Origin of the sequence: Erythrobacter sp. SG61-1L, assembly GCF_001305965.1 — a bacterium.
In the GTDB taxonomy this organism is placed as follows: Bacteria; Pseudomonadota; Alphaproteobacteria; order Sphingomonadales; family Sphingomonadaceae; genus Andeanibacterium.
Map to the genome: position 1 here is coordinate 2,543,134 of NZ_JXQC01000003.1, position 110,283 is coordinate 2,653,416.

Below are 110,283 nucleotides of genomic sequence, written 5' to 3' on the forward strand. Positions count from 1 at the left end.
CTCTTCATCTGCGATACCTATGCCGTCGGAATCGAAGGCATGACCACGCATGAGGCGCACCCGATCATCGAATTTCTTGTGCAGCATACGGTGCAGCATGCCTTCACCTGCCGCCTGCGCTGGAAACCCGGCATGGTGGCCATGTGGGACAACCGCAGCACAATGCATCTGGGCCCGAACGACTATGACGGCTTCCGCCGCGAAATGTACCGCACGACGACGGCGGGCGGGGTTCCGGCTTAAGGGGAAAATGCTCCTTCCTGTCGCGAAGCGATGGGGAGGGGGACCGCGACACCGCAGGTGTCGGGGTGGAGGGGTAGCGATGTTACCCCTCCGTCAATCGCTGCGCGATTGCCACCTCCCCATCCCGCAATGCGGGACAGGGAGGATCTTTCTCAATCAGCGAAAAAGTTCAGTTCCAGCAGCACGTTATTGGGATCGGGCGTGAAAATCTGGCGCAGGTTGATCGCGGAAACCAGGTTTTCCTGATACTCCGCGCCCATATCCTTGAGGCGGCCGAGCACCTCCTCATAGCCATTGCACTTCAGCGCAACATGGTGCAGCGCACCGGTGAGTTCACCGGGCTGAACTTCGCGATCATAGGCGCGATAGCAGTCGGTGGAGTTGATGTGGATGATCGCCCGGTTCTCCGAGTCGAACATCCATGTTGCGGTTTCCGGAGTGAGCGGAGGGGGCGCGTCGCGGCGTTCGAGGCCAAGCAGTTTTGCGTAGAAATCCGCGGTCTCATCCAGCCTGTCGGTGATGATGTTGACGTGGTCCAGCGCCTCGACGTTCATATGGTCCATCTCCTGTGCATTTCGGCCTCTTTTCGCTTGCAGCCATAGCCCAATATTGTATGTGCCGCATACAATTTCGCATATATGATTCTTTCATAAGTGAGAGGAAAAATCAGCATGGCAAAGAACCTCCAAGAAATCGTGCAGGGCAGCAGCGACATCGTCGCCACGCTCCGCAACTCGCAGATCGGTGCCTATGTGTACCCGGTCGTCGCGCCGGAATTCTCGAACTGGCGTTCGGAACAGTGGGCATGGCAGCACAGCGCCGTGCTGTTCGACCAGTCGCACCACATGTTCGACCTGTACATCAAGGGTCCTGACGCGCTGAAGCTGCTGTCGGACACCATGGTGAACTCGCCCAAGGGCTGGGAAAAGAACAAGGCCAAGCAGTACGTCCCGACCACCCCGGCCGGCCACGTCATCGGCGACGGCATCATCTTCTGGCTCGAAGAAGACGAATTCGTCTACGTCGGCCGCGCTCCGGCTGCCAACTGGCTGATGTTCCAGGCCCAGAAGGGCAACTACAACGTCGACATCATCAACGATCCGCGTTCGCCGAGCCGCCCGATGGGCAAGCCCGTGAACCGTATCTCCTGGCGCTTCCAGATCCAGGGTCCGCAGGCCTGGAACGTGATCGAAAAGCTGAACGGCGGTTCGCTCGAAAAGCTCAAGTTCTTCAACATGAGCGAAATGAAGATCGGCAACAAGACCGTCCGCACGCTGCGTCACGGCATGGCCGGTTCGCCGGGTCTCGAAATCTGGGGTCCGTACGAAGAACAGGACTACATCCGCGACGAAATCCTCAAGGCTGGTGAAGAATTCGGCCTGATCGCCGTCGGTTCGCGCGCCTATCCGTCGAACACGCTGGAATCGGGCTGGATCCCGAGCCCGCTGCCTCCGATCTACACCGGCGACGAACTCAAGGACTACCGCGAGTGGCTCGGTGCCGACAGCTACGAAGCCACCGGCGCTATCGGCGGTTCCTTCGTCGGCAAGACCATCGAAGACTACTACCTGAACCCGTGGGAACTGGGCTACGGTCCGTTCGTGAAGTTCGACCATGACTTCATCGGCCGCGAAGCGCTCGAAAAGATCGACCCGTCGGTCCAGCGCAAGAAGGTCACCCTCGAATGGAACAAGGAAGACATCCAGAAGATCGTCTCCTCGCTGTTCGAACCCGAAGGTGAACAGTACAAGTTCTTCGACCTTCCGCTCGCTAACTACGCCAACAGCAACTACGACTCGGTCGTCGACGCTGACGGCAACAACGTTGGTCTCTCGCTGTTCACCGGCTTCTCCTTCAACGAAAAGAAGGCGCTGTCGCTGGGCACCATCGACCACGAAATCCCGCTGGGCACCGAACTGCACGTTGTGTGGGGCGAAGAAAACGGCGGCACCAAGAAGACCACCGTTGAACCGCACAAGCAGATCAACGTCCGCGCCATCGTCTCGCCGGTTCCGTACAGCCAGATGGCTGGCGACACCTACCAGGCAGGCTGGCGCTCGGGCCGCCAGGGCTAATCCCCTCGGCCTAACGGCAAGCTAGAAAGGGCCCGCTACCGCAAGGTGGCGGGCCTTTTTCGTTGGGGTTGAGGGTTTTGCCCATTCGCTCAACCCGCTCATGCTGAGCTTGTCGAAGCAAGCGCGCTGTGCAAGCCTCTCGCGCGTCACCTTCGGCTGGCTGCTTGCAGCAGCTGCTCAGGACAGGCTTCAACAGGCGCAGGATGAACTGGGCTGGTTGGACGGAATTATCGGGAGAGAATAATGGCCAATTACGTTCTGGTTCACGGCGCCTGGGGCGGCGGGCAGAGTTATGACAAGACCCGCGTCGATCTGGAGGCTGCCGGGCACAAGGTGCTGGTCTGCGCGCTGAAGGGCATCGGCATCCGCCAGAACGAACTACATCCGGGCATCACGCTGACCGACCATATCAACGACGTGCTGGTGCAGATCACCGCCGCCGGGTTCGATCGCTTCATCCTGGCAGGCCATTCCTATGGCGGCATGGTGGTGACAGGCGTTGCCGCGCAGCTGGGCGCGCGGATCGACGCGCTGGCCTATCTGGATGCCTTCTGGCCCGAAGATGGCCAGTCCCTGTGGGACATCACCGGTGAGTTCGAGCATAGCTGGTATATCGACCGGCAGAAGGCCACGCCGGGCCTGGTGCCCCCCATCGGCGGGATCGATTTCGAGATCGTCCCAAATGTCGTGGGCCTGCACCCGTTGCTGACCCTGCTGGAAGGGGTGAAGCTGACGGGCGAGGAAAAGAAGATCCCGCGTCACGTCTATGTCTATGCCACGGACTGGCAGCCCACCCCCTTCACCCGCTTTGCCGAAAAGGCCAAGGCGGACCCGGCCTGCGACTATCACGAGAGCAAGGCCAGCCACCATGTGATGAGTGACCAGCCGGAACAGATCGCGGAGATCCTGCTGGGGCTGGCTGGGTAGCCTGCTCGAGCGCCCCCGGCAGCCCCTCGGCCCAGCGCCCGGGGATGCAACTGGGGGCGGGCCGCGCCGGGTCAGGCCTTAGGGGCGGCTGGCATAGATGGCCGACCAGTGATCGGCCTGGCGCGAGGTGACGAAGCCCTTTTGCTGCAGGATTTCCTCGACCGGGTCCATCCAGTCCGTGTCATGCACTTCCACGCTCAGCGCGTTGACGCGGGCCAGCCAGTCGGGGTGGCGGAACAGTTCCCACTCCGCGCCTTCAATGTCCATCTTGACGTAATCGGCCGCAGCAATGCCGCGCTCGTCAAGCAGAGTGGCGAGGCTGATCGTCCGCGCGGTCTTCTCCCCCTTGCCGATCGCGAAACCGTCGGCCCGCTGGCCGCCATAGGTCATCTCGCCATCTTCCGACCAGATCCCGGCCTCCACCAGCTCGACATTGGGATAGGCCGCCAGATTGCGCCGGGCGAGCGCCGCATTGGCGGAATCCAGCTCCAGCGCGATCACTCTGGCATCGGGGAAACTGTTGGCGAAATCGGCCGCCGCATAGCCCACGTTGGCGCCCAGATCGAGGATCACCGCCCCTTTAGGCAGCGGGGCATGCGGCAAATGCGACCGCGAGCCGAAGACATATTCCATCGCAATCGCATCGGTGGTGCCTGCCCGGGCAATCACCGGATGGCTGAGATGGCGAACCTGGAACTCCGCCTCGCCATGGCCCTGTCCGCGCTTGAACCGCATGAAGCGAAGCCATTGCGCGGCCGGGATATAACCGAGAACGGAAACTGCTCGTTTGAGTCGCTCTATCATGCATCCCCGTCCAATTGCCTGAATTGGCCGCAGCATATGGCCGGAAGGGTTGCCAAAGCATGCCGGTGCATCCCGCTGTGCGACAGGGTGAGGGGCATATGGGACGGCCTGTCCCAAGGGGCCCCATCGGTCGCAGGGCGCCTTTTGGTGATCCCCGCGCCGTCCCACGCCTAATCCGGAGCCGCTGTAGTCTGGGCACCCAGCCGCCAGCGATCCCGGCTTTCGCCGGGGGTGACGGCCCTTCCATTCGTCATTGCGAGCGCAGCGACGCAATCCAATGGCTCGCGCGCAGGCTCTGGATTGCCGCGCGGCCTTGCCGCTCGCAGTGACAAGGAAGGCAAACACACGCACCCTCCGCTGGCAAATGCGGATTGAGGCCAGGGGGAGGAACCCGTCGGACGGGTCCGGGCCGGTGTTTCGGGGCACCCGCATGAGATCCCTCTGGTGCGGTTTGCTGCGCGAATGGCGGGCGAAGTGCCGCGTGAAACGACAAGTGCAGGAACAAGCGGCGCAGAACCTCCCGCTGGACACCGCAACGCGCGCGTCCGTCGACCGGCTCAGGACGGACGGATGTGGAGCCCCCCTACAACCCCAGGCGATAGGTCAGGAAGGCATCGTCCCGCAGCCAGCCCTCGCGCTCATACAGGGCCTGCGCCGTGAAATTATCCGTCGCGGTGGAAAGCACCAGCCGCACTGCCCCTTCGCCGCGCCCATATTCGGCCGCGCGGCGCAACAGCGCCGTGGCTACGCCCTGCCCGCGGGCTTCGGGCGCCACGAACAGATCGTTGAGGATGAAGATGCGCGCCATCCCTGCCGAGGTGAAAGAGGGGTAGAGCTGCGTGAAGCCTGCCGCCTCCCCGTCCAGCTCGGCCAGGAAGATTGCCGATTCCCCGCGCGAGAGCCTTTCCGAAAGGAAACGCCATGCGCCGGGCAGATCGGACGGCTGGGCATAGAACTGGCGATAGGCATCGAACAGGCCCGCCAGCGCATCGACATCGCTTGCCTCTGCATGCCTGATGGCAATGGCACCCATTCAGGGGCGCTCCATCACTTCCGGCTGAGCGCGGCTTCGCACTCGGCCATCAGCGTCTGGATGATCTGGGCGGCGGGTTCTTCCGCCTTGACCATGCCGACCGACTGACCCGCCATGACCGAGCCGGATTCCACATCGCCATCGATCACCGCACGGCGCAGCGCGCCGGCCCAGAAATGTTCGATCTCAAGCTGGGCCGCGCCCATGTCCAGTTCGCCGTCATCCAGCTTCTGGGCCACTTCGCGCTGCTTGGCAGTGAATTCTTCCGTGCCCTTGTTCTTCAGCGCGCGCACCGGGATCACCGGCAGGCGCGGGTCGATCTGCACGCTGGCCACTGCATCGCGCGCATTGGCGCGGAAGAAGGCCTTCTTGAAATCCGGGTGAGCGATGCTTTCCGTGGCGCAGGCAAAGCGGGTGCCCAGCTGCACGCCCGATGCGCCCATTTCCAGATAGGCGGCAATCATGTCGCCCGTGCCGATGCCACCCGCCACGAAGACCACGTGATCGGCGGCCAGCTCCGGCAGGAATTCCTGTGCGAGCACGCTGGTGGCCACAGGGCCGATATGGCCGCCCGCCTCGCTGCCTTCGATCACCAGAGCATCCGCGCCGGAACGCAGCAGCTTCTTGGCCAGCGCCAGGGTGGGCGCGAAGACCAGCACCTTGCCGCCGAACTCCTTGATCGCTTCCACGCTGCCCTTGGGCGGAATGCCCCCCGCCAGCACCACATGGCTGACCTGATGGCGCTTGCACACCTCGATCAGGTCAAACAGCATCGGGTGCATGGTGATGAGGTTCACGCCGAAGGGCTTGCCGGTCAGGGCCTTCGTCCCGGCGATCTCCGCATCGAGCAATTCGGGCGTCATCGCGCCGCAGGCGATCACGCCGAAGCCGCCGCCATTGCTGATCGCCGCCACCAGATTGCGTTCCGAAACCCAGCTCATCGCCCCGCACAGAATCGCATAATCGCTGCCGAGGAATTCGGCGCCGCGTTGCATCAGGGCGGAAGTCTTGGGGAATGCGGTCATAGGCTGGGTATTCTCGATAGGACGCCCACAAAGGGGCCGGTTGCCGCGCGTTTTGGCGGCGAGCGCCGCGCCGCGCAAGCCTTTCGCATCAAATCGGATCAAGCGATCACTGTTCGCGTTTTAATCGGTTTTGACGAACTGACTTAAGGGCATAGGATCACATCAGCCAAACGGTTGAGCCCGTCAGGGCGAATTCTGTCCCGCAGTACCCTGAAGAGGAGAGATGTCATGAACGCCGAAGCCAAATGTCCCGTCATGCATGGCGGCAATACCACCACCTCCATGGCCAATATGGGCTGGTGGCCCGAAAGCCTGAACCTCGAAATCCTGAGCCAGCATGATCGCAAGACCAACCCAATGGGGCCGGACTTCGATTATCGCGAGGAATTGAAGAAGCTGGATGTGGAGGCGCTCAAGGCCGACATGCATGCCTTGATGACCGACAGCCAGGACTGGTGGCCGGCGGACTGGGGCCATTACGGCGGGTTGATGATCCGCATGAGCTGGCACGCGGCCGGTTCCTATCGCATCGCGGATGGCCGCGGCGGCGGCGGCACGGGCAACCAGCGTTTCGCCCCGCTCAACAGCTGGCCCGACAATGTCAGCCTGGACAAGGCGCGCCGCCTGCTGTGGCCGATCAAAAAGAAATACGGCAACAAGGTGAGCTGGGCCGATCTGATCGTGATGGCCGGGACGATCGCTTATGAAAGCATGGGCCTGAAGACCTTCGGCTTCGGCTTCGGGCGCGAAGACATCTGGCACCCGGAACTGGACATCTATTGGGGCGCGGAAAAGGAATGGCTGGGCAAGGACCGCTATGCCTCCGCCGACGATGAAACCTCGCTGGAAAACCCGCTGGCCGCGGTCCAGATGGGCCTCATCTACGTCAATCCCGAAGGTGTGGACGGCAAGCCCGATCCGCTGAAGACCGCACAGGCCGTGCGCGAAACCTTCGCCCGCATGGCGATGAATGACGAGGAAACCGTCGCTCTCACGGCAGGCGGCCATACGGTGGGCAAGTGCCACGGCAATGGCGATGCCAGCCTGCTCGGCCCCGATCCGGAAGGTGCGCCCGTGGAACAGCAGGGCTTCGGCTGGGCGAACCCGAAGGGCAAGGGCAAAGGCCGCGATACCGTGACCAGCGGGATCGAAGGCGCATGGACCACGAACCCCACCGTGTTCGACAACGGCTATTTCTATCTCCTGTTCAATTACGACTGGGAGCTGAAGAAAAGCCCGGCCGGCGCCAATCAGTGGGAACCGATCGCCATCAAGGAGGAAGACAAGCCGGTCGACGTTGAAGACCCTTCGATCCGCTACAACCCGATCATGACCGATGCCGACATGGCGATGGTGAAGGATCCGGTCTATCGCGCGATTTCGGAACGGTTCTACAACGATCCCGACTATTTCCGCGAAGTCTTCGCCCGCGCATGGTTCAAGCTGACCCACCGCGACATGGGGCCGAAGGTCCGCTATTTCGGGCCTGACGTTCCGGCCGAAGACCTGATCTGGCAGGATCCCGTCCCGGCTGGCAGCACGGGTTACAATGTGGAAGCCGTGAAGGCGAAGATCGCCGCCAGCGGCCTCAGCATCGCCGATATGGTCAGCACCGCATGGGACAGCGCCCGCACCTATCGCCAGTCCGACATGCGCGGCGGTGCCAATGGTGCGCGCATCCGGCTTACCCCGCAGAAGGACTGGGAAGGCAATGAGCCTGCGCGCCTCGCCATGGTGCTGCCGGTGCTGGAACAGATCGCTGCCGAAACCGGTGCCAGCATGGCGGATGTGATCGTGCTGGCAGGCAATGTCGCTGTCGAACAGGCAACCCGTGCGGCCGGCTATGACATCGCCGTGCCCTTCTCCCCCGGCCGCGGCGACGCGACTGACGAGCAGACCGATGCCGACAGCTTCGAACCGCTGGAACCGATCCATGACGGTTTCCGCAACTGGCAGAAGAAGGACTATGTCGTGCGCCCGGCGGAATTGCTGCTGGACCGTGCCCAGCTGATGGGCCTCACTGCCCCGGAAATGACCGTGCTGATCGGCGGGTTGCGGGCACTGGGCGCCAATTACGGCGGCAGCAAGCATGGCGTGCTCACCGGCCGGGAAGGTAGCCTGACGAGCGACTTCTTCGTCAACCTGACCGACATGGCCAACAGCTGGCATCCAGTGGGCGGCGGTGTCTTCGAAATCCGTGACCGCAAGACGGGCGCGGTGAAGTGGACCGCCACCGAAGTGGACCTGACTTTCGGTTCCAACTCGATCCTGCGCGCTTATGCAGAAGTCTACGCTCAGGACGATAATCAGGAGAAGTTCGTGAAGGACTTCGTCGCGGCCTGGACCAAGGTGATGAACGCCGACCGGTTCGACGCCATCTGATCGTTCCCAGCCCGGGGCCGCCCTCCCCCAAGACTGGCGGCCTCTGGCGACCTCCCCGTCCTTCATGGGCGGGGAGGTTTCTGCTTTCCGGTGCCCGCCCGCGCCAAACCGCTTGCCCCGCGCGCGCCGAGCATTAGGGTCCGCCCCCGAAGCCACCGGACGCGTGGCATGAGGGAAGAGGACTACCGGGAATGAAAGCGAAATTCACCGCATGCGCGGCCGCGCTCTGTCTCACGCTCGCCGCGGGCGCACCCGCCATGGCGCGCGAGCCGATCACAGCGCAGGCCGTGATCGACAAGGCCGAGATCGAGGATCTGCTGACCCGCTATTACGCCCAGTTCGGCGGCGGGGTGGAAGACCATGTGGGCGAATATTATGCCGAGGATGGCGAGATGGTGCTGGGCGCCAACAGCTATAAGGGCATCGCGGCGATCAAGGGCGCCTATGCCGCCGTTCCGGCAGATGCGCCGCAGCGCAAGAGCTTCGCGCTCAACATCCTGATCGGCAATCCGCTGATTACCGTCAGCGGCGATACGGCCACGGCCCGCCTCGTCTTCACCGAATATGTGGTCGACAAACAGGGCGATGCCCCCCGCATCCTCACCATGGGCCGCGAGTTCGACTGGCTGGTGAAGCGCAACGGCAAATGGCTTATCCAGAAGCGCCAGATCATGGGCGCCAATGGCACGCCGGAAGGCTGGGTGGATTGAGGCTTAGCTGGTTGACCTGAACCGGAATTTACTCTCGTTCGCCATTGCATTTGCCGCCGGGTAGCGAAGCAATCAGGGGCCATCGCAATGCAGCAGACCATGGCGAACGAGATATGCCTGCAGGGGCAAAGCCAGCAAGGCGACGGCCAGGAAGCAGACATAGATCGGCCTGCCGCGCGCCCAGAACAGTGAGAACACTCCCAAGGCGAAAAGTCCAAAATACAGAATGTGGACGTAGCCGATGCCTGCGAACAACGTCGACGCAGATGCAGTACAAAACACTGAAATTACAGGAAAAATACCAAAGCTCAGCCAAAACAGCGTCGCCTGGACAATCAGAAGGCCGACAACGGGCAGTGGCCGGAATCGTCGCGTGAAGCTGTAACACATTCCATATGCAATAGGCGCGGCGTTCGAAGTGCGCCATGACGTGACAGGCTCGGCAATAAAAAGGGGCGCCTTTCGGCGCCCCTTCTCATTCCGGCAGTGCCGAAGCGCGGTTGCGCCTCAGGCCGCTTCATCTTTCGCGTCGAGGTCATAGGCGGTGTGCAGCACGCGGACGGCCAGTTCGGTCTCGTCCTCGTCGATCAGCACGCTGACCTTGATCTCGCTGGTGGAGATTGCCTGGATATTGATCCCGCGATCGGCCAGCGCCTTGAACATGGTGCTGGCAACGCCTGCATGGCTGCGCATGCCGACGCCCACGACGCTGACCTTGGCGACCTTGTCGTCGCTGATCATGCGGAAGAAGCCGATCTTGTCCTTGTTCTCTTCCAGCAGCGCCTGAGTGCGCAGCAGGTCCGCCTTGGGAACCGTGAAGGTCACATCCGTTTCGCCCTTATCCTTGGCGACATTCTGGATAATCATGTCGACATTGATGTTGTTGGCGGCGAGCGGTTCAAACACGGTGGCCACCGCACCGGGGCGGTCCGCGATGCGGGTAAGGGTCACCTTCGCTTCGTTCTTGTCGGCGGCGATGCCGGTGATCAGCTGACGTTCCATGTCCAGTCCTTCGAGTTCCTCATCGCTGACGATCATCGTTCCGGGGAGCGTGTCGGCAGCCGGCGCATCGTCGTCAATAAAGGACGAGAGCACCTGCACCCTGACCTTCTCCTTCATGGCGAGGCTGACCGAGCGGGTTTGCAGCACCTTCGAGCCGACCGAAGCCAGTTCGAGCATTTCTTCATAAGTCACGTGGCTGAGCTTGCGCGCCTTGGCCACGATACGCGGATCGGTGGTGTAGACGCCGTCCACGTCGGTATAGATGTCGCAGCGATCGGCATTGACTGCCGCGGCCACGGCCACTGCCGACGTATCCGAACCGCCACGGCCCAGAGTGGTCACGCGATTGGCGGGCGACAGGCCCTGAAAGCCGGGGATCACCGCGATCTCGCCCGCGGCCATGCTGGCCAGCAGGGCTTCGGAATCGAAATCCTCGATCCGCGCCTTGGAATGGGCATCGTCGGTATGGATCGGCAATTGCCAGCCCAGCCAGCTGCGCGCCTTGCAGCCCATGGCCTGCAGGGTGAGCGCGAGCAGGCCCGAAGTCACCTGTTCGCCAGAGGCGACCACCACGTCATATTCGGCGGGGTCATACAGAGGGTTCGCCTCGCGGCAGAAGTTCACCAGGCGATCGGTCTCGCCCGCCATGGCAGAAACCACCACGGCCACTTCATGCCCCGCGGCCTGCTGACGGCGCACGATATTGGCCACGCGACGGATACGTTCCGTCCCGGCCATCGAGGTGCCGCCGAATTTCATCACGATCCGGGCCAAGTCGTTCTTGCTCCTGCACGCTGGAATCAGGTCTGGCGCGCTGTTAGGGGTGTCCTATGGCCAATGCAACTGTCGCATCTGCAACGATCCGCCCCGAAGAAGCCGAGCATTTCGGCGCGCTGGCGGCAGACTGGTGGAACCCCAAGGGATCATCCGCCATGCTGCACAAGCTCAACCCTGTGCGGCTGGGCTTTTTGCGGGAGGCCGTGAACCGCCATTGGGGCGCCGATCCCGCCTCGCTCAAGCCGCTGGCCGGGCGCAGTGCGCTGGATGTGGGCTGCGGGGCGGGCTTGCTGGCGGAGCCGCTGGCACGGTTGGGCGCGGCCGTTACCGGCGTGGATGCCGCGGCGGAAAATATCGCGGCGGCCAGTGCCCATGCGGCAGGCGGCGGCCTCGCCATAGATTATCGCCATGGCGAGCTTGGCGCGCTGGGCCTTGGGCAGTTCAATCTGGTCACGGCGATGGAAGTGATCGAGCATGTGGCGGACAAGGCGCTGTTCGTGCGCCAGTTGGCCGAAAGGCTGACGGATGGCGCGCTGATGGTGCTTTCCACCCCCAACCGCACGCCGCAATCGCGCCTGCTGATGGTGGATGCCGCCGAGACTGTGGGGCTGATCCCCAAGGGCACCCATCATTGGGACGATTTCATCACGCCTGAAGAACTGGGCGACCTGCTGGCAGATGCCGGGCTCACCATGGGCGAGCCGCGCGGCATTGCCTTCTCCCCCATGAAGGGCCTGCATCTGTCGGGCGATCTTTCGCTCAATTACATCGTCACCGCGCGGGCGGGCTGAGGGGCGGGCCATGATCCTGCGCGACAAGCCGAGCTGGGTGGAACTGGCCTTTGCCGTGCGCGGCTCCATCGTGCCGCTGATCGCGCCGCGCATTGCCGGGCTGATGCTGTTTTCGGCGCTGATGGTGCTGCTGCACAACCGCTATGGCGCCTTCCCCGAACTGGAGGCCGTGGGCTTCACCGTGTTCGGTATCGCGCTCTCGCTGTTCCTCGGCTTCCGCAACAACGCCGCCTATGACCGCTGGTGGGAAGGGCGCAAGCTGTGGGGCGGGCTGCTGGCCGATATGCGCAGCCTTGCGCGCGAAGTGCAGCTTTTCGTCGCCGATGAGGATCGCCAGCGGCGGATCATCCGCGCGGCGCGCGCCTTCATCCATTTGCACCGCGCCAATCTGCGCAAGCTGAAGGATGACGAGAGGGCGCGCGAGCTTGGCGGCGTGCTGGCCGATGCCCCCCATCCCCCCTGTGCCGCGCTGGATGCCATCACCGCCGAACTGGGCGATGCGCTGCGCAGCGGCACGATGGACGGCTTCGGCGCAAAGGCCCTGCAGGAACGCGTCGCCAGCATCGCCCTGCAACAGGCCGGGTGCGAGCGGATCGCCAACACCCCGCTGCCCTATGTCTATTCGCTGCTGATCTACCGCACGACCTATGTCTATTGCCTGCTACTGCCGCTGGCGCTGGTGGGCACCGCAGGCTGGATGACGCCGGTTTTCGTGGGCATCGTGGCCTATGTGTTCCTGGGCCTGGCCGAAGTGACGGAAGACCTCAGCCACCCCTTCGGCACTACGCCCAATGCCCTGCCGCTGGACGCGATCTGCCGCGCGGTGGAAATCAGCCTTGCGCCCCATCTGGGCGAGGAACCGCCCGCGCCGCTGGGGGCGAAGAACTTCTATCTGAGCTGAAGCACCGCGGCCCTAACGGGCTGCAATCGCATCGGCGGGATTGTCGCTGAACAGCCCGTCTACCCCGGCTGCCTCCAGCATCCTGACCAGCCCGGCCATATTGCCATGGGCGCCAAGGTCCGTGCCGTTGTGCAGCATTGCGGGCAGGAAGGCGTTCTCGCGCCGCAGGGTCCAGCCATGCACCAGCAACCCGGCGGCATGGGCATCGGCCACCAGGGGTGTGGCGCTGCCATCGGAATTGAGGATCAGCCGCAGATCGGCGCCCACCCCATCGGCATAGGCGGCAACGCGCTTCAGCCCTTCAGGCGTGACCATGCGGGCATAGGGCATGTCCGACCGGTCCGCAGGGGCGCCTTCCGCCGCCATCAATTGCACCAACCGCAGCTTCGTCTTCGGCCGCAACTCTTCCAGCGGGCCGACTTCGAAGCACTGGATGAACACCGGATCGTCCTTCGCACCATATCCCGCCTCGCCCAGCTGGCGCAGCAGCATATCGCCCAGCGCGAAGCCCTGCGCCTTGAAGAAAGTCGGGTGCTTGAGTTCGGGATAGATGCCGATGCGGCGCCCGGTCTCGGCCTCCTTGGCTTTCACCAGCGCCAGCACTTCGGCAAGGGTCGGCACCTGAAAGAGCCGGTCGAAGCGGGTATTGGCCACACGCAAATCGGGCAGGCGTTCCTTCGCGCGCAGGGTGCGCAGTTCGGCCAGAGTGAAATCCTCGGTGAACCAGCCGGTGACCTGTTCTCCGTCGATTGTCTTGATGGCCTTGCGATCCGCGAATTCTGGATGATCGGCCACATCGGTAGTGCCGGAAATTTCGTTCTCGTGCCGGGCGACCAGCACGCCGTCCTTCGTGGAAACCAGATCCGGCTCGATGAAATCCGCGCCCTGATCGATGGCCCGCTCGTAAGAGGCCAGCGTGTGTTCCGGCCGTTCCCCGCTCGCACCGCGATGGGCGATGATCGTCAGTGGCGCTTCAGCCATGGCCGGCGCCGCGATCAGCGCAAGGGCAAAGGCAGCAAGGCACCGTGCCGGCCAGTTCAGCCCAGTGCGGCTGCCCATTCCTCGGGTTTGAAGCCCACCAGCAGCCCACCGGAATGTTCCACCACCGGCCGCTTGATCATGCTGGGCTGCTCCACCATCAGCGCCACGGCCTTTGCCCCATCCAGATCCTGCTTCGCTTCGTCCGGCAGCTTGCGGAAAGTGGTGCCCGCGCGGTTCAGCAGCTTTTCCCAGCCGACAATGGCCGCCCAGCCCTTCAGCTTCGCGGCGTCCGCCCCTTCCTTCTTGTAGTCGTGGAAAGTGTAGGAAAGTCCCTGCCCGTCGAGCCATGTGCGCGCCTTCTTCACCGTGTCGCAATTGGGAATGCCGTAGAAGTGGATCGTCATGTCGGGGCCTCGAATGTCAGGGTTATGACTGTTGCTGCAGGATTGCTCAGCCTGCGCGCGGAAAATGCCGCACGCGCGGATCGGGGCAGGAATAGACGGTGTAGCTCTCGTAATATTCCGCACGGCCCCGGCCCTGCACCATGGCGTGTTCCGCATGGCGCGCCCATGCGCGGGCGTGATCCTCGCTCTCCCATTCGGACATGGAAAGCGTTTCGCCGTCCTCCGCGCGATAGCTGCGATAGGCGATGAAGCCGGGCTGCCGGCGCGCCAGTTCCTCCATACGCGCGGCATCCTCGGCATAGGCGGCAGCGTCCATGTCCGCCCGTTTGCGGCTGCGGAACACATTGAGATACATTAGCGCCCTCCCCCCAGATGGGCATCGGCGATCGCCACGGCCAAAGCGTCCGCCGCGTCGGCCCCGGCCACTTTCGCGCCGGGCAGCAACACCTTGAGCATGGCCTGCACCTGCTGCTTCTCCGCCGCACCGGTGCCCACCACGGCCTTCTTCACCAGCCTTGTGGCATGTTCGGCCACGGGCAGCGATCCGCGCGCGCAGGCGGCCAGAATGGCACCGCGCGCATGGGCCAGTTTCAGCGTGGACTGCGGGTTTTTGTTGACGAAGATTTCCTCCACCGCCGCCCGGTCGGGCGCATAGGTGGCGATCACCGCGCTGACTGCATCCTGCAGATGCAGCAGCCGGTCCGGCAAAGGCGCCTTGGAATCGGTTGCGATCTGCCCATTGGCGATATGACTGAGGCGAGAACCCTCGCTGCGCACCACGCCCCAGCCGGTGCAAGTGAGCGAGGGATCGAGGCCGAGGATCAGCATCCTAGAGCTTCAGCCCAAGGCGCGGTGCGGCTGCCATCAGCAACCCGTAAAGCAAGACGGTGAGCACGCAGCCGGCAAGTAGCGAGAGCCAGAAGGGCAACCCGGCGCGCAGCATGGCCGGGATCGTCAGGAACATGGGCAGCGATGGCAGCACATACCAGAAGGTCGCCGCCGAATGCACTGCCATGTTCTCTGCATCGGGCCGTTCCCGCCACAGCAGGATCATGCCCAGGATCGAAACGAGCGGCAGCGAAGCCACCAGCGCGGCAAAGGCCGGCAGCCGCTTGCCGATCTCGGAAATGGCCGCGATCAAGGCGCCGGAAAGCAGCGCCTTGGCGACCAGTCCCCACATCAGCCCAGCTTTTCCATCACGTCGTCGGGAATTTCGTAATTGCCCCAAACGGTCTGGACGTCGTCATCGTCGTCCAGCGTGTCTATCAGCTTGAGCAGGGTGGCCGCCGTGGCCTCGTCCACTTCGGTCTTGAGGCTGGGCTTCCATGCCAGCTTCACGCCTTCGGCTTCGCCCAGAACCTTTTCCAGTTCACGGGCGACTTCGTGCAGCGAATCGACCGACACCCAGATCGAGTGGCTTTCCTCGTCGCTTTCGACATCGTCGGCACCGGCTTCGATCGCGGCTTCGAGAACCTTTTCCTCATCACCGACCTTGCCGGGATATTCGATCAGGCCAAGCCGTTCGAACCCGTGGCTCACCGCGCCCGAAGCGCCCAGATTGCCGCCATTCTTGGAGAAGGCCGTGCGCACATTGGTGGCAGTGCGGTTGCGATTGTCGGTCAGTGCCTCGACGATCAGCGCAACGCCGCCCGGACCATAGCCTTCATAGCGGACTTCTTCGTAATTCTCGCCGTCGCCCTTGCTCGCCTTGTCGATGGCGCGCTGGATATTGTCCTTAGGCATGGACTGGGCCTTGGCCGCGTTGACGGCGGCGCGCAGGCGCGGGTTCATGTCCGGATCGGGCATGCCCATCTTGGCCGCGACAGTGATTTCGCGGCTAAGCTTGGAAAACATCGCGGAGCGCTTCTTATCCTGCGCGCCCTTGCGGTGCATGATGTTCTTGAATTTGGAATGGCCTGCCATGGGAACCTTCGGAAATCTGTGTTCTTGCGGATTCCTCGGGCGGAATCCCGTGTGGGCGCGCTCCTAGCTTACAGGCGCGCGCCGGGCAATGCGTGAGCTATATCTGATTGTCAGAGCAGCACAGCGGTGCCGCTGGCGCTGACCATCAGCATCGATCCGTTGGAGCCGAGTACCTCGTAATCGAGGTCCACGCCAAGCACGGCGTTGCCACCGCGCTGCATGGCCTGCTGCTTCATTTCCTCGATCGCCTGATCGCGCGCGCGGCTGAGCACTTCCTCATATTTGCCTGATCGCCCGCCGACGATGTCGGTAATGGAAGCGAACAGGTCGCGGAAGATATTGGCGCCCACGATCACTTCACCGGCCACGATACCCAGATATTCCTTCACCGGGCGCCCTTCCACCAATGCCGTGGTGGTGACGATCATGCCGTCTTCGCGCGAACTCTCCCAGGGGCCTGCCATCTTTGTTTACTCCCGCATGCCATTGATGCGAGGAAGATAACGCAGCGCGCGCGCCTGCCAAGCCATTGGCGATGGAGTATTTCCGGTGACCGTCGACACGAATTACCCCCCGCCCGTCACCATGCTGCGCGAGCTGGGCCAGTGGCTGCGCCACCCCCGCCGGCTGGATCCGACCGGAATCCGCGCGCCGGGCGCTATGCGGCGGCTGGCGGTGCTGACAGTGCTGATGATCACTGGCCTGCTGCTGGTGCTGCTGCCTGTGCTGGGCCTGTGGCAAAGCCTGTTCGACCTGCCCGCCCCCGATGCCTTCGGCAAGCTGGAGCCGCAGGTGATGATTCCCGTCGTGATCGTGATCGCGCCGGTTCTGGAAGAATTGCTGTTTCGCGGCTGGCTGACGGGCCGCGTCCGGGCCTTGTGGCTGCTGGCCTGCGCCGCAGGCATCGCCGTGCTGCTCTATGCCAATACGCAGGGGATGAACCCGGTGGCGGCCGGGGCGGGCTTTCTGGCCCTGCTGATCGCAATGCCCTTGGGCTGGTTTTTCCTGAGGAAGAAAGGCACGCCCGGCTGGTTCGATGCGGGCTTCCCGGCGATCTTCTATCTGGGCGCGGCGGGCTTCGCGCTGCTGCACATGGCCAATTATCCCAGCTTCTCGGTGATCGCCCTGCCGCTGGTGCTGCCGCAATTATGGGCCGGGCTGGTGCTGGGCTTCATCCGCATGCGGATCGGCCTTGTCGCATCCATGCTGGCCCATGCCCTGTCCAACAGCGCCGCCTTGACGGTGGCGCTGTTGGCAAGCTGACTGGATCAGTCGAGGCCCAGCGCGCTGCGATAGGTGTCCAGCACCAGGTCCATTTCGCGGCGATCGTCCGGCTTCATCTTACGCAGACGCACGATCTGGCGCATGATCTTGACGTCGTAACCCACGGCCTTGGCTTCGGCATAGACGTCGCGGATGTCGTCGGAGATGCCCTTCTTTTCTTCTTCCAGTCGCTCCACGCGCTCGATCAGCAGGCGCAGGCGGTCATCGGTGGTTTCGGCCATCTGTGGGGGCTCCGTTGGAATGAGAATCGGTTGGCGCGCTGATAGCGAGCGGGGCCGGAGGGGTGAAGGCGGCTTGGCCGATTCCTCCCCAAGATTTGGCCCAAGATTTGGCACAGGAATTGGCCAGGGAATTGGGCGCGCCTAGTGCGTGCCGCCGTTCTTCTTCAGGCTCTCTTCCATCCGGGCCATCTGTTCCGGCGTCGCCTCGGTCTGGAACTTCACCTTCCATTCCTCCATCGGCATGCCGTGGATCAGCGCCCGCGCATCGGGCTTGGACAGGCCTGCGCCGGCATCGTTGATCCAGTCGGCCAGACAGTTACGGCAGAAGCCGGAAAGGCCCATCAGGTCGATATTCTGGGCATCGTGGCGCTTGCGCAAATGGCGCACCAGACGGCGGAAGGCGGCGGCGGCCACATCGTCGGGCAGGGTGTCGAGCGGATCGGGTGCGTCGGTCATCAAGTTTTCCCGCAAAGCTGTAGTTGTAATGTCCCGTGCCTCTGACATAGGCACGGTCCCATGGCAAAATTCGAACAGCCCAAGCTCAAGCCCCGCAACCGCAAGGTCAAGATCCTTGCCACCATCGGCCCCGCCAGCCGCGACCCGGAGATGCTCCGCCGCCTCGTGCTGGCCGGTGCCGACGCGTTCCGCGTGAACATGAGCCATGGGGACCATGCCACGCATGAGGAAACGATCAAGGCGATCCGTGCGCTGGAGAAAGATCTGGCCCACCCCATCGCCATCCTGTGCGATCTGCAGGGGCCGAAGCTGCGCGTCGGCACTTTCCGCCAGGGCGAGCGGGTGGTGATCCGCCACGGCAGCCATTTCACGCTGGACCGCAATCCCGAGCCGGGCGACGAAAACCGCGTCTGCCTGCCGCATCCGGAACTGTTCGGCATTCTGGAAAAGGGCCAGCGCCTGCTGATCGACGACGGCAAGATCCGCCTGCGCGTGATCCGGGCCGACGAGAACGAGATTCTCACCAGCGCCGAAGTGGGCGGCGTGATTTCCGACCGCAAGGGCGTGAACGTGCCCGACGCGGTGGTGCCCGTTCCCGCCTTGACCGAGAAGGATCGCAAGGACCTGGCCTTCGCCGTGAAGCATGGGGCGGACTGGATCGCCCTGTCCTTCGTCCAGCGTCCGGAAGACGTGGCCGAGGCGCGCAAGCTGATGGGCGGCCACGGCGCCCTGTGCGCCAAGATCGAAAAGCCCGCCGCGATTGACCGGCTGGACGAGATCATCGAACTGTCAGACGCGGTGATGGTAGCGCGCGGCGACTTGGGCGTGGAGCTGAATCCCGAAGACGTGCCACCGCTGCAGAAGCAGATCGTCAATTGCTCGCGCAGCATGGGCAAGCCGGTGATCGTGGCGACGCAGATGCTCGAATCCATGATCGAGAACCCCACCCCCACCCGCGCCGAAGTGTCGGACGTGGCCAATGCCGTCTATGACGGGGCGGATGCGGTGATGCTTTCGGCCGAAACGGCGGCGGGCCAGTGGCCGGAAGAAGCCGTGGCGATGATGGACCGCATTGCCGCCAAGATCGAAGCCGATGCCAGCTATCGCACGCGCATCCGCTTCCACGAAACCCCGCCCGATCCGACCACGGCCGACGCGCTTTCCCACGCCTGCATGACCATTGCGGAAACCATGCCGATTTCCGCCGTGGTGGTGTTCACCGGTTCCGGCTCCACCGCGCGCCGCGTTGCGCGCGAGAGGCCCGGCGTGCCGGTGCTGGTGCTCACCCCCGCGCTGCGCACCGCACGGCGCATGGCGCTGCTGTGGGGCACTCATGCCGTGGCCACGCGCGACATCGACAGTTTCGAGGAGATGGTGGCCAAGGGCAAGCGGATGGCCCTGCGCCATGGCATGGGCAAGGCTGGATCGCGGCTGGTGATGCTGGCAGGCGTCCCCTTCGGCACGCCCGGCTCCACCAACCTGCTCCACGTCGTACGCCTGACCGGGGACGAGCTGGAACGCCACGGGGAATGAAGGTTTCACCGGACGGCCGGTGAAACTCCTGCGCGCATGATGGCAGGCTTCGGCCCGCCTTAGCGAACGTTCAGGCCGACCTCGCTGAGGAGCTGCGCGGCCTGTTCGCGCGAAATCGTGGCACCGCGAAAGCGGGAGGCATCCCCCAGCCGCACGCCGCCGATGTCCGCGCCGCGCAGGTCCGCGCCTTCAAAACCCGCGCCATCCAGCACTGCCTCGCGCAGGCTGCAATCCTCGAAGGTCGTCATTCGGAAATCGCATTTGCGCAGATCGGCCTGCGAGAAGTCCACGCGCACAAGGCTGGCCTTTCTGAAGGAGCGGCCCGTCAGCCTGGCATTGACCAGCAGCGTCTCCGAGAAATGGAGATCGATGGCCTTCACTTCGGAAAAATCCGCGCCGGTGAGCTTGCAACCGACGAACCGCGTCCCTTCTAGCGTGCTGCGTTTCAGCGAGGCATTGTTGAAATCGCAGCCTGTGAACACGGCTTCGGACAGGTCGCACCCGACAAGGCTGGCAAAGGCACCCCGGCAGGATCGCCAGCTGGTGCGATCCGCTCTCGCCCCGCTGAAATCGGTCCGGCGCAAATTGCATTGCTGGAAGGTCCACCCCGAAAGATCGAGCCGGGAAAGGTCCGCTTCTTCCAGATCGCAGCCGATCAGCGTCTGCTGCCCTTTCAAGGCGCGGATTTCCTCGCGCGTCATGGCCCGGTCACGGATCGACTCGCCGGAAAAGAGGTCTTCCATCCGCCGGCTGTTAAACGCAGGCCCCCTGCCCGGCCAGACATGGCGGCTGTTTATGGGCAGAGAAAACCGCGCGGGCAATGCGGCGGCCTTGAACGACGCCCTAATCCATGATCCGCGCCAGCCCGTCCGCCAGGGCGGCGCGGGACAGCTGGCCGAACTGGGTTTCCACGATCCGGCCCCGTGCATCCACGAACACAGTGGTTGGCAAGGCCGTGCTGCCCACCACCAGTGACAGGCCCGATGCATCGTCCAGCAGCACTGCCTCGCCTGAAATGCCCTGCCGTTCCAGATAGGCCTGCACAGTGCCCGCATCTTCGCCCTGGCTGACCAGCAGGATCGGCACATCCGTGCGCGCGGCCTCTTGCGCCAGCATCGGCAGTTCGCGGCGGCAGGGCGGGCACCAGGTGGCCCACAAATTCATCACATAGGGCTGGCCTTCAAGCGCGGAAGGGTCGAAGGGACGTCCCTCCAGATGCACCATTTGCGGCAGGTCCGGCATTGGCCGCGGCGCGGGGCTCAGCAGACTCGATCCGGCGAACCACAGCGCGGCAAGAGCACCCAGCATCGCCAGCGAACGGAGCAAGGCTACCCGATGCCTTACCCGCCATGCGATGATTGCCGCAGCGCCAAGGAAGCCCGCCGGTCCAGAGAACCCACCTTCCCATATGGCAAGGACAGAGGCCCAATCCTGCGCAAAGGCGTCGTAGTGGGCAAGGACATAGGCCAGCCGCGCGGCCACGATCCCGCCAGCCAGCGCCAACCCGCCGGTTCTGGCCTGCAGGCCGAAGCGCGCGGCGATCCGGTCAAACCCGAACAGGAAGGCCATGATCAGGGCCAGCGCCAGCAAACGGTCGCTCGCGATCACCAGCGGTCCCAGCTGGATTATGCCCGGCATTACGACTGCTTCAGCCCTGCGCCGCCCGTTCCAGGCGGGCGCGAGCCTCGCGCTCGCCGATCAGCGGCAGCAGGGCCTTCATGTCCGGCCCGGAATCGCGCCCGGTAAGGGCAAGGCGCAGCGGGTGGAACAGGCTCTTGCCCTTGCGCCCGGTCGCTTCTTTCAGTGCATTGGTCAGCACAGGCCACGGGTCTTCGTTCCAGGCCAGCAGGCGGGCCGCATCGGCCAGAAAGGCGCGATCTTCGTCTGAAAATTCAGCGGCCTCGATGGGGCCGGTGACGACCTGCCACCAATCCGCCGCCTCGCCCACATGGGCAAGGTTGGGGCGAATGGCCTGCCATGCTTCCTCGCCCATGCCTTCGGGCAGACGGTCCTGCACTTCGGCGAAAACCAGCTGGTGGACGATCCCGGAATTCACCCGTTCCAGTTCCGCATCGTCGAAGCGGGCCGGGGCGCGGCCGAAGGTGGAAAGGTCGAAACTGTCGATCAGCGCGGCACGCTCGGCAATCGGCTCCACCGCCTGAGACGTGCCCAGCCGCGCGAGCAGCGCAACCAGCGCCGCTGCTTCGATCCCGCGTTCACGGAAGGCATCCGCCCCCAGCGAGCCGAGCCGCTTGGACAATTTGCCCTCGCTCCCCACCAGCAGCGCCTCATGCGCGAAGCGGGGATGGGCAGCGCCAAGCGCGGCGAACATCTGGATCTGCAGCGCGGTGTTGGAGACATGATCCTCCCCGCGCAGCACGTCGGTGACGCCCATCTCGATATCGTCGATCGCGCTGGGCAGCATATAGAGCCACGATCCATCCGCGCGGCGCACCACGGGGTCGGAAAGCTGGGCCGGGTCGAAATGCTGGGGCCCGCGAATGCCGTCTTCCCATTCGATGGCGGCGGAACGGTCCAGCTTGAAGCGCCAGTGCGGTGCAATGCCCTTCGCGGCATAATCCGCATGGTCCGCCTCGGTCAGTTGCAGAGCCGCCCGGTCATAGATCGGCGGCAGGCCGCGACCCAACAGCACTCTGCGCTTCAGTTCCAGTTCCTGCGAGGTTTCGTAGCAGCGATAGAGCCGCCCCTCGTCCACCAGATAGTTGAACTGCATCTGATAGAGCTGGAAGCGTTCAGACTGGCGCTCCTCCCCTTCCGGCTCCAGCCCCAGCCAGGCCAGATCGGCGCGGATCGCCTCGACATATTCCTCTTTGCTGCGCTCCTGATCCGTATCGTCGATGCGCAGCAGGAAGCGCCCGCCATGTTTCTTCGCCAGCATCCAGTTATGGAGCGCGGTGCGGATATTGCCGACATGCAGCCGCCCGGTGGGCGACGGGGCGAAGCGGGTAACGATGCTCATGCAGCGCCGTTAGCGGTTCGGCCCCGGCTTGTCATTTACTGCGGAAACTGTGCGTGATGGGATAGCGCCGGTCGCGGCCGAAATTGCGCATGCCCAGCTTCACGCCCGGGGGGGCCTGGCGGCGCTTGTATTCGGCGATGTTCAGCAGGTGCTCGATCCGTTCCACCGTCGCCCGTTCCAGCCCTTCGGCTGCAAGCTGGTCCACGCTCTTCTCATGCTCCACCAGCCCCATCAGGATACGGTCCAGCACCGGATAGGGCGGCAGCGAATCCTCGTCCTTCTGGTCGGGCCGCAGTTCCGCGCTGGGCGGCTTGTCGATGATGCGCTGGGGAATCACTTCGCCCGCCGGGCCCAGGCCGATGCGCGGCACAGCGGTGTTGCGCCACTTGGCCACGCCGAACACGGTCATCTTGTAGGCATCCTTCAGCGGGTTGTAGCCGCCGGCCATGTCACCATAGATCGTGGCATAACCCACGCTCATCTCGCTCTTGTTGCCGGTGGTCACCAGCATCGGCCCGAACTTGTTAGAAAGGGCCATCAGCGTCACGCCGCGAATGCGCGACTGCAAATTCTCTTCCGTGATGTCCACCTGTGTATCGGCGAAACTGTCTTCCAGCATGGCGTCGAACCCTTCGACGGCGGGCTGGATCGGGATTATTGAATAACGGCAACCCAGCGCCTCGGCACAGGCCTTCGCATCGTCGAGGCTTTCCTGGCTGGTGAAGCGGCTGGGCATCATCACGCACCACACCCGCTCCGCCCCCAATGCATCCACCGCGATGGCCGCGCAGACGGCCGAATCGATCCCGCCCGAAAGGCCGATCACCACGCCGGGGAAGCGGTTCTTGTCCACATAGTCGCGCAGGGCCAGCACCATGGCGCACCAGGTTTCCTCTGCCTGATCGGTCAGCCCTTCCAACTCGCCCCGGTTGCAGTTCCAGCCGCGCGCGATCTTGGTCCACTTCGTCTCGACAACCTGTTCTTCCCAGTCGCGCATCTGCACGGCCAGCGAACCGTCGCCATTGATGACGAAGCTGGCCCCGTCGAACACCAGTTCGTCCTGCCCGCCCACGCGGTTGAGATAGGCCATGGGAATGCCGGTATCCACCGCGCGGCGGCGGGCGATCTCGTCGATACGCAGCACGTCCTTGTCGATCTCGTAAGGGCTTCCGTTCACGCAGATGAACAGGCCCGCGCCGAAATCGGCCAGATGGCGGCAGACATCCGGGTGCCAGATATCCTCGCAGATCGGCAGGCCCAGCATGGCGCCCCGGAACAGCACCGGCTCCGGCAGGGGGCCGGGCGTGAAATAGCGCATTTCATCGAAGGTGCCGTAATTGGGCAGTTCATGCTTGAAGCGCGTAGCCGTGACGCGCCCGCCATCCAGCAAGGCCACGCCGTTATGCAGCGCCCCGTCGCGCACGAACACGCTGCCCACCAGCATGGCCGGGCCGCCATCGCCGGTGCACAGAGCCAGCCGCTCCATCTCCGCGGCCGCACGCTCGATCAGGGCAGGCTTCAGGATCAGGTCTTCGGGCGGATATCCGATCAGGTGCATTTCGGGAAAAACCACCAGATCGGTTTTACCTGCTTCCGCACGGACCCTGAGCATCGCTTCGGCATTGCCGGCAATATTGCCGACATTCTGGTTCATCTGGGCGAGCGTGATGGAGAGCGTATCGGGCATAAAGGCAGGATTAGGCGGCCTTACCCGCGCGGGCAATCGCGAAGACGCGCACGCGCCGCAATGGTCCACACCCATCCGTGATTGCGACTTTTCGGCTGCACTATTTCATCGTCATTTCAGCAATATGGCCACAGGTTCACGCGGCGGTCGCAACCTTGCCACTGGGTTTGAGTAGAGGCGACATAAACACCGAATAGGCGGAAGCCCTCTAATCCTTTGGGGGCGTAATCATGACCGATCTGATTCCCGGCAACGGCTATTCCGATGGCGATGTCGATACCAATAACACCGGCGGCGAAACGCTGTGGGACATTGCCGAAGCGCGTCATTCGCGCCGTTCGGTGATGCGCGGCGGCCTTGCTGCCAGCAGCGCGGCCTTCCTTGGCGGCGCCATGCTGTCGGGCTGCACCGACGATGTACTGGGCGGTGGCTCGGATGGCGGCAAGACCGTTGCCGTGAACCAGGAAATCGCGGTTTCCACCGGCCAGTCGGTTGAACTCACTGCCAGCTCGGCCGGCCAGTGGGCCCAGGTCGAAGGTCCGGAAGTAGAACTGATCACCGAAGAAGATGGCCGCATCTCCTTCATCGCACCGGCCGTCTCGAACGTCACCACTCTGGTCTTCTCGCTGCTGAACGGCATCGCGCGCGTGCTGGTAAGCCCCGCCAAGCTCAGCTTCCGGGCCGTCGACAAGAACCGCGACGACATCGTGACCGTGCCGCAGGGCTATTCCGTCACTGTGATGACCCGCCTTGGCGACCCGATCGCCGCCAATGTCGCCGATTACAAGAATGACGGCACCGACACCGATTTCGACAAGCGCATCGGCGACCATGGCGACGCGCTGCACTTCTTCGGCATGAGCCAGACCGGCAAGCGTAACGAAAATTCGTCCAAGCGCGGCCTGATGGTGCAGAACCATGAGAACCTGAACGTCCAGTACCTCCACCCGAACGGCCCGACCAATGTCGGTTCCGGCCCGCGTCCGGAAGCCGAAGCGGTGAAGGAAATCGACGCACATGGCGTCAGCATCACCGAATACAAATCGGAACGCCGCGCCGGCTGGAACTGGGTGAAGGACAGCGCCTTCAACCGCCGCATCACGCCTAACACGCCGATGCAGTTCAACGGCCCAGTGAAGGGTTCGGATTTCCTGAAGACCACCTTCTCCACCGACGGCACGCAGGGCCGCGGCACCATCAACAACTGCGCCAACGGCCACACAGAATGGGGCACCGCCCTGACCTGTGAAGAAAACTGGGCCGGATACTTCAAGCGCAGCGGCGACGATGCCCTGCGCAGCGCGCGCGAACTCACTTCGCTGCGCCGCTATGGCGTGACCGGCGGCAGCGGCAATTATGCCTGGTCCAGCGTAACGCCCGCCAACCCTTCCGACACACGCTTCCGCCGCTGGGATGCCCGCGCTAGCGAAGGGCTGACCGCCACGCAGGACTATCGCAACGAGCCCAACCAGATGGGCTGGGTCGTGGAAATCGATCCCTACGATCCCACCAGCAAGCCGCGCAAGCGCACGGCGCTGGGCCGCATGGGCCATGAAGGCGCATGGCTGGGCAAACTGGAAGCCGGCCGCAAGGTTGCCGTCTACATGGGCGACGATGCCCGCCGCGAATATTTCTACAAATTCGTGTCGACCGCCACGTGGGAAGCGCGCGATGCCATGGCAGACAATCGCCTGGCCATTGGCGACAAATATCTGGACTCCGGCACGCTCTACGTCGCGAAGTTCAACGCCGACGGCACCGGCAGCTGGCTGCCGCTGGTCTATGGCCAGGTTCCGAACCGTGCCGCCGTCGGCAACGATCCGGAATATGTGTTCCAGAACCAGCAGGACATTCTCGTCAATGCCCGCCTCGCGGCCGACGCACTGGGGGCCACCCCGATGGATCGCCCGGAATGGACCGCCTGCAACCCGCGCACCGGCGAGATCTACCTGACGCTTACCAATAACAGCTCGTCGGGTCGTCCGTTGAACGGCACCGATGCCGCAAATCCGCGTCACTATGTGAGCCAGCCGGGCAACAGCTATGGCAATGCCAATGGCCACATCATCCGCATCCGCGAAGGTGGGGACAATCAGGCTGCCACCAGCTTCATCTGGGACATCTATCTGTTTGGTGCGGATTCGGCCGAAGCCGGTTCGGACGTGAACATCTCGGGCCTGGATGCCAGCAACGACTTCTCCAGCCCGGACGGCCTCTGGTTCTCGCGCACGCAGAACCCGGCTGGCCACCTGCGTCCGCTGCTGTGGATCCAGACCGACGATGGCGCTTTCACTGACCAGACCAACAACCAGATGCTGGCAGCCCTGCCCGGCTTCGTGGGCGATGGCGGCAGCCGCACCATCACGAATGTGGGCACTGGCGGCGCCACGGCGATGCAGACTACCCAGGCTGGCACCAATGCCACGCCCGGCACTCTGAAGCGCTTCCTCACCGGCCCGCTGGAATGCGAGATCACCGGCGTGGACACCACTCCGGACGGCCGCACCCTGTTCGTGGGCATCCAGCACCCGGGCGAAAACGGCTCAGCCGATGCGCCCAGCAGCCACTGGCCGCAAAGCCAGAGCGGCACCAATTCAGGCCGCCCGCGCTCGGCCGTGGTCGCCATCACCCGCAACGATGGGGGCATCGTCGGCCTCTGACGCGACGCTGCAATCGAACGAAAATCAGGCCGGGGCATCGCAAGGTGCCCCGGCTTTTTTGTTGGGATAGGCCCGCCCTCTTGGCCGGCTGCATTTCCGATTTGCAGCCGCTGTGATCGCATTGGGTAAAGCCCCGTCAGGCGCGCCACGAGCCGCAACAAAGAAAAACCCCGCCGGATCGCTCCGGCGGGGTTTTCTGTTCCTTCGCACGAAGGCGGGTGAGGCTTATTCCTCGCCCGTTGCTTCGTCAGCCGCTTCGGGGTTCAGGTAATCGCCCGCATCGGCATCGGTGCCGTGGGTTTCGCCTTCCACCCGGGCCAGCGCGTCATTGCCGGTATCGTCGGCCGGATCGCGCAGCAGTTCAGCGGCATGTTCTTCTTCCGCACTGTCAGGAGCGATGATCACTTCCTGCAGCTTGCGGTAGGAGGCACGCAGTGCGGCGTCGCGGCTGGAAGCGGCGACGCGGATGCGGTTCATGCCCGCGCCGGTACCGGCGGGGATGAGACGGCCCACGATCACGTTTTCCTTCAGACCGATCAGCGTGTCCTTCTTGCCTTCCACGGCCGCCTGCGTGAGCACGCGGGTGGTTTCCTGGAAGGAAGCGGCCGAGATGAACGAACGGGTCTGCAGGCTGGCCTTGGTGATACCCAGCAGAACCGGGTTGCCGCTGGCCGGCTGCTTGCCCTTGGGCAGCTTGGAGTTGACCTCGTTCATTTCCTCGTAGTCGACCTGTTCGCCCGGCAGCAGGGTGGTGTCCCCGCCATCGGTGATCTCGACCTTCTGCAGCATCTGGCGAACGATCACTTCGATGTGCTTGTCGTTGATCTTCACGCCCTGGAGTCGATAGACTTCCTGGATTTCGGCCACGAGATATTCGGCCAGCGCTTCCACGCCGAGCACTTCGAGGATGTCGTGCGGATCGGGGCTGCCCGAGATCAGGTTGTCGCCCTTCTTCACGAAGTCGCCTTCCTGAACGTCGATCACCTTGCTCTTGGGGATCAGGTACTCGACCGGTTCGCCTTCCTCGGGAATGATCGCGATCTTGCGCTTCGCCTTGTAGTCACGGACGAATTCGATCCGGCCGCTGATCTTGGCGATGATCGCGTTATCCTTCGGCTTGCGCGCTTCGAACAGTTCGGCAACGCGCGGCAGACCGCCGGTGATGTCGCGCGTCTTGGCGGCTTCGCGGGTCGCACGGGCGAGAATGTCGCCCGCTTCGACCTGCTGGCCGTCTTCCACCGACAGCGTCGTGCCCGGGGCGAGCATGTAGCGCGCCGCCTCGGTCTCGTCCGAACCCTCGTTCAGCAGGGTCAGGCGCGGACGCAGGTCTTCCTTCTTGGAACGGCTGGCCGAAGCGCGATATTCCGTCACCACGCGGCTGGTCATGCCAGTGGCTTCGTCGGTCTGCTCGGTCAGGGTCTTGCCGTCCAGCAGGTCCTGGTAACGTACCACGCCCGACTGTTCGGTGATGATCGGCAGGGTGAACGGATCCCACTCGGCCAGGCGATCGCCTTCCTTCACCTTGTCGCCGTCCTTGTGCATCAGGACGGTACCGTAAGGCACCTTGTGGATTTCGCGTTCACGGCCTTCCGCGTCGATCACGAGGATTTCGCCGTTCCGGGCCAGCGAGAGCATGCGCCCGCGCTTGTCCTTGATGGTCGGCATGTCGCGATATTCGATGCGGCCCACCGAGATGGCTTCGAGGTGCGAGGTTTCGTTTACCTGCGCCGCGCCGCCGATGTGGAAGGTACGCATGGTCAGCTGCGTACCCGGTTCACCGATCGACTGCGCCGCGATTACGCCCACGGCCTCGCCGATGTTCACCGGCGTACCGCGAGCGAGGTCACGGCCGTAGCAGGTGCCGCACACGCCCTGGGCAGCTTCGCAGACCAGCGGGCTGCGGATCTTGGCCGACTGCACTTCCGCTTCCTCGATGGCCTTCACCATCGGTTCGTCGATCAGCGTGCCCGCCTTCACGATCACTTCGCCGGTCTTGACGTTCACCAGATCCTCGGCCGCGGTACGGCCCAGGATACGTTCGCCCAACGAGGCGATGGTGGAGCCGCCCTGCACGATGGCGCGCATTTCCAGCGCGTTCGTGGTCTTGCAGTCTTCCTCGACGATCACGCAGTCCTGCGACACGTCGACCAGACGGCGGGTCAGGTAACCCGAGTTCGCCGTCTTGAGCGCGGTGTCGGCCAGACCCTTACGGGCGCCGTGCGTGGAGTTGAAGTATTCAAGAACGGTCAGACCTTCCTTGAAGTTCGAGATGATCGGCGTCTCGATGATTTCGCCCGACGGCTTGGCCATGAGGCCGCGCATACCGCCAAGCTGCTTCATCTGGGCCGGGCTACCACGGGCGCCGGAGTGGCTCATCATGTAGATCGAGTTGATCGGCTTCTGACGGCCGTTCTCGTCCAGCGGAGTGGCGCGCAGTTCTTCCATCATGGCATTCGCCACCTGGTCGCCGCAACGGCTCCAGGCGTCGATCACCTTGTTGTACTTTTCCTGCTGGGTGATGAAGCCGTCCTGATACTGCTGCTCGTAATCGGCAACCAGGGCCTTGGTCTGATCGACCAGCTCGGTCTTCGAAGCCGGGATGATCATGTCATCCTTGCCGAACGAGATACCAGCGCGGCAGGCGTGACGGAAGCCCAGCGCCATGATGGCGTCGGCGAACAGCACCGTGTCCTTCTGGCCGGTGTGGCGATAGACTTCGTCGATCACGTCACCGATGTCCTTCTTGGTGAGAAGGCGATTGACGACGTCGAAGGGAACCTTGTGGTTCTTGGGCAGGCATTCGCCGATCAGCATGCGGCCCGGCGTGGTTTCATAGCGCACCATGCGCTCCACACCGTCTTCGCCGGTCTGCGGCACGCGGCTGGTGATCTTGGTGTGCAACGTCACCGCCTTCACTTCCAGCGCCTGGTGCACTTCGGCCATGTCCGACAGGATCATGCCCTCGCCCGGATCGCCTTCGCGCTCCATCGAGAGGTAGTACAGGCCCAGCACCATGTCCTGCGAAGGCACGATGATCGGCTTGCCGTTGGCGGGCGAGAGGATGTTGTTGGTGGACATCATCAGCACGCGGGCTTCCAGCTGGGCTTCCAGCGAAAGCGGCACGTGGACGGCCATCTGGTCACCGTCGAAGTCGGCGTTGAAGGCCGAGCAGACGAGCGGGTGCAGCTGGATCGCCTTTCCTTCGATCAGCACGGGTTCGAAGGCCTGAATTCCCAGACGGTGCAGCGTGGGCGCGCGGTTCAGCAGAACCGGGTGCTCGCGGATCACTTCGTCAAGGATGTCCCAGACTTCCTTGCGTTCCTTTTCGACCCACTTCTTGGCCTGCTTCAGGGTCATGGAGAGACCCTTGGCGTCCAGACGGGCGTAGATGAACGGCTTGAACAGTTCGAGCGCCATCTTCTTGGGCAACCCGCACTGGTGCAGCTTGAGTTCCGGACCGGTCACGATGACCGAACGGCCCGAATAGTCGACGCGCTTGCCGAGCAGGTTCTGACGGAAGCGGCCCTGCTTGCCCTTGAGCATGTCGGACAGCGACTTCAGCGGACGCTTGTTGGCGCCAGTGATGACGCGGCCACGGCGGCCATTGTCGAACAGCGCGTCAACGGCTTCCTGCAGCATGCGCTTTTCGTTGCGGACGATGATGTCCGGCGCGCGCAATTCCATCAGGCGCTTGAGGCGGTTGTTACGGTTGATAACGCGGCGATACAGGTCGTTAAGGTCCGACGTCGCGAAGCGGCCGCCGTCCAGCGGAACCAGCGGGCGCAGTTCGGGCGGGATGACCGGCACGACTTCCAGGATCATCCATTCCGGGCGGTTGCCGGAATCGATGAAGCTTTCCACGACCTTCAGGCGCTTGATGATCTTCTTGGGCTTGAGGGCCGACTTGGTGGTGGCCAGCTCCTCCAGCAGTTCCTCACGCTCGCGCACAAGGTCCAGATCCATCAGCATGTGCTTGACGGCTTCCGCGCCGATGCCGGCGGAGAAGGCGTCTTCGCCATATTCGTCCTGCGCGTCGAGCAGCTCGTCTTCGGTCAGCAGCTGGTACTTCTCAAGCGGGGTCAGACCCGGCTCAATCACCACGTAGCTTTCGAAATAGAGGATGCGCTCAAGCTGCTTGAGCTGCATGTCGAGCAGCAGGCCGATGCGCGAGGGCAGCGACTTGAGGAACCAGATGTGCGCGACCGGCGCGGCCAGTTCGATATGGCCCATGCGCTCGCGGCGCACCTTGGTCACGGTGACTTCGACGCCGCACTTTTCGCAGACGACGCCCTTGTACTTCATGCGCTTGTACTTGCCGCACAGGCACTCGTAATCCTTCACGGGGCCGAAGATGCGCGCGCAGAACAGGCCGTCGCGTTCCGGCTTGAAGGTACGATAGTTGATCGTTTCCGGCTTCTTGATCTCGCCGAAGGACCAGGAACGGATGCGCTCAGGCGAGGCGATCCCGATCTGGATCTGGTCGAAGGTGTCCGGCTTGGCCAGCTGGTTGGTGAATTTCGTCAGGTCGTTCATGTCTTCAGTCCCTCTGCAGGGTCAATCTCTGGTGCGAAGCGGCGGGGCCCTGCCTCAGAAAGGCAGGGCCGCCGGACTCACTCCGCCGCCTCGGCGAAACCTTCGTCGTCCTCTTCGTCTTCAACCGACTTGAGTTCGACATTGAGGCCAAGGCTGCGCATTTCCTTGACGAGCACGTTGAAGCTTTCGGGAATGCCGGCCTCGAACGTATCGTCACCTTTGACGATCGCGTCATAGACCTTGGTGCGGCCGACCACGTCGTCCGACTTCACCGTCAGCATTTCCTGCAGCGTGTAAGCCGCGCCGTAAGCCTGCAGTGCCCACACTTCCATTTCCCCGAAGCGCTGGCCGCCGAACTGCGCCTTACCGCCCAGCGGCTGCTGGGTGACGAGCGAGTAGGGGCCGATCGAACGGGCGTGGATCTTGTCGTCGACAAGGTGGTGCAGCTTCAGGACATACTTGCAGCCGACGGTGACCTTGCGGTCGAACGCCTCGCCGGTACGGCCATCGAGCAGGGTCACCTGACCGGATTCGTCGAGCCCGGCCATGCGGAGCATCGCCGAAACGTCGGCTTCCACCGCGCCGTCGAACACCGGAGAGCCCATGGGCACGCCGTTGCGGACGTTCTGCGCCAGTTCCACGATGGCATCGGTGCCGCGGCTCTCGATCTCGTCAGAGTAGTTCTCGCCGTAGACTTCCTTGAGCAGTTCCTTGACCGCTTCCGGCGGTGCGCCGGCTTCGGGATTCGGATTGGCTTCGCGCCATGCGTCCAGAGCATCGCCGATCTTGCGGCCAAGGCCGCGCGCGGCCCAGCCCAGATGGGTTTCGAAGATCTGGCCGACGTTCATGCGCGAAGGCACGCCCAGCGGGTTCAGCACGAAGTCCACCGGAGTACCGTCTTCAAGGAAGGGCATGTCTTCGGCCGGCAGGATGCGGCTGATGATACCCTTGTTGCCGTGACGGCCGGCCATCTTGTCGCCCGGCTGCAGCTTGCGCTTCACCGCGACGAAGACCTTGACCATCTTGAGCACGCCCGGTGCGAGTTCATCGCCCCGTTCCAGCTTCTCGCGGCGGTCCTCGAACTTGTCGTTGATGAGCTTCACCGCCTCGTCATACTGGGCCTTCACGGCTTCCAGCTGGCTCTGGCGGGCGTCATCGGCGACAGCGAACTTGAACCATTCGTGGCGCTCGACGCTTTCGAGAAGTTCCTCGTCGATCTCCGTGCCCTTCTTGATGCCCTTGGGGGCAGCAGAAGCGACCTGGCCGGCCAGCATTTCGCGCAGGCGGTTGTAGGTCGCACGGTTGAGGATCGCGCGTTCGTCCTCGGCGTCCTTCCGGAGGCGTTCGATTTCCTCGTTCTGGATCGCGCGGGTACGGTCGTCGATCTCAATACCGTGGCGGTTGAAGACGCGGACTTCCACGATGGTGCCGGCAACGCCCGGCGGCAGGCGAAGCGAGGTGTCGCGCACGTCGCTGGCCTTTTCACCGAAGATGGCGCGCAGCAGCTTTTCTTCCGGCGTCATCGGGCTTTCGCCCTTGGGCGTGATCTTGCCGACCAGAATGTCGCCAGGATGCACTTCGGCGCCGATGTAGACGATGCCCGCTTCGTCGAGGTTGCGCAGGGCTTCCTCGCCCACATTCGGAATGTCGCGGGTGATGTCTTCAGGCCCGAGCTTAGTGTCGCGGGCCATCACTTCGAATTCCTCGATGTGGATCGAGGTGAAGACGTCTTCCTTCACGATCCGCTCGGAGATCAGGATGGAGTCTTCGTAATTGTAGCCGTTCCAGGGCATGAACGCGACGAGCACGTTGCGGCCCAGCGCCAGTTCGCCCAGCTCGGTCGAGGGACCGTCGGCGATGATGTCGCCCTTTTCGATCAGGTCGCCCACCTTCACCAGCGGACGCTGGTTGATGCAGGTGTTCTGGTTCGAACGCTGGAACTTCTGCAGCGTGTAGATGTCCACGCCCGACTTGCCCGGCTCGATATCGCCCGAAGCGCGGATAACGATACGGGTCGCGTCGACCTGGTCCACCACACCGGCGCGCAGTGCGGCAATGGCGGCGCCGGAATCGCGGGCCACGGTTTCTTCCATGCCGGTGCCGACGAAAGGCGCTTCCGCCTTCACCAGCGGCACGGCCTGACGCTGCATGTTCGAGCCCATCAGTGCGCGGTTGGCGTCGTCGTTTTCCAGGAACGGAATGAGCGAAGCGGCGACCGAGACCAGCTGCTTGGGCGAAACGTCCATCAGCGTGATCTGTTCGCGCGGCAGCATCACGAATTCGCCGTTTTCACGGGCGGAGACGAGATCTTCCACGAAGCGGCCGGTCGCATCCAGTTCGGCCGAAGCCTGGGCGACGGCGTGCTTCTGTTCTTCCATGGCGGAAAGATACACGACCTCGCCGGTCACCGTTCCGTCCACCACGCGGCGATACGGGGTTTCGATGAAACCATACTTGTTGACGCGGCTGAACGAGGCCAGCGAGTTGATCAGACCGATGTTCGGGCCTTCCGGCGTTTCAATCGGGCAGATACGGCCATAGTGGGTCGGGTGAACGTCGCGGACTTCGAAGCCGGCGCGCTCACGGGTAAGACCACCCGGCCCCAGTGCCGAAACGCGGCGCTTGTGAGTGACTTCCGACAGCGGGTTGGTCTGGTCCATGAACTGCGAGAGCTGCGAGGAACCGAAGAACTCGCGAACCGCGGCCACAGCGGGCTTGGCGTTGATCAGGTCGTTCGGCATCACGGTCGACACGTCGACCGAGCTCATGCGTTCCTTCACGGCGCGTTCCATGCGCAGCAGGCCGACGCGGTACTGGTTTTCCAGCAGCTCGCCCACCGAACGCACGCGGCGGTTGCCGAGGTTGTCGATGTCGTCGACTTCGCCCTTGCCGTCCTTCAGGTTCACCAGTTCCTTGACTACGGCGAGGATGTCGTCGCTGCGCAGGGTGGTGACGGTGTCCTCGCATTCGAGGCCCAGACGCATGTTGAGCTTCACGCGGCCCACGGCCGAGAGGTCATAACGGTCGCCGTCGAAGAACAGGCCTTCGAACAGGGCTTCGGCAGTTTCCTTCGTCGGCGGTTCGCCCGGACGCATGACCTTGTAGATCGCTTCCAGACCTTCGTCGCGGTTCTCGGCCTTGTCGACCTGCAGGGTGTTGCGGATCCACGGGCCGGTGTTGACGTGATCGATGTCGAGCAGTTCGAGGCGGTCGATGCCGGCCTTGTCGAGCGCATCGAGATTTTCCGGCGAGACTTCGTCACCCGCTTCGATCCAGATGCGGCCGGTCGATTCGTCGATCATGTCATTGGCCGCATAACGGCCGAAGATTTCCTCGGTCGGGATCAGCAGGTCGGTCAGGCCGTCCTTGGCCGCCTTGTTGGCAGCGCGCGGGCTGATCTTCTGGCCGGCCGGGAACACTTCTTCGCCGGTATTGGCGTCGATCAGGGCGAAGCCCGGCTTCTGGCCGCGCCACTGCTCGGCCACGAAGGGGATCTTCCAGCCATCGCCGTTCTTGCCCGAAACGCGGGCCCAGGTGATGGTGTTGTAGAAGTGGTTGAGGATTTCCTCGCCATTCATGCCGAGGGCATAAAGCAGCGAGGTGACCGGCAGCTTGCGCTTGCGGTCGATACGCACGTTCACGATGTCCTTGGCGTCGAATTCGAAGTCCAGCCACGAACCACGGTAGGGGATCACGCGGGCAGCGAAGAGGAACTTGCCCGAAGAGTGCGTCTTGCCGCGGTCATGGTCGAACAGCACGCCCGGCGAACGGTGCATCTGGCTGACGATCACGCGTTCCGTGCCGTTGACGATGAAGGTGCCGTTCTCGGTCATGAGCGGCATGTCGCCCATGTACACGTCCTGCTCCTTGATATCGAGGACGGAGCGGGTTTCGGTTTCCGCGTCCACTTCGAACACGATCAGACGCAGGGTAACCTTCATCGGCGCGGCGAAGGTGATGCCGCGCTGACGGCACTCGGTGGTGTCGTACTTGGGGTCTTCCAGCTCGTAATGGACGAAGTCCAGCTCGGCGCTGCCGGCGAAGTCGCGGATCGGGAAAACCGAGCGCAGCGTCTTTTCAAGGCCGGAGACATAGCCGGTTTCCTTGTTCGAACGCAGGAACTGCTCGTAGCTTTCGCGCTGAACCTCGATCAGGTTCGGCATCTGCACCACTTCGTGGATGTCACCGAAGATCTTGCGGATGCGCTTCTTGGCGGTGCCGGAAATGGCGGGAGCTTTCGCCTTGCTTGCCATGGAGGAGATTGCCTCTTCTTCGTTGCGCCGGCGCCTCTACACGCCGACTTTATGAATTCTGCCACACGCGAGTGGCCCATATTGCGAAACGCCAAAAAGCCGCAGGCATACGCACCCCACCGGGGCCGCAGCTGCAGCTTGCGTCGCGATTATGGAATGTTGGCGCTTCCTTCCTGAGCAAGCCCCCGCGCAGGGCCCGCTTTGCTCGAAGCGATCCGACAGGCGTGGATATAGGAAGCAGGCCCGATTCTGTCAAACGCTGCAGCGCAATATGGCCCCCAAGCGCCCACGCGAGACGGCGGCAAAGCGCCGAATTTCCGCAAAACGATAAGTGAAATATCGTTTTTCGATATTATCGTTTGACAATAAATCCGACTCATCATATTGTTTATCGATATCAGCCATATCGGAGATCGGCAAATGACCAAATATGCCTCCAACGCCGCGACCGGCCTTGCCGCCCTGTTCATCGCCGTCGCGCTCTGGGCCCCGGTGATTACCGTGCCCGGCTCTGCCATTGCGGCCTATGCCGCGCCCCAGCTCGCCTGAGTCGGCCGAAAGGAGCCAATCCATGACCAAGGGCAACAGGGATCCGCTGCTGATCGTGGCGAAGGGCGGCACCATCCTGGTGCGCATCGCCCTCGTCATCGGGATGATCGGCCTCGGCGTCGCCATGGCGGTTAGCGTGGTCGATTCCAGCCTGATCGCCGACAATATCGCCATCTCGGTGGAACCGGCCAGCGTGGCGGAACTGACAGGCGGGCTGACGCTGGTACTGTTCCTGGCCCTAATATCGCTGGGCCTGATGTACGATTTCGTCACTCAGCTGGGCCGGATCATAGACACGGTAGGCCTCGGCGATCCCTTCACGCTGGAAAACGCCCGCAGGCTGCGCCGCATGGGCTGGCTGGCGATCGTGGTGCAACTGGTGGACCTGCCGATCGCCATGATGGCGACCTGGTTGGAGAGCAATGTGAAGGAGGGCAGCTTCCAGATGGACAGCGACATCTCCTTTACCGGGATCGGCCTTGCCATCGTGCTTTTCATCCTGGCACGTGTCTTTACACGCGGCGCCCAGATGCGCGACGAGCTGGAAGGGACCGTGTGATGCCGGTAATCGTGAAACTGGACGACCTGCTGCACGCCCGGCGCATGACGCTGACGGAACTGGCCGAACGGATCGACCTGACCCTGGCCAATCTCTCGATCCTCAAGACCGGCAAGGCCAAGGCAATCCGCTTCTCCACGCTGGAGGCGATCTGCCGGGAACTCGATTGTCAGCCGGGCGATTTGCTGGGCTATGACGGTGCGGAAGAAGCGCAAGGCTGAAATCCGCCCATCCCCGCAGCTTTTCTTGACAAATACCCCGGAAACGCTAGAGGCCCGCCCTGACCGGTGGGCCTTTCGCCTTTCGGTCATCCGTCCGAGACAGTTGGTGGAGGCAATATGGCCTCCTTAATTTCCAGCCTAGACGGGAAAGAGATTAAAGGCATTCGCCGCGTGCAATGCCTCATTCGCGCCCCTTATCCAATCGGATGGTGCGCACCTCCTTCCCTTCAACGGACTCGCCCGTGCCGATATTCGGTACGGTCAAACGTAGCCGGTCGTCCGGAGCCTAACCGGGCGACCATTGTGAAGGAGTAAGGCATGGATCGTTCGCAAAAAGCCGATTCGGTCGCCCAGCTCAACGCGAACTTCAACGAGGTGAGCGTGGTGGTTGTCACCCGCAATCTCGGCCTGACGGTGGCTCAGTCCACCGCTCTGCGCACGAAGATGCGTGAAGTCGGTGCGTCCTACAAGGTTGCGAAGAACCGTCTTGCCAAGCTTGCCCTCAAGGACACGCAATTCGAAGGCTTGGAAGATTACCTTTCCGGCCCGACGGCGCTGGCGACTTCGGTCGATCCGGTTGCTGCCGCGAAGGCTGCCGTGGATTTCGCCAAGGCGAACCCGAAGCTGGAAATCGTTGGCGGTTCCATGGGCGGCACCCTGCTCGACGAAGCAGGCGTCAAGGCTCTCGCCTCGATGCCCTCGCTCGACGAACTGCGTGCCAAGCTGGTGGGCCTGGTCCAAGCTCCGGCGACCAAGGTCGCCCAGCTTTCGACCGCCCCGGCAGCCAAGCTTGCCCGCGTTTTCGGCGCATATGCCGCCAAGGACGCCGCGTAAGAGGTTTTTCCCGCGAATTCACCCGGTTCAGGATCGTCCCGGCCGGGCCAACCTATCTGATTGGAGTACATTCAAATGGCCGATATCGCCAAGATCGTTGAAGAACTGTCGCAGCTCACCGTTCTCGAAGCTGCTGACCTCGCCAAGGCTCTCGAAGAAGCATGGGGCGTTTCCGCCGCTGCTGCCGTGGCCGTTGCCGCTCCCGCCGCTGGCGGTGGCGATGCTGCCCCGGTTGAAGAAAAGACCGAATTCGACGTGATCCTCACTGGCGACGGTGGCAAGAAGATCAACGTCATCAAGGAAGTCCGCGCCATCACCGGCCTGGGCCTGGGCGAAGCCAAGGCTCTGGTTGAAGAAGCGCCGAAACCCATCAAGGAAGGCGTTTCGAAGGCTGAAGCCGAAGAAATCAAGAAGAAGATCGAAGAAGCCGGCGGCACCGTCGAGCTCAAGTAATCTTCTTCCGGTTCGCCGGACGATTTACGCGAAGGGCGGCACCGCAGGGTGCCGCCCTTTTCGTTTGGAGCGCTTTCGCTCGCCCTCAGGCCTCATCCACCCTCCGCATCCGGTGCCGGAGGGATGGGAGAGAACGCGGGAATTGACGGGCACTCCAAAGCAAAAGGGCCGGAGCATTGCCCCGGCCCTTTTCAATTGCCTGTGCGGGAACGGTGCCCGCCAGCCGCTTACTTGAGCGTCTTGAGGTATGCGATCACTTCCTTGCGCTTGGCATCGTCCTTCAGGCCGGCGAAGCTCATCTTCGTGCCCGGAACGGTGCCGCGCGGATCGGTCAGGTACTTGTCCAGCGTGGCGTCGTTCCACTTGAGACCCGATTCCTTCATCGGCTTGCTGAATTCGTAGCCCGGAATATCACCAGCCTTGGTGCCGTAGACGCCGGCAAGCGACGGACCGATGCCATGCTTGCCCTTTTCGACCGAGTGGCAGGCCTTGCACATGTTGAAACCGGCCGGCGGCGTTGCCGGAGCGGCAGCGGCGACAGTCGCGCTGGCAGTCGGGGTCGGCGTGGCGGCAGCCTTGGTGGCCGCTTCGGTCGGGGTGGCGCTGGCCGAGGGCGTTTCGCTCGGAGCCGGAGTGGCTTCTTCCGAAGGCGTGGCGGATTCTTCCACGGCCGGAGCCGCGGTGGTTTCTTCCGCGGTCGGCTCTTCGCTGCTTGCGCCGCCACACGCAGCCAGAAGCAGCGCGAGCCCCGTCATCGAAGCGAGTTTCACAGATTTCATCACCAGGCCTCCTGCCACGTCATGCGACTCAATAAAAACGGGCTGGCCCATGCACTCAAGCCGGGGTTCTGCCAAGCCCAAACTGGCCATGTTGCGCCGTTTGCAAGCACCCTATGCGCCATTCTGTGGCACGCGGGCCTCAAAGTGCTTCCATTCCTTTCGGCGGTAACGATTGTTACTTCCTCCCCGACACTCCCGCGCCTATCCGGGCCGGCCGATGTTTACCCACGCCGACCATCCGACATGGCGATCCGAACTTGCCGCCACGCTGCGCCTCGCGGTGCCCTTGTCGCTGGCCGGGCTGCTGCAGATGGCCACCCATGCGATCGACGTGATCTTCGTCGCCCGGCTGGGGGAAGAACCGCTGGCCGCCACCAGCCTGGCCATCGCCATCTATGGCGTGATCGTGTGGAGCCTGTCCGGCCTGACCGGCTCGGTCGCAGCACTGATCGCGGCAGAACTCGGCCGGCGCAAACACGCGGTGCGCGAAGTGCGCCGTTCCACGCGCATGGCCCTGTGGCTGGCAATCGCCAGTTCCGCCGTGGGCATGGTGCTATGCGCGCAGGGCGAGGCGCTGATGCGGCTGACGGGCCAGTCCCCAGCCATTGCCGCGCTGGCGGATAGCTATCTGGACCTGCTGCTGTGGGCGATGCCCTGCACGATCCTGGTTAATGTGCTGCGCACTTTTGTCTCGGCACTGGGCAGGCCGGTCTATGCCACCGTGATCACCGGGCTGGGCGTAGTGGTGAACGGCATCGGCAATTACATCCTGATCTTCGGCAATTTCGGCGCACCGGCCCTGGGGTTGGAAGGCGCGGCCATTTCCACGATCTTCGCCTCGGTCTGCGGGCTGGCTGCCTATGTCGTCGCGATCCAGCAGAACCGCATCCTGCGCCGCTATTACATCTGGGGCCGCTTCTGGCGCCCGGAATGGACGCGCTTTGTCGAGATCGTGAAGATCGGCACGCCGGTGGCAGTAACGGTGGTCGCTGAAGCGGGTTTCTTCAGCGGCGCTGCCTTCCTGATGGGGCGGATCGGCCCGGCTGAGCTGGCCGCACATACACTGGCGCTCAACCTTGCCTCCTTCACCTTCCAGGTGCCCTTCGCCATCGGGCAGGCCGCGGCGATCCGCGTGGGCTTCCACTATGGCGGCAGGAACATCCCTGCCATCGGCCTTGCGGGCTGGGCAGCCGTGGCCGCCGGCACAGGCTTCATGGCGATTGCCGCAACAGCAATGCTGCTGGCACCGCGCCCGCTCCTGTCGATCTATGTGGACGTTACCGATCCGGCCAATCTGGAAATGGTGCGTTTTGCCGTCAGCTACATGGTGGTGGCCGCCGCTTTCCAGCTGGTGGACGGCGTGCAGGCCGTGACGATGGGCGCATTGCGAGGCCTGCAGGATACACGCCTGCCGATGGCCTATGCCGTGTTCGGCTATTGGGTGCCCGGGCTCGGCTGTTCGCTGCTGCTGGGTTTCTATACGCCGATGGCCGGAACCGGCGTGTGGATCGGCCTCGCGGTTGGCCTTGCGGTAGTGGCGGCGCTGATGCTGCGGCGCTGGATGCGGCGGGAGCGGCTGGGCCTGCTGCCACTTATTGCCGCTTAGGATAATTTTCTCATCTGAATCGCCTTGACCCTTCCGGGCGGCGCACCCATATGCCCGCCGCTGGCACTCTCAGAGTCAGAGTGCCAACGCTGTTATCAATTTTTTTGGAAGAGGTCATCATCATGGCATTCCGTCCGCTGCACGACCGCGTGCTGGTTCGCCGCATCGAAGCCGAAGAAAAGACGGCTGGCGGCATCATCATCCCCGACAGCGCCAAGGAAAAGCCGAGCGAGGGCGAAATCGTCGCCGTCGGCACCGGCGCCCGCGCTGAAAACGGCACCATCACCCCGCTCGACGTCAAGGCTGGAGACCGCGTGCTGTTCGGCAAGTGGTCCGGCACCGAAGTAAAGGTCGACGGTCAGGATCTGCTGATCATGAAGGAAAGCGACATTCTGGGCGTGATCGCCTGAGGCGATCCACCAGCGCTTTTTTCACTCCCACATTCTCTAGAGAGGAACAGGAACAATGGCTGCCAAGGACGTGAAGTTTTCGCGCGACGCACGCGAACGCATCCTCAAGGGCGTCGACACGCTCGCCAATGCCGTGAAGGTCACGCTGGGCCCCAAGGGCCGCAACGTCGTGATCGACAAGAGCTTCGGCGCTCCCCGCATCACCAAGGACGGTGTTTCGGTCGCCAAGGAAATCGAACTCAAGGACAAGTTCGAGAACATGGGCGCCCAGATGCTGCGCGAAGTCGCTTCGAAGACGAACGACCTCGCCGGTGACGGCACCACCACTGCCACCGTACTGGCCCAGGCCATCGTGCGCGAAGGCATGAAGTCGGTTGCCGCCGGCATGAACCCGATGGATCTGAAGCGCGGCATCGATCTGGCTGTCGGCAAGGTGATCGCAAACCTCCAGTCGCGCTCCAAGGCCGTGACCGGTTCGCAGGAAGTCGCCCAGGTCGGCATCATCTCGGCCAATGGCGACACCGAAGTCGGCCAGAAGATCGCGGAAGCGATGGAAAAGGTCGGCAAGGAAGGCGTGATCACCGTGGAAGAGGCCAAGGGCCTCGAATTCGAACTCGATGTCGTGGAAGGCATGCAGTTCGACCGCGGCTATCTGTCGCCCTATTTCGTGACCAACCCCGAAAAGATGACCGTGGAACTGGATAATCCCTATATCCTGATCCACGAGAAGAAGCTCTCCAACCTCCAGTCCATGCTGCCGATCCTCGAAGCGGTCGTGCAGTCGGGCCGCCCGCTCCTCATCATTGCCGAGGACATCGAAGGCGAAGCGCTGGCGACGCTGGTGGTCAACAAGCTGCGTGGCGGCCTCAAGGTTGCCGCCGTCAAGGCTCCGGGCTTCGGCGATCGCCGCAAGGCCATGCTGCAGGACATCGCGATCCTCACCGCCGGTGAAATGATCAGCGAAGACCTGGGCATCAAGCTGGAAAGCGTGACCGTTGGCATGCTCGGCCAGGCCAAGAAGGTCACCATCGACAAGGACAACACCACCATCGTCGATGGCGCCGGCAATGCCGACGAGATCAAGGCTCGCGTCGAACAGATCCGCGCCCAGATCGAAGTCACCACCAGCGATTACGACCGTGAAAAGCTGCAGGAACGTCTGGCCAAGCTGGCCGGCGGTGTTGCCGTGATCAAGGTCGGCGGTGCTTCGGAAGTCGAAGTGAAGGAACGCAAGGACCGCGTCGACGACGCTCTCCACGCGACCCGCGCTGCGGTTGAAGAAGGCATCGTCCCCGGCGGCGGTACGGCTCTGCTGTATGCCACCAAGGCTCTCGAAGGCCTGGCCGGCGCGAATGACGACCAGACCCGCGGCATCGATATCGTCCGCAAGGCGCTCTACGCACCGGTTCGCCAGATTGCCGAGAATGCCGGCCATGACGGCGCGGTGATTTCGGGCAAGCTGCTGGACGGCAATGACGAAAACCTCGGCTTCAACGCCCAGACCGACGTCTATGAAGACCTCGTGAAGGCTGGCGTGGTCGATCCGACCAAGGTTGTCCGCACCGCTCTGCAGGACGCGGCTTCGGTCGCCGGCCTGCTGATCACCACCGAAGCGGCGATCAGCGAACTGCCGGAAGACAAGCCTGCCCCGGCAATGCCCGACATGGGTGGCATGGGCGGCATGGGCTTCTAAGCCCAGCGTCTCCGCGAAAAAGATCGAGGGCCGGGAAAGCGATTTCCCGGCCCTTTGTCTTGCCCGTCATGCGGCGCAAAACCCTCTGCAGCACTCCATTCGTCCCTTGAGACGAGTCGTTTCATCGACCCCTTGATTGCAAAGCAAAAAAGCGTGATTAATAGTTTCCCAAGCTTGAAGGGGCATTTTGTTCGCATGGCAGTCGGCACGATAGGCAGGGTTTTCGCAGCGCTCGCACTCGGTGCGGCCGCGCTCGCACCTGTCCAGGCCGGGGCCGAGAACTTCGAGGCCGCCTTCGACAAGGCTTTCGGAACCGAACCGCGCGCACCGCGTATGTTCCAGCAGGGCAGCGGTTCCGCTCTCGAACAATATGTCGCCAAGCTGGCCGATGGCACCAATGGCCGCATCGGCGTTGCCGCGATCGACCTTACCACAGGCGAACAGGTTTCCGTGCTGGGCAGCCAGCGCTTCCCCATGGCGAGCACCAGCAAGATCGCCATTGCCGCCACCTTCCTGGAAGGCGTGGACAAGGGCCGCTGGAGCCTGGACGACAAGTTCCCGCTGATGGTGCCGCTGGCATCGAAGAAGCTTTCCACCAAGGTGGCGCCGGTCAAGCCTGGCAGGCTGCTTCCCGCCCGCGAACTGATCGACCTGATGCTGGTGCACAGCAACAATCAGGCAACCGATGGCTTGCTTGCCGTTATCGGCGGCCCGAAAGTTGTCAGCGAATGGGTGAAGAAGCGCGCCGGGATCGACGGCTTCAGCCTTGATCGCGACATTGCCACGCTGGTGCGCGACGAAACTGAATTCGACCCCTCGCTCTATATCGACCCGCGCGATTCAGCGACGCCGCTGGCCATGACCCAGCTGCTCAAGGGGCTTCACGAAGGCAAGTGGCTCAGCAAATCGAGCCGTGACCTCCTGATTGTGACGATGGAAAACTGCAAGACCGGCGCGAATCGGATCAAGGGCCAGATGCCCGCCGACGTGCAGGTCGCCCACAAGACCGGATCGCTCTATAACACTTCCAGCGATGTCGGCATCATTACCGGTCCGGACGGGCATTCGATCGCGGTGGCGATCTATGTCACCGGCGGCGGGATGGATCGCAATTATCGCACCGGCCGCATCGCGACCATTGCACGCGCCATCTATGATGGCTTTTCCGAGCCTGCACGCGTTCGCCTGAGCGCCAGCGGCTACGGCAACCCGTCCGAATATTGATCTGAAATCATTGTTATTTCCGTCTGCGGGTATTCCCGCCAGCGGATTTGCATGCCCTCAGGAGGTAGTTCGCCTCCGGCCCCGGCGAGTACCGACGCGCACAGCGCCGATGAACCTCTTCTTCCCTGCCGCTTGGCCACAGGGCATTCTGCCCCCATCCGGCCGAGGCGCGGATTGCGGGCAAACAAAAAGGGCGCGGCCTTGCGGCCACGCCCTTTCTGAATTCGGATCGAACCCCGAGATTACTCGGCGGCAGCCGATTCCGAAGCAGCCGGAGTGGCCGATTCGGTAGCAGCAGCGTCGGTCGCAGCGTCGGTAGCAGCGTCGGTCGCAGCATCGGTAGCGGCGTCGGTGGCTTCTTCCATTGCGGGTTCTTCGGTGGCTTCTTCGGTAGCTTCCGAAGAGCAAGCCGCGAGGGTCAGAGCAGCGCCGGCAGCAGCGGCGGCGAGAACGATCTTGCGCATGAATAGTAATCCTTGAACAGCGAGTAGACTACGCACGGCAAGCTGCCGCACGCAAAGCCTGCCGTCTCAAGCAGACTTCGGAGGGGACAAATAATGTCCAATTCAGGGGGATGCAAGCATGTTAGCTGCGAGTGCGAAGTGTCGCACCCTTTCGCGCACCCTACAACAGCCCATCTGAACGCAAAATACGTCCGGTTTATGACAGCACTTCCCCGCTCCAGATGCAGGGCAAATGCCACGTGCGATTGGGGCTGACCTCGCCCCGGCACACTGCTACCACCACGCCATGTCTACCGGATCACATGACAAAACGCCCGCTGAAGCGCCACTCCTGGCCGAGCCCAAGCGGCATCTCTACCTTGTAGACGGCTCGTCCTACATCTTCCGGGCTTATCACCGCCTGCCTCCGCTGACCGACCCGGAAGGGACACCGGTGGGCGCGGTCTATGGCTACACTACGATGTTGTGGAAACTTGCGGACGACCTGCACAAGGCGGACGGGCCGACTCACCTTGCCGTGATTCTCGACAAGTCCGGCACCTCCTTCCGCAATGAGCTTTATGAACACTACAAGGCGAATCGCCCCCCGCCGCCGGAAGATCTGGTTCCCCAGTTCCCCCTGATTCGCGATGCTACGCGGGCCTTCAGCCTGCCCTGCATCGAGGAGGCCGGATTCGAGGCGGACGACCTGATCGCATCCTATGCCCGCGAAGCAACGCGGCAGGGCTGGGACGTGACCATCGTCTCTTCAGACAAGGATCTGATGCAGCTCATCGGTGCCGATCCCGTGACGGGCGCGGAAATCGACATGCTGGATACGATGAAGAACCAGCGCATCCACATTCCCGAAGTGGTCGAGAAGTTCGGCGTGCCCCCGCAGAAGGTGGGCGACGTGCTGGCCCTGATGGGCGATTCGGTGGACAATGTGCCCGGCATCTTCGGCATCGGACCCAAGACGGCCACCAAGCTGATCCAGGATCACGGCGATCTGGAAAGCGCATTGGCGGCGGCGGAAGGCATGAAGCCTTCCAAGCTGCGCGAGCGCCTGCTGGAAGGCGTGGCCATGGCCCGGCTGAGCCGCGAACTGGTGGAATTGAAGCAGGATTGCCCCCTGCCCTTGCCGCTCGAATCCTTCGAGCTGGGCGAAATCCCCAAAGACCCGCTGGCCACCTTCCTTGAGAGGCACGGCTTCCTCAGCCTGCTCAAGCGGTTGGGCGACGGGCGCGGCAGCCCGGAACGCAAGACGCAGCTCAATCCCGCCAAGGCGGATCGCAAGGGCGAAGCTGCCTCTTCCGAGGGCAATCGCCAGCCTGCACTTGAAATGCCGCCGGTGGACCGTTCCGCCTACGCCACGGTGCAGAGCGTGGAGGAGCTGCAAGGCTGGATCGCCCGCGCCCATGCGGCGCGAGTGGTGGCGATCGACACGGAAACCAGCGCCCTGGATGCGATGCAGGCCGATCTGGTGGGCGTCAGCATGGCGCTGGGGCCGAACCAGGCCTGCTACATTCCGCTGGGCCATGGCGGCACGGACATGTTCGCCGAACGCGCCGACCAGATTCCGCTGAAGGAGGCACTGGCGCTGCTCAAGCCGCTGCTGGAAGACGATGCGGTGCTGAAGATAGGCCAGAACATCAAATACGATCTCAACGTTCTGGCCCGTTACGGCATCGCGGTGGCGCCCATCGACGATACGATGATCGTCAGCTTCGCGCTGGATGCCGGACGCTCGCTCGACGGGATCGGCGGCGGGCACGGGATGGACGAGCTTTCGCAGCGCCACCTCTCCCATACGCCGCTGGCGTTCAAGGACGTATGCGGCACCGGCAAGAAGGCAATTTCCTTCGCCGAAGTACCGCTGGACCGCGCGACCGAATATGCGGCCGAGGATGCCGACGTCACCTGGCGCCTGTGGAAGCTGCTCAAGCCCCGGCTGCCTGAAGAAGGCGGCACGCGCATCTATGAGCGGGTGGACCGCCCGCTGATCCCGGTAGTGGCCGAGATGGAGCGCAACGGCATTCGCGTTGACCGCGAACAGCTCGCCCGCCTCTCCGGCGAATTCGCCGAGGAACTGGGCGCGCTGGAAATGCAGATTCACGAACTGGCCGGTGAAGAATTCACGATCGGCAGCCCGCAGCAGTTGGGCCGTATCCTGTTCGACAAGCTGGGCCACAAGGGCGGCAAGAAGGGCAAGAGCGGCCAATATTCCACTGACCAGTCGGTGCTGGAAGGCCTTGCCTCATCCGGGGCAGATATTGCGCAGAAGGTGCTCGACTGGCGCCAGCTGGCCAAGCTCAAGAGCACTTACACGGATGCGCTGCAGGCTGCGATCAACCCGAAGACCGGGCGCGTCCACACCAGCTACAGCCTGGTGGGCGCACAGACCGGGCGGCTTTCCTCCACCGATCCCAATCTGCAGAACATCCCGATCCGCACAGAAATCGGCCGCCAGATCCGCAAGGCCTTCGTGGCCGAGCCGGGCAATGTGCTGCTCGCGGCGGACTACAGCCAGATCGAACTGCGCCTTGCCGCCCATATGGCGGACGTGCCGCCGCTGAAGGAAGCCTTTGCCCGCGGTGAGGACATTCACGCCCGCACGGCGGAGGAAATGTTCGGCCATGTCGATCGCGACACGCGCGCCCGCGCCAAGACGATCAACTTCGCCATCCTCTACGGCATTTCGCGCTGGGGGCTGGGGACGCGGCTGGGCGTTCCGGCCGACGAGGCGCAGGCGATGATCGACCGCTATTTCGAGCGGTTCCCCGGCATTCAGCGCTATATCCACGAAACGCTGGAGAGCGTGCGGGAGCGCGGCTATTCTGAAACGCTTTTCGGCCGCAAGACGTGGTTCCCGCGCATCCGTTCCGGCAATCAGGCCGAACGCGCAGGCAGCGAGCGTGCGGCGATCAATGCGCCGATCCAGGGCACCAGCGCCGACATCATCAAGCGTGCCATGGTGCGCATGATGCCCGCCCTGCGTGAAGCCGGGCTGGGCCATGTGAAGATGCTGCTGCAGGTGCATGACGAACTGGTGTTCGAATTGCCCGAGGCTGACGTTGAGGCAGCGTCCCCGATCATCGAGCGTGTGATGGCCGAAGCCGCCGGGCCCTCCGTGAAGCTCGATGTGCCGCTGGGCGTGGAGATCGGCACCGGCCCCGATTGGGGGGACGCGCATTGAACCCGGCCTTCGGCGACAGCCTGCACCTGCTCGCCAAGGAAGCGACCGGTGCCGCTGTCGCCGCCGGGATCGCCGTGGCCGTGGCCATCGCGCTCCATTTCCTGATCTTCGCCATTGCCGGGCGCATCACGCGGCTGTCGCAATTGCAGTCTGACGAACTGGTGCTCGACCGGCTGCGCCAACCTTTGCGCTGGTCGCTGGTGGCAGTGGGCCTGTCCATCGCGGCGGAGGCCCAGCCCTCGCTCGCCCATCTGTGGGACAGCGTGGCCCGCTTCGTGGTGCCCGCCCTGCTCGGCTGGGTCGCCTTCTCGCTGATCAAGGCCTTCGCTCTCGCCATGGACAGCCGGGCGGAGCTTTCGGCAGACGACCAGACCGCCCGCAGCCGCCGCACCCGCATCGCGATCTTTTCGCGCACTGCTGGCTTCGTGATCGTATTCGTCACCGTGGCGCTGATGCTGCTGGGCATTCCCGGCGTGCGCAATGTGGGCGTCACCCTGATGGCATCGGCTGGCCTTGCCGGCCTGGCCGTGGGCGCTGCGGCCCAGCCCGCACTCAAATCGCTGATCGCGGGCATGCAGATGGCCCTGACCGAGCCGGTCCGCATCGGCGATCTGGTGGTGATCGAGCATGAGACGGGCCGGGTGGAGGATATCCGCCTGACCTATGTGGTGATCCGCACGGCTGACGAGCGCCGCCTGATCGTGCCGACTTCCAAATTCCTCGACACCAGCTTCCAGAACTGGACCCGCGTTTCCGGCGGCCTCACCGGATCGGTGGTGCTGCCCATCGCATCGGGCCATGCCATTGCCCCCATGCGCGAAGCCTTCCTGGCGGCGCTGGCCACGCGCCCGCAATGGGACAGGCGCACCGGCGAATTGCAGGTATCAGACGTGACCATCGATGGCGTGCAGCTGAAACTGCTGGTCAGCGCAGCCAATGCGGCAGACCTCGCCCGCCTGCGCCTCGACATGCGTGAGGCGATGATCGAGTGGCTGCGCGAGAATATGCCTGAGGCTTTGAAGGGGTAGGAGGCTACTCTCTTCCCGTGTCGTCATTCCAGCGAAAGCTGGGATCGCTGTCGGCAGATTGCAGGGTCGAGAATTCGCCCGTCCCAAAATGGGCAGACCTTGCTACCGCTCATTTGGCGAACTCGCATTGCGAGGTGAGCGATCCCAGCTTTCGCTGGGATGACGATTTGCAATAGCTCAGGCTACCCCGCCCCTCCCCCAGCGGGAGGAGAGGCGGGGTATCCGATCAATCGTGCTTACGGCTGCGGGTGGATTCCACCATGCCTTCATGGATGAAACCGATCGGCTGGACTTCGGCGGCGCGCTTTTTCAGCTCGCCCTTCATCTTCTGATATTCGGTTTCCATTTCCGGCGTCACCGTGGCGCGCGAATCCTTCAGTGCCTCGTCGAAATCGCCGGCTGTAACGGTCTGCACATCCTCGCCCGCGCGGCGGATGGCGACGAGGCCCGCGCGGCGGACCACGTCTTCCAGATCGGCCCCGGTGAAGCGGTCGGTCTGTTTCGCGAGCGCGCCAAGGTCCACATCCGATGCCAGTGGCATGTCCCGGGTGTGTATCTTGAGGATATGCGCGCGGCCCGCCTCGTCCGGCGTGCCGACATAGACCAGTTCGTCGAACCGGCCCGGCCGCAGCAGCGCCGGATCGACCAGCGCCGGGCGATTGGTCGCGCCGATCACCACGATGGACTGCAATTCCTCCATCCCGTCCATTTCGGCCAGAATAGTGTTCACCACGCGGGCGGTCACCTGCGGTTCGGCCGTGCCGGTGCCGCGGGCAGGAACGAGGCTGTCGATCTCGTCAATGAACAGCACGCAGGGCGCCACCTGCCGCGCACGGGCGAACAACCGGCTGATCTGCTGCTCGCTCTCGCCGAACCACTTGGAAAGTAGGTCGCTCGACTTGATCGAGATGAAGTTCGCCTCCGCTTCCTTGGCCACGGCCTTGGCCAGCAGGGTCTTACCCGTGCCGGGAGGACCATAGAGCAGGAAGCCCTTGGCCGCGCGAATGCCCAGCCGGTGGAAGGCCTGCGGATTGCGCAGGGGCAGTTCCACGCCTTCCTTGAGCTTCTCCTGAGCCTCGCCCAGCCCGCCAATGTCGCTCCACCCCACATTGGGGGCCTGCACCATCACTTCGCGCATGGCACTGGGCTGCACGCGCTTGAGCGCCTCGACAAAGTCGGAGCGTTCGACGCAGAGCTCTTCCAGCACCTCGTTGGGGATGGTCTGCGCTTCAAGGTCCAGCTTCGGCATGATCCGGCGCACGGCCTCGATCGCGGCCTCGCGCGCCAGGGCGGCAAGATCGGCACCGACAAAGCCGTGAGTCGTGCGCGCCAGTTCGGCCAGATCAACCCCTTCGCCCAGCGGCATGCCGCGGGTGTGGATGGAAATGATCTCACGCCTGCCCTTCTCGTCAGGCACGCCGATCACGATCTCGCGGTCGAACCGGCCGGGGCGGCGCAGGGCCTCGTCAATCGCATCGGGCCGGTTGGTGGCGCCGATGACGACGAGATTGGCGCGCTTGTCCAGCCCGTCCATCAGGGTCAGCAACTGGGCGACCAGCCGCTTTTCCGCCTCGCCATGGACCTCGCTGCGCTTGGGCGCGATCGAATCGATCTCGTCGATGAAGACGATGGAGGGGGCAACGCGAGTCGCTTCCTCGAATACTTCACGCAGGCGCTTTTCGGATTCGCCATAGGCCGAACCCATGATTTCCGGCCCGTTGATGATGAAGAATTCCGCTTCGCTTTCATTGGCGACGGCCTGCGCAAGGCGGGTCTTGCCCGTTCCCGGCGGGCCATGCAGCAGCACGCCCTTGGGCGGATCGACGCCCAGGCGACGGAACAATTCGGGATAGCGCAGCGGCAGTTCCACCATTTCCTGCAACTGGCGGATCGTATCGCCCATGCCGCCGACATCGTCGTAATTGACCGAACCGCGCCCGTCGCGCGGCTCCTCGAATTCGGGGCGCAGCTCCACCTCGGTATTCTCGTCGATATGGACGATGCCCTTGGGCGCGGTGGAAACCACGGTGAGGCGAATCTGGGTGAGCGCATAGGCAGGCGCATTGAACATGCGCATCACTTCAGGCGGCACGTCGCGCACGGGCTGCTGCCCGGCAGTGGCGACGAGGTCGCCCGCGACCAGCGGCTTGCGGAAGAAATTACGCTTCAGGGCCTGGCTCGGCCCCTGCAGGCGGATTTCACGCTGGGCGGGGGCGAACACCACGCGGGTGGCTGGGCGCGATTCAGCCTTGCGGATCATGACATGCTCACCCGATCCGGTTTCGGCATTGCCACGCTGCAGGCCGTCCAGCCGGATCATGTCGATCCCCTGGTCTTCCTCATAGGCGGGTACGGCAATGGCCGCCGTGGCGCGCTTGCCAGTGATTTCTACCACATCGCCTTCGGTGATGCCGAGGCGGGAAAAGGCGGATCGGGGAATACGGGCAATGCCGTGGCCGGATTCTTCCTGTCGTGCATTCGCGACCTGGAGCCGGACGGTGCCCTGATCCAGTGTTGCGACGTCCGCGTCTGCCATGCGTCCTGCTCCTTACCGGCCCGACAAGGGCCTGATTGATCTTCAAAAAGGAAGCTAGGAAGCCGGTGCGCCGATTGCAAACGCCGATGGTGGCAGCAAGCCGCCAGGGCATGCGCGCAGGCCCTGCAAACCCGCGCCGGAAGCGGGTAAGAAAAAAGGCCCGACCGTTGCCGGCCGGGCCATGGAAGTTTTGGGAGAGGATGCCTGAAAGGCCATTTTGATATGCTCCGGGGGGGTGTTTTGTGCAAGTGCGAAAAGGTCAAGCGTTGTTGCATGGAATGCAACTAGTGTTGAAGCACACGCATTTCCGCCACTCTTAACCTCCGGTTCAGCCTATCGCCACGCAACTGTCGCCGGTGAGTTGATTTTCGCAAATTTACTTGCTGCACTGCAGCATCATTGGTTGACGTTACGGAATGCTAGCTTTCGAGAACATGGCCATCCCTGAAGGACATCCGACTCGATTCGAGAATCACTCTTCCGCCGGTTTGGCGCAGCCCTGCGCGGTTTCCTCACCCAAGGTCCGTTCGACCGTCCAGGGATAGGAATTGTCGGACATTCCATCGCTGCATTCGCCCGGAGTAACGAGAATCTGCAGGATCTGGCCTTCAAGATTGGCCGTGAACAGCACGCTTTCGGCCCCGTCGGCGCGAGTTACCGGCGCCTTCACCCCTCCGGACGAGAGATTCTCCGGCGTGGTATAGGTCAGTTCGGTCCGGTCGATGTCGACGCTCCAGAAGGGTTCGGTCCCCGCAGCGCGAATCTCGGCGGGGAGGAACGAGAGCGAGACAGGGTCCGGCTCGGGCGAGGCGGTGACGGCCTGCACAGGCGTGGGCGTTGCATCGCCTGCATTGCTCGCGCCGCTGCCGCAACCTGCCAGCAGGGCGCCGGCCAGTGAGGCGGACAGGAGCGCGAACCCGAAAAGCATCGACTTGCGCATGGCTGCCTCCACTCTTCGCATGGCGCGTTCTTAGCCTGCCTTGCGCCACATGCACCATTGCAAAGTATGCTGCATCGCAGCAGGATCGCTGTCGCAACGCCGGTGCAGCCTTTGCGAGGAGATTCGATTGAACAAGCTCTACCCCGATGCAGCCTCCGCGCTCGACGGGCTGCTCAAGGACGGGATGCTCATTGCCTCTGGCGGCTTCGGCCTGTGCGGCATTCCCGAAAACCTGCTGGATGCGATTCAGGCCAGTGGGGTGACCGGGTTGACCTTTGCCAGCAACAACGCCGGGATCGACAATGAAGGCATCGGCAAGCTGCTGCGCACGCGGCAGGTAGCCAAGATGATCAGTTCCTATGTCGGCGAGAACAAGGAGTTCGAACGGCAATATCTGGCTGGCGAGCTGGAAGTGGAATTCTGCCCCCAGGGCACCTTGGCCGAACGCATGCGCGCGGGCGGTGCGGGCATTCCCGGCTTCTATACGAAAACCGGGGTGGGCACCGAAGTGGCCGAGGGCAAGGAAGTGAAGATCTTCGACGGCGAGGAATATATCCTCGAACGCGGGATCTTTGCCGATCTTGCCATCGTCAAGGCATGGCGCGCGGACACCACCGGCAATCTGCAGTTCCGCAAGACGGCCCGCAATTTCAACCTGCCCGCCGCCACCTGCGGCAAGGTCTGCGTGGTCGAGGTGGAGGAAGTGGTGCCGGCCGGCTCGCTCGATCCCGATGCGATCCACCTGCCCGGCGTCTATGTACAGCGCATGGTGATCGGCGCGCCTTACGACAAGAAGATCGAATTCCGCACCGTGCGGCAGAGGGAGACGGCCTGATGCGCAGCGCAATCGCGCGGGGCCTGTTCTCCGCTTCACTGGGCGCGCTGCTTGCCGCCTCACCTGCCGTAGCGCAGGATGCCTCCAAGGGCTTCCAGTTCCTCTATGGCTCGGCTGAAGGCGCAGCGATCAGCCGACAGGCCTTCAACGGGGTCGTTAGCCTGGCCATGGCGCGCAAGGCCCAGCGCGAGGCAGGCCTGCCGCTGGTGCAGACCGTGCTCGCCCCCGGATCGACGCTGGAAAATCCCGCCTTCGAAGGCTGCGGTGAAAAGCCGCTGGCCGCCGTGTTCGATGTCGACGAGACGATGCTGCTCAATGTCGGCTTCGAATATTGGGACGCAGGCCGCCCGGCCGGCTCCACCTTCTCCTTCAAGGCGTGGGAGAACTGGGAAAAGACCGGCTTCGACAAGGTGGCCGCCGTGCCCGGCGCTCTGGAAGCGGCGGCGAATCTGCGCGCGGCGGGCATCGCGGTGATCTACAACACCAACCGCACTTCCGCCCATGCGGAAGAGACGGCCCGCGCAATCGAATTCGCCGGATTCCCCAAGCCGGTGCCGGGGCAGGATCTGTTCACCGATGGGGATGGCAGCGGCCATAAGGATCTGCGCCGCGCGGCCATCGCCAGCACCTATTGCGTCGTCGCCATGGGCGGGGACCAGCTGGGCGACTTCTCCGATCTGTTCAGCCCCAAGCCGATGGACATCCATGCGCGGCGCGCCACCACCGCCGCCCCGGCGATTGCCGCCCTGTGGGGCCAAGGCTGGTTCGTCCTGCCCAACCCAGTCTACGGCAAGGGTGTGGTGGGCGATCTGGACACGGTATTTCCCGACACCGCCCTGCGCTGGACCTATTCCGAAGGAAAAGAGCAATGAGTGCTACTGAAGGCCTGACCAAGGGCTGGACCCGCGACCAGATGGCCGCGCGCGCCGCGGCGGAGCTGCAGGACGGGTTCTACGTCAATCTAGGCATCGGCATTCCCACTTTGGTGGCCAACCACATCCCCGCCGGGATGCAGGTCACGCTGCAATCCGAAAACGGGATGCTGGGCATCGGCCCCTTCCCCTATGAGGATGAAGTCGATCCCGATCTGATCAATGCGGGCAAGCAGACGATCAGCGAACTGCCGCAATCGGCCTATTTCGATTCGGCCATGAGCTTCGCGATGATTCGCGGCGGCCATATCGACCTGACCGTGCTGGGCGCGATGGAAGTTTCCGAAAGCGGCGACATCGCCAACTGGATGATCCCCGGCAAGATGGTGAAGGGCATGGGTGGCGCCATGGACCTTGTCGCCGGGGTGAAGAAGATCATCGTGGTGATGGAACATGTTTCCAAACACGGCGAACCCAAGTTCATCCCCCAATGCACTCTGCCGCTGACCGGCCGAAACGTGGTGGATATGGTCATCACCGATCTGGCGGTGTTCCAGCGGCCCGATCATTCCAGCCCCTTCCGCCTGATCGAGCTGGCCCCCGGCGTCACGGCCGAGGAAGTCGCAGCGAAGACCACGGCGCATTACGTGGTGTAATAGTTGTTCGTCATTGCGAGGAGCAAAGCGACGAAGCAATCCACGGCCCTAGCGTGACGCGCTGGATTGCCGCGGGACCTTCGCTCCTCGCAATGACGAATGAGGCGCATTCGCGCTGGCACGCCCGGCGCGAATAGTGTCTATCCTCTTCGCCGATAAGTTTCGGGCCTGAATGCTTTTCAGGGATGAGGGGAATTTCCGACATGCAACTGGCAACACGCCGCGATTCGCCCTGGCTGGCGCTGATTCTGCTGACCGGCGTGGCCACGGTGGGCTTCATCGACCGTATCGTGCTCAACGTGCTGGTGGAGCCAATCAAGACCGAATTCGGCCTGACCGATACGCAGATGGGCCTGCTGACCGGCCTCGCCTTCGCGGTGCTGAATGTCACCTTGGGCATCTTCGTTGCCCGCATGGCGGAACGGCGCAACCGGATCACATTGATCGCTTTCGGCACCTTTGCATGGTCGATCGCCACGGCCCTGTGCGGCGCAGTGACCAACTGGGTCCATCTGTTGCTCGCCCGCATCGGCGTGGGCGTGGGCGAAGCTGTCGGCCTGCCCGCCAACCAGTCGGTCGTGGCGGATTATTTCCCCGCGGAAAAGCGCGCCACGGCCATGTCCGTGCTGCTGCTCGCCCCGCCCATCGGCGCCTTCCTCGGTTCGGCGGGCGGATCGTGGATCGCTCAGGATCATGGCTGGCGCATGGCCTTCGTGGCCGCCGCCGTGCCGGGCATCATCCTCTCGATCCTCGTCTTCCTGTTCATCCTCGAGCCGCCGCGCGGCCGCCACGATACGGGCGATACGGAAACCGTGCCTTCCACCATGGACGTGGTGGCCCGCCTGTGGCGGCTGAAGGGCGCGCGCCATCTGGTGGCTGGATCGACGCTGGCCTCCATGGTCGGCTTCGGCCTCAATGCCTTCTTCGCCGCCCTGCTGATGCGCCGCTTCAACCTGACGCTGGTGGAAGCCGGGCTTTACGCAGGCCTGCTGGCCAGCGCGCCCGCCACGATCTCGGTGCTGGCAGGCGGCTGGCTGGGTGACAAGTTCGGCCCAGCCAATCCGGCCGCCTATGCGCTGATCCCCGGCATCTGCCTGCTGATCGGCTTCCCGCTCTATGCCTTTGCCATCACGCTGACCGAACTGGTGCCGCTGCTGGTGCTGGTGACCATCGCGGCCCTGTTCCAGTACACCTACCTGGGCTGCACCTACGGCACACTGCAGAACATGATGCACACCCGCATGCGCGCCACCGCCTCTGCCCTGCTCAATGCGCTCTACAGCCTCGTCGGCAGCGGTCTCGGCCCGCTGGTGGTCGGCGGCATGAGCGACAAATTCGCGGGCAACGGGATCGATCCGGGCACGGCGCTGGCTTGGGCCATGGCGGCCTCCACCCTGTTCTACATCTGGGCCGGTACCCATTACCTGCTAGCCGCCCGCCATCTGCGCGGCGATCTGGAAGCGGTTCGCGAGGGGCGGGTTTAGGCAGTCCGCTTGAGGAGTTCGGCGGGCTGGTTTTAGTGGCATTATGTAGTAGGCAGGCAGCCCTACATTGGGGTGATGGACTCTGAGCCGAATATCAGGAAAAAGATCAGCCGGAGAAAATTCACGGCGGTGTTTCTGGTTCAATGTCTGACAGCAATCGGGGCGAACGATCTTCGGCTTTAAGTTGGATATTCCCTTTAACCGGTATTTGCATTTCCCTATTTCTTGCGTGGGGGATAGGCTGGCTACAAGCTCACGAAGAATACAAGCGCCAGAATACCCCCGCTGCTTATAGAGCAGCAGCTAAGGCCGATGCGGAGCGCGCCTGCGTCGGGACTGAACCGGGCGCTATTTTCGAATGTGTGAACGAAAAGGCTGAAGCCGCCCACGATCAAGCTCATGACGAGCAGGATTTGGCCGCACAGCAGCGTGCCGCATCCAGTGCTCTCGCCACCACCATCCTCAGCTTTTTGGCGCTGATAGCCACCGGGCTGGGTCTTTATTACGTCCGCGAAACGCTCCGCGCGACCTTGAAGGCTGTCGAAGATACCGGACAGGCCACCGAGGCAATGAGGGAAGCAAACCGCATTGCGGAGACTTCCTCCCGAGCGTGGCTGACCTTGGAAATGGAACACGGCTTTTACAGCGATCGTACGGACCGTGATGAGATTCTATTTTTTGCCAATCTCAAGATTACCAACATTGGCGGCACCCCTGCTCAAAACGTCACGGTCGAAACTGCAAGTGTGCCAGATGTGATCCGGAACGAATTCCATGATCTGGTTATAATCTCGGAAAATCTCGCCGACCAATTCTCCGATCTTGAACACATGGTCGTTTTCCCTAATTCGACGGAGTCTTTTCAGGCTATTTTTTCTGTGCCGGTCAGCACGACTGGCTTCGGCCCGGTGGCCTTTCCAGACATTATGATTATCGTAAACTATCGGCTTGGAAATGGGCTTGCTGCTCAAACGAGCGCCCGCTTTTTGGCTGAACACGGAGATGGGCACCGCGAGATTTTTCAAGGGCAAGCGCTGCCGGATGACTTCCGTTTCGCTCGCACGGGCTACATTCGCGTAACCTAAAGCCCCACAAACGATGACAGCCGCCACGACTAACGATGCAAACATCTATGTCTTGGTGCGCTTGCTACTCAATGCCGGGCTTCAGATATGGAAAGCAGTCCGCCGAGGTTCGGTCACAAATCGTAAGTTAATGACAGATCGGCCTAGGCCACTCCATGAACGGCAGGGCCAAGAGCTCTCTTGACATTTTGAACCTATTTGGTTATATGCGCGCCCATCCTGCATCTCAAAACAGGATATGGAACCGGGAGGCGGCTCGGCCGGCTTGCCTTCCCCTCCAATCGCGGGGGCTCCTGCTTACAACAGGAGATGTCACTCCCGCTTCGCGGCCGGCGCTCTTGCGCCAAGGGCAGGCTTCGGCCGGCCCACCCGCCGGAACGGATTTGGCGCGGCACCAGCCGCGATGGAAGTGCGCCTCGTGCGAGCCCGCCCGCGCTTCCCAGCCGCTCCGGACAGGGCCGAGCCCTTCGCGCGCCGCGGAACAGGCGCATGGGCCGTTCGCAAGATAAACCTTCCGCACTGCCCCGGCGCATTGCCGGCCGCGCGGTTCCTTTTGGTTTCACGCTGGCGTTATGTCCGGGTTCGCCGCCGGATGGTGGGGTGTGTCTGGATACACCTTCGTCATTCCCGCGCAGGCGGGAACCCAGGTCAACGGTTGCTGCTGGGTTCCCGCCTGCGCGGGAATGACGAGAGTGAGGTAGAGCGCCTGCCCCATTCACCCACGTCCGCTCATCCTGAGCTTGTCGAAGGACGCGCGCTGACCTTTGAGCCGGGCTCATTCAAGGCGGCCCCCTGGGCTGCTGTTTCCCGTATCGTTGGCCTTCGGCCAGCTTCGCTTCCGACAAGCTCAGGATGAGCGGGGGTTGGGAGATAATCGTAGGGATGACAAAGCCCCACGCCCCCCAACGAAAAAGGCGGAGCCTTGCGGCCCCGCCCTTCTCGATCCGATGAGGGACAACCTCAGGCCAGTGCGGCCTTGAGGTCTTCCACCAGGTCGGTCTTCTCCCAGGGGAAGAAGTCGCCTTCCGCCTTGCGGCCGAAATGGCCGTAAGCCGCGGTGGTGCGGTAGATCGGCTTGTTGAGGCCAAGGTGCACGCGGATGCCGCGCGGGGTGAGGCCGCCCAGCTTTTCAATGCCCTTGATCGCTTCTTCGATCTTGTCGTCGCCCACTGTGCCGGTGCCATGCGTATCGACATAGAGCGAGAGCGGCTTGGACACGCCGATGGCATAGGCCAGCTGGATCGTGCAGCGCGTGGCGAGGCCTGCGGCGACGATGTTCTTGGCCAGATAGCGGGTGATATAGGCAGCCGAACGGTCCACCTTGGTGGGGTCCTTGCCGCTGAACGCGCCGCCGCCATGTGGGGCCGCGCCGCCATAGGTATCCACGATGATCTTGCGGCCGGTCAGGCCCGCATCGCCATCCGGTCCGCCAATCTCGAAACTGCCGGTGGGGTTGATGTGATATTCGGTTTCGTCCGAGAGCAGCTCGGCCGGCAGAATATCGGCCACTACGCCCTTCACATAGGACTTCAGCTCGGCTTCCTTATCGCCCGTGTCGTAACCCGGCGCGTGCTGGGTGGAAACGACGATGGCGGTGGCGGCCACCGGCTTGCCGTTTTCGAAGCGCAGGGTCACCTGGCTCTTGGCGTCAGGCTCGAGGAAGGGGGCCGCGCCGGAATGACGGTCAGCCGCCATGCGCTGCAGGATCTTGTGGCTGTAATCCAGCGTGGCAGGCATGAGATCGGGCGTTTCGTTACAGGCGAAGCCGAACATGATGCCCTGATCGCCCGCGCCTTCATCCTTGTTGCCCGAGGCATCGACGCCCTGGGCAATATGGGCGGACTGGCCGTGCAGATTGTTTTCGAAGCGCAGGGTCTCCCAGTGGAAGCCTTCCTGCTCGTAACCGATCTCCCGCACGGTGTTACGCACAGTCTTTTCGATTTCTTCCAGCGCGCCGGGCGCCCACTGGCCATCTTCGTAAATGCCCTTGCAGCGAATCTCGCCTGCCAGCACCACGAGCTGGGTCGTGGTCAGCGTTTCGCAGGCGATGCGCGCTTCGGGATCCTTGGACAGGAACAGGTCGACAATCGCATCCGAAATCTGGTCGGACACCTTGTCGGGGTGGCCTTCGGAAACGCTCTCGGAAGTGAACAGATAATTCGCGCGCATTGAGGCAGAATCCTCCCTTGCCGTAATGTGGCTCTATCAGGCTGGCCGGTCCTAACGGCGGCGCAGGCGCAAGGCAATCGCGGCGATGACGAGCAGCCCCGCCCATGCGAGCGGCAGGCGGTTGCCCATGTGCGAAAACAGCGTGGGCGCAAGGGCCGGGGGCACCAGCCCGTCCAGCCTGCCGGCCACATGCTGCGGCACATATTCGCGCACTACGCCATGCCCGTCGATCACGCCGCTGATGCCGGTAGTGGTGGCGCGCAGCACAGGTAGGCCTTCCTCGATCGCCCGCATGCGGGCCTGGGCGAAATGCTGCGGCGGCCCGAAACTGCCGAACCAGCCATCGTTGGATGGGTTGAAGATGTAATCGGGCCGCTTGTCCGGATCGACGACCGCGCCGGAGAAGATGATCTCGTAGCAGACCTGGATCCCGGCATGGCCCCAGCGCCCCAGATCGAGCGTGCGCGGCCCCGGCCCCGGCCAGAAATCGATTGCACCGGGCACGAGGCGCGAAAAGCCGATCGGCTCCAGCAGCCAGCGCATCGGCAGATATTCGCCATAGGGCACCAGATGGGCCTTGTCGTAACCAGCCACCACTTCGCCCTTGTCGTTCAGCGCGGTCACCGCATTGCGCGCGGCGGCGGCGCGGCCGTGGCGGATTTCCAGATCGACCGTGCCGGTCATCAGCAGGCTGTCCGCCCCGATCACCCGCGCAATACGCAGGCGCGCAAGGTGCGGATCGCCGAAGGCGGTCATGCTGTCATAATACCGCTGCGGATAGCCATCGAGCAGGTAATCCGGCACGCCCGATTCGGGCCACAGCACCAGCCGGTGCTCCCCCGGCTTGCGCGGATAAGTGAGCTGCGCGGTCCTCTGGAAATTCTGTTCGAAGAAGGGCGATTCGTTGAGCTGTTCCTGCCGGATGTCCGGCTGCACCAGCGTGTAGCGCAAGGTGCCGTCCGCATCGGGCGGGGCCGGCCAGAGCATCCCGCCCGCCACGGCCACGCCGAGCAGCACCAGCAGCACGAATTTCTTGCGCGCTGCCAGCATCGCGCCCGCGCAACCGAGCAGCACCGCGAGGCCTGACAGGCCATAAGTGCCCATCCACGGCGCGAGCGCGGCAAGGCCGGGGCGCGAGAAACTGCCCAGCAGCACCATGCCGAAGGGGTTCCAAGCATAGCCGGTGAAGACCCAGGCCCGCATCCATTCGGTAACGATCCAGCTCGCCCCGAAGGCCAGCGCCAGCGCGATTCCGCCGCCTTTCGGCGTCATCAAACGGGCGCCGAGTGCGGCAAGGCCCGGATAGATCGCGAGATAGAGGGACAGCAGCGGAACCGCTGCCCAGCCGAGAATCACCGGCATTTCAGCCTGATAGGTAAAGGCCGTGGCAATCCAGTTATTGCCGAAAGTGAAGTGGGCGAAGCCGAACAACCAGCCGAGCAGGAACGCCTCTCGGCGGCCTTCAACGTCCCCCAACAGCAGCACAAAGCCGCCTATCGCCAGCAGAGCCAGCGGCCACAGGCCCAGAGGCTGGAACCCCATGGCGGAAAGCAGGCCAAGCGCGAGTACCGCGAATCGTCTGCGCCGCGAGGGACGCTCGATCTCGCGGGCCAGAATCACGCGCTGCGATGTCAGCTCTGACTTCATGGGCGTGGCATGTGGCCTGCCCCGGCAAACGGCGCAAGCGCCATTGCCGGGCAGTCACAAGCCGCGCGGATTTGGAACCCCGCCTTCCCGGACCGGAAGGGCGGAAGAAGGGTCAGCCGACCGCTTCGAGTTCCTGATCGCCACCGCTGCTGCGGGCACGAGTGGTGCGGCGGCGGCGCGGCGCGGGCGCAGGTGCGGCTTCTTCCGCATCGGCGGCCGGAGCCTCGTCCGAATCGTCGCGCCCGATCGCGGGCGGTAGGGCCGCCGGATCGAGACCGCCGGAATGTTCCGCTTCGCCATCGGACGCCTTGGGCGCGCGTTCCTTGCGCGGCCGGCGCGGCTTGGGCTGGCGGGCCGGGCGCGTGAACGGATTGTCCGCCGGCTCGTATTCCTCGCCCTCGCTTGCCTCGGCGGCAATGTCTTCGGCGACGGAATCGCGTTCATCGGCGGAATCCTCGGCCTGCTGCTCTTCGCGGCGGCCACGATCCTGACGGGGAGCGCGATCATATTCGTCGTCGAAGTAATCCTCGTCGTCGCCCCGGTCGCGATCCTGATGGCGCGAGCGCTGCTCGTCCTTCAGGGCGCGGCTGTCGGCGATCACGCGGAAATAGTGATCGGCGAATTGCAGGTAATATTCGGCCTGCACCCGGTCGCCGTTCATCGAGGCGTCGTGAGCAAGCTTCTTGTACTTTTCAAGCAGCTGCGGAGCGTTGCCGCGTGCGCGGCTGTCGATCCGGTTGAGCTGACCCCCGCCTTGCGAGCGGTTATTACCGCGGCCTCGGCGACGGTTATTATTGCGATTGTTACTCAAGGGAATTCACTTCCTCAGCTAGACCGCCCATGCATGAGATTGCGCGGCAGTCGCATGACCCCTCGCCACGGCACGCTTTTCGCGCATCCGTGGTCCCTCCACCTGCATGCAGACCGGGTGTCACCCCGCGCGCCATACGCAAATGTTGGAGCAGGGCAGACAGGTGGGAATTTGCGTCCAACTGCCGACCTTGGCTTTTTGCCTAGCTCCTAAGCGGAGCATTGCCAAGCGCAAAAACGCAAGAGCAGTGCGCGTGGCCTTCCGGCGAGGTCTTCATGCAACACGGCCGAAAATCCGGCCTTTTCAGCCAATTGCCTTACCGGCTCGGCCTGGGTCCGGCCGATTTCAAGAACGGCTATCCCATCTGGAGACAAAAGTTTCGGCAATTGGGGCACCAGCACGCGGTAATCGTCCAGCCCATCCGGCCCGGCGAACAGCGCGCCCGAAGGCTCGAACTCCCGTACCGACGGAGCCAGTTCGGCCTCCGATTCTACATAGGGAGGGTTGGCCAGAATACAATCGAACCGCCCCAGCCCTTCGTCCCAGCCCGGCTGCGTCCAGTCGCGCTTTTCCATGCGGGCGCGCGCGCCAAGCCCCAGCCTTTCCGCATTGGCGCTGGCCATGGCCAAGGCCCCTTCGGACCGGTCGATCCCCAGGCCTGCGGCATCAGGCCGCTCGGCCAGCACGCTGAGCAGCAGGGCGCCCGAACCGACACCGCAATCGAGCGCGCGCGTGGGCGCCGGGCATGCGGAGAGGGCGGCATCCACGATGGTCTCGCTATCCCCACGCGGGATCAGCACGTCCGGACTCACAAGGAAGTCCCGCCCGTAAAATTCCTGATGGCCGGTGATATAGGCCACCGGCTCCTGCCCCGCGCGCCGCTCCACGAGGGGGGCAAAGCCTTCCGGCACAGCGTCGCGCATATGGCGCAGCAACAGGTCCGACCGACTGACGCCCAGCGCATGGGCCATCAGGACTTCGGCATCGAGCCTTGTTGTGTCGCTGGTCGATTCGAGGCGTTGGGCAGCCTCGCGGATGGCCTGGGCGATGGTGATGGAGGTCATGGGTGGCGCGCAGAACCGGTTATTGGGCTGATGTTGCGCGCGTGCTTCGACAAGCTCAGCATGAGCGGAATATGTGCCAGAACCCGCTCAGCCTGAGCTTGTCGAAGGCCACACGCAACCCCTGCCCAACCCCTCACCTCACTCCCCCAGGGCCGCCAGCCGCTTCGCCTCATCCTCGGCGATCAGCGCGTCGACCAGTTCCCCCAGCCCCGGCCCTTCGAGCACTTCATTGAGCTTGTGGAGGGTCAGACCGATTCGGTGATCGGTCACTCGGCCTTGCGGGAAATTATAGGTGCGGATGCGTTCGGAACGGTCGCCCGAACCGACCATGGCCTTGCGCGCCTCGGCCTCGGCGCCCTGCGCCTCGTCGCGCATTTTCTCGTAGAGGCGGGCGCGCAGCACCTGCATCGCCTTGGCCTTGTTCTTGTGCTGGCTGCGCTCGTCCTGGCAGATCACCACCAGGCCAGTTGGCAGGTGAGTGATGCGCACGGCCGAATCGGTGGTGTTCACATGCTGCCCGCCCGCGCCCGATGCGCGATAGATGTCGATCTTGAGATCCTTGTCATCGATCTGCACATCGACTTCGCTCGGCTCGGGCAGCACGGCCACAGTCGCGGCGGAAGTATGAATGCGCCCGCCGCTTTCGGTAACCGGCACGCGCTGCACACGGTGGACGCCGCTTTCGAACTTCAATTTGGCGAACACGCCCTGCCCGGCGACATTGGCCACCACTTCCTTGAAGCCGCCAATATCGGAGGCATTGGCGCTGATCATCTCCACTCGCCAGCCCTGTTCGGCGGCATAGCGTTCATACATGCGATAGAGATCGGCGGCGAACAAAGCGGCTTCGTCCCCGCCCGTGCCCGCGCGGATTTCCAGCATGGCCGGGCGGCTGTCGGCCACGTCGCGCGGCAGCATGGCGATGGCAAGGCGGTGTTCCGCCTCGGGCAGTTCCGCTTTCAGCCGGGTGACTTCTTCCTCGGCCAGCACGCGCATTTCCGGATCGGGATCGTCCAGCCGTTCCAGCTCGGCCAGTTCGCCGCGCATGGTGCGCACCTGCTCGGCCACGCGGGCTACCGGCTCCAGCTCCGCATAGTCGCGGCTGGCAGAGACGAAGGCGTCGCCTTCAAGCTGGCCCGACGCAAGGCGCGCCTCCAGCTCGGCAAAACGGTTCGCGATCTGGGCGAGGCGGTCGTTTGGGATGGTCATGCCGTCGCCCCACTCAATCTGTCATGCCGGACCTGTTCCGGCATCCGGCTTCCTGCTTCACTCGGCATGGAAAGGCAGCTGGACCCCGGAACAAGTCCGGGGTGACGGAAACGGGAATTGCCCAGCCGATTCATTCCGCCGGGCCGCGCCAGTCATGGCCTGCCAGCACGCCTTCGATCGCCACTTCATCGCCACCGGTGATGCGCAGGCGATGTGCGGTTGCGCCATTGTCCACCGACAGGGCGAGGATCGCCTGCGGTTCCTGCTTCACGGCCTTGTCGAAACGCTTGCGGGGCGAACCGCTGGCGAGCAGGTCGGCCGCAATGCCGCTGCGACGCAGGGCAGAAGTAACGCCGATGCCGTCCTGCAGCACGGCATCGTTTTCCACCACGACGATCACCTCTGCCGCGGCCTCGCCCACTTCCCCCACCAGCATCGCCAGCCGCTCGATCCCTGCGGCCCAGCCCACGGCAGGCGTCGGCGCGCCGCCGAGGCTCTCCATCAGGCCGTCATAGCGCCCGCCGCCCAGCACGGTGCCCTGTGCGCCCAGCCGGTCGGTGATGAATTCGAAGGCGGTGTGGCGGTAATAGTCCAGCCCGCGCACCAGCGCCGGGTTCCGGCTCCATGCCACGCCTGCCGCATCCAGCACCGAAGTGACGGCGCCGAAGAAGTCCTGCGCTTCGCCGGACAGGAACTGGTCGATCTGCGGGGCGTCCGCCACGAAGGCCTTGTCCCGCTCGTCCTTGGAATCGAGGATGCGCAGGGGGTTCTTTTCCAGCCGGTCCTGGCTGTCTTCCGAAAGGCTGGTCTTCACATCGCGGAAATAGGCCACCAGCGCGCTGCGCCATGCCTCGCGGCTGTCGGAATCTCCCAGCGTGTTGAGGTTGAGCGTAACGCCATCGGAGATGCCGAGTTCCTTCAGCAGCTGGTCGGCCATCACCAGCAATTCCACATCGGCCTGCGGTTCGGCCGCGCCGATGATTTCCGCATCGATCTGGTGGAACTGGCGATAGCGGCCCTTTTGCGGGCGCTCGTAACGGAACAGCGGGCCATGAGTGGCCACTTTCAGCGGGGCATATTGCTGCCAGCCATCGGTGAGATAGGCGCGCGCGATGCCGGCGGTGAATTCCGGCCGCAGGGTCAGCGATTCCCCGCCGCGATCCTCGAAGGAATACATTTCCTTGGAGACCACGTCGGTCGTCTCGCCGATGGAGCGGCTGAACACTTCCGTCTTTTCGAACACGGGCATTTCCACCCGGCGGAAGCGATAGAGCTTGCGCACGCGTTCGAAGGTTTCAACCACATGGGCGAAGGCCTCGGCCTCGGCGCCGAAAATGTCCTGTGTGCCCCTGATCGGGCGGGGTGTTTCGATCTTTGCCATTGCGGGCGGCCTTTAAGCCCCGCGCGTGGGCGGCGCAATCTTTGCGCGGCACCGAAGTGCCGGGGGAAAGTCATTGCGAGGGGTCGGGGCGGGCGGTGGAACCGGATTTGGAGTGACCCTATCCGATCCGCGCGGGCCCCGCCCCTCGCAATGGCAGCGGACTAGCCCCCTACTCCGCTGCTTGGAGGAAGCGATCGTCGATATCGACGTCTGCTTCCCAGCTCTTGATCTCGGGCAGCACCTTCTCGGCGAAGAGGTGCATGTTCTTGCGTGCTTCATCCAGCGGCATGCCGCCGTAATAGACATGGGGGAAGAAGCCCTGCGGCTTGTAGATTTCCTTCAGTTCCCACATCCGGTCGAGGATCATCTGCGGGGTGCCGGTAACGGCGCCCTTGGAGAAATCCTCCACATAGGGTTCGACCTGTTCGGGGGTGAGCACCATCTTCTCGTAATGCTCGTAACCCTTGATGTGCGGGAACTTGCCCGGCGTATCGAGGCCGTAGTTCCTGATCGCGGCGCGCATCGTGTGGGCGAGATATTTCCGGCCCTGTTCCTCCGCGAATTCCGCGCTTTCATCGATATAATAATTGCCGCCGAGCATGGGGGGCGGGGGCGCGCTGTCCGGCCCGTTCACTTCCTTCCACACTTCGGTGTATTTGTCGGGCGGCACATCCTTGCCGCGCTGCGGCAACATCAGGATCATGTTGCCGCAGCCCAGCTTGGCCGCCGTGTACATCGAATTGCCCGAGAGCGATCCGCAGAACTTGCGGCCCTCGAAGCTCTTGATCGGGCCGGGATGCAATTCGCGCCGGGGGATGGTGCCATAGGCGCCCTCACCCTCCAGCACGCCGGTTTCCAACGCGGGGATCACTGCCTCCAGAATGTCGGTGTAAAGCTGGCGGCTCAGGTTCTGGTCGATCCCCAGCCCGGTGAATTCATGGTGGGCCAGCCCGCCGCCGAAGCCCAGGATGGCGCGCCCGCCGGACAGAATATCCAGATTGATGATCTTTTCGGCCAGCCGCGCCGGATTGTGCCAGGGCACGATGATGCACTGCGTGCCCAGCTTCACATGCTTCGTCTTGGCGGCGATGTAGGTGAGGAGCTGCAGCGGATCGTTCGACATCGAATAGTCGGAGAAATGGTGCTCGGTGATCCACACCGAATCGAACCCCAGTTCTTCCGCCATGACGAGGTTTTCGACTTCTTCCCGCACGAAACGGGCATCGTCATATGCCGTGCCACGCTGATGCGCGAAACCGCTGGCCAGGCCAACATGCATTCCAACTCTCCTCTGCCCGTACCCTGGAGCCCTTTTGCGGGCCTCTCAGGTTAAGACTCGGCTTTTGCCGGTCATTGATTTTTCACTAGAGTGCCAATTTCTGGCCTCGCAGGCAATTGGTTACTTTCAACAGGGAATTGCCCCCTCGCCTTTCGGTCCGTGCTGGGCTAACGGCGCGGCTCACGCAGAAGGGCACAAGCCCTCGCAAAATGGACAGGATGCCGCTTCGTGGCCCCGGGCAGGGCCGTCAGCAGAATCGCGGAAAAAAGAGCACACATGCGTATCGATCTGATCCCTACCGGCGACAATCCGCCTGAAAGCCTCAACGTCATCATCGAGGTGCCGACCGGCGGCGAGCCCGTGAAATACGAGTTCGACAAGGCATCGGGCGCCCTGTTCGTGGACCGCATCCTGCATACGCCGATGCGCTATCCCGCCAATTACGGCTTCGTGCCGCACACGCTTTCGCCCGATGGCGATCCGCTGGACGCGCTGGTGATCTCGCGCAGCCCGTTCATCCCCGGCTGCGTCGTGCGCGCGCGCCCCATCGGCGTGCTGAAGCTGGAAGACGAAGCCGGCGGCGACGAGAAGCTGGTCTGCGTGCCGGTGGACACGACCTTCCCCTATTACTCGGACGTGGGCGAGCGGCAGGATCTGCCCTCGATCGTGCTCCAGCAGATCGAGCACTTCTTCAAGCACTACAAGGATCTGGAATCCGAAAAGTGGGTCCGCATCGGCGCCTGGGGCGACGCTGCCGAAGCACGCCAGATCGTGCTGGAAGCGATCGAACGCGCCAAGGAAGCCAAGGGCGCCTGACGCAAGTTTGCGCTGGCGCACCCCGCCACCGTGATCTAGCCCTCCCTTTCGGGGGAGGGCCGGGCAGGTGGCGCGAGGGGCGAACAGGGTAAGCATGACCGAGGGGCCGCTGATCGGCGTACTCCTTCGCGTAGCCGGGCCGATTGCCGCCGCGAATATCGCGCAATCCGCCCACCAGATCATCAACGCCATCTTTGTCGGCCGCCTGGGCGCGGATGCCATTGCCGCCGTTGCGGCCAGTGGCCCGCTTTTTGGCGTGCTGCTCTCGCTGGGTAGCGGGCTTTCAACCGCAGGCGCCGTGCTCGTCGCCCAGAATACCGGCGCGGGAAAGGCGGGAGCGGCTAACCATGTTGCCGCCCAAACCCTGCTGATGGTGCTGGCCGTAGGCGTGGCCTTCGCGCTGACCGGCCTGCTGTTTGCCCCTGCCAGCCTGCGCCTGATCGGAGTGGAAAGCGGCGTATTCCGCCTCGCCTGGCAATATCTGACCGTCACTTATGCCGGGCTGGTCCCGATGTATGCCTTCCTCGCCTTGCAAGCGATGCTGCAGGGTGTGGGCGAAGTGCGCTTCGCCATGAAAGTGATGATGGGCGCGGTGGCGCTCAACATCGTGCTCGATCCGCTGCTGATCTTCGGCACGCAGCCCTTCGGCGGAAGTTGGAGCGGGATCGGCGTACCCGGCGCGGCGCTGGCCACGGTAATCGCGCAGAGCCTCGCCTTTGCGGCGGTGCTGCGCCACATGATGAGCGGCCATTCCGCCCTGCATCTGAAGCGCCATGATTTCCGGCCGGACCGCAACCATATCCGCACCGCGCTGGGCATTGGCCTGCCCGCTTCGGTGGAACAGGGCGCACGTACTTTCGGATCACTGCTGCTGATGTCGCTAGCGGCGCTGTTCGGCACCGTCTCGCTTGCCGCCTATGGCGTCGGAACGCGGCCTTTCTTCTTCTGGTTTGCGCCGATGATCGGCCTGTCCATCGCCACTTCGGCCGTGGTCGGGCAGAATATCGGCGCGGGGCTAATGAACCGGGCGGAACAGGCCGCGCGCATATCCGCCTGGCTGGGCTTCATCGGCTTCACAGTTATCGGCCTCGTCCACCTGCCGCTGCTGCGCCCGCTGATGGCGGCGCTGGCGCCGGGCGAGACGGAAGTGATCCGCGAAGCGGTTACCTTCGGCTGGGCCGTGTTCCCCTTCCTGGGCTTCATGGCAGTGACGCAAGCACTCAATGGCGCCTTTCGCGGGGCTGGCAGCGCCCGGCAGGCAATGACCATCTCGCTGGTGATGCAATATGCCCTGCAAATACCCTTCGCTTGGGGCACGGCCCTGTTCACCGCACTGGGCGTGCTGGGCGTGTGGTGGAGCTATGCCTTCTCCAACGTGGCAGCCGCGGCCCTGTGCGCCTTCTGGCTGCTTCGCGGGCCGTGGCGGCGCAATCTGGTGAAGGATGGCGCAGCTGGCTGAACGTCCCGCCGGCTGCTCCGCCGCTCCTACTCGCCCGCCACCGTTATCCCTTCGATACGGATGGTGGGCACGTCCATCGAACGGTGGATGTCCAGATCGTCGGCCACGCTCATGCGGGCGAACATGTCGATCAGGTTCCCGGCCACGGTGAATTCGGCCACCGGCCCCGCGATTTCGCCCTTCACGATGCGGAAGCCAGAGGCGCCGCGGCTGTAATCGCCGGTCACGCCGTTCACGCCCATGCCGATCAGTTCCGTGACCAGCACGCCGTCTTCGATATCCGCGATCAGTTCCGCCCGGCTCACCTTGCCCGGTGCGAGGTGGACGTTGGAGGGCTGCACGCCCGGTGCGCCGCTGGCCCCGCGCGCGGCATGGCCAGTCAGCCCGATGCCAAGCTGGCGAGCAGAGGCCGCATTGGTGAGCCAGCCGGTGACGCGGCCATTTTCCACCAAGGCGCGCGGGGCGCAGGGCAGGCCTTCCCCGTCGAAGGGGCGGGAGCGCAGGCCGCGCAGGCGGTGCGGATCATCCAGAATCAGGATGTCAGCCGGGAAGAGATCCTCTTCCAGCCGGTCGAGCAGGAAGCTGGAGCGGCGGGCAATGCCGGGGCCGGACATGGCGCCCAGCAAATGGCCGAGCAGCGAATTGCCCACGCGCGGATCGAACACGACTGTCATGCCCTGGCTGGCCAGCTTGCCGGGATTGAGCCGGGCCACTGCCCGTTCCCCCGCCACGCGGCCGATTTCCGCCGGAGACGGCAAGTCCGCCACGTGGCGCACGGTGCGATATTCGTAATCGCGCTGCATCGCGCCGCCTTCGCCTGCCAGCACGCTGGCCGAAAGGCTGATGCCGGTGGCTTCATAGGCGCCCGCAAAGCCGTGGCTGGTGGCCAGCGCCACCGCGCTGCGGCCGAAGCTGGCCCCGCCGCCTTCGCTATTGGTCACACCCTGCACCGCGCGGGCGGCATCTTCGGCTTCCTCTGCCAGGCGGCGCAGTTCCTGCGGGCTGGGTTCGGACGAATCGACCAGATCGAGTTCCGGCAGCGGGCCTTTCGCAAGCAATTCGGCCGGGGCAAGGCCGGCATATTCATCTTCCGGCGCGGCCTTCGCCATCGCCACGGCGCGGCTGGCGAGTTCGGCCAGAGCCGCATCGCTCATATCCGTGGCATGGATGGAGGCGGAACGCTGGCCGACGAAGACGCGCAGCCCCAGTTCCTCGCTTTCGGAACGGCCGACATCTTCCAGCTTGCCCAGACGCACCTGGACTTCTTCGGAAGAGGAACCGATCGCCACGGCATCAGCCGCATCGGCGCCGGCTTTCAGGGCAAGGTCGATTGCTGCCGCGCAGCGTTCCTGGGCGGCTTTGGGATCAAGCATGAGGGTTTCCGGAAGGCATGATTACCACGCGGTCCTAGCCGCTGCGGTGCCGTCCTGCAAAGCCTGCGTGTGCAGGCCCGCTTTGTCAGAAGAACTGTTCGACGCCCCGGATCGCCCCGGTGACCAGAAACGGCAGGGCAACGGCCGCCAGCCAGATCATCGCCCGGTCACGGCCGAAAAGCGATGCCAGCGCGGGATCGGCGGCTTCATCGTCGCTCAAGCCTTCCCACCGCTTTTCGAATACGCGGCAACCGGGAATGACGGCAGCGACCAGTACGACCAATGCGAAATAGGGAAGAATGGATTCTGCAGTGTGTCGCAGGGCGGCCATGGTGACGTAAATCTGGAGGCCGGTGTAGAACAGCAGCGCATAGGCAACGTGATCGCTCATCCTGCGGCGCCAGTCGAGCCGCTTGCCTGCCCGGACCTGGACTTCCGCCTTCTGGCGGTTCGAACCCCACAGCGCCTTGTCCATGCGCCACTTCTCCTCATCCAACCCGAATCGGACTATTTCACGGGAATGGGGCACGATCAAGCATTCTGAACGATTGTTCAGCATCGTGAAGCCTTCGGATTCGCGAAAGCCATGCAGGAATCTTGCCAGTCTGCCTTCAATCGCCACAGCAGGGGTTTTCTGCCCGGCAAGCCATGTTAAAAGCCCGCTGGATGACGACACTCGACCAGACAGCCGAGGCGGGCGAGCCCGCCCCACAGGCCGCGGTGAGCGCCACTGCCCCCCTGCCGCAGGGCGGGCTTGAGGTTGTCTCGATCGCCAAGAGCTATGACAAGCGCGCCGTGCTGACCGACATTTCCCTGTCGGTTGCCAAGGGCGAGGTGCTGGGCCTGCTCGGCCCCAATGGCGCGGGCAAGACGACCTGCTTCTATTCGATCATGGGGCTGGTGCGGCCCGACAGCGGCCGCATCCTGATGGACGGCGTGGATGTGACCAAGCTGCCCATGTATCGCCGCGCGATCCTGGGGCTGGGCTATCTGCCGCAGGAAACCTCGATCTTCCGGGGCATGACGGTGGAACAGAACATCTCCTGCGTGCTGGAGATGATCGAGCCGGACAAGGCCACCCGCCAATCCGAGCTGGAACGGCTGCTGGACGAATTCGGCCTGACCCGCCTGCGTTCAAGCCCGGCCATGGCGCTTTCGGGCGGTGAGCGGCGGCGCTGCGAAATCGCCCGCGCACTGGCCGCCAAGCCTTCGATCATGCTGCTGGACGAACCCTTCGCCGGGATCGACCCGCTTTCGATCCAGGACATCCGCCATCTGGTGATCGACCTGAAGCAGCGCGGCATCGGCGTGCTGATCACCGATCACAATGTGCGCGAAACGCTGGATATCGTGGACCGCGCCTGCATCATTTACGGTGGCCAGGTGCTGTTCGCGGGCAGCCCGGAAGACCTCGTGGCCGACGAAAACGTGCGCCGCCTCTATCTGGGCGAGAGCTTCACGTTGTGATTGGCCGGCCGTCAGGCATGCCTGTCGCGCGTTTCGGGGCCGCTCGGCCGGAGACTGCACCAGCCCGCACCCCCACCCGGCCACCCAAGGCATTATCCTGTTTGGGTGGCCGGGTGGGGGTGCGGGCTGGTGCGGCCGCGCCGGTCCAACTGCTCGGCTGGGCATCACGCATCAAGACCGGCGCCTGAAAATGGCCCTCGGCCCACGCCTCGATCTCAGGCAGACCCAGTCGCTGGTGATGACGCCGCAATTGCAGCAGGCGATCAAGCTGCTGGCGCTGTCGAATCTCGAGCTGGAAGCCTTTATCGGCGAGGCGCTGGACGCCAATCCCCTGCTGGACATGGGCGCGGCGGAACCGGGCGAGCCTGCCGACCAGAGTGACGACCGGGCCGAAGCGGCGCCTGAAGGTTCCGTGACTTCGGACCAGCTCATGCTGGAAGGCAAGGGGGAGGCCGATGCCCCGCTCGATCTTGATCCCGCCGCGCTCGACCATGACCGGGAGACAGGCGACGGCGCCATTCTGGGCATGGGCACGGATTATTCCGGCTCCTCTTCCGGGTCGGGCGAGGAAGGCCCGGCAATCGACGAACGCGGCGGCGAAGGGCCGACGCTGGCCGAACATCTGGAAAGCCAGATCGGCGCGGTTGCGCCCGACCAGCAAAGCGCCTTCATCGCGCGCCATATCGTCGGCCTGCTGGACGATGCGGGCTATCTCACTGCGTCGCTGCGCGAAGTGGCGGGCGAGCTGGGCATCGCGCTGGCCGAGGCGGAGGCCGCGCTGGAGGTGGTACAATCGCTCGATCCCACGGGCGTGGGCGCACGCAGCCTTTCCGAATGCCTTGCCCTGCAGGCGCGCGAGGCGGATCGCTACGATCCGGCCATGGCCCGGCTGATCGACAATCTCGACCTGCTGGCCAAGGGCAGCTTCGCCCAGCTCAAGCGCATGTGCGGCGTGGACGACGAGGATTTCGCCGACATGCTGGCCGAACTGCGCGGCTACGATCCCAAGCCGGGGCTGAAATTCGGCAACGGCGCAAGCGAGCCGGTCGTGCCCGACATCCTCGTGCGCGCCAATGGCACGACTGGATGGGACATCGCGCTCAATCAGGCGACCCTGCCGCGGCTGGTGGTAAACCGGTCCTACTATGTAGAGCTGCGCCATGGTTGCCATGACAAGACATCCAAGGCCTGGCTGAGCGAGAAGCTGGCCGATGCCAACTGGCTGATGAAGGCACTGGACCAGAGGCAGAAAACGATCCTGAAAGTGACCGCCGAAATCGTGAAGCAGCAGGAAGGCTTCTTCCGCAAGGGCGTGTCCGAACTACGCCCGCTGACCCTGCGCACAGTGGCCGAGGCGATCGACATGCATGAATCGACCGTCAGCCGCGTGACCAGCAACAAATATCTCAATTGCGAACGCGGCACGTTCGAACTGAAATATTTCTTCACCTCCGGCGTCGCTTCCGCCGATGGCGATGGCGCGGTTTCGGCCGAAGCGGTGAAGGCCCAGATCCGCGCACTGGTGGATGCGGAAGATCCGAAGGCCATTCTCTCGGACGATGCGCTGGTGGATCTGCTTAAGGAAAAGGGTTTCGATCTTGCCCGCCGCACCGTGGCCAAATATCGCGAGGCGATAGGCATCGGATCGTCAGTGCAGCGGCGGCGGCAGAAGAAGCTGGAAGGTGTGCGGTAGGGCACGGCGCCAGGCCTGCCGGTTGGCGGAGCTTCGTGGGGCGATGGATCGAACCGCCGGGCGGCCCGCCAAAACCGTAACCTGAAAGACTCACGTTCAAATCCCGCTTGCACTTTACGATAAATTAACCTTTTTCATTGAGACCTTGCGTGGTTAATAACTGGCAACTCGCCACTGCGGGCGGTTACCGGTGCAACTCGGGGCGACGAAAAGGGGGCTCCCATGCGCGTGCTGTTGATCGAAGACGAGCCGACTACCGCCAAGGCGATCGAGCTTATGCTCACGACCGAAGGCTTCAACGTCTATTCGACCGATCTGGGCGAAGAGGGTTTGGACCTCGCCAAGCTGTATGATTACGACATCATCCTGCTGGACCTGAACCTGCCGGACATGCACGGCTATGACGTGCTGAAGAAGGTTCGCGTAGCCAAGGTGCAGACGCCGGTTCTGATCCTTTCGGGCATTTCCGAGATGGATTCCAAGATCCGCAGCTTCGGCTTCGGCGCCGACGATTACGTGACCAAGCCCTTCCACCGCGAAGAACTGGTTGCCCGTATCCACGCCGTGGTGCGCCGTTCCAAGGGCCATTCCCAGTCGGTCATCCGCACCGGCAAGCTGGCCGTCAATCTCGATGCCAAGACCGTGGAGGTCGATGGCGCCCGCGTGCATCTGACCGGCAAGGAATATGCGATGCTGGAGCTGCTCTCGCTCCGCAAGGGCACCACGCTGACCAAGGAAATGTTCCTCAACCATCTCTATGGCGGGATGGACGAGCCGGAACTCAAGATCATCGACGTGTTCATCTGCAAGCTGCGCAAGAAGCTCTCTCATGCCTGCAGCGGCGAGAACTACATCGAAACCGTCTGGGGCCGCGGCTATGTGCTGCGCGATCCGGGCGAAGAGGCCGAAGCGGCCTGAACCCACACATCGACAGCATTCTGAACACCGCCCCGAGGCCTTGCTCCGGGGCGGTTTTCTCATTAGCTGCTCGTCGCCTGGAAAATCAGGTTAAGGCCATGGGTAAGATGTTCGACAAACGCATTTTCCTTACCGCGCTGGCCATCCTTGGCTTTGCCACGTGCATCTCCCCTGTCCTTGCTGCTACAGCAAAACCTGCGACTTGGCGCCAAGACTCCAGTTCAGAAACCTGTTCGATCTCTTACAATTCCCCGACACAATTCCTGTTTTTGGCGGCAAGACCGGACGGCTCGCACATCTTGAGACTGCATGCTTCCGATTGGCACTTCAGCAACGAAGGGAATGCTTCCATACTCATTGGATCGGATTTGCCCAGCCACGCCATTCAGGCTTCGTTCTCAGCCAGGACGACAAATGGTTGGGAAGGAGTCTATCTGGAAACCGACAGTTCCATTGTTGACAGGCTTCGCGCCACGGACAGCCTGTTTGTGCTGGTCGATGGGGAGAAGGTCGAAGAATTCCCACTCGGCCAATTTTCTTCTCAAGCCGACGAATTCCAGCGCTGCAGCGCCGCTCTGCCGCAGCGGGATGCTGCTGAAATCCCCGTATCGGCACCGAGCTTGATCTCGAAGTTGGGCACGCTGATAACGGGGATACAGCCGCCTGAACGCACATTTCGGTTCCGCCTTAAGGTCGACGCCGAAGGCTCTGTGTCCGACTGCATAGTGATTGAGACAAGCGGGTCTGCCAAACTTGACAAAAATTATTGCCGTGGTCTGAGCCGAGCTCGATTCCGACCAGCCGTCAATCGTGCAGGTCAACCCGTTTCAGGCCAGTATCAAAGCTCAATAGGAGCGCAATGACAGCGCATAAATCAGGCGATCCGACCACGCTCAACCGGCTCTATGGCCGCGCCAAGGGCAAGCCCCTGCGCGCGGGGCAGCAGGAACTGGTCGACAAGCTGCTGCCGCAGATCGCGGTGCCGGATGAAGGCCCGGTGACGGCGCAGGTTCTGTTCGGCCAGGATTGCCCCCTGCATTTCGAGATCGGCTTCGGCGGGGGCGAGCATATGGCCTATCGTGCCGATCTGCTGCCCGATCATGGCTTCATCGGCGCCGAGCCGTTCCTCAACGGCGTAGCGCAGGCGCTCACCCATGTGGACGGCGATGGCGGAAAGAACCCGCCGATCAAGAATGTGCGCATCCATCACGGCGATGCACTGGAAGTGCTTTCCCGCATTCCGGACGGGGCGCTGTCTTTCATCTATCTGCTGCATCCCGATCCATGGCCCAAGGCTCGCCACGCCAAGCGCCGGATGATGAATGACGGCCCGGTGAACATGTTCGCGGCCAAGCTGAAGCCCGGCGGCGAGTTCCGCTTCGGCACCGATCACGCGATCTATCTGCGCCATGCGCTGATGGTGATGCAGCGCCACACCGATCAGTTCGAATGGCTGGCCGAAGGACCGAAGAGCTGGCAGAATCGCCCCTCCGGCTGGTGCGAGACGCGTTATGAACACAAGGCCCGCACCGTCTACGGGCACGAGGTCTGGTATTTCCGCTATCGCCGGAAGTGAATTCGCCGCCCTGCCCGCGTAGAAAATCTATCTTTCCGGCCACCCTGCCCCGGCGCATCTGATCGCCTGAGAATCAACAGCGGCAGGCGCCATGGACTTTTCGGGTTTCGATATTGGCGCGCTTCTGCCGTTCATTGCGGTCGGCTTTGCCGCGCAGCTGGTGGACGGCGCGCTGGGCATGGCCTTCGGTGTGCTGGCCAATATGCTGATGGTGGGCATTCTGGGCGTTCCGCCCGCCATGGCATCGCAGCGCGTGCATGTGGTGGAATGCTTCACCACCGCCACATCGGCCATCAGCCACCTGCTGCACGGCAATATCGACAAGGGCCTGTTCTTCCGCCTGCTGATCCCCGGCATGATCGGCGGCGTGCTGGGCGCCTATCTGCTCAGTTCGGTCGATGGCGACGTGATCAAGCCCTTTGTGCTGGGCTATCTCACGCTGGTGGGCCTCTATCTGCTGGCCCGCGGCATTCTCTATCCGCCCAAGCCGCGCAAGCCGAAGCATGTCGAGCCGCTGGGCCTGCTGGGCGGGTTCCTCGATGCGGCAGGCGGCGGCGGCTGGGGGCCGGTGGTAACGTCCAACCTGCTGGTGCAGGGCGCGGAACCGCGCAAGGTGATCGGCACGGTGAACGCGGTGGAGTTCTTCCTCACTCTCACCATCTCGGCCGCCTTCATCTCGCAGCTGGGCGTGGCAGACCTTGCCGGGCCGACACTGGGCTTCCTGATCGGCGGCGTGGCGGCGGCACCCTTCGGGGCCTATGCGGCCAAGCATTTCTCCACCAAGGTCATGCTGATCATGGCCGGCGTCGTTCTGACGCTGACCAGCGCCTATGGCGTCTATAACGCGCTGGGCTGAGGGCGATCAGGCCGCAGCCTGCTCACCCATTCCTTCCACCAGCAAGTGCGTGTCGAACCCGCTCGGTTCCTGAAACAGGCGCAGGCCGAATTCCGGGATGACCGAGATGAGGTGGTCGAAAATATCCGACTGGATCGCCTCGTAATCGCCCCATGCCGTGGTGGCGGTGAAGCAATAGACTTCCAGCGGAAGGCCTTGCGCCGTGGGCTGCAACTGGCGCACCAGCAAAGTCATCTCGCGCGCAATGCGCGGATTGGCCTGCAGATAGGCGAAGACATAGGCGCGGAAAGTGCCGAGATTGGTCACCCGGCGCTGGTTCACCGGATCGCGCCCGGCCTCCACTTGCGCCGCGTTCCATTCTTCCAGCTCGCCGCGCTTGTCGCTCAGATAGGTGTCGATCAGGGCGAAACGACGCAGGCGCTCCATCTCTTCCATGGTCAGGAAATGGGCGCTGCTCTGGTCGATCAACAGCGCGCGCTTGATCCGGCGTCCGCCCGATTCCTGCATGCCGCGCCAGTTCTTGTAGCTTTCCGAGATCAGACGGTGCGTGGGGATGGTGGTGATCGTCTTGTCCCAGTTCTGCACCTTCACCGTGTGCAGCGCGATGTCGATCACATCGCCATCGGCATTGAGCTGCGGCATCTCGATCCAGTCGCCCACCCGCAGCATATCGTTGGAAGTCAGCTGGACGGATGCGACCAGCGACAGGATCGTGTCCTTGAACACCAGCATCAGCACCGCCGCCAAGGCGCCCAGCCCGGACAGGAGCAGCAGCGGCGATTGTTCCATCAGCACCGCCAGCATCAGCAGGGCCGCCGCACAATAGACGACGATCTTGGCGACCTGGATATAGCCCTTGATCGGCCTGCTGGCCGCATGGGGCCGCTCTGAATAGAGTTCGTTCGCGAAGCTGAGCGCCCGGCTGACGGCCAGCGCAATGGTCAGCACGATGAACGCGCCCACAACATTGCGCGTCACGGTAACGGCCCATTCCGGCAAATGCGGTACCAGCGCGATGCCCGCTGAAACGATCACTGCCGGCACGATATTGGCCAGCCGGGCGGAAATCGCCACCGGAGCGGGCAGCGCCGTGGGGATCAGCCGGGCAATTAGCCGCAGGATCACATGCTTGACGATGAAGTTCGCCGCCGACGATGCGAAGACCAGCAGGGCCAGCCCGGCCAGCGTGCCGACCCATGGCGGCGAATGCGGGAATAGGGAAAGGGCTTCGGTCAGATCGGCGTTGGCGCTCGGATTCATCTGAAATCGTGGCACCCCGCTGCCGATGGCAGGAGGCGCCGCCTGTGGGCTGCTTCAGGGGGACGGGTGACGCCCCGAGACCTGCCAGCCCCGCCCGCCAGTGTCAAACCGGCGGGCGGGCAGGTTTCAGCCGACAACCCCGGCGGCAGCCAGCACGGCCAGCGTCAGCAGGTCGGGCGCGATGGCCGTCATCGGGGCAATCTGCACCGGCTTTTCCATGCCGATCAGCATCGGGCCGATCGTGGCATTGCCGCCCAGTTCGCGCAGCAGCTTGGCCGAAAGGTTGGCCGATTGCAGGCCCGGCATGATGAGCACATTGGCGGGCGCGGAAAGACGGCTGAAGGGATAGTTCTTCATCACCGTGGGGTTCAGCGCGGCGTCGGGCGCCATTTCGCCTTCATATTCGAAATCCACGCCCTGCTCGTCCAGGATGTGCACCGCATCGCGGATGTTCATCAGCCACTTGCCCGGCGGGTTGCCGAAAGTGGAATAGGACAGGAAGGCCACGCGCGGTTCATGCCCCAGCCGCTTGGCCACCTGCGCGGCGCCGCAGGCGATCTGGGCCAGTTCTTCCGCGCTGGGACGTTCGTTGATCGTCGTATCCGCCAGGAAGGCGGTGTAGTTCTTGCCGATCATCATGTGCATGCCGAAAGGGATCGCCCCCGGCTTGGGATCGAGCACGTGGCGCACTTCGCGCATGGTCTGGGCGAAGGGGCGCGTCAGGCCCGAAATCATCGCATCGCCATGGCCGAGCGCAACCAGCAGCGAGGCGAAGACGTTGCGTTCCTGGTTCACCATGCGGCGCACGTCGCGTTCGGTGAAGCCCCGGCGCTGCAGGCGCTTGTAGAGGAAATCCACCATGGCGGGCACGTAATCCGACACGGCGGAATTCTGGATCTCGAACGAGTCGGGATCGCTCACGCCCAGTTCCACCAGCTTGTCGCGCACGGCCTGCGTGCGGCCGACCAGCACTGGCACGCCATAGCCGAAATCCTTGAACTGGATCGCGGCGCGCAGGGTCACTTCCTCTTCCGCTTCGGCGAAAACGACCCGCTTGGGATCGCGCTGCGCATCGGCATAGACCTGCGTCAGCACCGAAGTGGTGGGGTTGAGCCGGGCCTTGAGGCTGAGGCGATAGGCTTCGAAATCCTCGATCGGCTTGGTCGCCACGCCCGTATCCATCGCCGCCTTGGCAACGGCGGCGGAAACCCGCTCCATCAGGCGCGGATCGAAGGGGGCGGGGATGATATATTCCGTGCCGAAGCTCTGGTTCTTGCCATAGGCGGCGGCAACTTCTTCAGGCACGCTTTCCCGCGCGAGCGAGGCAATCGCTTCGGCGGCGGCGATCTTCATCTCTTCATTGATTGCCGTGGCCCGCACATCCAGCGCGCCGCGGAAGATGAAGGGGAAGCCCAGCACATTGTTGACCTGATTGGGATAATCGCTGCGGCCGGTGGCGATGATCGCATCGGGGCGCACGGCCTTGGCATCGGGCGGAGTGATTTCCGGGTCCGGATTGGCCATGGCGAAGATGATCGGCTGCGCGGCCATCTTCTTCACCCAGTCCGGCTTGAGCGCACCGGCGGCGGACAGGCCCAGGAACACATCGGCGCCGTCCAGCGCCTCTTCCAGGGTGCGAGCGGCGGTTTCCACCGCATGCGCGCTCTTCCACTGGTCCATGCTGTCGGTACGGCCACGATAGATCACACCGCTGCGATCGCACATGGTGACATTGTCGGACCGCACGCCCATGGCCTTGATCAGTGCGGTGCAGGCGATGGCCGCCGCACCCGCGCCGTTCACCACCACCTTCACGTCCTTCATGGCGCGCCCGGTGATGTGGCAGGCATTGATCAGGCCCGCCGCGGTGATGATCGCGGTGCCGTGCTGATCGTCATGCATGACGGGGATCTTCATCCGTTCGCGCAGGGCCTGCTCGATGATGAAGCATTCAGGGGCCTTGATGTCTTCAAGGTTGATGCCGCCGAAGGTCGGCTCCATCAGGGCCACGGCGTTGACGAAGGCGTCGGGATCTTCAGTGGCCAGTTCGATGTCCATTGCATCGACATCGGCGAAGCGCTTGAACAGCACTGCCTTGCCTTCCATCACGGGCTTGGCCGCCAGCGCGCCCAGATTGCCCATGCCGAGAATGGCCGTGCCATTGGTGACAACCGCCACCAGATTGCTGCGCGCAGTATAGTCCGCCGCCTTGGCAGGGTCTTGCGCGATTGCTTCCACCGGGGCCGCCACGCCGGGCGAATAGGCGAGCGAGAGATCGCGCTGGGTTGCCACCGGCTTCGAAGGGACGATTTCGATTTTACCGGGGCGGATGGTCTCGTGGTAGAAAAGCGCTTCACGGGTGGTGAAACGCGGATTTTCGTCGTCGGCCAAGAATTCCTCCCTGTGTGCAGCCCCGCAGTAACCCGCAAGAGCGCGACGCGATAGGGGAAAGCTTGGATTTCGCCCTCCCGAATCGCAGTTTTGACGTTTAACCCGGCTGCAGCATGTCCGGTTCCGCAACCCCGATGATGGAGCAGTATTTCGCCCTTAAGGCGGAGGCTGGCGATTGCCTGCTGTTCTACCGCATGGGCGACTTCTTCGAACTGTTCTTCGATGACGCCCGCACTGCCAGCCAGGTGCTGGATATTGCGCTGACCAGCCGCGGCGAACATGGCGGCGCGCCTGTGCCCATGTGCGGCGTGCCGGTGCATTCGGCGGAAGGCTATCTGGCCCGGCTGATCAAGGCCGGTTGCCGGGTGGCGATTGCCGAACAGGTCGAAACGCCCGAGGAAGCGAAGGCGCGCGGCGGTTACAAGGCACTGGTGAAGCGCGACATCGTGCGCTTCGTCACGGCGGGCACGCTGACCGAGGAGGCCCTGCTGGAACCGCGCCGGGCCAATATGCTGGCCGCCGTCTGCGATCTGCGCGGCACGATCGGCATTGCCGCCTGCGATATTTCCACCGGCCGGATGGAACTGGAAGAATGCGCACCCGAACGCATGGGTGCCGCCCTTGCCCGGATCGGCGCGAGCGAACTGGTGGTGCCCGAAGGGTGGGACGATGCGCCCTTTGCCGCCATCCCGCGCCCGCGCACCACCTTCGCCAGTGACGAGGGCGAGGCACGGCTCAAGCGCCTGCACGAAGTTGCCACGCTGGATGCCTTCGGCAGCTTCACGCGCGCCATGCTGGCCGCGGCAGGCGGTCTGGTGGCCTATCTGGAGCATGTCGGGCGCGGCAAGCTGCCTTTCCTCCTGCCGCCGGAAGCGCGCGCGGGCGAGGAACGGCTGGCCATGGACGAGGCGACGCGCGGCAGCCTCGAAATCCTTTCCAGCCAGCAGGGCGGCCGGGCCGGAAGCCTGATCGCGGCAGTGGATCGCTGCGTGACGGGCGCGGGCGCGCGCCAATTGGCCGACGATCTTTCCGCCCCGCTGACCGATGCCAATGCCATCACCGCCCGGCTGGCGCTGGTGCAATATTTCCATGAAGACCCGCTGCTGCGCGCCGATCTGCGCGAGGTGCTGCGCGGCGCGCCGGACATCGGCCGCGCACTGGGCCGCGTGGTTGCCGGGCGCGGCTCCCCGCGCGATCTGGGCCAGATTCGCGACGGCCTGAACGAAGCGCGCAACATCGGCGAACATCTGCAGCGCCGCAATGGCAGGCCTGAGTTGCTCGACGCGCTGCTGCCGAAGCTGGGCGGCCATGGCGCCCTGACCGATCTGCTGGGCCGCGCACTGGTGGCTACTCCGCCGACGGAACGCAGCCAAGGCGGCTTCATTGCCGAAGGCTATGACCATTCGCTGGACGAATTGCGCGCCGTATCGGGCAATGCCCGCCGCGCGATTGCCGCGATGGAGGCCCGCTATCGCGACGATACCGGGATCTCCGCCCTGAAGATCCGCCACAATGGCGTGCTGGGCTATTTCATCGAAGTGCCCGCCCGCTATGGCGACAAGCTGATGGCGCCCGACAGCGGCTTCACTCACCGCCAGACCATGGCCAATGCGGTGCGCTTCAATTCGCTGCAATTGCATGAGGAAGCCAGCCGCATTGCCGAGGCGGGCGGCCATGCCCTTGCCGCGGAAGAAGCCCATTTCGAGGAACTGACCGCCGCTGTCGCCGCCGCGCGCGAACAGATCGCCAGCACGGCTGCTGCCCTCGCGCGGATCGACGTGGCTGCCGGGCAGGCCGAGCGGGCGGCCGAGGGCAATTGGTGCCGCCCGGAAATTTCCGAAGGCCTCTCGCTCGACATCAAGGGTGGGCGCCACCCGGTAGTGGAACAGGCACTGGCTTCCAGCGGCGAGCGTTTCGTCGCCAATGACTGCATCCTTTCGCCTGTCGACCGACTGTGGCTGATCGGCGGGCCGAACATGGGCGGCAAGTCCACTTTCCTGCGCCAGAATGCGCTGATCGTGCTGCTGGCGCAGGCGGGCGGCTATGTCCCCGCCGAAGCCGCGCGGATCGGGCTGGTGGACCGGCTGTTCAGCCGCGTGGGCGCATCGGACAATCTGGCGCGCGGACGTTCGACCTTCATGGTCGAGATGGTGGAGACCGCCGCAATCCTTGCCCAGGCGAGCGAGCGCAGCTTCGTCATTCTCGACGAGGTCGGGCGCGGCACTTCCACTTATGACGGGCTGGCGCTGGCATGGGCCGTGGTGGAAGCGGTGCATGAAAAGAACCGCTGCCGCTGCCTGTTCGCCACCCATTATCACGAGCTGGCCCGCCTTGCCGAAACCTGCGAGGCCCTGTCGCTCCACCATGTCCGCGCGCGCGAATGGAAGGGCGATCTGGTGCTGCTGCACGAATTGGCCACAGGCCCGGCAGACCGTTCCTACGGCCTCGCCGTCGCCCGGCTGGCAGGCGTGCCGGATCTGGTGGTGAAGCGTGCGCGGCAGGTGCTCGACAAGCTGGAACAGGGCCGCGCCCAGACGGGTGGCCTCGCCGCCGGGCTGGGCGATCTGCCGCTGTTCGCAGCCGCGCAGGTGCATGAAGAAGAAGCGCGCGACAGCCTGCGCGACCGGCTGGACGATCTGGACATAGACGCGCTCAGCCCGCGCGAGGCGTTGGACCTGCTTTACGAGCTGAAACGCCTTTCCGCACAGGGATGAACCCGGCTTAGCGGCGTCCACCAGGAATTAACCCTGTGGGCCTATCCCGGTGGCCATGAATCAGTTCATCTTCAAGAACCGCTGGTTCGCGGCCGGTTTCGTGGCGTTCATTCTGATCGGCACCTATCTGCTGGCAGGCGAAGGCGGCCTGCTTTCGCGCGCAGGTTCGATCGGGGAAACCCGGCAGCCCGATGCGCCGCCCGCCGCCATGGCGCCCCTGCCCACTGCCGCCCCGCCCCCGATGACGAGCGAGGATCCCGCCGCCGAGCACGAGGCGATGGATGATGAAGACCTGATCGATTCAGCCAATGGCATGGATCCCACCCCGCCCGACGAACTGGCAGCTTCCGACAGTCAGGGCGAGGATATGCAGGATGCGCCCACTGGCGACGATTCCGCGAGTGACGCCTTCGAATATGTCAACGGCATCGCCATCATCAAGCGCAAGCCCTGAACCCGCTCACACCGCCGGGACCGGCACCTCGCCCGAATAGTCGTAAAAGCCGCGCCCGGTCTTGCGGCCGAGCCAGCCGGCATCGACATATTTCGCCAGCAGCGGCGCCGGGCGATATTTGGAATCCCCGGTAGAGGCGAAGATCACTTTCACGATCTCCAGGCAGGTATCCAGCCCGATGAAATCCGCCAGTTCCAGCGGGCCCATCGGGTGATTGAGGCCCAGCCGGGCGCCCTTGTCGATGTCGGCCACGCTGGCCGTGCCTTGCCCCAGCACGAAGCATGCCTCGTTGATCATGGGCAGCAGGATGCGGTTCACCACGAAGCCCGGCTCGTCCCCGCTCAAGACCACCTGCTTGCCCAGGCTTTCGGCAAAGGCGCGGGTGCGCGCGACAGTATCCTTGCTGGTGGCAAGGCCGGGGATCACTTCGATCAGCTGCATCACCGGCACGGGGTTGAAGAAATGCAGCCCGATGAAACGCGCCGGGTCCGCCGTGCCCGCCGCCATGCGGGTGATGGGGATGGAACTGGTATTGCTGGCAAGGATCGCGCCCGCGCCCAGCACTTCGCCTGCCTTGGCAAAGATGGCGCGCTTGATGTCTTCCCGCTCGGTCGCGGCTTCGATGATGATGCCCGCCCCGGCCATGGGCGCATAATCGGCCACCGGAACGATCTTCGCCAAAGCGGCTGAGGCGTCTGCGGCGGTGATCTTTTCCTTCTCCACCAGCCGGGCCAGCGTCTTTTCGATCTTCGCCTTGGCCTTTTCGGCCAGCGCCAGATCGACATCGCACAGCAGCACTTCGATACCGCGCTGGGCCACGGTCTGGGCAATGCCCGATCCCATCTGGCCTGCCCCGATCACGCCGACGATGTCCATGCGCTCAATCCCTTCGCAATTGCAGCACAAGCTTAGCCCTTATGCTGGTCCCACGCCATGATTCGTCATTGCGAGGGACCGCAGGTGCCGCGGCAATCCCGGGCCTCTGCGCGAAGCTCTGGATTGCGTCGCTATGCTCGCAATGACGAATGGTGTTTCTACCGCCCGGCCCCCGGCTGCCACAGCACATCGCCCCCGGCGTCAGCATTGAGCGCGCGGGCGAGGACGAACAGCCAGTCCGACAGGCGATTGATGTAATGCAGCGCCGCCGGGTTCACCGGCTCTGCCAGAGCCAGCGCGGCCATGGCGCGTTCCGCCCGGCGCACCGATGCGCGGGCCACATGGGCGCGGGCAGCCGCTTCCGTGCCGCCGGGCAGGATGAAGCTGCGCAGCGGCTCCACCCCTTCGTTCAGTGCGTCGATTGCCGCTTCCAGTGCCGAAACCTGTGCGGGCACGATGCGCAGCACCATTTCGGAGGGGGCAAAGTCTTCCCCGCCCAGAGCGCCCAAGGGCGTTGCAAGGTCCGCCCCAAGATCGAACAGATCGTTCTGCGCGCGGGTCACGCCCGCCAGATGGGCATTGCCCGCCAACGCAACCGCCAGCAGGCCGAGCGCCGAATTCGCCTCGTCCACCGCACCGATGGCTTCGAAGCGCAGATCGGACTTTGCCCGGCGCGATCCGTCGACGAGGCCCGAAGTGCCGTCATCCCCGGTGCGGGTATAGATTTTCGATAGCCGGACCATTCGCCCGCGCCGTCAGCCGGTCAGCGGCCTGCGGCAAGGATGATGACGATCACCACGATGGCCAGCGCCTGATATTTGATGCGCGCGAACATCATCTTGTTCTGCAGCAATTGCAGCTCGCGCAGATTGGTGGTGTCGCCATTGTCGATATCGCGGCGGGTCGTCTGCAGGAAGGCGACGATGCCGCGCACGAGCGAATAGACCACCATGGCCATCAGGCCGAGCAGGACGATGACGAGGAACGTGTTCATACGCCTCTATCTAGGCCTTTGCTGAGCGAAATGCCAGATGGCAGAACCCTGTCCCTCAGGGCAGCGGCCAGTGCCCTCCCGTCCTCTCCGGCCAGCCGCAATTCGGTGAGGCCGAGCGAGCCCGCGCCCGAACCGCGCCTCTTGGCGAGCTTCCGCCCTTCCCCATCCACCAGCAGCCGGTGATGATGCCACACCGGCACCGGCAGGCCGAGCAGCGCCTGCAACAGCCGGTGGACATGGCTGGCCGGGAACAGGTCCATCCCCCGTGTCACCAGCGTGACGCCGTCCGCCGCATCGTCCAGCGTGGCGGCAAGGTGATAGCTGGCCGGGGCTTCCTTGCGCAGCAACACTACGTCACCGAAGATTTCGGGCGTCGCGTTCTGCACGCCCGCCAGTTCGTCCGTCCATTCCAGCGGCCCGGCAAGTTCAGCGGCCTTCGCCATGTCGATCCGCCAGGCGACCTCGCCCGAAGGATCGACATGGCGCCCACGGCAGGTGCCGGGATAGACCGGCCCGTCCGGCCCCATCACGGCGCCCGATTGGGCTACTGCCGCGGCAATCTGCGCCCGGGTGCAGGTGCACGGATAGAGCAGCCCCATGGCCTTCAGCCGCTCCGCCGCCTGTGCATAGCTGGCAAGGCGCGAGGATTGCCGGGGCACTTCCTCCCATTCCAGCCCCAGCCAGGCGAGATCGGCGCGGAAGCCATCGGCCAGTTCCGCCCGGCTGCGCGCTCCATCGATATCCTCGATCCGCAGCAGGAAGCGCCCGCCCCTTTCGCGCGCCAGATCATGCGCCACCAGGGCCGCAAAGGCGTGGCCCAGATGGAGCGGCCCGTTGGGGCTGGGGGCAAAACGGGTAACGATCATGCGAGTGGCGGGTTCTTTCGGGCGCGAATCGGCAAAAATCCTGTGGATTCGCGATTTGTAACAGGCTTGACGCTTTTCAAGGCAAATGCTCCCTTGCGCCAATCAGGGAGGACACCAGCACGTGTTCAAAGCCGAACTGATCGAACGGGCAGCCCACTTCCGCACTGCGGAAGGCGATCCGATGCGGAAGCTGGAAAGCTGCCCCGCACTGGTTCTCAATGCCGATTACACTCCGCTGTCCTATTACCCGCTGAGCCTGTGGCCGTGGCAGACCGCGATCAAGGCGGTGTTCCTGGAACGGGTGGACATCGTCGCCAGCTATGAACGGCAGGTGCATTCGCCCTCGCTGGACATGCAGATCCCTTCGGTGATCGCGCTGCGGCAATATGTCCGGCCCAATGAATTTCCCGCATTCACCCGCTTCAACCTGTTCCTGCGCGACAGGTTCACTTGCCAATATTGCGGCAGCCCGGACCATCTGACCTTCGATCACGTGATCCCCCGGCGGCTGGGCGGCAAGACCACGTGGGAAAACATCCTCACCGCCTGCGCGCCCTGCAACATGAAGAAGGGCGGCCGCACCCCGGCACAGGCCCATATGCCCCCGCTGGTCGCACCGATCCGCCCGACCAGCTGGCAATTGCAGCAACAGGGCCGCAGCTTCCCCCCCAATTACCTGCACGAAACCTGGCGCGACTGGCTCTATTGGGACATCGAACTGGAAGCCTGACAGCCTTGCGAAAGTGACACGCAACGGGCGGCGAAACCTTGTGACCTTCGGGATCGGGTTTTCGGCATCGGGGGTTTTCAGCCGCCTGAAAAACGGCGGATTTACGCGGGTTTTCCGAGATTCGCCGCCGGGAAGTACATTTCTGTCGCGCACTTTCGCGCAGGCGATGTGTGACTTTCCCCGCAGGCACTGTGTCACCCTTTTCGGGGCGACAAATTGAACCGGAAACGCATGCTGACCGATCATCCCGCAGGATGAAGCAGATTCCGGGCAAGTAGGAAAATGATTGTTCGGAAAGGGCGAGCACGCCCGCTTCCTCCCTTCGTCATTGCTGACGCAGGCGGGAATCCAGCCATCTGTGAAATAAACCGAACACCTGCAATCCAGGCTACCGCTCTGCATCCAGGCCGGTGAACTCCACATGTGCGATGTCCACCAGATAGGCTGGCGGCGCGTGATTCTCGCCTGAAACCGCAACGGTCAGCTTGCTGCGCGCCTCGGCCGGATAGACCTGCATCGCGCCCGGCTCCCGCTGGTCCGATATGAGGAGGCCCGCCCAGCGGTTCACGCAAGCGATCACTGCCGCTTCCCTGTCATCGAAGGCGACAAATTCGCGAACTTCGCCGTCAAACGCCGAGACTTGATGCCACACGGCGCGTTCCAGCCCAGCGCTACGGCTGCATGAGCGGAATGTGTGCTCGAAATAGCGCTGCTTGGCCTTGCCGGAATTCGCATAGGCGATGGGAGCCAGAAGGATTGCCAAGAGCGCCGCAACTGCAGCGATTTTCGGCCAGCGCGATTGCCCCTTTCCGCCCATGACGCGGCTCCGTTGCCAGATCGGTCCGGATTGTTAACGAGGCAGGAGGGAACGGGCAATCCAAGGCCTCGCGCCCTTAACCCACCTCCGCTCGCCCTGAGCCTGTCGAAGGGCACGCGCGACGGCGGGGTTGGGCTGAATTCCCTCGATCAGATGGCAGTGCGCGTCCTTCGACAGGCTCAGGACGAGCGGGTGTTAGAGCGATAGGCCCTAGCCCTCGATAATCCGGCTGGACGGATGGTGCTTGTCGAGGTGCTTCTTCACGATCTTCAGATTGCGGGTGTTGGAACGGTAAAGCAGGTCGAACAGATCGCCCGCCACGGGAATCGCGCCCAGTGCCGTGTCGAAGGCGATATTGGCGGCCATGCGGGCCAGCTTCCATTTGGGCAGGCCCAGATTGCGCGCTTCCCATACGATATAGGCGCCCATGGCGGCGGTCAGCACATCGCCCAGCACGGGCACGAGGCCGATGACAGCGTCGAGGCCCACGGCGCGGTTGATGCCGGGGATGGTGAAGCTGCGTTCCAGCACCATTTCCATCGCTTCGATGCGCTGGCGCACAGAGGCGGGATCGGTGCCTACCGGCACGCTCATGCCCATGGGGCGGGGTCGGCTGGTCTGGCTCATCCCACTTACTTGGTGATGGTTGCCAGTTCCGGCAAGGGATGGAATGCCCAGGCATTGGCGGCAAACCCATCCACCCCGGCACGCACGAGCGACCAGCGCATGGGCGGGCCGAAGGGAATATAGGCATCCAGCGCGGTCAGTTCCGCTTCCGCTTCCGCCATCAGCGATGCCCGCTCGTCCGGATCCTGACTGCGCGAGGCTTCTTCCACGCGGGCATCTGCATCGCTGGAGCAGAAGCCGCGCTTCAATCCGCAATTGAACTGGTTGAGGAACCAGCGCGCATTGGCATAGCGGGCCACGCGGTCCACCAGTTCCAGATCGGGCGTCTCGCCCTTTTTCGCCCGGCGCAGATTGACGCCGATGGCTGCCATGTCGCCCGACAGGCCGCGAAACAGCAGGTCGCCGCCCGGCCCTTGCGGCAGGGCAATGGTAATCTCGGGCGAGGCGCCGCCATTCAGCGATTTCCATGTGGCAACCCGCGCGGCGGCCATGTTGCGCCGTTGGGCGATGGTGGTGCCGGCCCAGCGTTCACCGATTGTGCCCAGATCGCCCGGCAGGCCCGGCCCGACAAGGCGCGAGGTCGGCTGCCAGCCGCCGACATTGAACGGCGCGATCAGGGCGGCCCGGTCAATCGCCATGGAAATCGCTTCCCGCCCCGATGCATCGCCCAGAATGCCGTGGGCATTGCGCACGGTCAGGCCGAACAGCCCGATGGCCTGATCCAGCCGCACCGTGCCGCGCGACAGCGGGCCGGTATCGACCAGCGGCAGGCTTTCGATGCGGCCATTGAGCACCACATCCACCTGACCTTCATCGAACAGGGCGACGGCACGTTTCGCGTCAATGCCCTGCACGCGCAATTCGCGCACATCTTCCTGCCAGTTTTCCACCTGGGGCAAGCCGCGCGCCTCGGGCGAGAGCATGGACAAGACGGCCACATCACCCACCTTGCGCAAGCTCATCGGGCCGGTGCCGCGCCCGTTGCGGGCCCCGTTAAGAGCCAGGCCCAGTTCGGGCTGGGCCAGCAATTGCAGGAAATCGGGCATCGGCCCTTTCAGGCGGATTTCCACCACGCGCCCGGCCATGGCGCGAATCTCGTCGATCTGGGACAGGTCATAGCCCATGGAGGTTCCGGCAAGGCTGCGCACCACGCGGCGCAGGGCCGTGCGGGCGCTCTCTCCGGTCAGTTCGCTGCCATCGGGCCATGTGCCGTCGCGCAGGCGGAAGATGTAGCTCTGCCCGTCTTCCGTCACGATCCAGCGGTCGGCCAGCGCTGGGATCACCTGCCCCTGCGCATCGAGGCCCACCAGCCCTTCGGTCGTGGCGGCGTGGACATGCTGCCCCGCCACCGAAAGCAGCACGCCGGATTCGAACGGATCGTCCGCATCGCCCACAATCGCCAGTTCCAGCGCGCCTTCATTGCCGCGCCCGCAGGCGGTAGCAAACAGGGCCAGTCCAATGGCCAGGATGCGAAGGGGGCGATACATCAGCGCCAGCCGTAGGCCCTGCCGCGACGCGCTTCAATGGTGCCCGTTGGGTTGGGCACGGCGAATGTCAGATCTTGCGGAGCTTGGATGTTTCCGGAATGCCGCTGGCCAGCGGCGGACGCACGAAACGCGGGGTCTGCAGGTCCGCATCGGGGGCCGGAGGCGTAGGGGTAAGGACCAGCCGGTGATCCACTTCTTCGAGGAAGGCGATGCCGAAGCGATCGTCCTGCTTCCAGGCGACAGTGCCTTCCACCCAGCCGATATTGCGCAGATCCACCCTGACGAGCGACCCGCGCGAAACCTTCACATCGCCTTCTGCCATCATGCCGGCAGCGGAAAGGTTGCGCACCTTCACCCGGTGCTCCGTGCCGCTGGCGTCGCCCTCGACCTTGCACCTGGCCATTACGAACAGGCTGTCGCGCGACATTTGACGTGTGTCGACGTTGCTCATTCGCTTGCTACCAAACCCTTTTGCTGCCCAGGGCGGGCACGGCCCGAATCCGGCCTTTCGCCCACCGGTTGGCGAGTCTTTAGCACCGCACTCGCAAACAAAGCATTAATCGCTCTGAATGGCGGAAATCCGCGATTTCTGAACGAGACCTAAAAGGCCCCGTCAATCGTCGCGAGAGATCTTTTCGCGCCGTTCGTGCGCTTCCTGCGCTTCCACCGTCATGGTGGCGATCGGGCGGGCGATCAGGCGCTTGATGCCGATCGGATCGCCCGTCACCTCGCAAAAGCCGTATTCGCCCTTGTCGATGCGGCGCAGGGCCGAATCGATCTTGGCGATCAGCTTGCGCTGACGGTCACGCGTGCGCAGTTCGATCCCCCAGTCGGTCTCGCTCGAGGCGCGATCGTTGAGATCCGGCTCGCGGATCGGGCCATCCTGCAGCGACTGCAGCGTGCCCTCCGAAGCGGAAAGGATCGATTTCTTCCATTCAACCAGCAGCGAGCGGAAATATTCCACCTGCTGGTCGCTCATATACTCTTCATCGTCGGAAGGCGTGTAGTCACTATCAAGCGTGCGACGCGCCTTCGCGAGAATATCGATATCATCACCGGCAACCGAAGCCATCGAGTCACTCCGTGTCCAAGTTCTCTCCCGGGAACCGGCAATCTGCCCTGCATGCCCCGGATTTTCCCGGTGGCGCGTCCGGTCTGGTTTGGGGCGGCCTATAGGGTGAGGGCATGGGCGGCACAAGCGGCAATCGCGGTATATCACCGGAGGATAATGCGGGTTCTTCACTCGACCCCCGCCCCGCCACAGGCCGGGCCCCGCATTTTCCAGCGAACCGCGTTAACCATTTGTTGACCATGGTGGCCGCAGGTTCTCCTCAGGAGCTGGCAAACCGCCTCTCCACATGGGGTAAGAATTGGGGGGTACGAATCATGGGACTTCGCCTGATCGAACAGACCGCTCCGGCGGCAAAAACCACCACCGAAGGCGCCGACAAGCTCGTCGCCACCTGTCTCGCAGCCGCGGCGATGGGCGACACCAATGCCTATTTCGACCTGGGCGTTGCCTTTTCGACCGGCAGCCACGGCGCCGACTGCGACCTGATCGAAGCGCATAAGTGGTTCAACCTCGCCGCCGCACAGGGGCATGAGGAAGCCGCATGGTGCCGCGCCGATGTTGCCGACGAGATGACCGCCCGCGAAATCGCCGAAGCCCAGCGCCGTGCGCGCCAGTGGCTGATTGCGATAGACCGCCGCGCGGCCTGACGGGCGCCGCGCGATCAGCCTTTCCTGAAGGGCGTTCTTTCGCCCAGCACGAACTGGTCGGCTGCCACACCCGCATCCTCGCGGGCAAGGAAATCGGCCACTGCATCGCGGAAACCGGGATCGGCGATCCAATGCGCCGACCATGTCCGCACCGGCTCATAGCCTCGGGCGAGCTTGTGCCCGCCCTGCGCGCCCGCTTCCACCCGTGAAAGCCCGCGCGCGATCGCATGGTCGATCGCCTGATAGTAACACAGCTCGAAATGGAGGAAGGGCTTGTCCAGCAGGCAGCCCCAATAGCGGCCATAGAGCGCCGATCCGCCAATGAAATTGAGCGCGCCTGCAATCGGCATATCGTCCATATAGGCCAGGATCAGCAGCACCTTTTCGCCCATGCGCTTGCCGAACAGGTCGAAGGCCTCGCGGGTCAGATAGGGCGTGCCCCATTTGCGCGCGCCGGTATCCTGATAGAAATCCCAGAACGCATCCCAATGGCGGGACGTAAGCTCCGCCCCGGAAAGGGCGCGAATCTCCACCCCTTCCTGCGCGGCGGCGCGTTCCTTGCGGATCGCCTTGCGCTTGCGCGAGGACAGGGCGCCCAGGAAATCCTCGAAGCTGGCATAGCCGCGATTCTCCCAGTGGAACTGGATGTCGCTGCGCTTCAGCCAGCCCGCTTCCTCGAAGAAGGGCAATTGGGCAGGCTCGATGAAAGTGGCGTGGGCGGATGACAGCTCCTCGCGCCGGCAAAGCGTTTCCGCCGCGCGCAGCAGAGGCACGCCCAGCGCCTCGTCCGCCAGCAGCAGGCGTGGCCCGGTGGCAGGCGTGAAGGGCACGGAAATCTGCAGCTTGGGGTAATAGCTGCCCCCCGCCCGCTCCCACGCATCGGCCCAGCCATGATCGAACACATATTCGCCCTGGCTGTGGGATTTCAGATAGGCGGGAAGCGCGGCGGCGAGACGGCCTTCCCCATCCTCGATCACGATGGGCAGCGGGCTCCACCCCGTGCCGGGGCCGACACTGCCCGAATCCTCCAGCGCGGTCAGGAAGGCATGGCTGACGAAGGGGTTGTCGTCGCCCGCAAGATAATCCCACTCATCTGCCGGAAGCGCACCCACGGATGAGGCGATGCGGGCGGTGAGAGTCGGCTCTTCGCTCATGGGCGTACCCTAGCGAAAGGTGATCCCGCCTGTCGATTGCCCTTGGAGTGGATTGAACAGTGGTCGGCCCGAAGAATGCCGGGGGGCGGGGGCGATTGGGCAGCGCGGGAATGGGGAAACGGACGAAACTCCTCTCCCGCATTCATCCACATCCGCTCATCCTGAGCTTGTCGAAGGACACGGGAATCCGTCAGCCCCATGTCTCATTGTTGGGCGAGCGCTGGCGCGTGTCCTTCGACAGGCTCAGGACGAGCGGGGTTGGGGCGTCCGCCAGCGATCCCGACCTTCGCCGGGATGACGACTTATCCGCCCTGAACCCCATCCCCCTCCGCAATCGGGGCATCGGCGTGCAGCGCCGCGCGCTCCCGCAATTCCGGCGAGCGCACGGTCCAGCTTGTCAGTGGCAAGCCGCGCCTGCGCTGGGCGGCGGCGAAGCGGCTGGGCAGGTCGCGTATGTCATAGGCGAGGAAATCGGGCTTCGCGATCCACAGCCACAGATGCCGCCGGGCCCAGCCGGCGATGCCGCGATCATCTTCCTCGGTCATCACCAGACCGCGCAGGGTGCGGGGGCTGTTCTCGGCGAACCAGCGGCTGACGCGCGGGTCGAAGCTCATCACCGCATGGGGTGCCTGATAGCCTTCCAGCACGCGGCGCACGGCAAGGCAGCTTGCAGCCACGTTATAGCCGCGCTTCGACTTTATCTCGATCAGGATCGGCGCACGCCCGCGCACCATGCCCAGCATCTCGCGCAGAGTGGGGATGCGGCAATCGTCGCCGCCCGACAGCATGATCTGCCCCAGCGCGGCGGCACTGCGATCTGCCACCGGGCCGCTGTCCGCGGTCAACCGGTCAAGCTCCCAATCGTGGAACACCATCGCCTGCCCGTCGCCGCTGCGCTGGATATCGCATTCGATCCCCATGCCGCGCGCAATCGCCCCGGCGAAGGCCGCCAGCGAGTTTTCCGGAATGCAGGGGCCGTGCAGCCCGCGATGGGCATATTCGTGCTGCGCCAGCCAGGCCACCCGCGCCGGATCGGGCGCGGGGGCCAGCAGCCGGTCGAGCAGCGCGGCGATCATCCCTTTACGGCGAAGATCGCGTCCACTTCCACCGCGGCGCCCAGCGGCAGGACGGGAACGCCCACGGCACTGCGGGCATGGCGGCCGGCATCGCCGAACACTTCCACCATCAGTTCCGAAGCGCCATTGGCGACCTTGGGCTGATCGGTAAAGCTGCCCGCGGAATTGACGAAGGCGCCCAGCTTGACCACGCGCTCCACCTTGTCGAGCGAGCCGAGCGCGGCCTTCACCTGCGCCAGCAGCATCAGCCCGCAGGCACGCGCGGCGGCAGTGCCATCCTCAAGGCTCACATCCTCACCCAGCCGCCCGGTGACGAGCTTGCCGTCGATGAAGGGCAACTGGCCCGAGACATGGGCCAGCCCGCCAGCCACCACCACGGGAACATAGGCCGCAACCGGAGCGGCGGGTTCGGGCAGGGTGATGCCGAGTTCGGCGAGTTTCGCTTCGATGCTCATGGTCTTCTTCCGGTCCTCAATTTTCTTCCAGCCGGGCCAGCAGCCACGGCAGGGCTTCGTCCCAGGTATCGATCCGCGCATGGGCCTGCCCGGCCGTGAAGGCACAGGGCACGTAAGGTGCCATCAGCGGTTCGCCCACGAAATGCAGGCGAGTGACATGCCCGGCCTCTTCCGCGACCGAGCCGTGGTGATGGGCAATATCGTCGATGAAAAAGGCGCGTTCCGCCCCCAGCTCGTTCAGGATCGCCTTCAGCGCCGGGCCTTTCGGCCCCTGATTGGTATAGACGCGCGCATCGATGCCATGCCCGGCAAGCTGCGCCGCGCGGGTCTGCGCCCGGTGATCCTTCAGATTGGTCAACACCACCACATCGGCCTTTTCGGCCAGTGTGCCCATCGCTTCCACCGCGCCCGCAATCGGGTTCTGGCGGTGCATTTCGGTATCGAAGAACAGGTTCAGCAGAACCCACATTTCTTCTTCGCTCAGCACTTCGCCGGTGGACTGGCGGCGCATGGAATTGACGAAGCTGTTACCGTCCAGCGCAAAGTCCACACCATGCGCCTCGTCCACGAAATCGCGGAAATGGGCGGCCATGTGCAGCAGCACCTCGTCGCAATCGGTGACGATCAGGGGGCGGCGGCTCATCGGGTCAGGCTCCTTGCGGCATCGGCCAGCTTTTGCGGTTCGGTCCCCAGCGCTTGGGCGGCGGCGACCAGATCGGGTTCATGGGCGGCGAGGAATTCCAGCACCGCGCCCAGCACGGCCCGCTCACCCAGCCCGGCACGCAATATGTCGGGTGTAAGGCCGGTCAGTGCAAGCAGCCGTTCCGCCCGGCTCTCATCCGACAATAGCCAGACGAGCGCGTTCAGCGCCAGCGATTCGGCACTTTCCGCCTGTGCGGGGGATTCGCTGGAACCGGGAATTGTCACCACCTTGCCGGGGTCCTAGAAACGTGCGTGACGGGGAATGTCCCCAGGGGAAACGGGCAGTGGCAAAGAGAATCCTCGTTGTCGAGGACAACGATCTCAACCGGAAGCTGTTTTGCGATGTCCTGCGCGCCAATGGCTTCGCGGTGGAGCCTGTGGCCGACGGGCTGGAAGCCATCGCCAAGGCCCGCGAATTCGTGCCCAATCTGGTCATCATGGACATCCAGCTGCCCAATGTTTCGGGGCTGGACCTGATCGCCGGACTGAAGGCGGATGCATCCCTGCGCACTATCCCGGTGCTGGCCGTTACCGCCTATGCCGGAAAGGGGGACGAGGAACGCATCCGCGATGCCGGGGCGGAAGGCTATCTGGCCAAGCCCGTTTCCATCGGCCCCTTCATGCAGGCCGTGAAGGCGCTGCTTGACCGGACGTGACGCCCCCGGCGCCGCACACAACCTTGACACTTGGCCCCCGCGCCGCTTTTGCGCCGCAATCGAGCCCTAGGAGCCCCAAAATGGACCGCGCAGACGTCGACACCCGTATCCGATCGCTGATCGCCCCCTTCAACAAGAAGGGCGCCGATATTGCCGATGCCACCACCTTTGCTGGCGACCTCGAGTTCGACAGCCTGACCGTGATGGATTTCGTCGCCGCGATCGAGGATGAATTCGACATCATCATCAGCATGAACCAGCAGGCGGAAATCGAGAATTTCGGCCAGCTGGTGGATGCCGTCTGCAAGCTCAGCGGCAATTGACGGGCGATAGGGAGAAGCCCGACATGACTGGCGACCTGTTCAGCAAGTTCGACGACATCATCGCCCTGCGCCAGAGCCTGCTGGCCGGCGGGGGCGAGGATCCCTTCAGCCTGGTGATGGAGAAAGTGCTCTCCCCCACCCGCGCGATCTGCAACGGGCGGGACACGATCCTGCTGGGCACCTATAATTACATGGGCATGACCTTCGACCCGGACGTGATCCAGGCCGGCAAGGACGCGCTAGACAATTTCGGCGCGGGCACCACGGGCAGCCGCGTTCTGAACGGCACTTATCAGGGCCACAAGGAATGCGAGGAAGCGCTGAAGGACTTCTATGGCATGGATCATGCCATGGTGTTCTCCACCGGCTATCAGGCCAACCTCGGAATCATCTCCACCGTGGCGGGCAAGGGCGATTACATCGTCCTCGACATCGACAGCCACGCCTCCATCTGGGACGGTTGCGCGCTCGGCAATGCCGAGGTGGTGCCCTTCAAGCACAATGACATCGAAGCGCTGGAAAAGCGGCTGAAGCGCATTCCCGAAGGCGCGGGCAAGCTGGTGGTGCTGGAAGGCGTCTATTCCATGCTGGGCGACATTGCCCCGCTGAAGGAAATGATCGCCGTCTCCAAGGCCAATGGCGCGATGGTGCTGGTGGACGAGGCCCATTCCATGGGCTTCATCGGCCCCAACGGGCGCGGCGTGGCCGAAGAACAGGGCGTGCTGGAAGATGTCGATTTCGTGATCGGCACTTTTTCCAAGAGCGTGGGCACCGTGGGCGGCTTCTGCGTGTCCAATCATCCCAAGTTCGAAGTGCTGCGGCTGGTCTGCCGCCCCTATGTCTTCACCGCCAGCCTGCCGCCCAGCGTGGTGGCGACGGCGGCCACCAGCATCCGCAAGCTGATGAATGCCGGGGAAAAGCGCGCCCATCTGTGGGAGAATTCGCGCACCCTGCATGGCGGGCTGAAGCAGCTGGGCTTCCAGCTGGGCACCGATGCCCCGCAAAGCGCGATCATCGCAGTGATCATGCCCGACCTGCTGAAGGGCGCGGCCATGTGGGAAGCGCTGCTGAAGGAAGGCCTCTACGTCAACCTCGCCCGCCCGCCGGCAACGCCTGCGAACATGACCCTGCTGCGCTGCTCGCTCTGCGCCGAACATTCGGCCGAGCAGGTGCAGACCATCCTGGGCATGTTCGAACGCGCCGGGAAGGCCGTGGGGATTATCTAACCGCTTCGGATTAAACGATTTATCCTGCATTCCTTGTAATGTTACAGAATGCAGGATAAATTCCGGCCATGGCCAGCCGGGTTCGCCCTTTCACTGACGAGCAGGCGCGCGCGCTGATCAATCTGCGCCCGCGCTATGAAACTGCGATCGAAGCAGAGCGCGATCTTGCGCGCCTGCCCTACAATCTCGTTCGCAAGCGCGTGAGCGGCCACGAATATCTCTATGAGGCGATCGACCGCGCCAATAACGGCAAGAGCCTTGGGCGAATGACGCCGGAGCTGGAACAACGGCTGGCGGATTATCAGGCAACCAAGCAGAACCTGAAGGAGCGGCTGGCAACGGCCCGCAATTTGGTTGAGGAAATCGGCCGCCTCGCCCGCCCGCTGCGCCTGCCGATGCTGGCTAACATGCCCGGCGAGTTGCTGCGCGAACTTGACCGGCGTGGGTTGCTGGACGGTTCCCTGCTCGTCGTCGGCACAAATTGCATGGCGGCGTATTCGCTGGAAGCCGGAGGCACGATTACCGAGGCGCCGGAAGAAACGGAAGATTTCGACCTCGCCTGGGTCGCCGAGCAGGAGAGCGAGGATGCCGTGTTGTGGGCCGCGCTCAAGGCAGTGGATTCGACCTTCACGCTCAACACGGAGCGCACGTTTCAGGCGCGCAACGCCAAGGCCTATGAAGTCGAACTGCTCGTGGCGCCTTCGCGCGAGCCGACCATGGCGCGCAAGGAACAGCCCCGCCCCATTCCCCTGCCTGAGCAGGAATGGCTGCTGCTGGGCCGCCCGGTCGATCAGGTGGTGCCCTGCCGCGACGGTACGGCTGCCCGGCTGGTGGTACCCGATCCGCGCTGGTTCGCGCTGCATAAATTGTGGCTGGGCCGGCAGGCCAAGCGCAATCCGCTCAAGCGGCGCAAGGATCTGCAACAGGGCACGGCCGTGCTGGACGCCGTGGCGGAGGCCATGCCGCAATATCCGCTCGACGAGGCGTTCGAGGCCGCCATTCCCGCCGAGTTGGTGGACATGTGGCGCGAATGGCGGGAACATCGCCGCTGACGGCCGGTTTCAATCCTGTCGCAAGGAAGGAGGCACCCCATGACCATTCGCACAGGCAGCGCACGTTACGAAGGGCTCGGCAAGGCGGGCCAGGGTTATGTCTCGACTCAGTCCGGCGTGCTGGATGGCCAGAAATACGGCTTCAACACTCGCTTCGAGGATGAACCGGGCACCAATCCGGAAGAGCTTGTGGCCGCGGCCCATGCCAGTTGCTTCACCATGGCCCTGTCCTTCGCGCTGGCGCGAGAAGGCTTCGAGGACGGCACGCTGGAAACCACGGCGAAAGTGAAGCTGGAACAGGATGGCGCGGGATTTTCCATCACCCGTTCCGATCTGGTGCTGACGGCCCGCGTCCCCGGCATCGACGAGGCCAAGTTCCAGGAAATCGCCAGGGGCGCCAAGGAAGCCTGCCCGCTGTCCAAGCTGCTCAATGCCGATATCACACTGGAGGCGACGCTCGAGGGCTGAATCCCCTCACTCCGCCCCGGTGATCCAGCGCGGCAGATGCGGGATGATGTGATCCACAAACAGGCGCACCTTGGGCGTCATCAGGCGGTTGGACGGATAGACCGCGTAGAAGCCGCTTTCCGCCATCGGATAATCGGGCAGCAGGTGCACCAGCCGCCCATCTTCCAGCGCATCGGCCACTGACCATTGGGGCAAGGCGGTGACGCCCACCCCGGCCAGCGCCATGGAGCGCAGGCTTTCGCCGCTATGCGTCAGCACGCGCGGCTGCACCGGCACGCTCATCGGGCGGCCTTCCACCGTCATGCGCCATTCGCGGTCGTAATTGAGCGGGGCGAAGGCCATCAGCCGGTGCTGGGCCAGTTGCGACGGATGATCGAGCGGGCCGGAACGGGCGAGATAGGCAGGCGAGGCCACGGGGAACACGCGCGAGCGGCCAAGCTGGCGCACGATCAGCCCCGGCCCCGGCTGCGGGGAGACACGGAAGGCGAGGTCCATTCCGCCTGCCACAAGATCGACGGTGGAAATGCCCTCCACGAATTCGATCTGCACCGATGGGTTCGCGGACAGGAAACTGTCCAGCGCATCCGACAAGCCGATCCGATGGAAGCTTTCGAACACTGCCACGCGCAACCGGCCCACCGGCTCTGCCTGGAACCGCTGCGCTTCCTGCAGCGCGCTTTCCGCCTCGGTCGCGGCGCGCACGGCGCGGCCGTAACAGGCCTCCCCCGCTTCGGTCAGGCGCAGGCTGCGGGTGGTGCGATCGAGCAGGCGCACGCCCAGCCGTGCCTCCAGCGCCTTCACCGTTTCGCTGACGAAGCTCTTGGACAGGCCCAGCCGCCGGGCCGCGCCGGTAACGCTGCCTTCCTCCACCACGGCGATGAAATGTTCCAGCCCGGAAAATAGCGACATGGCGCACCTTTGTTCGGCAATAGCGAACAACTTATCCGGATTCGGCCTGCTAGTCAGGCTGAAAACATCGCAATATCTGGACGCCCCACAGGAATGTGGAGGAAACAATGTCTGATAGTGCGAACAAAGTTACGATCACCCGCCCCGGCCAGGGGCGCAGCTACAACGTGCTGGGCGCGCCGATCACGGTGCTTTCATCCGGCGACAAGCGCGAGCTGTTCTTTGCCCATCACCCCGTGCCCGCAGGCTTCGGCGTGCCGATGCACCTGCACCATGACGAGGATGAAATGGCCTATGTGGTGGAAGGCGAGATCACTTTCGAAACCGCCGATGGCGAGACTTTGGCCGGGCCGGGCACTTTCGTCCATCTGCCCCGCGGCGTGGCCCATGGCTTTTCCAACCGCAGCGGCAGGGATGCGCTGATGGTCGTGGCGGCCAGTGCAGGCGGCGCGCTGGAAGGCGTGTTCCGCGAGTTGGACGAGGAAGCCCGCAAGGCCCCGCTCGACGGCCCGGCCATCGGCGGCGTGCTGGCGCGCAACCGGCTGGAACTGCTGGCGGGGTGATGGGGCGGGCCAGCGCCCCTCCGGACCTATGCCGTCATCCCAGCGAAAGCTGGGATCGCTGCCCGCCGGGTGAAAGATTTCGGGACAAGCCAGCGCAAGCAGGCACGAAAATTCCCGGTAGCCTGGGAATTCATCGAACAGAGCGTCTGGACGCCCGCGATCCCAGCTTTCGCTGGGATGACGAGTCCCCCGCACCTTACCCCGAATGCCGCTCCACATGGTGGAGGAAGCGCACCATCCAGCGGTCGAGGAAGGCGTGGCTGCGTTCGCCCACTTCGCCATCGGCGGTCAGCAAATCATCGCTCCATTTCAGGAAGATTTCCGGCAGGGCCATGGTCAGCACGTCCAGCGAGGCGAGCACGTTGCGCAGATGCTGCTGCGCCATGGCCGTGCCGGTGGCGCCGGGTGAAACGCCCACGATGCCCGCGGGCTTGCCGGTCCATCCGCTCTCCCCATAGGGGCGCGAACAATGGTCGATGGCGTTCTTCAGCACGCCGGGGATGGAGCGGTTATATTCCGGCGTCACGAACAGCAGCCCGTCCGCCGCAAGGATCGCCTGCTTGAATTCTTGCGCTGCTTCGGGCGGGTTCTTGTCGCTATCCTGATTGTAGAGCGGCAGGGCGCCGATTTCCGCGAAGCTGAAGCGATGGCCCTGCGCGGCGGGCAGGCGGATCATGGCATTGGCAAGGCGCCGGTTATAGGATTCCTTGCGCAGACTGCCCACGATGATGGCGATATGGCTCATGCTGGTTTCCTTTCACGAAACACAAATGAGCAGCGCGCCCGGCGGGTTCCACGCGCCACCGCTCTGGCAGGGCCGTCAGACGATGGCGGCCGATGCCTCGCACTTTTCCTTCACTGCGCCCGACCCGTCGCCTTCCAGTAGGGTGATGGCGAGGAAACCTGCCACGACCAGCACCGCAAATCCAGCCGTGGCAAGCCCCAGATATTTGTCGATGAAGGCCTTTATCGGCCGCCCGAACAGGCGGAACAGCACGCCCACGATCATGAAACTGATCGAACGGGAAATCACGCTGGCCAGAATGAAGGTGACGAGGTTCATGTGAATGAACCCGGCCGTGATCGTCAGCAGCTTGAACGGGATGGGCGTGGCGCCCTTGATCATGATGATCTCTGCCCCGTATTCGCGCAGATAGCAGGCGGCCACGGGGAAGCTGGCGGTCATGCCCAGCAGATCGAGCAATTGCCTGCCAATCGTATCGTACAGGCCCCAGCCGATCGCATAGCCCAGCACGCCGCCAGCCACGGATGCCAGCGTGGCGATGGCGGCAAAGCGCACGGCCTTTTTCGGCTCCGCCAGGCACATCACCCCCAGCACGGGATGCGGCGGAATGGGGAAGAAGCTGGCTTCCACGAAGCAGAACAGGGCCAGCCACCATTCGGCATGGGGATGGCTCGCCTTGGCCATGGTCCAATCGTAGAGGCGGCGCAGCATGGATTTCCTCAAAGGCTAGAACCGTCATCGTCATTGCGAGGGGCAAGGCCCCGAAGCAATCCATGGCCTGACGCGCGGCGCGCTGGATTGCTTCGCTTCGCCCGCAATGACGAGCGGCAAGCCCCGCCCGTCTACGCGAGGGCACGAGGCGCGACAAGCCAAACCAATTAACCCATATGGCACTTTTCTATTGACATCGTGACGCTCATTGGTTAGTCAGGGGCAACATCGCGATAGTGCGAATCGGGGCCGCAACGCCCTTCCCCCCCAACAGACGGAACCCCTGCCATGACCGCAGCAAAAGCTGTGCGGCGCAAGCGCGCGCGCACCAAGATCAGGCCTGAACAGCGTCGGGGCGAAAAATCCGGCCTCAACCGCCATTGGCGCAGCCTGTTCCTCGATACTCTGGCGGAAACCTCCAATGTCAGCGCCGCCGCGCGTGCCGCGGGCATCGATCCCAGCCGTGCCTACAAGGTCCGCCGGGCGGAACCGGATTTTCGCGCGCAATGGGGCGTCGCCCTGCTCGAAGGCTATGACCATCTCGAAATGGAGACGCTTCACCGCCTGCGCATGGGCACCGGCAAGGACGATCCGAAATTCGATACTGCCAATGCGCTGCGCCTATTGGCGCTGCATCGCGAATCCGCTGTCCGCCAGCGCGCCCTGCGCCAGGAAGAGGATGAAGATGCGATCCTTGCCTCGCTCGATGCGAAAATCGCCGCCATGGCCGCGCGCGAGGAAGAGGCCATGCGCCTGCTGGCGAGCGAGGGCGCCTGCACCCCAAGGGGTTCCCATGCGCCGGATTGAAGGCTGGCGAAGCCTGCTGCGCCTGCCGCCCGAACAGCGGCAGGCCTTCCTCGCATCCCTGTCGCCGGAAGAACGCAAATCGCTTCCCCGGCACTGGCGCCTGTGGGCAAGGCCGGAACAGATCGCGCCCGAAGGCGAATGGCGCCTTTGGCTGATGCTGGCCGGGCGCGGCTTCGGCAAGACCCGTGCGGGCGCCGAATGGGTGCTGGAAGTGGCGCGGCGCGATCCGGCAGCGCGAATCGCGCTCGTCGCCGCCTCGCTGGTGGAAGCCCGCGCGGTGATGGTGGAAGGCGAAAGCGGAATCCTGGCCAGTGCGCCGGCAGGCAGCCGCCCGCTGTTCGAACCTTCCCTGCGCCGGCTGAGCTGGCCCAATGGCGCGGTTGCCATGCTTTACGCGGCGGGCGAGCCGGAAAGCCTGCGCGGCCCCCAGCACAGCCACGCCTGGTGTGACGAAGTGGCCAAGTGGGACAATTGCGCCGGACGGGCCATGGCCGCATGGGACAATCTCCAGCTTGGCCTGCGACTGGGCGACGTGCCCCGCGCGCTGGCCACCACCACTCCGCGCGCCGTGCCGCTGGTCCGCCGCCTGCTGAAAGAGGCACAGGCCGGGGATGGCGCGTTCAGCCGGGGGGCAACGCGCGACAATTCGGCCAATCTGCCGCCGCGCTTCATGGCGGCGATGCGCCGCGATCTGGGGACGAGCGCACTCGGCCGGCAGGAACTGGAAGGCGAGCTGCTGGACGAGATCGAGGGCGCGCTGTGGAGCCGCGCGCTGCTGGAGGAATGCCGCGAGGCGGAAACCTCCGCTGCGCCGCCCCCCACTTTCCGGCGCATCGTAATCGGCGTCGATCCCCCCGCCTCCGCACAGGGCGATGCCTGCGGGATCATGGTCTGCGCGCTGGGGGAAGATGGCGTGGCCCGCGTGCTGGCGGATTGTTCGATCGCCCGCCCCAGCCCGGAACGCTGGGCGCGCCGGGTGGCCGACACGGCCCGCGATTACGGCGCCGACCGGGTGATTGCCGAAGCCAATCAGGGCGGCGCCATGGTCCGTTCCGTCCTCAAGGCCGCCGACATCGCCCTGCCGGTAAAACTGGTCCACGCCAGCCGCGGCAAAAGCGCCCGCGCCGAACCCGTCGCCGCGCTCTACGAAGCAGGCAGGGTGCACCACGCAGGCCAGTTCCCCCAGCTGGAAGACGAGCTGTGCGGCATGCTGGCGGCAGGCGGCTATGAAGGCCCGGGAAGGTCGCCGGACAGGGCCGATGCCTTGGTCTGGGCGCTGAGTGAGTTGATGTTGGGGGCGAGGCGAGTGCCGCGGGTTCTAAGATTCTGACGCGTCACCCCGGACCTGTTCCGGGGTCCAGCTTCAGGAAGCGATCCGCTCCTGCGGCACGGCCTGCACTTCCTGCTCAAGGAACTCGAGCATCCGCTCAAGATCGGCTTCCGCGCCTCTGGTCAGAATGAAATGCATGATCAGCGGCGAGACATAGAATGCCAACATCACGAGCAGGAAATATGGCAGCGCTTCGCGATCCACCCTCGGGTCACCGTGAATGGCCGGGAACGCGACAATCACTGTCACGAACGTCAGCAGAAGATAGAAAAAGGCGAAAACAACGAACACCCATACCGGCGTGCCGAAGCGAACATTCAGTTCCGTCCCGCCTGGCGAGCTGCGCAAGCGCCCGCTCAGCCGGGGCTTGGCGTTGTAGTCGAAAATCGAACTGCGATAGCCAAGGCTAAGCCGATTGAGGACAACCCCGCCAGTCACTCCGGACACAAAAACGGTCAGCATTGAGATGCTGCCGCGATTGATACGCTGCGCCACTTCGCTCACCGGCAATGGCGAGCGCAAAGTGAACCTCTGCCCGAAGAAAAAGCCCCTCAACCCCATGGCCTGTATCATGGGCGGATCGGTGTTTGCGGGCAAGGTCTGCGGGGTCTTACGGAGTAGCGAAGCCGTGCAGTGGAAGCTGGACCCCGGAACAAGTCCGGGGTGACGTCGGTTTATAATCTGAATTCTCCGAAGAACCCCGGTATGCGCAACCCAGCCCATCGGCCTATGGGCAGCCAGGAGAATTCCGTCACCCCGGACTTGTTCCGGGGTCCAGCTTAATCCCCTTCCAACGGCGCAAACCCGAAATCGACCGCCAAATCGCGCCAGTCGGGATTATGCTCCTCGATCAGGTTGAACTTCCACTCTCGCGGCCAGCGCTTGATTGTCTTCTCTCGCCGGATCGCCACCTCGATCTCGTCATGGCGTTCGAACCACACCAGCCGCTTGATGTCATAGCGCGCAGTGAATCCTTCGAAGGTGTCAGTGCGGTGCTGGTGTAGCCGCGCCATCGGGTCCGAAGTCACGCCCGTATACATCGTGCCCCGGTAACGGTTGGCGAGGATGTACACCGTCGGCTCGAAGACACGCATCGTCCGTCAATGCTGCAGGCCGGACCCCGGAACAAGTCCGGGGTGACACTATTCAATTCAACCGAAAGGCATTCCATGTCCTTCCTCACTTCTCTGGCCTCCGCCTTCAAGGGCGGGGGTTTTTCGCGTGCGCCCTTGTCGCGCTGCCATATCGCCGCCTGGCCTGCCGCCTTCCATGGCGAGGCGCGCGCCTTCGATTATCGCGGGGCGGTTGGCCGCGCCTTCCTCGACAATCCCGTCGCCCAGCGGGCCGTGCGGCTGGTGGCCGAGGGGGTGGGCAGCGCGGCGCTGGCTGCTACCGTTCCCGCTCTGCAAAAGCTCGTTACCGCCACCAGCGCGGGGCAGCCGCTGCTGGAAACGCTGGCGGCGCAATTGCTGCTGCATGGCAATGCCTTCCTCCAGATCGTGAGAGACGGCGCCGGGCGCCCGGTGGAACTGTTCGCCCTGCGGCCCGAGCGCATGGCGATGCAGCCCGATGCCAGTGGCTGGCCCGCCGCCTGGCTCTATCGCGTGGGCGAGAAGGAGCTGGTCCTGCCGGTGGAGGATGAGGATGGCTGGCCCGCCATCATCCATATCAGGGGCTTCCACCCGGCAGACGATCATTACGGCGCGGGCTGCCTTTCCGCCGCTGACGAGGCCGTGGCCACGCACAATGCCGCTGCGCGCTGGAACCGCGCCCTGCTGGAAAACGCCGCCCGCCCTTCCGGCGCGCTGGTGATGGAAGGGGGCGAGGCCGCAACGCTCAGCACCGAACAGTTCGAGCGGCTGAAGGCCGAGCTGGAAGGCGCCTTTGCCGGGATGGCCAATGCGGGGCGGCCCATGCTGCTGGAAGGCGGGCTGAAATGGCAGTCTCTCTCGCTCAGCCCGGCGGACATGGATTTCGCCGCGTTGAAGGCCGCCGCCGCGCGCGACATCGCGCTGGCCTTCGGCGTGCCCCCCATGCTGCTGGGCCTGCCGGGCGACAATACTTATGCCAATTACCGCGAGGCGAACCGCGCGCTGTGGCGGCTGACCCTGCTGCCGCTGGCGGGCAAGATCCTCTCCGCCATCGCGGAGGGGCTGGCCCCGTGGTTCCCCGAGGCAAGGCTGGCGGTGGACCCCGACCGCATCCCCGCCCTTGCCGAAGATCGCGAGCGGCTGTGGGCGCAAGTGAGCGCCGCCGCCTTCCTTTCCGATGACGAAAAGCGGGCCATGCTCGGCCTCGACAACCAAGGAGCAAGCCAATGAACCGGCAAGACATGCTGGCCAGCCTGATCGCGCAGGGCGCACAGGAAGGCAGCGACCTCACCACATTGCGTGCCATCGTGGAGGAAGCCTCCGAACTGGGGGCCAACCGGGTGCTTGCGCGCCTTGGCCTGCATGACGAAGGCGCGCAGGGCGACATCGGCGAATTGCGCGAATTGCTGCAGGCCTGGCGCGATGCGAAGAAAAGCGCGTGGCGCGCCGCCGTGGAATGGGCCGTGCGCGGGGCGCTTGCCCTGCTGCTGGTAGGCTTTGCCTGGCGCTTCGGCCTCGCGGGCCTGCTGCGATGAGGCTGGCGGGATATGCCGCCCTGTTCGGCATTGCCGACGGGGCAGGCGACGTGATCCGGCCGGGCGCCTTTGCCCGCACGCTGGCGGAGCGCGGGCAGGCGCCCCTGCCGCTGTTCTGGCAGCACCGGGCGGACCGGCCCATCGGCACCGTCACTCTCGCCGCCGAGGATGGCAAGGGCCTGCGCGTGATCGCCAGGATCGAAAATCCGCAGGGCCGTGCGGCCACTGCCCTTGCCCGGCGCGAGGCCAATGGCCTGTCCTTCGGCTATCGCGCGCGGGGCTGGCATCCGCTGCCCAAGGGGCGCGTGCTGGAGGAGATCGATTTGTTCGAGATCAGCCTCGTTACTCACCCCCTGCAACATGGGGCGCGGGTTCATATGATTGTGTGAACGATGTGAGTCCCTGCGCAGGCAGGGACCCAGAACCTGGGCTCCTGCCTGCGCAGGAGCGCACCAAGAGAACACTCACCACACTCCCAACCCCCTCCCCAACCGGAGGGGGTTTTCTTTTGCCCACCGAAAAGGACCACCCATGGAAAACGAAACCGATACCGCCATGCTCGAAACAAGCTTCGACCTTGCCGCCCGCGTGGACGGGGCGGAAAATGCCATCGGCGCCTTGCGGAGCGATGTGAACGAAGTGAAGGCCCGGCTCGACCGCGTCGGCCGCGCCGCATCTCGCCCCTTGCTGGACGGCGCCCGCACCGCCCCGGAAGTGAAAGGCTTCGTCGATGGATACCTGCGCCGGGGTTCCGAAATTCAGGTGAAATCCGTCAGCGGCGCGGCGCCGGGCGATGGCGGCTATGCCGTCCCGCGCGAGATCGATGCAGCCATTGCCCGCCAGTTGCAGGACATCAGCCCGATCCGCGCTATCGCTCAGGTGGTGCAGGTGGGCAGCGCGGGCTATCGCAAGCTCATCACCACCGGCGGCACTGCCAGCGGCTGGGTAAGCGAAACCGCCGCCCGCCCGGAAACCGACACGCCCAGCTTCGCCGAAATCGCCCCGCCCTTCGGCGAGCTTTACGCCAATCCCGCCGCCAGCCAGGCCATGCTGGACGATGCAGGCTTCGATCTGGAAAGCTGGCTGGCGGGCGAGATCGCCATGGAATTCGCCCGAGCGGAAGGCACGGCGTTCATTTCCGGCAGCGGCGTGGATCAGCCCAGGGGCTTCCTGAACGGCCCCAAGGCGGAAGAAGCCGATGCGACCCGCCCCTTCGGCACGCTGCAATTCGTGAAGAGCGGCGATGCCGCCGGATTTGACGAATATGCCGACATGCGGCTGGTCGATCTGGTCCATACGCTGAAGGCCGGGCACCGGCAGGGCGCGTGCTGGGTGATGAATTCCACCACCCTCGCCAAAATCCGCAAGCTCAAGACCACGGACGGGGCCTTCCTGTGGCAGCCGGGGCTGGTGGAAGGCCAGCCGGACCGGCTGCTGGGCTATCCGGTGGTGGAGGCCGAGGACATGCCGGATGTGGCGGCTGGGGAATTCCCCATCGCCTTCGGCAATTTCAAGGCCGGCTATCTGATCGCGGAACGCAGCGCCACGCAGATCCTGCGCGATCCCTTCACCAACAAGCCCTTCGTCCACTTCTACGCCACCAGGCGCGTGGGCGGGCAGTTGCTGGATAGCGCGGCGATCAAGCTGCTGAAGATCGCGGCCTGATCCCGATCCCCCCCCCGGGGGGGGGGGGACCACCCGGGGGGGGGGGGGGGGGGCGTGCCCGAAGGCGAACCCCCCCCCCCCTCGCTGCGCGGTGCCCCCCCCCCCGAGGGGGGGGGTCTTCAACATTTCAGGAGACCGCCCCCATGCGGACAATCCTTACCCCCGCCCCGCTGCCGGATGCGGCGCTGGGCGAATTGAAGGCGTGGCTGGCCATTACCTCCGACGCGGAGGATGCCTTGCTCGCCACTTTGCTGCGCAGCGCGCTCGACGCGTTCGAGGGCTTCACCACCCGCATCGCGCTGGAGACGGAATGGGAGGAACTGCTTCCCGCCCGCCCCCTCTGCTGGCTGCGCCTCACTGCCGATCCGGTGCAGGCGATCACCGCAGTGGAAGCCGTGGCATCGGATGGCACACGCACGCCAATCCCCTCCGATGCCTATGCCGTCGAACTGGCTCCAGACGGCTCAGCCCGCCTGCGCCTGCTGCGGCAGGGCGGAGCGCAGCGCATTGCCCTCACTCTAACCGCCGGGATGGCCAGTGAGTGGGCCGCCCTGCCCGAGGCAATCCACCACGGGGCGATCCGGCTGGCCGCCCATCTCTATCGCGAGCGGGATAGCGAGGGTGGCACGGCCACTCCCCCCGCTTCGGTCGCCGCGCTGTGGCGGCCATGGCGGCGGGTGCGGCTGGCATGATCCGGGCGAGCCTTTCCACCCGAACCCTGACGGCAAAGCTCACTGCCAAGGCCGCCCGCATCGCGGCAGCCGCCGCCGAAAATGGCCTGCGCGCCCGCCGGGCCGATCCGCTGCGCTGGCGCCTGCCGCGCCTGCTCTGGCCGCTCATCACCAAAGGGGACTGACCGATGGAAATCCTCCTGCGCGCCGCGCTGCTCGACTGGCTGCGCGCCGATCCGGCGCTCGCCACCGTCAATCTGGTGGCGGAAGAGGCACCCGTCGCCGCAAGCCTGCCCTGGCTGGGCATAGCCGCCAGCGCCAGCACGGACTGGAGCGCCAAGGGCGTGACGGGACGGGAAATCCGCATCGCGCTGGAATTGCATTGCCGGGGCAGCGACCCTGCCACTGCCGGGGCGCTGGTCCGCGCCCTTGGCGACCGGGTCGAAGCCATCCCGCGCGGCCAGCCGGGCTTCGCCATCGTCACCACCCAGTTCCTGCGCGCCCGCGTGGAACAGCGCAGGCACAACACCCGCTCGATGCTGCTGGAATACCGGTTCCGGGTTCTGGCCACTTAGCCGCGACCCGATCCCAACCCTCGTCATTGCGAGCGGCGGGAGGCCGCGCGGCAATCCATGGCCGTTGCATCCAGCCAACTGGATCGCCGCGGGGCTGCGCCCCTCGCGATGACGATTTCCCACCCCCCATCAGGAGACACCCTATGACCGCCCAGAAAGGCTCCGCCTTCCTCCTCAAGATCGGCGATGGCGCCAGCCCCGCCGCTTACCAGACCGTCGCCGGGCTGCGCACCACGCAGATGTCCATCAATGGCGACAGTGTCGTCATCACCCACAAGCAATCGGGCGGCTGGCGCGAGCTGCTTTCCGGCGCAGGCATCCGTTCCGTCTCGGTCAGCGCGGCGGGCATCTTCCTCGGCAGCGAGGCCGAAGGTGCGCTGCGCAGCCATGCGCTGGCGGGCACGCTGGAAGATTACGAACTGTCCTTCGAAGATGGCGAGCGCCTGCGCGGGCGCTTCCTGATCCAGCGGCTGGACTATGCCGGCGATTTCAATGGGGAGCGGAACTACACGCTCCAGCTTGAAAGCTCCGGTGCCGTGGTGCCCGCATGAGCCGCCCGGCCAATCCGTTCCGGGGCGAGGCGGCGATTGTGGTGCTGGGCCGCGCCCGCCTGCTGCGGCCCAGCTTTGCCGCACTGGTCGCGGCGGAGGAAGAACTCGGCCCGCTCTTCACGCTGGTGGAGCGGGCCGGGCGCGGGGAATTGCGCCTGTCTGAGATGGCCGCCCTGTTCTGGCATTGCCTCGCCGAACCGGACGGGGTGAGCCGCGACCAGATGGGCGAGGCGGTTCTCGCCATGGGCCTTGCCGAAGCCGCCAAGCCCCTGCGCGTGCTGCTCGGCCAGATCCTGCAGGGGCGCGAGTGAGCGAGCGCCTGGCGCCGGTTGCCCTGCGCCTTTCCGGCCTCGTCCCGCGCCTGCTCGGCTGGTGCC

The 110,283-nt window shown here is 64.1% G+C and carries 112 protein-coding genes (2 of these 112 cut by a window edge); 56 read left to right on the top strand and 56 right to left on the bottom strand.

All coding sequences use genetic code 11. The annotated features are described in order from the left end of the window. Positions 1–243, top strand: partial view of a TauD/TfdA family dioxygenase gene (locus tag SZ64_RS12420; RefSeq protein WP_054531111.1) — the end only. Its footprint begins 657 nt before the window's first position; 243 of the gene's 900 nt are visible here — the last part of the coding sequence; its start codon lies beyond the left edge, outside the window; it ends in the stop codon at positions 241–243. A gap of 152 nt (positions 244–395) precedes the next feature. On the opposite strand, the gene SZ64_RS12425 is transcribed toward SZ64_RS12420, so the two are convergent. Next, positions 396–797, bottom strand: a complete 402-nt coding sequence (locus SZ64_RS12425; RefSeq protein WP_054532240.1) for a VOC family protein — start codon at positions 795–797, stop codon at positions 396–398. 117 nt (positions 798–914) lie between these two features. Here SZ64_RS12425 and SZ64_RS12430 point away from each other — a divergent pair, with 117 nt between their 5' ends. Then, the gene (locus SZ64_RS12430) at positions 915–2,318 is read left to right on the top strand and encodes an aminomethyltransferase family protein (protein ID WP_054531112.1); all 1,404 of its coding nucleotides are present in this window, start codon (positions 915–917) and stop codon (positions 2,316–2,318) included. A gap of 243 nt (positions 2,319–2,561) precedes the next feature. Continuing rightward, complete coding sequence (locus SZ64_RS12435) at positions 2,562–3,245, top strand: alpha/beta hydrolase (RefSeq protein ID WP_054531113.1); 684 nt, start codon at positions 2,562–2,564, stop codon at positions 3,243–3,245. A 78-nt stretch (positions 3,246–3,323) separates the two neighbouring features. Here SZ64_RS12435 and SZ64_RS18765 read toward each other — a convergent pair whose 3' ends face one another. The 3 genes from SZ64_RS18765 to SZ64_RS12450 form a co-directional block, all read right to left on the bottom strand. Beyond that, on the bottom strand, positions 3,324–3,980 hold the full coding sequence (locus SZ64_RS18765; protein ID WP_054531114.1) for an FkbM family methyltransferase: 657 nt from the start codon (positions 3,978–3,980) through the stop codon (positions 3,324–3,326). Between the two features lie 652 nt (positions 3,981–4,632). Next, positions 4,633–5,082 (bottom strand): GNAT family N-acetyltransferase, encoded by a 450-nt coding sequence (locus SZ64_RS12445; protein ID WP_054531115.1) that lies wholly within the window; start codon positions 5,080–5,082, stop codon positions 4,633–4,635. Positions 5,083–5,096: 14 nt separating this feature from the next. Continuing rightward, positions 5,097–6,107: a nitronate monooxygenase gene (locus SZ64_RS12450; protein ID WP_082384578.1), complete on the bottom strand. Its 1,011-nt coding sequence runs from the start codon at positions 6,105–6,107 to the stop codon at positions 5,097–5,099. Positions 6,108–6,335: 228 nt separating this feature from the next. Here SZ64_RS12450 and katG point away from each other — a divergent pair, with 228 nt between their 5' ends. Both katG and SZ64_RS12460 read left to right on the top strand, forming a co-directional pair. Further along, positions 6,336–8,489, top strand: coding sequence for a catalase/peroxidase HPI (gene katG / locus SZ64_RS12455; RefSeq protein ID WP_054531117.1), 2,154 nt, complete (start codon positions 6,336–6,338; stop codon positions 8,487–8,489). Positions 8,490–8,680: 191 nt separating this feature from the next. Next, complete coding sequence (locus SZ64_RS12460; RefSeq protein WP_054531118.1) at positions 8,681–9,199, top strand: nuclear transport factor 2 family protein; 519 nt, start codon at positions 8,681–8,683, stop codon at positions 9,197–9,199. A gap of 72 nt (positions 9,200–9,271) precedes the next feature. Here SZ64_RS12460 and SZ64_RS18645 read toward each other — a convergent pair whose 3' ends face one another. Together SZ64_RS18645 and SZ64_RS12470 are read right to left on the bottom strand one after the other, a co-directional pair. Beyond that, on the bottom strand, positions 9,272–9,589 hold the full coding sequence (locus tag SZ64_RS18645; RefSeq protein WP_156313637.1) for a hypothetical protein: 318 nt from the start codon (positions 9,587–9,589) through the stop codon (positions 9,272–9,274). Between the two features lie 117 nt (positions 9,590–9,706). Continuing rightward, entirely contained in the window at positions 9,707–10,960 is a 1,254-nt protein-coding gene (locus tag SZ64_RS12470; RefSeq protein WP_193391552.1) for an aspartate kinase, read from the bottom strand. 71 nt (positions 10,961–11,031) lie between these two features. Between SZ64_RS12470 and ubiG the strand changes: the two genes are divergently transcribed. Further along, the gene (ubiG, locus tag SZ64_RS12475) at positions 11,032–11,769 is read left to right on the top strand and encodes a bifunctional 2-polyprenyl-6-hydroxyphenol methylase/3-demethylubiquinol 3-O-methyltransferase UbiG (RefSeq protein WP_054531121.1); all 738 of its coding nucleotides are present in this window, start codon (positions 11,032–11,034) and stop codon (positions 11,767–11,769) included. Positions 11,770–11,779: 10 nt separating this feature from the next. Next, positions 11,780–12,670, top strand: coding sequence for a bestrophin family ion channel (locus SZ64_RS12480; RefSeq protein ID WP_054531122.1), 891 nt, complete (start codon positions 11,780–11,782; stop codon positions 12,668–12,670). Positions 12,671–12,682: 12 nt separating this feature from the next. Here SZ64_RS12480 and SZ64_RS12485 read toward each other — a convergent pair whose 3' ends face one another. The 7 genes from SZ64_RS12485 to SZ64_RS12515 form a co-directional block, all read right to left on the bottom strand. Next, a complete protein-coding gene (locus SZ64_RS12485) occupies positions 12,683–13,651 on the bottom strand; it encodes a glycerophosphodiester phosphodiesterase (protein ID WP_241773103.1) in 969 nt (322 codons plus the stop codon). A gap of 56 nt (positions 13,652–13,707) precedes the next feature. Further along, positions 13,708–14,055 carry an arsenate reductase gene (locus SZ64_RS12490; RefSeq protein ID WP_054531124.1) on the bottom strand — a complete coding sequence of 116 codons (348 nt, stop codon included), beginning with the start codon at positions 14,053–14,055 and terminating at the stop codon, positions 13,708–13,710. A gap of 46 nt (positions 14,056–14,101) precedes the next feature. Then, the gene (locus SZ64_RS12495) at positions 14,102–14,410 is read right to left on the bottom strand and encodes an antibiotic biosynthesis monooxygenase (protein ID WP_054531125.1); all 309 of its coding nucleotides are present in this window, start codon (positions 14,408–14,410) and stop codon (positions 14,102–14,104) included. After that, positions 14,410–14,883 carry a crossover junction endodeoxyribonuclease RuvC gene (gene ruvC / locus SZ64_RS12500; RefSeq protein WP_054531126.1) on the bottom strand — a complete coding sequence of 158 codons (474 nt, stop codon included), beginning with the start codon at positions 14,881–14,883 and terminating at the stop codon, positions 14,410–14,412. The genes SZ64_RS12495 and ruvC overlap by 1 nt, the downstream gene beginning before the upstream one ends. A 1-nt stretch (position 14,884) precedes the next feature. Beyond that, positions 14,885–15,235 (bottom strand): DUF3147 family protein, encoded by a 351-nt coding sequence (locus tag SZ64_RS12505; protein WP_054531127.1) that lies wholly within the window; start codon positions 15,233–15,235, stop codon positions 14,885–14,887. Beyond that, complete coding sequence (locus SZ64_RS12510; RefSeq protein WP_054531128.1) at positions 15,235–15,978, bottom strand: YebC/PmpR family DNA-binding transcriptional regulator; 744 nt, start codon at positions 15,976–15,978, stop codon at positions 15,235–15,237. Before SZ64_RS12510 ends, SZ64_RS12505 begins: the two co-directional genes overlap by 1 nt. Positions 15,979–16,088: 110 nt before the next feature. Then, positions 16,089–16,406, bottom strand: coding sequence for a heavy metal-binding domain-containing protein (locus tag SZ64_RS12515; protein WP_054532241.1), 318 nt, complete (start codon positions 16,404–16,406; stop codon positions 16,089–16,091). Positions 16,407–16,527: 121 nt separating this feature from the next. On the opposite strand from SZ64_RS12515, the gene SZ64_RS12520 reads away from it, so the two are divergent. Beyond that, on the top strand, positions 16,528–17,241 hold the full coding sequence (locus tag SZ64_RS12520) for a CPBP family intramembrane glutamic endopeptidase (protein WP_241773035.1): 714 nt from the start codon (positions 16,528–16,530) through the stop codon (positions 17,239–17,241). Positions 17,242–17,246: 5 nt separating this feature from the next. Here the strand turns inward: SZ64_RS12520 and SZ64_RS12525 are convergent, their stop codons facing one another. After that, a complete protein-coding gene (locus SZ64_RS12525; RefSeq protein WP_054531130.1) occupies positions 17,247–17,483 on the bottom strand; it encodes a DUF2312 domain-containing protein in 237 nt (78 codons plus the stop codon). 141 nt (positions 17,484–17,624) lie between these two features. Beyond that, entirely contained in the window at positions 17,625–17,939 is a 315-nt protein-coding gene (locus tag SZ64_RS12530) for a DUF1244 domain-containing protein (RefSeq protein ID WP_054531131.1), read from the bottom strand. A gap of 60 nt (positions 17,940–17,999) precedes the next feature. Here SZ64_RS12530 and pyk point away from each other — a divergent pair, with 60 nt between their 5' ends. Beyond that, the gene (pyk, locus tag SZ64_RS12535) at positions 18,000–19,472 is read left to right on the top strand and encodes a pyruvate kinase (RefSeq protein WP_054531132.1); all 1,473 of its coding nucleotides are present in this window, start codon (positions 18,000–18,002) and stop codon (positions 19,470–19,472) included. 59 nt (positions 19,473–19,531) lie between these two features. Here pyk and SZ64_RS12540 read toward each other — a convergent pair whose 3' ends face one another. From SZ64_RS12540 to SZ64_RS12555, 4 genes are all read right to left on the bottom strand, one after another. After that, a complete protein-coding gene (locus SZ64_RS12540) occupies positions 19,532–20,215 on the bottom strand; it encodes a pentapeptide repeat-containing protein (protein WP_054531133.1) in 684 nt (227 codons plus the stop codon). A 100-nt stretch (positions 20,216–20,315) separates the two neighbouring features. After that, positions 20,316–21,110, bottom strand: a complete 795-nt coding sequence (locus tag SZ64_RS12545; protein WP_054531134.1) for a TlpA family protein disulfide reductase — start codon at positions 21,108–21,110, stop codon at positions 20,316–20,318. 10 nt (positions 21,111–21,120) lie between these two features. After that, the gene (gene gltX / locus SZ64_RS12550) at positions 21,121–22,452 is read right to left on the bottom strand and encodes a glutamate--tRNA ligase (RefSeq protein ID WP_054531135.1); all 1,332 of its coding nucleotides are present in this window, start codon (positions 22,450–22,452) and stop codon (positions 21,121–21,123) included. A 31-nt stretch (positions 22,453–22,483) separates the two neighbouring features. After that, complete coding sequence (locus SZ64_RS12555) at positions 22,484–24,139, bottom strand: NAD+ synthase (RefSeq protein WP_054531136.1); 1,656 nt, start codon at positions 24,137–24,139, stop codon at positions 22,484–22,486. Positions 24,140–24,369: 230 nt separating this feature from the next. Between SZ64_RS12555 and SZ64_RS12560 the strand changes: the two genes are divergently transcribed. Then, positions 24,370–26,799: a PhoX family phosphatase gene (locus SZ64_RS12560; RefSeq protein WP_054531137.1), complete on the top strand. Its 2,430-nt coding sequence runs from the start codon at positions 24,370–24,372 to the stop codon at positions 26,797–26,799. A 225-nt stretch (positions 26,800–27,024) separates the two neighbouring features. On the opposite strand, the gene rpoC is transcribed toward SZ64_RS12560, so the two are convergent. The 3 genes from rpoC to SZ64_RS18650 form a co-directional block, all read right to left on the bottom strand. Continuing rightward, entirely contained in the window at positions 27,025–31,332 is a 4,308-nt protein-coding gene (rpoC, locus tag SZ64_RS12565; protein WP_054531138.1) for a DNA-directed RNA polymerase subunit beta', read from the bottom strand. Positions 31,333–31,409: 77 nt separating this feature from the next. Continuing rightward, on the bottom strand, positions 31,410–35,585 hold the full coding sequence (gene rpoB, locus SZ64_RS12570) for a DNA-directed RNA polymerase subunit beta (RefSeq protein ID WP_054531139.1): 4,176 nt from the start codon (positions 35,583–35,585) through the stop codon (positions 31,410–31,412). Between the two features lie 252 nt (positions 35,586–35,837). Then, on the bottom strand, positions 35,838–35,990 hold the full coding sequence (locus tag SZ64_RS18650) for a hypothetical protein (protein ID WP_156313638.1): 153 nt from the start codon (positions 35,988–35,990) through the stop codon (positions 35,838–35,840). Positions 35,991–36,005: 15 nt separating this feature from the next. Here SZ64_RS18650 and SZ64_RS19025 point away from each other — a divergent pair, with 15 nt between their 5' ends. The 5 genes from SZ64_RS19025 (at position 36,006) to rplL (ending at position 38,201) form a co-directional block, all read left to right on the top strand. Then, complete coding sequence (locus SZ64_RS19025) at positions 36,006–36,134, top strand: hypothetical protein (protein ID WP_277813741.1); 129 nt, start codon at positions 36,006–36,008, stop codon at positions 36,132–36,134. A gap of 22 nt (positions 36,135–36,156) precedes the next feature. Continuing rightward, positions 36,157–36,693 carry a DUF2975 domain-containing protein gene (locus SZ64_RS12575; RefSeq protein ID WP_054531140.1) on the top strand — a complete coding sequence of 179 codons (537 nt, stop codon included), beginning with the start codon at positions 36,157–36,159 and terminating at the stop codon, positions 36,691–36,693. Next, positions 36,693–36,914, top strand: coding sequence for a helix-turn-helix transcriptional regulator (locus tag SZ64_RS12580; protein ID WP_054531141.1), 222 nt, complete (start codon positions 36,693–36,695; stop codon positions 36,912–36,914). Before SZ64_RS12575 ends, SZ64_RS12580 begins: the two co-directional genes overlap by 1 nt. Before the next feature lie 318 nt (positions 36,915–37,232). Then, the gene (gene rplJ, locus SZ64_RS12585; protein ID WP_054531142.1) at positions 37,233–37,748 is read left to right on the top strand and encodes a 50S ribosomal protein L10; all 516 of its coding nucleotides are present in this window, start codon (positions 37,233–37,235) and stop codon (positions 37,746–37,748) included. Positions 37,749–37,823: 75 nt separating this feature from the next. Continuing rightward, on the top strand, positions 37,824–38,201 hold the full coding sequence (rplL, locus tag SZ64_RS12590; protein ID WP_054531143.1) for a 50S ribosomal protein L7/L12: 378 nt from the start codon (positions 37,824–37,826) through the stop codon (positions 38,199–38,201). A 227-nt stretch (positions 38,202–38,428) separates the two neighbouring features. Here rplL and SZ64_RS18950 read toward each other — a convergent pair whose 3' ends face one another. After that, the gene (locus tag SZ64_RS18950) at positions 38,429–38,980 is read right to left on the bottom strand and encodes a c-type cytochrome (protein WP_241773036.1); all 552 of its coding nucleotides are present in this window, start codon (positions 38,978–38,980) and stop codon (positions 38,429–38,431) included. A 217-nt stretch (positions 38,981–39,197) separates the two neighbouring features. Here SZ64_RS18950 and SZ64_RS12600 point away from each other — a divergent pair, with 217 nt between their 5' ends. The 4 genes from SZ64_RS12600 to bla all read left to right on the top strand — a co-directional run bounded on the left by SZ64_RS12600 (position 39,198) and on the right by bla (position 43,913). Next, positions 39,198–40,586: an MATE family efflux transporter gene (locus SZ64_RS12600; RefSeq protein WP_054531144.1), complete on the top strand. Its 1,389-nt coding sequence runs from the start codon at positions 39,198–39,200 to the stop codon at positions 40,584–40,586. Between the two features lie 122 nt (positions 40,587–40,708). After that, positions 40,709–40,996, top strand: coding sequence for a co-chaperone GroES (gene groES, locus SZ64_RS12605; protein ID WP_054532243.1), 288 nt, complete (start codon positions 40,709–40,711; stop codon positions 40,994–40,996). Between the two features lie 55 nt (positions 40,997–41,051). Beyond that, positions 41,052–42,689 (top strand): chaperonin GroEL, encoded by a 1,638-nt coding sequence (groL, locus tag SZ64_RS12610; protein WP_054531145.1) that lies wholly within the window; start codon positions 41,052–41,054, stop codon positions 42,687–42,689. A 195-nt stretch (positions 42,690–42,884) separates the two neighbouring features. Next, positions 42,885–43,913 (top strand): class A beta-lactamase, encoded by a 1,029-nt coding sequence (bla, locus tag SZ64_RS12615; RefSeq protein ID WP_054531146.1) that lies wholly within the window; start codon positions 42,885–42,887, stop codon positions 43,911–43,913. A gap of 242 nt (positions 43,914–44,155) precedes the next feature. Here bla and SZ64_RS12620 read toward each other — a convergent pair whose 3' ends face one another. Further along, a complete protein-coding gene (locus tag SZ64_RS12620) occupies positions 44,156–44,377 on the bottom strand; it encodes a hypothetical protein (RefSeq protein ID WP_054531147.1) in 222 nt (73 codons plus the stop codon). A 286-nt stretch (positions 44,378–44,663) separates the two neighbouring features. On the opposite strand from SZ64_RS12620, the gene polA reads away from it, so the two are divergent. After that, complete coding sequence (gene polA / locus SZ64_RS12625) at positions 44,664–47,552, top strand: DNA polymerase I (RefSeq protein ID WP_054531148.1); 2,889 nt, start codon at positions 44,664–44,666, stop codon at positions 47,550–47,552. Further along, positions 47,549–48,580 (top strand): mechanosensitive ion channel domain-containing protein, encoded by a 1,032-nt coding sequence (locus SZ64_RS12630; RefSeq protein WP_054531149.1) that lies wholly within the window; start codon positions 47,549–47,551, stop codon positions 48,578–48,580. The genes polA and SZ64_RS12630 overlap by 4 nt, the downstream gene beginning before the upstream one ends. A 226-nt stretch (positions 48,581–48,806) precedes the next feature. On the opposite strand, the gene SZ64_RS12635 is transcribed toward SZ64_RS12630, so the two are convergent. Together SZ64_RS12635 and SZ64_RS12640 are read right to left on the bottom strand one after the other, a co-directional pair. Beyond that, on the bottom strand, positions 48,807–51,116 hold the full coding sequence (locus SZ64_RS12635) for a CDC48 family AAA ATPase (protein WP_054531150.1): 2,310 nt from the start codon (positions 51,114–51,116) through the stop codon (positions 48,807–48,809). A gap of 472 nt (positions 51,117–51,588) precedes the next feature. Continuing rightward, on the bottom strand, positions 51,589–52,056 hold the full coding sequence (locus SZ64_RS12640) for a hypothetical protein (RefSeq protein ID WP_054531151.1): 468 nt from the start codon (positions 52,054–52,056) through the stop codon (positions 51,589–51,591). A 127-nt stretch (positions 52,057–52,183) separates the two neighbouring features. Here SZ64_RS12640 and SZ64_RS12645 point away from each other — a divergent pair, with 127 nt between their 5' ends. The 5 genes from SZ64_RS12645 (at position 52,184) to SZ64_RS12665 (ending at position 56,988) form a co-directional block, all read left to right on the top strand. Further along, on the top strand, positions 52,184–52,891 hold the full coding sequence (locus SZ64_RS12645; protein ID WP_054531152.1) for a CoA transferase subunit A: 708 nt from the start codon (positions 52,184–52,186) through the stop codon (positions 52,889–52,891). After that, positions 52,891–53,763: an HAD family acid phosphatase gene (locus tag SZ64_RS12650; RefSeq protein WP_054531153.1), complete on the top strand. Its 873-nt coding sequence runs from the start codon at positions 52,891–52,893 to the stop codon at positions 53,761–53,763. Before SZ64_RS12645 ends, SZ64_RS12650 begins: the two co-directional genes overlap by 1 nt. Continuing rightward, entirely contained in the window at positions 53,760–54,419 is a 660-nt protein-coding gene (locus SZ64_RS12655; RefSeq protein WP_054531154.1) for a CoA transferase subunit B, read from the top strand. Before SZ64_RS12650 ends, SZ64_RS12655 begins: the two co-directional genes overlap by 4 nt. Before the next feature lie 203 nt (positions 54,420–54,622). Next, the gene (locus SZ64_RS12660; RefSeq protein WP_054531155.1) at positions 54,623–55,903 is read left to right on the top strand and encodes an MFS transporter; all 1,281 of its coding nucleotides are present in this window, start codon (positions 54,623–54,625) and stop codon (positions 55,901–55,903) included. Between the two features lie 143 nt (positions 55,904–56,046). Next, positions 56,047–56,988 carry a hypothetical protein gene (locus SZ64_RS12665; RefSeq protein WP_156313639.1) on the top strand — a complete coding sequence of 314 codons (942 nt, stop codon included), beginning with the start codon at positions 56,047–56,049 and terminating at the stop codon, positions 56,986–56,988. Between the two features lie 960 nt (positions 56,989–57,948). Here SZ64_RS12665 and metK read toward each other — a convergent pair. The 7 genes from metK to SZ64_RS12700 all read right to left on the bottom strand — a co-directional run bounded on the left by metK (position 57,949) and on the right by SZ64_RS12700 (position 66,548). Further along, positions 57,949–59,157, bottom strand: a complete 1,209-nt coding sequence (metK, locus tag SZ64_RS12670; RefSeq protein WP_054531157.1) for a methionine adenosyltransferase — start codon at positions 59,155–59,157, stop codon at positions 57,949–57,951. A gap of 51 nt (positions 59,158–59,208) precedes the next feature. Then, positions 59,209–60,804, bottom strand: a complete 1,596-nt coding sequence (gene lnt, locus SZ64_RS12675; protein WP_082384581.1) for an apolipoprotein N-acyltransferase — start codon at positions 60,802–60,804, stop codon at positions 59,209–59,211. A 112-nt stretch (positions 60,805–60,916) separates the two neighbouring features. Beyond that, positions 60,917–61,615, bottom strand: a complete 699-nt coding sequence (locus SZ64_RS12680) for a DUF4167 domain-containing protein (RefSeq protein ID WP_082384582.1) — start codon at positions 61,613–61,615, stop codon at positions 60,917–60,919. Between the two features lie 209 nt (positions 61,616–61,824). Then, positions 61,825–62,679: a peptide chain release factor N(5)-glutamine methyltransferase gene (prmC, locus tag SZ64_RS12685; protein ID WP_054531158.1), complete on the bottom strand. Its 855-nt coding sequence runs from the start codon at positions 62,677–62,679 to the stop codon at positions 61,825–61,827. A 138-nt stretch (positions 62,680–62,817) separates the two neighbouring features. Further along, positions 62,818–63,888 (bottom strand): peptide chain release factor 1, encoded by a 1,071-nt coding sequence (gene prfA / locus SZ64_RS12690; RefSeq protein WP_054531159.1) that lies wholly within the window; start codon positions 63,886–63,888, stop codon positions 62,818–62,820. Between the two features lie 130 nt (positions 63,889–64,018). Then, on the bottom strand, positions 64,019–65,269 hold the full coding sequence (hisS, locus tag SZ64_RS12695; protein WP_054531160.1) for a histidine--tRNA ligase: 1,251 nt from the start codon (positions 65,267–65,269) through the stop codon (positions 64,019–64,021). Positions 65,270–65,438: 169 nt separating this feature from the next. Next, positions 65,439–66,548 (bottom strand): LLM class flavin-dependent oxidoreductase, encoded by a 1,110-nt coding sequence (locus SZ64_RS12700; protein ID WP_054531161.1) that lies wholly within the window; start codon positions 66,546–66,548, stop codon positions 65,439–65,441. 276 nt (positions 66,549–66,824) lie between these two features. Here SZ64_RS12700 and ppa point away from each other — a divergent pair, with 276 nt between their 5' ends. After that, positions 66,825–67,364, top strand: coding sequence for an inorganic diphosphatase (gene ppa, locus SZ64_RS12705; RefSeq protein WP_054531162.1), 540 nt, complete (start codon positions 66,825–66,827; stop codon positions 67,362–67,364). Between the two features lie 94 nt (positions 67,365–67,458). Beyond that, positions 67,459–68,823, top strand: a complete 1,365-nt coding sequence (locus SZ64_RS12710; protein ID WP_054531163.1) for an MATE family efflux transporter — start codon at positions 67,459–67,461, stop codon at positions 68,821–68,823. Between the two features lie 26 nt (positions 68,824–68,849). On the opposite strand, the gene SZ64_RS12715 is transcribed toward SZ64_RS12710, so the two are convergent. Together SZ64_RS12715 and SZ64_RS12720 are read right to left on the bottom strand one after the other, a co-directional pair. Next, complete coding sequence (locus SZ64_RS12715; RefSeq protein ID WP_054531164.1) at positions 68,850–70,196, bottom strand: TldD/PmbA family protein; 1,347 nt, start codon at positions 70,194–70,196, stop codon at positions 68,850–68,852. Positions 70,197–70,281: 85 nt separating this feature from the next. Beyond that, entirely contained in the window at positions 70,282–70,671 is a 390-nt protein-coding gene (locus SZ64_RS12720; protein ID WP_054532245.1) for a hypothetical protein, read from the bottom strand. Between the two features lie 191 nt (positions 70,672–70,862). On the opposite strand from SZ64_RS12720, the gene lptB reads away from it, so the two are divergent. The 6 genes from lptB to SZ64_RS12750 all read left to right on the top strand — a co-directional run bounded on the left by lptB (position 70,863) and on the right by SZ64_RS12750 (position 76,706). Then, the gene (lptB, locus tag SZ64_RS12725) at positions 70,863–71,663 is read left to right on the top strand and encodes an LPS export ABC transporter ATP-binding protein (protein ID WP_054531165.1); all 801 of its coding nucleotides are present in this window, start codon (positions 70,863–70,865) and stop codon (positions 71,661–71,663) included. Positions 71,664–71,853: 190 nt separating this feature from the next. Further along, positions 71,854–73,356: an RNA polymerase factor sigma-54 gene (rpoN, locus tag SZ64_RS12730; protein WP_054531166.1), complete on the top strand. Its 1,503-nt coding sequence runs from the start codon at positions 71,854–71,856 to the stop codon at positions 73,354–73,356. 222 nt (positions 73,357–73,578) lie between these two features. Next, on the top strand, positions 73,579–74,274 hold the full coding sequence (locus SZ64_RS12735; protein WP_054531167.1) for a response regulator transcription factor: 696 nt from the start codon (positions 73,579–73,581) through the stop codon (positions 74,272–74,274). A 98-nt stretch (positions 74,275–74,372) separates the two neighbouring features. After that, complete coding sequence (locus SZ64_RS12740; RefSeq protein WP_054531168.1) at positions 74,373–75,137, top strand: energy transducer TonB; 765 nt, start codon at positions 74,373–74,375, stop codon at positions 75,135–75,137. After that, positions 75,134–75,850: a tRNA (guanine(46)-N(7))-methyltransferase TrmB gene (locus tag SZ64_RS12745; protein WP_054531169.1), complete on the top strand. Its 717-nt coding sequence runs from the start codon at positions 75,134–75,136 to the stop codon at positions 75,848–75,850. The genes SZ64_RS12740 and SZ64_RS12745 overlap by 4 nt, the downstream gene beginning before the upstream one ends. A 91-nt stretch (positions 75,851–75,941) precedes the next feature. Continuing rightward, positions 75,942–76,706 (top strand): sulfite exporter TauE/SafE family protein, encoded by a 765-nt coding sequence (locus tag SZ64_RS12750; RefSeq protein ID WP_054531170.1) that lies wholly within the window; start codon positions 75,942–75,944, stop codon positions 76,704–76,706. A gap of 6 nt (positions 76,707–76,712) precedes the next feature. Here SZ64_RS12750 and SZ64_RS12755 read toward each other — a convergent pair whose 3' ends face one another. Continuing rightward, a complete protein-coding gene (locus tag SZ64_RS12755) occupies positions 76,713–77,966 on the bottom strand; it encodes a mechanosensitive ion channel domain-containing protein (RefSeq protein WP_054531171.1) in 1,254 nt (417 codons plus the stop codon). A 126-nt stretch (positions 77,967–78,092) separates the two neighbouring features. Beyond that, positions 78,093–80,357: an NADP-dependent malic enzyme gene (locus SZ64_RS12760; RefSeq protein ID WP_054531172.1), complete on the bottom strand. Its 2,265-nt coding sequence runs from the start codon at positions 80,355–80,357 to the stop codon at positions 78,093–78,095. A 113-nt stretch (positions 80,358–80,470) separates the two neighbouring features. Here SZ64_RS12760 and mutS point away from each other — a divergent pair, with 113 nt between their 5' ends. Both mutS and SZ64_RS12770 read left to right on the top strand, forming a co-directional pair. Beyond that, the gene (gene mutS, locus SZ64_RS12765) at positions 80,471–83,071 is read left to right on the top strand and encodes a DNA mismatch repair protein MutS (protein WP_193391524.1); all 2,601 of its coding nucleotides are present in this window, start codon (positions 80,471–80,473) and stop codon (positions 83,069–83,071) included. A 55-nt stretch (positions 83,072–83,126) separates the two neighbouring features. Further along, positions 83,127–83,525 carry a hypothetical protein gene (locus SZ64_RS12770; RefSeq protein WP_054531174.1) on the top strand — a complete coding sequence of 133 codons (399 nt, stop codon included), beginning with the start codon at positions 83,127–83,129 and terminating at the stop codon, positions 83,523–83,525. A gap of 6 nt (positions 83,526–83,531) precedes the next feature. Here the strand turns inward: SZ64_RS12770 and SZ64_RS12775 are convergent, their stop codons facing one another. The 4 genes from SZ64_RS12775 to gluQRS all read right to left on the bottom strand — a co-directional run bounded on the left by SZ64_RS12775 (position 83,532) and on the right by gluQRS (position 86,261). Then, positions 83,532–84,401: a 3-hydroxyacyl-CoA dehydrogenase NAD-binding domain-containing protein gene (locus tag SZ64_RS12775; RefSeq protein ID WP_054531175.1), complete on the bottom strand. Its 870-nt coding sequence runs from the start codon at positions 84,399–84,401 to the stop codon at positions 83,532–83,534. Positions 84,402–84,559: 158 nt separating this feature from the next. Then, a complete protein-coding gene (locus tag SZ64_RS12780; RefSeq protein WP_054531176.1) occupies positions 84,560–85,144 on the bottom strand; it encodes a cob(I)yrinic acid a,c-diamide adenosyltransferase in 585 nt (194 codons plus the stop codon). 20 nt (positions 85,145–85,164) lie between these two features. Next, a complete protein-coding gene (locus SZ64_RS12785; protein WP_054531177.1) occupies positions 85,165–85,395 on the bottom strand; it encodes an HIG1 domain-containing protein in 231 nt (76 codons plus the stop codon). Beyond that, the gene (gene gluQRS / locus SZ64_RS12790; RefSeq protein WP_054531178.1) at positions 85,392–86,261 is read right to left on the bottom strand and encodes a tRNA glutamyl-Q(34) synthetase GluQRS; all 870 of its coding nucleotides are present in this window, start codon (positions 86,259–86,261) and stop codon (positions 85,392–85,394) included. The genes SZ64_RS12785 and gluQRS overlap by 4 nt, the downstream gene beginning before the upstream one ends. 121 nt (positions 86,262–86,382) lie before the next feature. Between gluQRS and SZ64_RS12795 the strand changes: the two genes are divergently transcribed. Then, a complete protein-coding gene (locus SZ64_RS12795) occupies positions 86,383–86,991 on the top strand; it encodes an HNH endonuclease (protein ID WP_054531179.1) in 609 nt (202 codons plus the stop codon). Between the two features lie 388 nt (positions 86,992–87,379). Here SZ64_RS12795 and SZ64_RS12800 read toward each other — a convergent pair whose 3' ends face one another. The 5 genes from SZ64_RS12800 to dksA form a co-directional block, all read right to left on the bottom strand. Beyond that, the gene (locus SZ64_RS12800; RefSeq protein WP_054531180.1) at positions 87,380–87,808 is read right to left on the bottom strand and encodes a hypothetical protein; all 429 of its coding nucleotides are present in this window, start codon (positions 87,806–87,808) and stop codon (positions 87,380–87,382) included. A 210-nt stretch (positions 87,809–88,018) separates the two neighbouring features. Next, positions 88,019–88,435, bottom strand: coding sequence for a DUF4112 domain-containing protein (locus SZ64_RS12805; protein WP_054531181.1), 417 nt, complete (start codon positions 88,433–88,435; stop codon positions 88,019–88,021). A 5-nt stretch (positions 88,436–88,440) separates the two neighbouring features. Next, on the bottom strand, positions 88,441–89,922 hold the full coding sequence (locus tag SZ64_RS12810; RefSeq protein ID WP_054531182.1) for an ABC transporter substrate-binding protein: 1,482 nt from the start codon (positions 89,920–89,922) through the stop codon (positions 88,441–88,443). Positions 89,923–89,989: 67 nt separating this feature from the next. Continuing rightward, complete coding sequence (locus tag SZ64_RS12815; protein ID WP_054531183.1) at positions 89,990–90,373, bottom strand: PilZ domain-containing protein; 384 nt, start codon at positions 90,371–90,373, stop codon at positions 89,990–89,992. 162 nt (positions 90,374–90,535) lie between these two features. Further along, positions 90,536–90,994, bottom strand: coding sequence for an RNA polymerase-binding protein DksA (gene dksA, locus SZ64_RS12820; RefSeq protein ID WP_054531184.1), 459 nt, complete (start codon positions 90,992–90,994; stop codon positions 90,536–90,538). A 314-nt stretch (positions 90,995–91,308) separates the two neighbouring features. Between dksA and SZ64_RS12825 the strand changes: the two genes are divergently transcribed. Beyond that, positions 91,309–91,641, top strand: coding sequence for a hypothetical protein (locus SZ64_RS12825; RefSeq protein WP_054531185.1), 333 nt, complete (start codon positions 91,309–91,311; stop codon positions 91,639–91,641). A 14-nt stretch (positions 91,642–91,655) separates the two neighbouring features. Here the strand turns inward: SZ64_RS12825 and SZ64_RS12830 are convergent, their stop codons facing one another. The 5 genes from SZ64_RS12830 to SZ64_RS12850 all read right to left on the bottom strand — a co-directional run bounded on the left by SZ64_RS12830 (position 91,656) and on the right by SZ64_RS12850 (position 95,253). Further along, positions 91,656–92,795, bottom strand: a complete 1,140-nt coding sequence (locus SZ64_RS12830; RefSeq protein WP_054531186.1) for a GNAT family N-acetyltransferase — start codon at positions 92,793–92,795, stop codon at positions 91,656–91,658. Between the two features lie 302 nt (positions 92,796–93,097). After that, positions 93,098–93,871 carry a glycerophosphodiester phosphodiesterase family protein gene (locus SZ64_RS12835; RefSeq protein ID WP_054531187.1) on the bottom strand — a complete coding sequence of 258 codons (774 nt, stop codon included), beginning with the start codon at positions 93,869–93,871 and terminating at the stop codon, positions 93,098–93,100. After that, entirely contained in the window at positions 93,868–94,326 is a 459-nt protein-coding gene (locus SZ64_RS12840) for a RidA family protein (RefSeq protein ID WP_054531188.1), read from the bottom strand. Before SZ64_RS12840 ends, SZ64_RS12835 begins: the two co-directional genes overlap by 4 nt. A 16-nt stretch (positions 94,327–94,342) precedes the next feature. Further along, a complete protein-coding gene (locus SZ64_RS12845; RefSeq protein ID WP_054531189.1) occupies positions 94,343–94,969 on the bottom strand; it encodes a hypothetical protein in 627 nt (208 codons plus the stop codon). Continuing rightward, positions 94,966–95,253 (bottom strand): DUF3572 family protein, encoded by a 288-nt coding sequence (locus tag SZ64_RS12850; protein WP_054531190.1) that lies wholly within the window; start codon positions 95,251–95,253, stop codon positions 94,966–94,968. The genes SZ64_RS12845 and SZ64_RS12850 overlap by 4 nt, the downstream gene beginning before the upstream one ends. Positions 95,254–95,312: 59 nt before the next feature. Here SZ64_RS12850 and SZ64_RS12855 point away from each other — a divergent pair, with 59 nt between their 5' ends. The 5 genes from SZ64_RS12855 to SZ64_RS12875 all read left to right on the top strand — a co-directional run bounded on the left by SZ64_RS12855 (position 95,313) and on the right by SZ64_RS12875 (position 98,753). Further along, entirely contained in the window at positions 95,313–95,684 is a 372-nt protein-coding gene (locus SZ64_RS12855) for a response regulator (protein ID WP_054531191.1), read from the top strand. 80 nt (positions 95,685–95,764) lie between these two features. Then, a complete protein-coding gene (locus SZ64_RS12860; RefSeq protein ID WP_054531192.1) occupies positions 95,765–96,007 on the top strand; it encodes an acyl carrier protein in 243 nt (80 codons plus the stop codon). 23 nt (positions 96,008–96,030) lie between these two features. Further along, the gene (locus tag SZ64_RS12865) at positions 96,031–97,233 is read left to right on the top strand and encodes an aminotransferase class I/II-fold pyridoxal phosphate-dependent enzyme (protein WP_054531193.1); all 1,203 of its coding nucleotides are present in this window, start codon (positions 96,031–96,033) and stop codon (positions 97,231–97,233) included. Positions 97,234–97,301: 68 nt separating this feature from the next. Beyond that, a complete protein-coding gene (locus tag SZ64_RS12870) occupies positions 97,302–98,285 on the top strand; it encodes a GSU2403 family nucleotidyltransferase fold protein (protein ID WP_054531194.1) in 984 nt (327 codons plus the stop codon). Positions 98,286–98,324: 39 nt separating this feature from the next. Then, entirely contained in the window at positions 98,325–98,753 is a 429-nt protein-coding gene (locus SZ64_RS12875; protein WP_054531195.1) for an OsmC family protein, read from the top strand. 6 nt (positions 98,754–98,759) lie between these two features. Here SZ64_RS12875 and SZ64_RS12880 read toward each other — a convergent pair whose 3' ends face one another. Then, the gene (locus SZ64_RS12880) at positions 98,760–99,662 is read right to left on the bottom strand and encodes a LysR family transcriptional regulator (RefSeq protein ID WP_054531196.1); all 903 of its coding nucleotides are present in this window, start codon (positions 99,660–99,662) and stop codon (positions 98,760–98,762) included. Positions 99,663–99,769: 107 nt separating this feature from the next. On the opposite strand from SZ64_RS12880, the gene SZ64_RS12885 reads away from it, so the two are divergent. Further along, positions 99,770–100,225 (top strand): cupin domain-containing protein, encoded by a 456-nt coding sequence (locus SZ64_RS12885; RefSeq protein WP_054531197.1) that lies wholly within the window; start codon positions 99,770–99,772, stop codon positions 100,223–100,225. A gap of 196 nt (positions 100,226–100,421) precedes the next feature. On the opposite strand, the gene SZ64_RS12890 is transcribed toward SZ64_RS12885, so the two are convergent. Next, on the bottom strand, positions 100,422–100,970 hold the full coding sequence (locus SZ64_RS12890; protein WP_054531198.1) for an NADPH-dependent FMN reductase: 549 nt from the start codon (positions 100,968–100,970) through the stop codon (positions 100,422–100,424). Between the two features lie 75 nt (positions 100,971–101,045). Beyond that, a complete protein-coding gene (locus tag SZ64_RS12895) occupies positions 101,046–101,681 on the bottom strand; it encodes a YqaA family protein (protein ID WP_054531199.1) in 636 nt (211 codons plus the stop codon). A 288-nt stretch (positions 101,682–101,969) separates the two neighbouring features. On the opposite strand from SZ64_RS12895, the gene SZ64_RS12900 reads away from it, so the two are divergent. Together SZ64_RS12900 and SZ64_RS12905 are read left to right on the top strand one after the other, a co-directional pair. Beyond that, positions 101,970–102,488 (top strand): hypothetical protein, encoded by a 519-nt coding sequence (locus SZ64_RS12900; RefSeq protein ID WP_054531200.1) that lies wholly within the window; start codon positions 101,970–101,972, stop codon positions 102,486–102,488. Beyond that, on the top strand, positions 102,475–103,818 hold the full coding sequence (locus tag SZ64_RS12905; RefSeq protein WP_054531201.1) for a terminase family protein: 1,344 nt from the start codon (positions 102,475–102,477) through the stop codon (positions 103,816–103,818). The genes SZ64_RS12900 and SZ64_RS12905 overlap by 14 nt, the downstream gene beginning before the upstream one ends. A 33-nt stretch (positions 103,819–103,851) precedes the next feature. Here SZ64_RS12905 and SZ64_RS12910 read toward each other — a convergent pair whose 3' ends face one another. After that, on the bottom strand, positions 103,852–104,322 hold the full coding sequence (locus tag SZ64_RS12910; RefSeq protein WP_156313640.1) for a hypothetical protein: 471 nt from the start codon (positions 104,320–104,322) through the stop codon (positions 103,852–103,854). 275 nt (positions 104,323–104,597) lie between these two features. Further along, complete coding sequence (locus SZ64_RS12915) at positions 104,598–104,912, bottom strand: GIY-YIG nuclease family protein (protein WP_054531203.1); 315 nt, start codon at positions 104,910–104,912, stop codon at positions 104,598–104,600. 75 nt (positions 104,913–104,987) lie between these two features. Between SZ64_RS12915 and SZ64_RS12920 the strand changes: the two genes are divergently transcribed. The 10 genes from SZ64_RS12920 to SZ64_RS12965 all read left to right on the top strand — a co-directional run. Further along, complete coding sequence (locus tag SZ64_RS12920; RefSeq protein ID WP_054531204.1) at positions 104,988–106,139, top strand: phage portal protein; 1,152 nt, start codon at positions 104,988–104,990, stop codon at positions 106,137–106,139. Then, the gene (locus SZ64_RS12925) at positions 106,136–106,444 is read left to right on the top strand and encodes a DUF6127 family protein (protein WP_054531205.1); all 309 of its coding nucleotides are present in this window, start codon (positions 106,136–106,138) and stop codon (positions 106,442–106,444) included. The genes SZ64_RS12920 and SZ64_RS12925 overlap by 4 nt, the downstream gene beginning before the upstream one ends. Beyond that, on the top strand, positions 106,441–106,833 hold the full coding sequence (locus tag SZ64_RS12930) for an HK97 family phage prohead protease (protein WP_054531206.1): 393 nt from the start codon (positions 106,441–106,443) through the stop codon (positions 106,831–106,833). Before SZ64_RS12925 ends, SZ64_RS12930 begins: the two co-directional genes overlap by 4 nt. Before the next feature lie 142 nt (positions 106,834–106,975). Beyond that, entirely contained in the window at positions 106,976–108,109 is a 1,134-nt protein-coding gene (locus SZ64_RS12935; protein WP_054531207.1) for a phage major capsid protein, read from the top strand. Between the two features lie 143 nt (positions 108,110–108,252). After that, positions 108,253–108,801, top strand: a complete 549-nt coding sequence (locus tag SZ64_RS12940) for a phage head-tail connector protein (protein ID WP_054531208.1) — start codon at positions 108,253–108,255, stop codon at positions 108,799–108,801. After that, a complete protein-coding gene (locus tag SZ64_RS12945; protein WP_156313641.1) occupies positions 108,798–108,965 on the top strand; it encodes a hypothetical protein in 168 nt (55 codons plus the stop codon). Before SZ64_RS12940 ends, SZ64_RS12945 begins: the two co-directional genes overlap by 4 nt. Positions 108,966–108,968: 3 nt before the next feature. Beyond that, positions 108,969–109,355, top strand: coding sequence for a DUF3168 domain-containing protein (locus SZ64_RS12950; protein ID WP_054531210.1), 387 nt, complete (start codon positions 108,969–108,971; stop codon positions 109,353–109,355). Between the two features lie 143 nt (positions 109,356–109,498). Further along, positions 109,499–109,906: a phage major tail protein, TP901-1 family gene (locus SZ64_RS12955; protein WP_054531211.1), complete on the top strand. Its 408-nt coding sequence runs from the start codon at positions 109,499–109,501 to the stop codon at positions 109,904–109,906. Further along, positions 109,903–110,217 carry a gene transfer agent family protein gene (locus SZ64_RS12960; protein WP_054531212.1) on the top strand — a complete coding sequence of 105 codons (315 nt, stop codon included), beginning with the start codon at positions 109,903–109,905 and terminating at the stop codon, positions 110,215–110,217. Before SZ64_RS12955 ends, SZ64_RS12960 begins: the two co-directional genes overlap by 4 nt. Continuing rightward, positions 110,214–110,283 carry the beginning of a phage tail assembly chaperone gene (locus tag SZ64_RS12965; RefSeq protein WP_054531213.1) on the top strand. It continues 128 nt past the right edge of the window, so the window shows 70 of its 198 coding nt (coding positions 1–70); its start codon is at positions 110,214–110,216; the stop codon falls past the right edge of the window. The genes SZ64_RS12960 and SZ64_RS12965 overlap by 4 nt, the downstream gene beginning before the upstream one ends.

What these genes read in the sequence shown, in the direction of transcription:
- SZ64_RS12900 (WP_054531200.1), top strand. Translation starts at nt 101,970, where the DNA reads ATGACCGCAGCAAAAGCTGTGCGGCGCAAGCGCGCGCGCACCAAGATC.
- SZ64_RS12480 (WP_054531122.1), top strand. Translation starts at nt 11,780, where the DNA reads ATGATCCTGCGCGACAAGCCGAGCTGGGTGGAACTGGCCTTTGCCGTG.
- bla (WP_054531146.1), top strand. Translation starts at nt 42,885, where the DNA reads ATGGCAGTCGGCACGATAGGCAGGGTTTTCGCAGCGCTCGCACTCGGT.
- SZ64_RS12560 (WP_054531137.1), top strand. Translation starts at nt 24,370, where the DNA reads ATGACCGATCTGATTCCCGGCAACGGCTATTCCGATGGCGATGTCGAT.
- groES (WP_054532243.1), top strand. Translation starts at nt 40,709, where the DNA reads ATGGCATTCCGTCCGCTGCACGACCGCGTGCTGGTTCGCCGCATCGAA.
- SZ64_RS18950 (WP_241773036.1), bottom strand. Translation starts at nt 38,980, where the DNA reads ATGAAATCTGTGAAACTCGCTTCGATGACGGGGCTCGCGCTGCTTCTG.
- SZ64_RS19025 (WP_277813741.1), top strand. Translation starts at nt 36,006, where the DNA reads ATGACCAAATATGCCTCCAACGCCGCGACCGGCCTTGCCGCCCTGTTC.
- SZ64_RS12470 (WP_193391552.1), bottom strand. Translation starts at nt 10,960, where the DNA reads ATGAAATTCGGCGGCACCTCGATGGCCGGGACGGAACGTATCCGTCGC.
- ubiG (WP_054531121.1), top strand. Translation starts at nt 11,032, where the DNA reads ATGGCCAATGCAACTGTCGCATCTGCAACGATCCGCCCCGAAGAAGCC.
- SZ64_RS12425 (WP_054532240.1), bottom strand. Translation starts at nt 797, where the DNA reads ATGAACGTCGAGGCGCTGGACCACGTCAACATCATCACCGACAGGCTG.
- SZ64_RS12600 (WP_054531144.1), top strand. Translation starts at nt 39,198, where the DNA reads ATGTTTACCCACGCCGACCATCCGACATGGCGATCCGAACTTGCCGCC.
- SZ64_RS12505 (WP_054531127.1), bottom strand. Translation starts at nt 15,235, where the DNA reads ATGTGGGGACTGGTCGCCAAGGCGCTGCTTTCCGGCGCCTTGATCGCG.
- SZ64_RS12445 (WP_054531115.1), bottom strand. Translation starts at nt 5,082, where the DNA reads ATGGGTGCCATTGCCATCAGGCATGCAGAGGCAAGCGATGTCGATGCG.
- rplJ (WP_054531142.1), top strand. Translation starts at nt 37,233, where the DNA reads ATGGATCGTTCGCAAAAAGCCGATTCGGTCGCCCAGCTCAACGCGAAC.
- SZ64_RS12915 (WP_054531203.1), bottom strand. Translation starts at nt 104,912, where the DNA reads ATGCGTGTCTTCGAGCCGACGGTGTACATCCTCGCCAACCGTTACCGG.
- rpoN (WP_054531166.1), top strand. Translation starts at nt 71,854, where the DNA reads ATGGCCCTCGGCCCACGCCTCGATCTCAGGCAGACCCAGTCGCTGGTG.
- dksA (WP_054531184.1), bottom strand. Translation starts at nt 90,994, where the DNA reads ATGGCTTCGGTTGCCGGTGATGATATCGATATTCTCGCGAAGGCGCGT.
- SZ64_RS12435 (WP_054531113.1), top strand. Translation starts at nt 2,562, where the DNA reads ATGGCCAATTACGTTCTGGTTCACGGCGCCTGGGGCGGCGGGCAGAGT.
- ruvC (WP_054531126.1), bottom strand. Translation starts at nt 14,883, where the DNA reads ATGCTGATCCTCGGCCTCGATCCCTCGCTCACTTGCACCGGCTGGGGC.
- SZ64_RS18765 (WP_054531114.1), bottom strand. Translation starts at nt 3,980, where the DNA reads ATGCGGTTCAAGCGCGGACAGGGCCATGGCGAGGCGGAGTTCCAGGTT.
- SZ64_RS12755 (WP_054531171.1), bottom strand. Translation starts at nt 77,966, where the DNA reads ATGAATCCGAGCGCCAACGCCGATCTGACCGAAGCCCTTTCCCTATTC.
- SZ64_RS12870 (WP_054531194.1), top strand. Translation starts at nt 97,302, where the DNA reads ATGGCCAGCCGGGTTCGCCCTTTCACTGACGAGCAGGCGCGCGCGCTG.
- katG (WP_054531117.1), top strand. Translation starts at nt 6,336, where the DNA reads ATGAACGCCGAAGCCAAATGTCCCGTCATGCATGGCGGCAATACCACC.
- SZ64_RS12635 (WP_054531150.1), bottom strand. Translation starts at nt 51,116, where the DNA reads ATGGCAGACGCGGACGTCGCAACACTGGATCAGGGCACCGTCCGGCTC.
- SZ64_RS12720 (WP_054532245.1), bottom strand. Translation starts at nt 70,671, where the DNA reads ATGGACAAGGCGCTGTGGGGTTCGAACCGCCAGAAGGCGGAAGTCCAG.
- SZ64_RS12885 (WP_054531197.1), top strand. Translation starts at nt 99,770, where the DNA reads ATGTCTGATAGTGCGAACAAAGTTACGATCACCCGCCCCGGCCAGGGG.
- SZ64_RS12710 (WP_054531163.1), top strand. Translation starts at nt 67,459, where the DNA reads ATGACCGAGGGGCCGCTGATCGGCGTACTCCTTCGCGTAGCCGGGCCG.
- ppa (WP_054531162.1), top strand. Translation starts at nt 66,825, where the DNA reads ATGCGTATCGATCTGATCCCTACCGGCGACAATCCGCCTGAAAGCCTC.
- gluQRS (WP_054531178.1), bottom strand. Translation starts at nt 86,261, where the DNA reads ATGATCGTTACCCGTTTTGCCCCCAGCCCCAACGGGCCGCTCCATCTG.
- SZ64_RS18645 (WP_156313637.1), bottom strand. Translation starts at nt 9,589, where the DNA reads ATGTGTTACAGCTTCACGCGACGATTCCGGCCACTGCCCGTTGTCGGC.
- SZ64_RS12830 (WP_054531186.1), bottom strand. Translation starts at nt 92,795, where the DNA reads ATGAGCGAAGAGCCGACTCTCACCGCCCGCATCGCCTCATCCGTGGGT.
- SZ64_RS12865 (WP_054531193.1), top strand. Translation starts at nt 96,031, where the DNA reads ATGACTGGCGACCTGTTCAGCAAGTTCGACGACATCATCGCCCTGCGC.
- hisS (WP_054531160.1), bottom strand. Translation starts at nt 65,269, where the DNA reads ATGGCAAAGATCGAAACACCCCGCCCGATCAGGGGCACACAGGACATT.
- metK (WP_054531157.1), bottom strand. Translation starts at nt 59,157, where the DNA reads ATGCGCGCGAATTATCTGTTCACTTCCGAGAGCGTTTCCGAAGGCCAC.
- SZ64_RS12485 (WP_241773103.1), bottom strand. Translation starts at nt 13,651, where the DNA reads ATGGCTGAAGCGCCACTGACGATCATCGCCCATCGCGGTGCGAGCGGG.
- pyk (WP_054531132.1), top strand. Translation starts at nt 18,000, where the DNA reads ATGGCAAAATTCGAACAGCCCAAGCTCAAGCCCCGCAACCGCAAGGTC.
- SZ64_RS12515 (WP_054532241.1), bottom strand. Translation starts at nt 16,406, where the DNA reads ATGATCGTCACCACCACGGCATTGGTGGAAGGGCGCCCGGTGAAGGAA.
- lptB (WP_054531165.1), top strand. Translation starts at nt 70,863, where the DNA reads ATGACGACACTCGACCAGACAGCCGAGGCGGGCGAGCCCGCCCCACAG.
- rpoB (WP_054531139.1), bottom strand. Translation starts at nt 35,585, where the DNA reads ATGGCAAGCAAGGCGAAAGCTCCCGCCATTTCCGGCACCGCCAAGAAG.
- SZ64_RS12530 (WP_054531131.1), bottom strand. Translation starts at nt 17,939, where the DNA reads ATGACCGACGCACCCGATCCGCTCGACACCCTGCCCGACGATGTGGCC.
- SZ64_RS12665 (WP_156313639.1), top strand. Translation starts at nt 56,047, where the DNA reads ATGTCTGACAGCAATCGGGGCGAACGATCTTCGGCTTTAAGTTGGATA.
- groL (WP_054531145.1), top strand. Translation starts at nt 41,052, where the DNA reads ATGGCTGCCAAGGACGTGAAGTTTTCGCGCGACGCACGCGAACGCATC.
- SZ64_RS12740 (WP_054531168.1), top strand. Translation starts at nt 74,373, where the DNA reads ATGGGTAAGATGTTCGACAAACGCATTTTCCTTACCGCGCTGGCCATC.
- SZ64_RS12840 (WP_054531188.1), bottom strand. Translation starts at nt 94,326, where the DNA reads ATGAGCATCGAAGCGAAACTCGCCGAACTCGGCATCACCCTGCCCGAA.
- SZ64_RS12930 (WP_054531206.1), top strand. Translation starts at nt 106,441, where the DNA reads ATGAGGCTGGCGGGATATGCCGCCCTGTTCGGCATTGCCGACGGGGCA.
- SZ64_RS12905 (WP_054531201.1), top strand. Translation starts at nt 102,475, where the DNA reads ATGCGCCGGATTGAAGGCTGGCGAAGCCTGCTGCGCCTGCCGCCCGAA.
- SZ64_RS12875 (WP_054531195.1), top strand. Translation starts at nt 98,325, where the DNA reads ATGACCATTCGCACAGGCAGCGCACGTTACGAAGGGCTCGGCAAGGCG.
- SZ64_RS12735 (WP_054531167.1), top strand. Translation starts at nt 73,579, where the DNA reads ATGCGCGTGCTGTTGATCGAAGACGAGCCGACTACCGCCAAGGCGATC.
- SZ64_RS12835 (WP_054531187.1), bottom strand. Translation starts at nt 93,871, where the DNA reads ATGATCGCCGCGCTGCTCGACCGGCTGCTGGCCCCCGCGCCCGATCCG.
- SZ64_RS12935 (WP_054531207.1), top strand. Translation starts at nt 106,976, where the DNA reads ATGGAAAACGAAACCGATACCGCCATGCTCGAAACAAGCTTCGACCTT.
- SZ64_RS12640 (WP_054531151.1), bottom strand. Translation starts at nt 52,056, where the DNA reads ATGCGCAAGTCGATGCTTTTCGGGTTCGCGCTCCTGTCCGCCTCACTG.
- SZ64_RS12800 (WP_054531180.1), bottom strand. Translation starts at nt 87,808, where the DNA reads ATGGGCGGAAAGGGGCAATCGCGCTGGCCGAAAATCGCTGCAGTTGCG.
- SZ64_RS12660 (WP_054531155.1), top strand. Translation starts at nt 54,623, where the DNA reads ATGCAACTGGCAACACGCCGCGATTCGCCCTGGCTGGCGCTGATTCTG.
- SZ64_RS12780 (WP_054531176.1), bottom strand. Translation starts at nt 85,144, where the DNA reads ATGGTCCGGCTATCGAAAATCTATACCCGCACCGGGGATGACGGCACT.
- SZ64_RS12715 (WP_054531164.1), bottom strand. Translation starts at nt 70,196, where the DNA reads ATGCTTGATCCCAAAGCCGCCCAGGAACGCTGCGCGGCAGCAATCGAC.
- SZ64_RS12785 (WP_054531177.1), bottom strand. Translation starts at nt 85,395, where the DNA reads ATGAACACGTTCCTCGTCATCGTCCTGCTCGGCCTGATGGCCATGGTG.
- SZ64_RS18650 (WP_156313638.1), bottom strand. Translation starts at nt 35,990, where the DNA reads ATGGCTGATATCGATAAACAATATGATGAGTCGGATTTATTGTCAAAC.
- SZ64_RS12815 (WP_054531183.1), bottom strand. Translation starts at nt 90,373, where the DNA reads ATGAGCAACGTCGACACACGTCAAATGTCGCGCGACAGCCTGTTCGTA.
- SZ64_RS12810 (WP_054531182.1), bottom strand. Translation starts at nt 89,922, where the DNA reads ATGTATCGCCCCCTTCGCATCCTGGCCATTGGACTGGCCCTGTTTGCT.
- SZ64_RS12860 (WP_054531192.1), top strand. Translation starts at nt 95,765, where the DNA reads ATGGACCGCGCAGACGTCGACACCCGTATCCGATCGCTGATCGCCCCC.
- SZ64_RS12845 (WP_054531189.1), bottom strand. Translation starts at nt 94,969, where the DNA reads ATGAGCCGCCGCCCCCTGATCGTCACCGATTGCGACGAGGTGCTGCTG.
- SZ64_RS12925 (WP_054531205.1), top strand. Translation starts at nt 106,136, where the DNA reads ATGAACCGGCAAGACATGCTGGCCAGCCTGATCGCGCAGGGCGCACAG.
- SZ64_RS12950 (WP_054531210.1), top strand. Translation starts at nt 108,969, where the DNA reads ATGGAAATCCTCCTGCGCGCCGCGCTGCTCGACTGGCTGCGCGCCGAT.
- SZ64_RS12525 (WP_054531130.1), bottom strand. Translation starts at nt 17,483, where the DNA reads ATGGCCGAAACCACCGATGACCGCCTGCGCCTGCTGATCGAGCGCGTG.
- SZ64_RS12650 (WP_054531153.1), top strand. Translation starts at nt 52,891, where the DNA reads ATGCGCAGCGCAATCGCGCGGGGCCTGTTCTCCGCTTCACTGGGCGCG.
- SZ64_RS12540 (WP_054531133.1), bottom strand. Translation starts at nt 20,215, where the DNA reads ATGGAAGACCTCTTTTCCGGCGAGTCGATCCGTGACCGGGCCATGACG.
- SZ64_RS12890 (WP_054531198.1), bottom strand. Translation starts at nt 100,970, where the DNA reads ATGAGCCATATCGCCATCATCGTGGGCAGTCTGCGCAAGGAATCCTAT.
- SZ64_RS12490 (WP_054531124.1), bottom strand. Translation starts at nt 14,055, where the DNA reads ATGACGATCCACTTCTACGGCATTCCCAATTGCGACACGGTGAAGAAG.
- SZ64_RS12745 (WP_054531169.1), top strand. Translation starts at nt 75,134, where the DNA reads ATGACAGCGCATAAATCAGGCGATCCGACCACGCTCAACCGGCTCTAT.
- SZ64_RS12460 (WP_054531118.1), top strand. Translation starts at nt 8,681, where the DNA reads ATGAAAGCGAAATTCACCGCATGCGCGGCCGCGCTCTGTCTCACGCTC.
- polA (WP_054531148.1), top strand. Translation starts at nt 44,664, where the DNA reads ATGTCTACCGGATCACATGACAAAACGCCCGCTGAAGCGCCACTCCTG.
- SZ64_RS12575 (WP_054531140.1), top strand. Translation starts at nt 36,157, where the DNA reads ATGACCAAGGGCAACAGGGATCCGCTGCTGATCGTGGCGAAGGGCGGC.
- SZ64_RS12960 (WP_054531212.1), top strand. Translation starts at nt 109,903, where the DNA reads ATGAGCCGCCCGGCCAATCCGTTCCGGGGCGAGGCGGCGATTGTGGTG.
- SZ64_RS12940 (WP_054531208.1), top strand. Translation starts at nt 108,253, where the DNA reads ATGCGGACAATCCTTACCCCCGCCCCGCTGCCGGATGCGGCGCTGGGC.
- SZ64_RS12450 (WP_082384578.1), bottom strand. Translation starts at nt 6,107, where the DNA reads ATGACCGCATTCCCCAAGACTTCCGCCCTGATGCAACGCGGCGCCGAA.
- SZ64_RS12895 (WP_054531199.1), bottom strand. Translation starts at nt 101,681, where the DNA reads ATGCTGCGCCGCCTCTACGATTGGACCATGGCCAAGGCGAGCCATCCC.
- SZ64_RS12655 (WP_054531154.1), top strand. Translation starts at nt 53,760, where the DNA reads ATGAGTGCTACTGAAGGCCTGACCAAGGGCTGGACCCGCGACCAGATG.
- SZ64_RS12555 (WP_054531136.1), bottom strand. Translation starts at nt 24,139, where the DNA reads ATGCCCGATACGCTCTCCATCACGCTCGCCCAGATGAACCAGAATGTC.
- SZ64_RS12955 (WP_054531211.1), top strand. Translation starts at nt 109,499, where the DNA reads ATGACCGCCCAGAAAGGCTCCGCCTTCCTCCTCAAGATCGGCGATGGC.
- rpoC (WP_054531138.1), bottom strand. Translation starts at nt 31,332, where the DNA reads ATGAACGACCTGACGAAATTCACCAACCAGCTGGCCAAGCCGGACACC.
- SZ64_RS12700 (WP_054531161.1), bottom strand. Translation starts at nt 66,548, where the DNA reads ATGCATGTTGGCCTGGCCAGCGGTTTCGCGCATCAGCGTGGCACGGCA.
- SZ64_RS12750 (WP_054531170.1), top strand. Translation starts at nt 75,942, where the DNA reads ATGGACTTTTCGGGTTTCGATATTGGCGCGCTTCTGCCGTTCATTGCG.
- SZ64_RS12620 (WP_054531147.1), bottom strand. Translation starts at nt 44,377, where the DNA reads ATGCGCAAGATCGTTCTCGCCGCCGCTGCTGCCGGCGCTGCTCTGACC.
- rplL (WP_054531143.1), top strand. Translation starts at nt 37,824, where the DNA reads ATGGCCGATATCGCCAAGATCGTTGAAGAACTGTCGCAGCTCACCGTT.
- SZ64_RS12510 (WP_054531128.1), bottom strand. Translation starts at nt 15,978, where the DNA reads ATGGCAGGCCATTCCAAATTCAAGAACATCATGCACCGCAAGGGCGCG.
- SZ64_RS12545 (WP_054531134.1), bottom strand. Translation starts at nt 21,110, where the DNA reads ATGCCGGGCATAATCCAGCTGGGACCGCTGGTGATCGCGAGCGACCGT.
- SZ64_RS12775 (WP_054531175.1), bottom strand. Translation starts at nt 84,401, where the DNA reads ATGGACATCGTCGGCGTGATCGGGGCAGGCCAGATGGGATCGGGCATT.
- SZ64_RS12770 (WP_054531174.1), top strand. Translation starts at nt 83,127, where the DNA reads ATGAATCAGTTCATCTTCAAGAACCGCTGGTTCGCGGCCGGTTTCGTG.
- SZ64_RS12580 (WP_054531141.1), top strand. Translation starts at nt 36,693, where the DNA reads ATGCCGGTAATCGTGAAACTGGACGACCTGCTGCACGCCCGGCGCATG.
- SZ64_RS12880 (WP_054531196.1), bottom strand. Translation starts at nt 99,662, where the DNA reads ATGTCGCTATTTTCCGGGCTGGAACATTTCATCGCCGTGGTGGAGGAA.
- prfA (WP_054531159.1), bottom strand. Translation starts at nt 63,888, where the DNA reads ATGACCATCCCAAACGACCGCCTCGCCCAGATCGCGAACCGTTTTGCC.
- mutS (WP_193391524.1), top strand. Translation starts at nt 80,471, where the DNA reads ATGTCCGGTTCCGCAACCCCGATGATGGAGCAGTATTTCGCCCTTAAG.
- gltX (WP_054531135.1), bottom strand. Translation starts at nt 22,452, where the DNA reads ATGAGCATCGTTACCCGCTTCGCCCCGTCGCCCACCGGGCGGCTGCAT.
- lnt (WP_082384581.1), bottom strand. Translation starts at nt 60,804, where the DNA reads ATGAAGTCAGAGCTGACATCGCAGCGCGTGATTCTGGCCCGCGAGATC.
- prmC (WP_054531158.1), bottom strand. Translation starts at nt 62,679, where the DNA reads ATGACCTCCATCACCATCGCCCAGGCCATCCGCGAGGCTGCCCAACGC.
- SZ64_RS12920 (WP_054531204.1), top strand. Translation starts at nt 104,988, where the DNA reads ATGTCCTTCCTCACTTCTCTGGCCTCCGCCTTCAAGGGCGGGGGTTTT.
- SZ64_RS12805 (WP_054531181.1), bottom strand. Translation starts at nt 88,435, where the DNA reads ATGAGCCAGACCAGCCGACCCCGCCCCATGGGCATGAGCGTGCCGGTA.
- SZ64_RS12825 (WP_054531185.1), top strand. Translation starts at nt 91,309, where the DNA reads ATGGGACTTCGCCTGATCGAACAGACCGCTCCGGCGGCAAAAACCACC.
- SZ64_RS12495 (WP_054531125.1), bottom strand. Translation starts at nt 14,410, where the DNA reads ATGTATCTCAATGTGTTCCGCAGCCGCAAACGGGCGGACATGGACGCT.
- SZ64_RS12945 (WP_156313641.1), top strand. Translation starts at nt 108,798, where the DNA reads ATGATCCGGGCGAGCCTTTCCACCCGAACCCTGACGGCAAAGCTCACT.
- SZ64_RS12430 (WP_054531112.1), top strand. Translation starts at nt 915, where the DNA reads ATGGCAAAGAACCTCCAAGAAATCGTGCAGGGCAGCAGCGACATCGTC.